The 112,773-nt window shown below is 72.3% G+C and carries 105 protein-coding genes (2 of these 105 only partly in view); 69 read left to right on the top strand and 36 right to left on the bottom strand.

The genetic code is table 11. The annotated features are described in order from the left end of the window. From ACPPVX_RS06160 to ACPPVX_RS06085, 16 genes are all read left to right on the top strand, one after another. Nucleotides 1-124 carry the final stretch of an FAD-dependent oxidoreductase gene (locus ACPPVX_RS06160; RefSeq protein ID WP_426574021.1) on the top strand. It extends 1,373 nt beyond the left edge of the window, so only the last 124 of its 1,497 coding nucleotides appear in the window; its start codon lies off the left edge, out of view; its stop codon occupies nucleotides 122-124. A gap of 141 nt (nucleotides 125-265) precedes the next feature. Continuing rightward, the gene (locus ACPPVX_RS06155; protein ID WP_426574020.1) at nucleotides 266-1,867 is read left to right on the top strand and encodes a gamma-glutamyltransferase family protein; all 1,602 of its coding nucleotides are present in this window, start codon (nucleotides 266-268) and stop codon (nucleotides 1,865-1,867) included. 111 nt (nucleotides 1,868-1,978) lie between these two features. Further along, a complete protein-coding gene (locus ACPPVX_RS06150; protein ID WP_426574019.1) occupies nucleotides 1,979-3,064 on the top strand; it encodes an ABC transporter permease in 1,086 nt (361 codons plus the stop codon). A gap of 15 nt (nucleotides 3,065-3,079) precedes the next feature. After that, nucleotides 3,080-3,766, top strand: a complete 687-nt coding sequence (locus ACPPVX_RS06145) for an ABC transporter ATP-binding protein (protein ID WP_426574018.1) — start codon at nucleotides 3,080-3,082, stop codon at nucleotides 3,764-3,766. Nucleotides 3,767-3,787: 21 nt separating this feature from the next. Further along, on the top strand, nucleotides 3,788-4,414 hold the full coding sequence (locus tag ACPPVX_RS06140) for a TetR/AcrR family transcriptional regulator (RefSeq protein WP_426574017.1): 627 nt from the start codon (nucleotides 3,788-3,790) through the stop codon (nucleotides 4,412-4,414). Between the two features lie 283 nt (nucleotides 4,415-4,697). Continuing rightward, nucleotides 4,698-5,417 (top strand): DUF2271 domain-containing protein, encoded by a 720-nt coding sequence (locus ACPPVX_RS06135; protein WP_426574016.1) that lies wholly within the window; start codon nucleotides 4,698-4,700, stop codon nucleotides 5,415-5,417. Nucleotides 5,418-5,421: 4 nt separating this feature from the next. Continuing rightward, on the top strand, nucleotides 5,422-6,153 hold the full coding sequence (locus ACPPVX_RS06130) for a PepSY-associated TM helix domain-containing protein (RefSeq protein WP_426574015.1): 732 nt from the start codon (nucleotides 5,422-5,424) through the stop codon (nucleotides 6,151-6,153). A gap of 32 nt (nucleotides 6,154-6,185) precedes the next feature. Next, nucleotides 6,186-7,103, top strand: a complete 918-nt coding sequence (locus tag ACPPVX_RS06125) for an FAD:protein FMN transferase (protein ID WP_426574014.1) — start codon at nucleotides 6,186-6,188, stop codon at nucleotides 7,101-7,103. Between the two features lie 47 nt (nucleotides 7,104-7,150). Beyond that, a complete protein-coding gene (locus ACPPVX_RS06120; protein WP_426574013.1) occupies nucleotides 7,151-7,594 on the top strand; it encodes a helix-turn-helix transcriptional regulator in 444 nt (147 codons plus the stop codon). A gap of 10 nt (nucleotides 7,595-7,604) precedes the next feature. Continuing rightward, complete coding sequence (locus ACPPVX_RS06115; protein WP_426574012.1) at nucleotides 7,605-8,015, top strand: VOC family protein; 411 nt, start codon at nucleotides 7,605-7,607, stop codon at nucleotides 8,013-8,015. 145 nt (nucleotides 8,016-8,160) lie between these two features. Next, complete coding sequence (locus ACPPVX_RS06110) at nucleotides 8,161-8,406, top strand: hypothetical protein (protein ID WP_426574011.1); 246 nt, start codon at nucleotides 8,161-8,163, stop codon at nucleotides 8,404-8,406. Between the two features lie 132 nt (nucleotides 8,407-8,538). After that, entirely contained in the window at nucleotides 8,539-10,920 is a 2,382-nt protein-coding gene (locus ACPPVX_RS06105) for an ATP-binding cassette domain-containing protein (protein ID WP_426574010.1), read from the top strand. A gap of 3 nt (nucleotides 10,921-10,923) precedes the next feature. Beyond that, a complete protein-coding gene (locus ACPPVX_RS06100; protein ID WP_426574009.1) occupies nucleotides 10,924-11,901 on the top strand; it encodes a DUF7064 domain-containing protein in 978 nt (325 codons plus the stop codon). A 213-nt stretch (nucleotides 11,902-12,114) separates the two neighbouring features. Beyond that, a complete protein-coding gene (locus ACPPVX_RS06095) occupies nucleotides 12,115-15,435 on the top strand; it encodes a carboxypeptidase regulatory-like domain-containing protein (protein WP_426574008.1) in 3,321 nt (1,106 codons plus the stop codon). 66 nt (nucleotides 15,436-15,501) lie between these two features. After that, on the top strand, nucleotides 15,502-16,098 hold the full coding sequence (locus tag ACPPVX_RS06090) for a protein-L-isoaspartate O-methyltransferase family protein (RefSeq protein ID WP_426574007.1): 597 nt from the start codon (nucleotides 15,502-15,504) through the stop codon (nucleotides 16,096-16,098). 125 nt (nucleotides 16,099-16,223) lie between these two features. Then, a complete protein-coding gene (locus ACPPVX_RS06085; RefSeq protein ID WP_426574006.1) occupies nucleotides 16,224-16,958 on the top strand; it encodes a hypothetical protein in 735 nt (244 codons plus the stop codon). Nucleotides 16,959-17,086: 128 nt separating this feature from the next. Here ACPPVX_RS06085 and ACPPVX_RS06080 read toward each other — a convergent pair whose 3' ends face one another. The 10 genes from ACPPVX_RS06080 to ACPPVX_RS06035 form a co-directional block, all read right to left on the bottom strand. After that, a complete protein-coding gene (locus ACPPVX_RS06080; protein WP_426574005.1) occupies nucleotides 17,087-17,590 on the bottom strand; it encodes a cupin domain-containing protein in 504 nt (167 codons plus the stop codon). 80 nt (nucleotides 17,591-17,670) lie between these two features. Then, entirely contained in the window at nucleotides 17,671-18,483 is an 813-nt protein-coding gene (locus tag ACPPVX_RS06075) for an SDR family NAD(P)-dependent oxidoreductase (RefSeq protein WP_426574004.1), read from the bottom strand. Then, nucleotides 18,473-19,402, bottom strand: a complete 930-nt coding sequence (locus tag ACPPVX_RS06070; protein WP_426574003.1) for an LLM class F420-dependent oxidoreductase — start codon at nucleotides 19,400-19,402, stop codon at nucleotides 18,473-18,475. The genes ACPPVX_RS06075 and ACPPVX_RS06070 overlap by 11 nt, the downstream gene beginning before the upstream one ends. Nucleotides 19,403-19,456: 54 nt before the next feature. Further along, nucleotides 19,457-20,422: an LLM class flavin-dependent oxidoreductase gene (locus ACPPVX_RS06065; protein WP_426574998.1), complete on the bottom strand. Its 966-nt coding sequence runs from the start codon at nucleotides 20,420-20,422 to the stop codon at nucleotides 19,457-19,459. 29 nt (nucleotides 20,423-20,451) lie between these two features. After that, nucleotides 20,452-21,483: a TIGR03857 family LLM class F420-dependent oxidoreductase gene (locus ACPPVX_RS06060; RefSeq protein ID WP_426574002.1), complete on the bottom strand. Its 1,032-nt coding sequence runs from the start codon at nucleotides 21,481-21,483 to the stop codon at nucleotides 20,452-20,454. 68 nt (nucleotides 21,484-21,551) lie between these two features. Then, nucleotides 21,552-22,346, bottom strand: a complete 795-nt coding sequence (locus ACPPVX_RS06055; protein WP_426574001.1) for a thioesterase family protein — start codon at nucleotides 22,344-22,346, stop codon at nucleotides 21,552-21,554. A gap of 179 nt (nucleotides 22,347-22,525) precedes the next feature. After that, a complete protein-coding gene (locus ACPPVX_RS06050) occupies nucleotides 22,526-23,569 on the bottom strand; it encodes a phosphotransferase family protein (RefSeq protein ID WP_426574000.1) in 1,044 nt (347 codons plus the stop codon). A gap of 110 nt (nucleotides 23,570-23,679) precedes the next feature. Further along, nucleotides 23,680-24,090 carry a nuclear transport factor 2 family protein gene (locus tag ACPPVX_RS06045; protein WP_426573999.1) on the bottom strand — a complete coding sequence of 137 codons (411 nt, stop codon included), beginning with the start codon at nucleotides 24,088-24,090 and terminating at the stop codon, nucleotides 23,680-23,682. Beyond that, a complete protein-coding gene (locus ACPPVX_RS06040) occupies nucleotides 24,087-25,253 on the bottom strand; it encodes an acyl-CoA dehydrogenase family protein (protein ID WP_426573998.1) in 1,167 nt (388 codons plus the stop codon). The genes ACPPVX_RS06045 and ACPPVX_RS06040 overlap by 4 nt, the downstream gene beginning before the upstream one ends. Further along, nucleotides 25,243-26,217, bottom strand: a complete 975-nt coding sequence (locus tag ACPPVX_RS06035) for an acyl-CoA dehydrogenase family protein (RefSeq protein ID WP_426573997.1) — start codon at nucleotides 26,215-26,217, stop codon at nucleotides 25,243-25,245. The genes ACPPVX_RS06040 and ACPPVX_RS06035 overlap by 11 nt, the downstream gene beginning before the upstream one ends. 138 nt (nucleotides 26,218-26,355) lie before the next feature. On the opposite strand from ACPPVX_RS06035, the gene ACPPVX_RS06030 reads away from it, so the two are divergent. From ACPPVX_RS06030 to ACPPVX_RS06015, 4 genes are read left to right on the top strand one after another with little or no spacing between them, the layout of a single operon-like run. Then, nucleotides 26,356-27,534 (top strand): amidohydrolase family protein, encoded by a 1,179-nt coding sequence (locus tag ACPPVX_RS06030; protein WP_426573996.1) that lies wholly within the window; start codon nucleotides 26,356-26,358, stop codon nucleotides 27,532-27,534. Nucleotides 27,535-27,555: 21 nt separating this feature from the next. Continuing rightward, entirely contained in the window at nucleotides 27,556-28,803 is a 1,248-nt protein-coding gene (locus ACPPVX_RS06025) for a cytochrome P450 (RefSeq protein ID WP_426573995.1), read from the top strand. An 8-nt stretch (nucleotides 28,804-28,811) separates the two neighbouring features. Continuing rightward, entirely contained in the window at nucleotides 28,812-29,714 is a 903-nt protein-coding gene (locus tag ACPPVX_RS06020; RefSeq protein ID WP_426574997.1) for an amidohydrolase family protein, read from the top strand. Beyond that, nucleotides 29,711-30,895, top strand: coding sequence for an acyl-CoA dehydrogenase family protein (locus ACPPVX_RS06015; protein WP_426573994.1), 1,185 nt, complete (start codon nucleotides 29,711-29,713; stop codon nucleotides 30,893-30,895). The genes ACPPVX_RS06020 and ACPPVX_RS06015 overlap by 4 nt, the downstream gene beginning before the upstream one ends. A gap of 7 nt (nucleotides 30,896-30,902) precedes the next feature. On the opposite strand, the gene ACPPVX_RS06010 is transcribed toward ACPPVX_RS06015, so the two are convergent. Beyond that, nucleotides 30,903-31,568, bottom strand: coding sequence for a TetR/AcrR family transcriptional regulator (locus ACPPVX_RS06010; protein WP_426573993.1), 666 nt, complete (start codon nucleotides 31,566-31,568; stop codon nucleotides 30,903-30,905). Nucleotides 31,569-31,605: 37 nt separating this feature from the next. Further along, nucleotides 31,606-33,267: an AMP-binding protein gene (locus tag ACPPVX_RS06005; RefSeq protein WP_426573992.1), complete on the bottom strand. Its 1,662-nt coding sequence runs from the start codon at nucleotides 33,265-33,267 to the stop codon at nucleotides 31,606-31,608. A 92-nt stretch (nucleotides 33,268-33,359) separates the two neighbouring features. On the opposite strand from ACPPVX_RS06005, the gene ACPPVX_RS06000 reads away from it, so the two are divergent. Then, nucleotides 33,360-34,256 (top strand): enoyl-CoA hydratase, encoded by an 897-nt coding sequence (locus tag ACPPVX_RS06000; RefSeq protein ID WP_426573991.1) that lies wholly within the window; start codon nucleotides 33,360-33,362, stop codon nucleotides 34,254-34,256. 78 nt (nucleotides 34,257-34,334) lie between these two features. On the opposite strand, the gene ACPPVX_RS05995 is transcribed toward ACPPVX_RS06000, so the two are convergent. Beyond that, entirely contained in the window at nucleotides 34,335-35,345 is a 1,011-nt protein-coding gene (locus ACPPVX_RS05995; RefSeq protein WP_426573990.1) for an LLM class F420-dependent oxidoreductase, read from the bottom strand. A 51-nt stretch (nucleotides 35,346-35,396) separates the two neighbouring features. On the opposite strand from ACPPVX_RS05995, the gene ACPPVX_RS05990 reads away from it, so the two are divergent. Next, nucleotides 35,397-35,798, top strand: a complete 402-nt coding sequence (locus tag ACPPVX_RS05990; protein WP_426573989.1) for a nuclear transport factor 2 family protein — start codon at nucleotides 35,397-35,399, stop codon at nucleotides 35,796-35,798. 307 nt (nucleotides 35,799-36,105) lie between these two features. Here the strand turns inward: ACPPVX_RS05990 and ACPPVX_RS05985 are convergent, their stop codons facing one another. The 3 genes from ACPPVX_RS05985 to ACPPVX_RS05975 all read right to left on the bottom strand — a co-directional run bounded on the left by ACPPVX_RS05985 (nucleotide 36,106) and on the right by ACPPVX_RS05975 (nucleotide 39,173). Then, nucleotides 36,106-37,083 (bottom strand): acyl-CoA dehydrogenase family protein, encoded by a 978-nt coding sequence (locus ACPPVX_RS05985; protein ID WP_426573988.1) that lies wholly within the window; start codon nucleotides 37,081-37,083, stop codon nucleotides 36,106-36,108. Continuing rightward, the gene (locus ACPPVX_RS05980) at nucleotides 37,080-38,237 is read right to left on the bottom strand and encodes an acyl-CoA dehydrogenase family protein (RefSeq protein WP_426573987.1); all 1,158 of its coding nucleotides are present in this window, start codon (nucleotides 38,235-38,237) and stop codon (nucleotides 37,080-37,082) included. Before ACPPVX_RS05980 ends, ACPPVX_RS05985 begins: the two co-directional genes overlap by 4 nt. Before the next feature lie 66 nt (nucleotides 38,238-38,303). Then, complete coding sequence (locus ACPPVX_RS05975) at nucleotides 38,304-39,173, bottom strand: SMP-30/gluconolactonase/LRE family protein (RefSeq protein WP_426573986.1); 870 nt, start codon at nucleotides 39,171-39,173, stop codon at nucleotides 38,304-38,306. 116 nt (nucleotides 39,174-39,289) lie between these two features. Here ACPPVX_RS05975 and ACPPVX_RS05970 point away from each other — a divergent pair, with 116 nt between their 5' ends. From ACPPVX_RS05970 to ACPPVX_RS05920, 11 genes are all read left to right on the top strand, one after another. Beyond that, entirely contained in the window at nucleotides 39,290-40,060 is a 771-nt protein-coding gene (locus tag ACPPVX_RS05970) for an SDR family NAD(P)-dependent oxidoreductase (protein ID WP_426573985.1), read from the top strand. 10 nt (nucleotides 40,061-40,070) lie between these two features. After that, nucleotides 40,071-40,901, top strand: coding sequence for a PaaI family thioesterase (locus ACPPVX_RS05965; protein WP_426573984.1), 831 nt, complete (start codon nucleotides 40,071-40,073; stop codon nucleotides 40,899-40,901). A gap of 33 nt (nucleotides 40,902-40,934) precedes the next feature. Next, on the top strand, nucleotides 40,935-41,741 hold the full coding sequence (locus ACPPVX_RS05960) for an SDR family oxidoreductase (RefSeq protein WP_426573983.1): 807 nt from the start codon (nucleotides 40,935-40,937) through the stop codon (nucleotides 41,739-41,741). A 47-nt stretch (nucleotides 41,742-41,788) separates the two neighbouring features. Further along, on the top strand, nucleotides 41,789-42,211 hold the full coding sequence (locus tag ACPPVX_RS05955) for a Zn-ribbon domain-containing OB-fold protein (protein ID WP_426573982.1): 423 nt from the start codon (nucleotides 41,789-41,791) through the stop codon (nucleotides 42,209-42,211). A gap of 10 nt (nucleotides 42,212-42,221) precedes the next feature. Beyond that, nucleotides 42,222-43,367 carry a thiolase family protein gene (locus ACPPVX_RS05950; protein ID WP_426573981.1) on the top strand — a complete coding sequence of 382 codons (1,146 nt, stop codon included), beginning with the start codon at nucleotides 42,222-42,224 and terminating at the stop codon, nucleotides 43,365-43,367. A 48-nt stretch (nucleotides 43,368-43,415) separates the two neighbouring features. Further along, complete coding sequence (locus ACPPVX_RS05945; RefSeq protein WP_426573980.1) at nucleotides 43,416-44,561, top strand: phosphotransferase; 1,146 nt, start codon at nucleotides 43,416-43,418, stop codon at nucleotides 44,559-44,561. A 204-nt stretch (nucleotides 44,562-44,765) separates the two neighbouring features. Further along, nucleotides 44,766-46,127 (top strand): ABC transporter substrate-binding protein, encoded by a 1,362-nt coding sequence (locus ACPPVX_RS05940; RefSeq protein WP_426573979.1) that lies wholly within the window; start codon nucleotides 44,766-44,768, stop codon nucleotides 46,125-46,127. 10 nt (nucleotides 46,128-46,137) lie between these two features. Beyond that, the gene (locus ACPPVX_RS05935) at nucleotides 46,138-48,372 is read left to right on the top strand and encodes an ABC transporter permease (RefSeq protein ID WP_426573978.1); all 2,235 of its coding nucleotides are present in this window, start codon (nucleotides 46,138-46,140) and stop codon (nucleotides 48,370-48,372) included. Beyond that, on the top strand, nucleotides 48,317-49,087 hold the full coding sequence (locus tag ACPPVX_RS05930; protein WP_426573977.1) for an ABC transporter ATP-binding protein: 771 nt from the start codon (nucleotides 48,317-48,319) through the stop codon (nucleotides 49,085-49,087). The genes ACPPVX_RS05935 and ACPPVX_RS05930 overlap by 56 nt, the downstream gene beginning before the upstream one ends. Next, on the top strand, nucleotides 49,084-49,785 hold the full coding sequence (locus ACPPVX_RS05925; protein ID WP_426573976.1) for an ABC transporter ATP-binding protein: 702 nt from the start codon (nucleotides 49,084-49,086) through the stop codon (nucleotides 49,783-49,785). Before ACPPVX_RS05930 ends, ACPPVX_RS05925 begins: the two co-directional genes overlap by 4 nt. A 29-nt stretch (nucleotides 49,786-49,814) precedes the next feature. Continuing rightward, entirely contained in the window at nucleotides 49,815-50,192 is a 378-nt protein-coding gene (locus ACPPVX_RS05920; protein ID WP_426573975.1) for a hypothetical protein, read from the top strand. Here ACPPVX_RS05920 and ACPPVX_RS05915 read toward each other — a convergent pair. Continuing rightward, nucleotides 50,165-51,805, bottom strand: coding sequence for an AMP-binding protein (locus ACPPVX_RS05915; RefSeq protein ID WP_426573974.1), 1,641 nt, complete (start codon nucleotides 51,803-51,805; stop codon nucleotides 50,165-50,167). The two genes, ACPPVX_RS05920 and ACPPVX_RS05915, sit on opposite strands and share 28 nt — an antisense overlap. Nucleotides 51,806-51,967: 162 nt before the next feature. Between ACPPVX_RS05915 and ACPPVX_RS05910 the strand changes: the two genes are divergently transcribed. Genes ACPPVX_RS05910 through ACPPVX_RS05900 form a run of 3 tightly spaced genes read left to right on the top strand, consistent with a single transcriptional unit; the run spans nucleotide 51,968 to nucleotide 54,358 of the window. Then, nucleotides 51,968-52,702, top strand: a complete 735-nt coding sequence (locus tag ACPPVX_RS05910; protein ID WP_426573973.1) for an SDR family NAD(P)-dependent oxidoreductase — start codon at nucleotides 51,968-51,970, stop codon at nucleotides 52,700-52,702. Nucleotides 52,703-52,744: 42 nt separating this feature from the next. Then, nucleotides 52,745-53,599: an acyl-CoA thioesterase domain-containing protein gene (locus ACPPVX_RS05905; protein ID WP_426573972.1), complete on the top strand. Its 855-nt coding sequence runs from the start codon at nucleotides 52,745-52,747 to the stop codon at nucleotides 53,597-53,599. Between the two features lie 42 nt (nucleotides 53,600-53,641). Continuing rightward, on the top strand, nucleotides 53,642-54,358 hold the full coding sequence (locus ACPPVX_RS05900; protein WP_426573971.1) for a DinB family protein: 717 nt from the start codon (nucleotides 53,642-53,644) through the stop codon (nucleotides 54,356-54,358). On the opposite strand, the gene ACPPVX_RS05895 is transcribed toward ACPPVX_RS05900, so the two are convergent. After that, a complete protein-coding gene (locus tag ACPPVX_RS05895) occupies nucleotides 54,355-55,137 on the bottom strand; it encodes an enoyl-CoA hydratase-related protein (RefSeq protein ID WP_426573970.1) in 783 nt (260 codons plus the stop codon). The two genes, ACPPVX_RS05900 and ACPPVX_RS05895, sit on opposite strands and share 4 nt — an antisense overlap. Nucleotides 55,138-55,260: 123 nt before the next feature. Between ACPPVX_RS05895 and ACPPVX_RS05890 the strand changes: the two genes are divergently transcribed. The 5 genes from ACPPVX_RS05890 to ACPPVX_RS05870 all read left to right on the top strand — a co-directional run bounded on the left by ACPPVX_RS05890 (nucleotide 55,261) and on the right by ACPPVX_RS05870 (nucleotide 61,406). Next, nucleotides 55,261-56,067: a polysaccharide deacetylase family protein gene (locus ACPPVX_RS05890; protein WP_426573969.1), complete on the top strand. Its 807-nt coding sequence runs from the start codon at nucleotides 55,261-55,263 to the stop codon at nucleotides 56,065-56,067. A gap of 185 nt (nucleotides 56,068-56,252) precedes the next feature. After that, nucleotides 56,253-58,862, top strand: a complete 2,610-nt coding sequence (gene rph / locus ACPPVX_RS05885; RefSeq protein ID WP_426573968.1) for a rifamycin-inactivating phosphotransferase — start codon at nucleotides 56,253-56,255, stop codon at nucleotides 58,860-58,862. 126 nt (nucleotides 58,863-58,988) lie between these two features. Beyond that, nucleotides 58,989-59,348, top strand: coding sequence for a YciI family protein (locus ACPPVX_RS05880; RefSeq protein ID WP_426573967.1), 360 nt, complete (start codon nucleotides 58,989-58,991; stop codon nucleotides 59,346-59,348). Nucleotides 59,349-59,358: 10 nt separating this feature from the next. Further along, the gene (locus tag ACPPVX_RS05875) at nucleotides 59,359-60,636 is read left to right on the top strand and encodes an RNA polymerase sigma factor (RefSeq protein WP_426573966.1); all 1,278 of its coding nucleotides are present in this window, start codon (nucleotides 59,359-59,361) and stop codon (nucleotides 60,634-60,636) included. 74 nt (nucleotides 60,637-60,710) lie between these two features. Then, nucleotides 60,711-61,406, top strand: a complete 696-nt coding sequence (locus ACPPVX_RS05870) for a hypothetical protein (RefSeq protein WP_426573965.1) — start codon at nucleotides 60,711-60,713, stop codon at nucleotides 61,404-61,406. A gap of 49 nt (nucleotides 61,407-61,455) precedes the next feature. Here the strand turns inward: ACPPVX_RS05870 and ACPPVX_RS05865 are convergent, their stop codons facing one another. The 3 genes from ACPPVX_RS05865 to ACPPVX_RS05855 form a co-directional block, all read right to left on the bottom strand. Next, complete coding sequence (locus ACPPVX_RS05865) at nucleotides 61,456-63,111, bottom strand: glycosyltransferase family 39 protein (protein WP_426573964.1); 1,656 nt, start codon at nucleotides 63,109-63,111, stop codon at nucleotides 61,456-61,458. A gap of 122 nt (nucleotides 63,112-63,233) precedes the next feature. Continuing rightward, nucleotides 63,234-63,785: a hypothetical protein gene (locus ACPPVX_RS05860; RefSeq protein WP_426573963.1), complete on the bottom strand. Its 552-nt coding sequence runs from the start codon at nucleotides 63,783-63,785 to the stop codon at nucleotides 63,234-63,236. Nucleotides 63,786-63,892: 107 nt separating this feature from the next. Beyond that, on the bottom strand, nucleotides 63,893-64,243 hold the full coding sequence (locus ACPPVX_RS05855; protein WP_426573962.1) for a hypothetical protein: 351 nt from the start codon (nucleotides 64,241-64,243) through the stop codon (nucleotides 63,893-63,895). Nucleotides 64,244-64,377: 134 nt separating this feature from the next. Between ACPPVX_RS05855 and ACPPVX_RS05850 the strand changes: the two genes are divergently transcribed. The 5 genes from ACPPVX_RS05850 (at nucleotide 64,378) to ACPPVX_RS05830 (ending at nucleotide 68,668) form a co-directional block, all read left to right on the top strand. Then, on the top strand, nucleotides 64,378-64,875 hold the full coding sequence (locus ACPPVX_RS05850) for a hypothetical protein (RefSeq protein WP_426573961.1): 498 nt from the start codon (nucleotides 64,378-64,380) through the stop codon (nucleotides 64,873-64,875). A 165-nt stretch (nucleotides 64,876-65,040) separates the two neighbouring features. Next, nucleotides 65,041-65,844, top strand: a complete 804-nt coding sequence (locus ACPPVX_RS05845; protein ID WP_426573960.1) for a hypothetical protein — start codon at nucleotides 65,041-65,043, stop codon at nucleotides 65,842-65,844. A 315-nt stretch (nucleotides 65,845-66,159) separates the two neighbouring features. Continuing rightward, nucleotides 66,160-66,567 (top strand): YciI family protein, encoded by a 408-nt coding sequence (locus ACPPVX_RS05840; RefSeq protein WP_426573959.1) that lies wholly within the window; start codon nucleotides 66,160-66,162, stop codon nucleotides 66,565-66,567. A 2-nt stretch (nucleotides 66,568-66,569) separates the two neighbouring features. After that, on the top strand, nucleotides 66,570-67,721 hold the full coding sequence (locus ACPPVX_RS05835; protein WP_426573958.1) for an RNA polymerase sigma factor: 1,152 nt from the start codon (nucleotides 66,570-66,572) through the stop codon (nucleotides 67,719-67,721). A 242-nt stretch (nucleotides 67,722-67,963) separates the two neighbouring features. After that, the gene (locus ACPPVX_RS05830) at nucleotides 67,964-68,668 is read left to right on the top strand and encodes a phosphatase PAP2 family protein (RefSeq protein ID WP_426573957.1); all 705 of its coding nucleotides are present in this window, start codon (nucleotides 67,964-67,966) and stop codon (nucleotides 68,666-68,668) included. A gap of 17 nt (nucleotides 68,669-68,685) precedes the next feature. Here ACPPVX_RS05830 and ACPPVX_RS05825 read toward each other — a convergent pair whose 3' ends face one another. The 3 genes from ACPPVX_RS05825 to ACPPVX_RS05815 form a co-directional block, all read right to left on the bottom strand. Continuing rightward, nucleotides 68,686-69,228 (bottom strand): glutathione peroxidase, encoded by a 543-nt coding sequence (locus ACPPVX_RS05825; protein WP_426573956.1) that lies wholly within the window; start codon nucleotides 69,226-69,228, stop codon nucleotides 68,686-68,688. An 88-nt stretch (nucleotides 69,229-69,316) separates the two neighbouring features. After that, on the bottom strand, nucleotides 69,317-70,108 hold the full coding sequence (locus ACPPVX_RS05820) for a hotdog domain-containing protein (protein ID WP_426573955.1): 792 nt from the start codon (nucleotides 70,106-70,108) through the stop codon (nucleotides 69,317-69,319). Further along, nucleotides 70,105-71,418: an acyl-CoA dehydrogenase family protein gene (locus ACPPVX_RS05815; RefSeq protein ID WP_426573954.1), complete on the bottom strand. Its 1,314-nt coding sequence runs from the start codon at nucleotides 71,416-71,418 to the stop codon at nucleotides 70,105-70,107. Before ACPPVX_RS05815 ends, ACPPVX_RS05820 begins: the two co-directional genes overlap by 4 nt. Nucleotides 71,419-71,464: 46 nt before the next feature. On the opposite strand from ACPPVX_RS05815, the gene ACPPVX_RS05810 reads away from it, so the two are divergent. The 5 genes from ACPPVX_RS05810 (at nucleotide 71,465) to ACPPVX_RS05790 (ending at nucleotide 78,152) form a co-directional block, all read left to right on the top strand. Then, the gene (locus tag ACPPVX_RS05810; protein ID WP_426573953.1) at nucleotides 71,465-73,102 is read left to right on the top strand and encodes a flavin-containing monooxygenase; all 1,638 of its coding nucleotides are present in this window, start codon (nucleotides 71,465-71,467) and stop codon (nucleotides 73,100-73,102) included. 80 nt (nucleotides 73,103-73,182) lie between these two features. Next, on the top strand, nucleotides 73,183-74,013 hold the full coding sequence (locus tag ACPPVX_RS05805) for an enoyl-CoA hydratase (RefSeq protein ID WP_426573952.1): 831 nt from the start codon (nucleotides 73,183-73,185) through the stop codon (nucleotides 74,011-74,013). A gap of 100 nt (nucleotides 74,014-74,113) precedes the next feature. Further along, nucleotides 74,114-75,796 carry an AMP-binding protein gene (locus ACPPVX_RS05800; protein ID WP_426574996.1) on the top strand — a complete coding sequence of 561 codons (1,683 nt, stop codon included), beginning with the start codon at nucleotides 74,114-74,116 and terminating at the stop codon, nucleotides 75,794-75,796. A gap of 9 nt (nucleotides 75,797-75,805) precedes the next feature. Beyond that, the gene (locus ACPPVX_RS05795; RefSeq protein ID WP_426573951.1) at nucleotides 75,806-76,636 is read left to right on the top strand and encodes an enoyl-CoA hydratase/isomerase family protein; all 831 of its coding nucleotides are present in this window, start codon (nucleotides 75,806-75,808) and stop codon (nucleotides 76,634-76,636) included. A 10-nt stretch (nucleotides 76,637-76,646) separates the two neighbouring features. Beyond that, a complete protein-coding gene (locus tag ACPPVX_RS05790; protein WP_426573950.1) occupies nucleotides 76,647-78,152 on the top strand; it encodes an acyl-CoA carboxylase subunit beta in 1,506 nt (501 codons plus the stop codon). A 30-nt stretch (nucleotides 78,153-78,182) separates the two neighbouring features. Here ACPPVX_RS05790 and ACPPVX_RS05785 read toward each other — a convergent pair whose 3' ends face one another. Together ACPPVX_RS05785 and ACPPVX_RS05780 are read right to left on the bottom strand one after the other, a co-directional pair. Continuing rightward, a complete protein-coding gene (locus tag ACPPVX_RS05785; RefSeq protein ID WP_426573949.1) occupies nucleotides 78,183-79,127 on the bottom strand; it encodes an alpha/beta hydrolase in 945 nt (314 codons plus the stop codon). Nucleotides 79,128-79,273: 146 nt separating this feature from the next. Further along, nucleotides 79,274-80,197, bottom strand: coding sequence for a ketopantoate reductase family protein (locus ACPPVX_RS05780; protein WP_426573948.1), 924 nt, complete (start codon nucleotides 80,195-80,197; stop codon nucleotides 79,274-79,276). Nucleotides 80,198-80,472: 275 nt separating this feature from the next. Here ACPPVX_RS05780 and ACPPVX_RS05775 point away from each other — a divergent pair, with 275 nt between their 5' ends. Together ACPPVX_RS05775 and ACPPVX_RS05770 are read left to right on the top strand one after the other, a co-directional pair. Then, complete coding sequence (locus tag ACPPVX_RS05775; RefSeq protein WP_426573947.1) at nucleotides 80,473-80,979, top strand: hypothetical protein; 507 nt, start codon at nucleotides 80,473-80,475, stop codon at nucleotides 80,977-80,979. A 129-nt stretch (nucleotides 80,980-81,108) separates the two neighbouring features. Then, nucleotides 81,109-81,690 (top strand): dihydrofolate reductase family protein, encoded by a 582-nt coding sequence (locus tag ACPPVX_RS05770; protein ID WP_426574995.1) that lies wholly within the window; start codon nucleotides 81,109-81,111, stop codon nucleotides 81,688-81,690. Nucleotides 81,691-81,734: 44 nt separating this feature from the next. Here ACPPVX_RS05770 and ACPPVX_RS05765 read toward each other — a convergent pair whose 3' ends face one another. Continuing rightward, the gene (locus ACPPVX_RS05765; RefSeq protein ID WP_426573946.1) at nucleotides 81,735-82,541 is read right to left on the bottom strand and encodes an MBL fold metallo-hydrolase; all 807 of its coding nucleotides are present in this window, start codon (nucleotides 82,539-82,541) and stop codon (nucleotides 81,735-81,737) included. Next, entirely contained in the window at nucleotides 82,534-85,143 is a 2,610-nt protein-coding gene (locus ACPPVX_RS05760; protein ID WP_426573945.1) for a DUF4062 domain-containing protein, read from the bottom strand. Before ACPPVX_RS05760 ends, ACPPVX_RS05765 begins: the two co-directional genes overlap by 8 nt. Nucleotides 85,144-85,363: 220 nt before the next feature. Between ACPPVX_RS05760 and ACPPVX_RS05755 the strand changes: the two genes are divergently transcribed. Then, nucleotides 85,364-86,479, top strand: a complete 1,116-nt coding sequence (locus tag ACPPVX_RS05755) for a phosphotransferase (protein ID WP_426573944.1) — start codon at nucleotides 85,364-85,366, stop codon at nucleotides 86,477-86,479. A gap of 112 nt (nucleotides 86,480-86,591) precedes the next feature. Here the strand turns inward: ACPPVX_RS05755 and ACPPVX_RS05750 are convergent, their stop codons facing one another. Further along, nucleotides 86,592-87,821, bottom strand: coding sequence for an acyl-CoA dehydrogenase family protein (locus ACPPVX_RS05750; RefSeq protein WP_426573943.1), 1,230 nt, complete (start codon nucleotides 87,819-87,821; stop codon nucleotides 86,592-86,594). A gap of 123 nt (nucleotides 87,822-87,944) precedes the next feature. On the opposite strand from ACPPVX_RS05750, the gene ACPPVX_RS05745 reads away from it, so the two are divergent. The 6 genes from ACPPVX_RS05745 (at nucleotide 87,945) to ACPPVX_RS05720 (ending at nucleotide 94,405) form a co-directional block, all read left to right on the top strand. Further along, complete coding sequence (locus ACPPVX_RS05745; RefSeq protein ID WP_426573942.1) at nucleotides 87,945-88,766, top strand: amidohydrolase family protein; 822 nt, start codon at nucleotides 87,945-87,947, stop codon at nucleotides 88,764-88,766. Nucleotides 88,767-89,031: 265 nt separating this feature from the next. After that, complete coding sequence (locus ACPPVX_RS05740; RefSeq protein WP_426573941.1) at nucleotides 89,032-89,865, top strand: SDR family NAD(P)-dependent oxidoreductase; 834 nt, start codon at nucleotides 89,032-89,034, stop codon at nucleotides 89,863-89,865. A gap of 90 nt (nucleotides 89,866-89,955) precedes the next feature. Next, nucleotides 89,956-91,245 (top strand): amidohydrolase family protein, encoded by a 1,290-nt coding sequence (locus tag ACPPVX_RS05735; protein WP_426573940.1) that lies wholly within the window; start codon nucleotides 89,956-89,958, stop codon nucleotides 91,243-91,245. A gap of 297 nt (nucleotides 91,246-91,542) precedes the next feature. Then, nucleotides 91,543-92,652: an NAD(P)-dependent alcohol dehydrogenase gene (locus ACPPVX_RS05730; RefSeq protein ID WP_426573939.1), complete on the top strand. Its 1,110-nt coding sequence runs from the start codon at nucleotides 91,543-91,545 to the stop codon at nucleotides 92,650-92,652. Between the two features lie 70 nt (nucleotides 92,653-92,722). Then, nucleotides 92,723-93,496: a FadR/GntR family transcriptional regulator gene (locus ACPPVX_RS05725; protein ID WP_426573938.1), complete on the top strand. Its 774-nt coding sequence runs from the start codon at nucleotides 92,723-92,725 to the stop codon at nucleotides 93,494-93,496. Between the two features lie 99 nt (nucleotides 93,497-93,595). Next, nucleotides 93,596-94,405: a TetR/AcrR family transcriptional regulator gene (locus tag ACPPVX_RS05720; RefSeq protein WP_426573937.1), complete on the top strand. Its 810-nt coding sequence runs from the start codon at nucleotides 93,596-93,598 to the stop codon at nucleotides 94,403-94,405. Nucleotides 94,406-94,430: 25 nt separating this feature from the next. On the opposite strand, the gene ACPPVX_RS05715 is transcribed toward ACPPVX_RS05720, so the two are convergent. Next, nucleotides 94,431-95,636, bottom strand: a complete 1,206-nt coding sequence (locus ACPPVX_RS05715) for a cytochrome P450 (protein WP_426573936.1) — start codon at nucleotides 95,634-95,636, stop codon at nucleotides 94,431-94,433. Between the two features lie 144 nt (nucleotides 95,637-95,780). On the opposite strand from ACPPVX_RS05715, the gene ACPPVX_RS05710 reads away from it, so the two are divergent. Next, nucleotides 95,781-97,313, top strand: a complete 1,533-nt coding sequence (locus tag ACPPVX_RS05710) for an acyl-CoA synthetase (protein WP_426573935.1) — start codon at nucleotides 95,781-95,783, stop codon at nucleotides 97,311-97,313. Nucleotides 97,314-97,325: 12 nt separating this feature from the next. Here ACPPVX_RS05710 and ACPPVX_RS05705 read toward each other — a convergent pair whose 3' ends face one another. The 6 genes from ACPPVX_RS05705 to ACPPVX_RS05680 form a co-directional block, all read right to left on the bottom strand. Continuing rightward, nucleotides 97,326-98,075, bottom strand: a complete 750-nt coding sequence (locus ACPPVX_RS05705; protein ID WP_426573934.1) for a TetR/AcrR family transcriptional regulator — start codon at nucleotides 98,073-98,075, stop codon at nucleotides 97,326-97,328. 6 nt (nucleotides 98,076-98,081) lie between these two features. Then, a complete protein-coding gene (locus ACPPVX_RS05700) occupies nucleotides 98,082-99,254 on the bottom strand; it encodes an amidohydrolase family protein (protein WP_426573933.1) in 1,173 nt (390 codons plus the stop codon). Nucleotides 99,255-99,451: 197 nt separating this feature from the next. Next, nucleotides 99,452-100,690, bottom strand: coding sequence for a cytochrome P450 (locus tag ACPPVX_RS05695; RefSeq protein WP_426573932.1), 1,239 nt, complete (start codon nucleotides 100,688-100,690; stop codon nucleotides 99,452-99,454). Between the two features lie 75 nt (nucleotides 100,691-100,765). Continuing rightward, nucleotides 100,766-101,626 carry an alpha/beta fold hydrolase gene (locus ACPPVX_RS05690; protein WP_426573931.1) on the bottom strand — a complete coding sequence of 287 codons (861 nt, stop codon included), beginning with the start codon at nucleotides 101,624-101,626 and terminating at the stop codon, nucleotides 100,766-100,768. 14 nt (nucleotides 101,627-101,640) lie between these two features. Continuing rightward, on the bottom strand, nucleotides 101,641-103,032 hold the full coding sequence (locus tag ACPPVX_RS05685; RefSeq protein WP_426573929.1) for an aldehyde dehydrogenase family protein: 1,392 nt from the start codon (nucleotides 103,030-103,032) through the stop codon (nucleotides 101,641-101,643). An 8-nt stretch (nucleotides 103,033-103,040) separates the two neighbouring features. Then, on the bottom strand, nucleotides 103,041-103,916 hold the full coding sequence (locus tag ACPPVX_RS05680; RefSeq protein WP_426574994.1) for an enoyl-CoA hydratase/isomerase family protein: 876 nt from the start codon (nucleotides 103,914-103,916) through the stop codon (nucleotides 103,041-103,043). Between the two features lie 153 nt (nucleotides 103,917-104,069). Here ACPPVX_RS05680 and ACPPVX_RS05675 point away from each other — a divergent pair, with 153 nt between their 5' ends. The 8 genes in view from ACPPVX_RS05675 to ACPPVX_RS05640 are tightly spaced (at most 43 nt apart) and all read left to right on the top strand, a layout consistent with a single transcriptional unit that may run on beyond the window. After that, nucleotides 104,070-105,053 carry an acyl-CoA dehydrogenase family protein gene (locus ACPPVX_RS05675; protein WP_426573928.1) on the top strand — a complete coding sequence of 328 codons (984 nt, stop codon included), beginning with the start codon at nucleotides 104,070-104,072 and terminating at the stop codon, nucleotides 105,051-105,053. Then, entirely contained in the window at nucleotides 105,050-105,853 is an 804-nt protein-coding gene (locus tag ACPPVX_RS05670) for an enoyl-CoA hydratase/isomerase family protein (RefSeq protein WP_426573927.1), read from the top strand. The genes ACPPVX_RS05675 and ACPPVX_RS05670 overlap by 4 nt, the downstream gene beginning before the upstream one ends. A gap of 8 nt (nucleotides 105,854-105,861) precedes the next feature. After that, on the top strand, nucleotides 105,862-106,665 hold the full coding sequence (locus ACPPVX_RS05665; protein ID WP_426573926.1) for an enoyl-CoA hydratase/isomerase family protein: 804 nt from the start codon (nucleotides 105,862-105,864) through the stop codon (nucleotides 106,663-106,665). Continuing rightward, a complete protein-coding gene (locus tag ACPPVX_RS05660) occupies nucleotides 106,662-107,450 on the top strand; it encodes an enoyl-CoA hydratase/isomerase family protein (RefSeq protein WP_426573925.1) in 789 nt (262 codons plus the stop codon). The genes ACPPVX_RS05665 and ACPPVX_RS05660 overlap by 4 nt, the downstream gene beginning before the upstream one ends. Next, entirely contained in the window at nucleotides 107,447-108,958 is a 1,512-nt protein-coding gene (locus ACPPVX_RS05655; RefSeq protein WP_426573924.1) for a class I adenylate-forming enzyme family protein, read from the top strand. The genes ACPPVX_RS05660 and ACPPVX_RS05655 overlap by 4 nt, the downstream gene beginning before the upstream one ends. 3 nt (nucleotides 108,959-108,961) lie before the next feature. Then, nucleotides 108,962-110,128, top strand: a complete 1,167-nt coding sequence (locus ACPPVX_RS05650) for an acyl-CoA dehydrogenase family protein (RefSeq protein WP_426573923.1) — start codon at nucleotides 108,962-108,964, stop codon at nucleotides 110,126-110,128. A 43-nt stretch (nucleotides 110,129-110,171) separates the two neighbouring features. Further along, nucleotides 110,172-111,356 (top strand): CaiB/BaiF CoA transferase family protein, encoded by a 1,185-nt coding sequence (locus ACPPVX_RS05645; RefSeq protein WP_426573922.1) that lies wholly within the window; start codon nucleotides 110,172-110,174, stop codon nucleotides 111,354-111,356. Between the two features lie 16 nt (nucleotides 111,357-111,372). Further along, nucleotides 111,373-112,773, top strand: the 5' portion of a protein-coding gene (locus ACPPVX_RS05640; protein WP_426573921.1) for a class I adenylate-forming enzyme family protein. The gene runs 204 nt beyond the window's last position; 1,401 of the gene's 1,605 nt are visible here — the first part of the coding sequence; its start codon is at nucleotides 111,373-111,375; its stop codon lies off the right edge, out of view.

Genomic DNA, 112,773 nt, shown 5'->3' with positions numbered 1-112,773 from the left:
CTTCGGCGCGACCGATGTGGCCCAGCGCGTCACCGAGTTCCTGGAGACCGAGCCCGATCTCGAACCTCACCCCGAGGGCCCCACCCGCGCGGCCTTCGAGGCCATCGCCACCGGAGCTGCCTGACACCTCGCCGTGGGCCGCCTCGACTCGGATGGCGACGCCGCCGTGGCTGCTCCCGAACGTGTTGCACCGAAGGTCCCCCTCGAGGCCGGCGGCAACGAGCTCGAGGGGGGCCGGCCCGCCGCCACCGGTAGCGTCACCGCGATGCGCTCCGTCCCGAGCACGCAACGCTCGCCCACCACCTGGTCCACGGGTGGTCTGGTGTGCTCCGTCGACCACCTCGCGTCGGCGGCCGGCGCCCAGCTCCTGGCCGCCGGCGGATCCGCCGTCGATGCCGCGGTGGGGGCCAACGCCGTGCTGGCGGTGACCACCCCGCACATGAACGGCCTCGGCGGCGACCTGTTCGCGCTGGTGCACCACGCCGACGGGTCGCCGCCCGACGTGGTCGATGCCGCCGGTCGGGCCGGGTCGGGCGCCGACGCGGCGCGGCTGCGCTCGGAGGGCCACCGGGCCATGCCCTTCACCGGTGATGTGCGGTCGGCCACGGTGCCGGGGTGCGTCGACGGGTGGCTCCTGCTGCACGAGCGCCACGGCCGCCTCCCGCTGGCCGACGTCTTGGCCCCGGCCCACCGGCTCGCCGCCGACGGGTTCCCGGTGTCGCCGATGCTGGCGTTCATGCTCCACACGCTCGACGGGCTCGAAGGGTGCGACGAGCTCGCCCTCCCTCGGCCCGACGTGGGCGAGCGGCTGGTCCGGCCGGGGGTCGCCCGCCAGCTGGAGGCCATCGTCGACGGCGGGCGAGAGGGGTTCTACGGCGGCGAGTTCGGGCGGGCGCTCGTCGAGGTCGGCCGCGGCGAGTTCACCGCCGACGACCTCGCGGCCCGGCAGGCGAGGTGGGTGGAGCCGCTCGGTGCGCGGGTGTGGGGGCACGACGTGTGGACGGTGCCGCCGCCCTCGCAGGGCTACCTCATCCCGGCCGCCGCCCTGATCGCAGAGCTGGTGGCGGGCGAGGACCTGCCCGACCCGGCCGACGGTGCGTGGGCCCACCTCCTGGTCGAGTCGGCGCGGCTGGCGGCGGCCGACCGGCTCGACGTCCTCCACGCCGGCGCCGACGGCAGCGCCCTGCTCGCCGAGGATCGGCTCCGGACCGCAGCAGCCCGCTTCGACCCGTCCCATCGGTCGGGGGCGGCGGCACCGGCACGCGGCGGCGGGACGATGCACCTGTGCGCCGCCGACCGCGACGGCACGGCCGTGAGCCTCATCCAGTCGAACGCCCACCAGTTCGGGTGCGGCGTCGCGGTGCCCGGCACCGGGGTGCTGCTGCACAACCGCGGCATCGGCTTCAGCCTCGAGCCGGGGCACCCTGCTGAGTACGCGCCGGGCCGTCAGCCGCCGCACACCCTCGCGCCGGCGCTGGTGACCCGGCCCGACGGCAGCCTGCGCGCCGTGCTGGGCACGATGGGCGGCGACTCGCAGCCGCAGGTGGTCCTCCAGATCCTCGCCCGGCTGCTCGTCGCGGGGGCGGCGCCGGGCGATGCCATCGAGGCGCCGCGGCTGGTGCTGCGGGGTCGCGAGGGGACCGGCTTCGACACCTGGCGCACGGCCGACCAGGTCGTGCGGATCGAGGAGCACGCCCCTCGGGCGTGGGTGGAGGGCCTGGCCGCGAGGGGCCACGAGGTGGAGGTCGTCCCGTTCGATCCGGGAGGCTTCGGCCACGCCCACGTCATCGAGCGGCATGCGGACGGCCGCTGGGCCGGGGCCGATGATCCCCGTGCGATGACCGGCGCCACCACCGCCTCGACCTGACGGGATCCGCGGGAGACGACTGCGCTCTGCACCTCGGGTTGCTGTTGGCGACGCCTTGTCGCTATGTTGGCGACGGTGCGTCGACAAGGTGTCGGCGATCGGAGGTCGACCGTGTTCCTGGCTGTTCGTGACCTGCGGGTCGGCCGGGCGCGCTTCGTGCTCGTCGGGGTGGTCATCGCCCTGGTGGGCCTGCTCACCACGCTGCTGTCGGGCCTGGCTGCCGGCCTGGTCGACGACGGCATCTCCGGTCTGCGCGGCCTCCCGCTGACGCACCTCGCGCTGCAGCCCGGCGCCGAATCGAGCTTCAGCCGGTCCACGCTGCGCGCCGACGCCCTCGGCCCGTGGAGGGACGTGAAGGGGGCGGAGGCGGCGCCGCTCGGGGTCTCGTTCTTCAACGCCAAGACCGCCGAGGGCGCCACACTGGACCTCGCCGTGTTCGGCACCCCGCCCGACAGCTTCCTCGCCCCGAGCGCCGAGGCCCGCGCCGCGCTCGCCGGCCGACCCGGGATCGTGCTCAGCCAGGAGCTGCGCAAGGAAGGGGTGCGGGTCGGCGACGTGCTCACGGTCGTGGGCCCCGACGTGGAGCTCCCCGTGCTCGGCTTCACCTACACCGGGTCGTACGGGCACGTCGACATCGCCTTCACCTCCCTCGAGGTGTGGCAGCACCTGGTGTACGGCGACAACGCCGATGGGCGGTTCTCGGCGGTGGCGGTCCGTGGCGGCAGCGCCTCCGCCCACGCCGCCGCGGACGCGGCGGCCGGCACCGTGACCGAGACCAAGGCGCACGCGTACGCGGGCTCGCCGGGCTACGCCGCGGAGACCGCGACGATGACGCTGATCCGGGTGTTCCTGCTCGCCATCTCGGCGTTGGTGGTCGGCGCCTTCTTCACGGTGTGGACCATCCAGCGGACCCGCCAGATCGGGCTGATGAAGGCCCTGGGCGCCTCGAACGCCTACGTGCTCCGCGACGCGCTCGGCCAGCTGGCGATCGTCCTCGTCCTCGCCACGTCGGTCGGCGCCGCGATCGCGATGGCCGTCGGCCGGCTCATCGGCGACGCCGTCCCGTTCAGCCTCCAGCTCGGCCCGGCCGTGGCGTCGTCGGTGACGCTGATCGTCCTCGGCCTCGCCGGCAGCCTCGTCGCCATCCGCCGGGTGACGAGCGTCGACCCCATCATCGCCCTCGGCGCCGAGCCCTAGGAACGGAACAGGCCCTTGACCCTGCAGCTCGATCACCTCACCGTCACCGTCGCCGACGGGCCGGACACGCTGACCATCCTCGATGGCCTCGACCTCACCGTCGAGGCGGGGACGGTCGTCGCCCTCACGGGTGCCTCCGGGTCGGGCAAGTCCACGCTGCTCGCCGTCGCCGGTCTCCTCCGGCAGCCGACCGCCGGGACCGTCACGATCGACGGCATCGACGCCACCGCCCTGAGCCGCACGCGGGCCACCCGCCTGCGCGGCGACCGCATCGGGTTCGTGTTCCAGGCGGCGAGCCTCTTCCCGTCGCTCACCGCGATCGAGCAGCTCGAGCTGGTGGCCCACCTGACCGGCCGGCTCGATGCCGATGCGCGACGGCGGGCTGCCGAGCTCCTGGTGGCCGTCGGCCTCGAGCACCGCCGCGACGCCCGGCCCGCGCAGCTGTCGGGCGGCGAGCGCCAGCGCGTCGGCATCGCCCGAGGGCTGATGAACGGTCCGTCGCTGCTGCTGGCCGACGAACCGACGGCGGCGCTCGATGACGAACGGGGCCGCGACATCATGGCGATGCTCGTGACCGAGGCGTCCCGGCGCGAGGTCGCCACCCTCATCGTGACCCACAACCCGGCGCAGCTGCCGCCCGGGACCCGGCACCTCGTGCTCTCCGGCGGCCGGGTCCGAGCGGTGGAGCCCGTCGCTCCCTGACGTGCGTGGCAGGCTGAGCGGATGCCCCGCATCTCCGCCGGCAGCGTCGCCGAGCACGTGGCCCGGCAGGAGCAGGCCGTCTTCGACGCCGCCATCCGGCTCTTCACCGAGCAGGGCTACCGCGCGGTGACGCTGGCCGACATCGCCGCCGAGGTCGGGCTCGCCCGCAACTCGCTCTACCGCTACTTCCCGACGAAGGCGTCGATCCTGCTCCAGTGGTTCCGCAACGAGATGCCGGAACTGGTCCAGACCTCGACCGAGCTGCTCGAGGGCGACGGTCCTCCGGCCCGGCGGATCGAGCGGTGGGCCGTCGCCCAGATCGACTACGCCCACCGGCCCGAGCACCAGCTCATCGCCGAGCTCGGTCAGGCAGCGGGCGACCTCGACGTCGATGCCCGGGCCGAGCTGGCGGCCGGTCACGAGCAGCTGATGGCGCCGTTCCGGGCGGCGCTGGCCGAGGCCGGCCTGGACGGAGCGGAGCTGACGGCCACCGCCGATCTCCTCTGGAACGCCGTGCTGGCCCAGACCCGTCGCGAGCTCGCGGCCGGCGACGACCCGTCGGGCCGGGCCGTGCTGGCCCGCTGCATCGATGCGCTCGTGGGACCCGCGCCGGACCCTCGCCGTCGTCGTGGGGCGCCGGGGGCGTGACCGTCCGACCGCTCGGGCCGTGGCGCCTGGAGCCTTCCGTCGTCGGCCCCAGGCACCAGGCCCGCACCGGACCCGCCGCCGGCGTTGCCTACTGTGAACGTCAGTAGGTAGTGAGGTTCTACCATCAGGAGAGGACGGTGCTCCACCGTTCCGCGCGAGGGGCCCCGCCAGGGGGTGGCGGCCACGACGGGGGCGAGGAGATCCGGCCGGTCAGGCCCACCTCGGAGCCGATTGTCCGGAGGTTCTCAGCAGACTCCCAGGAAGCATCCATAGATTCCGCCAGATGACACCCCCCGGTCTCCCCGAGTTCGAAGCGGCCCAACGCCGGCAGTTCCTCAAGCGAGCCGCCCAGCTCGGGGCCCTGGCCCTGGTGCCGGGCGCCCTCGCCGCCTGCTCCAGCAACGGCGACAAGGCCACCTTCGCGGGTGCGTCCACCACGGCGGCCTCCGGTTCCACCGCGAGCACCACCGCACCGAGCGCCGGGTCGGGTGGTACCTCCACCACCGGCTCAGCGACGAGCTCGGGCGACGCGCTGCCCGACGCCGCCAAGCTCGAGGTGGCGTTCACCTGGTCGACCGGCTCGGGCGGCTTCGGCCAGGACCACAACCCGTTCATCGCGGTGTGGATCGAGTCCGCGGCGGGGGACCTCATCGCCAACATCAGCCTCTGGTACAACCCGCCGAAGGGCGAGCGCTGGATCAACGAGCTGTCGACCTGGTTCGCCGCCGACTCCGCCTACTACCAGGCCCACGGCAGCGACGACCGAGCGCCGGTCACCGGCGCCACCCGGGCCGCCGGCTCGTACACGGTGGTGTGGGACGGGCTCGACGCCGCCGGCAAGCGGGCGGCACAGGGCGACTACGTCGTGTTCGTCGAAGCGAACCAGGAGCACGGCACCCACAGCCTGACCAGCGCCAAGCTCTCGCTCGCGACGTCGGCCACCGATGCACCGCTCGCCGACGACGGCAACCTCTCGGCGGCCACGGCCACCTACTCGGTGTGACGCCGTGACCCTCGAAGCGCACGGGACCGCGGTCGACCAGCAGCCCGACCCGCCGCCGCTGGTCGACGACGGCAGCGACGAGGCCGCCGAGGCCGCCGAGGCCGCGTCGGCGATCAGCGACGCCCCAGGGGGCAACGGACGGCGCCCGAGCCGGTCGCGGTCGGCCGGCTGGCAGAAGTGGTCGCGGCTGGTGCACAGCTACACGAGCATGATCGCCCTGCTCCTGGTCCTGTTCTTCGGGATCTCGGGCATCACCCTCAACCACCCCGACTGGACCTTCGGCGACGCGCCGACGTCCACCTCGAAGACCGGGACCATGACGTTCGCCGTCGCCCCCAAGGGTGCGGTCGACTACCTCGCCGTCTCCGAGTTCCTGCGCGACCAGTACGCCATCAACGCGCCGGTGAGCGACTACAGCACCACCGGCACCCAGGGCTCCATCTCCTACCGGTCCCCGGGCTACGCCGCCGACGCCACGTTCGACACCACGTCGGGCGCCTACCGCGTCACCATCGAGCAGCAGGGCTGGGTGGGGGTCATGAACGACCTCCACAAGGGCCGCGACGCCACCGACTCGTGGCACTGGACCATCGACCTCGCCGGTGGGTTCCTGGTGCTGATCGCGCTCTCGGGGCTGCTCCTCCAGCTGTTCCTCAGGCGTCGGCGGCGGAGCGCGCTGATCGTGGCGGGAGCCGGCGTGGTGATCGTGGTGGCTCTGATCGCCCTCACCCTGTGACGCCTCCGCCGGCGGGGGCGACGGTCACCTCGGTGCACCAGCCCGTGATGGGCACCGACCTCGAGCTCCAGATCACGGCGGCGTCGGTGGCGGCCGCTCGCGCTGCGGAAGCCGACCTCGTGACCGAGGCCAAGCGCCTCGAGGCCGTCTTCACGGTCTTCGACCCGGGAAGCGACCTGTGCGCCTGGCGGTCGGGCGCCGTCGCCGAGGCCGGTCCGGAGCTGGCCCGGCTGCTCGCGATCGCCGCGTTTTGGCAGGTCCGGTCCGGTGGGGCCTTCAACCCCCTCACCCGGGTGCTGACGGACTGCTGGCACCGAGCGGAGCGGGAACAGGTGCCGCCGAGCCGAGGGGAGCTGGCGGTGGTGGCCGGATCGATCGCCGCACCCGCCTTCGCCGTGACCGAGGGCGGTGGCATCGAGCGGCGGCGCGCCTGCGACCACCTCGACCTCAACGCGGTGGCCAAGGGCCACGTCGTCGACCTGCTCGCCACCCGGGCCCTCGCGCGCGACGGGGTGGAGCGGGTGGTGGTCAACGCCGGCGGGGACCTGCTCCACCGCGGGACCGGGACGCTGCGGGTCGGGGTCGAGGACCCGCACCACGCCTACGACAACGTGCCGCCGCTGCTGACCGTGCTGGTGGCGGACGGGGCCGTCGCCACCAGCGGGCGGGCCCGGCGCTGGTTCCAGGTCGACGGGCAGCGCCGCTCCCGCGTGCTCGACCCGCGGACCGGCTGGCCGGTGGAGCACGGCGCATCCGCCACGGTGATCGCGCCCGATGCCGCCACCGCCGACGTCGTCGCCACGGTCGCGTCGGTGCTCGTGCCGCCCGAGGCGGTGGCCTTCGTGGACGGGCTCGCCGGCGACGGCATCGACGCCGCCTGCCTGGTGATCGACGCCGGCGGCGGCCGGCACCGCAGTGCCCGGTGGCCAGCCGACGAGGCGCCGGCCTGAGCCCGGCGGGCGACAGCCGGGAGGCGCCGTGTGGCACCATCGATCGGGTGACCGGGAAGCCCGCCACCGCCCCGAACCTGCAGGACCTCGCCGTGCTGCGCCGGGTCCGTGACCGGATCGATCGCGACTACGCCGAGCCCCTCGACGTGGAGGCGCTGGCCCGCGGCGCCCACATGTCGGCGGGCCACCTCAGCCGCCGGTTCAAGGCGGCCTACGGCGAGTCGCCCTACAGCTACCTGATGACGCGGCGCATCGAGCGGGCGATGACGATGCTGCGCCGCGGCGACGTGAACGTCACCGACGTGTGCTTCGCCGTGGGGTTCTCGTCGCTCGGCACCTTCAGCACCCGGTTCGCCGAGCTGGTCGGGGTGCCACCCAGCACCTACCGGCGCGAGGCCGCCCGAGCCACCGAGGGCATCCCCGCCTGCGTCGCCAAGACGTTCACCAGACCGGTCAGGAATCGAGAAGCAGGGATGCCGGCGCGTCCGTAGCGTGATCGCCATGGACATCACCATCCACTCGACCTTCCTCCCGCACAACGATGCCGAGGCCGCGATCGCCTTCTACCGCGACGTCCTCGGGTTCGAGGTCCGCAACGACGTGGGCTACCAGGACATGCGGTGGATCACGGTCGGGCCGGTCGGCCAGCCCGAGACCAGCATCGTGCTCACCCCGCCCGCGGTCGATCCGGGCATCACCGACGACGAGCGCCGCACGGTCATCGAGATGATGGCGAAGGGCACCTACGGGATGCTCATGCTGGCCACCGAAGACCTCGACGGCGTGTTCGCCAAGATCGCCACCAGCGATGCCGAGATCGTCGAGGAGCCCACCGAGCAGCCCTACGGCGCCCGCGACTGCTCCCTGCGCGACCCCGCCGGGAACATGATCAAGATCCAGCAGATCCGCTGACCCGCAGACCCGGGCCACCCCGCTCGACCTTCGCATGCGCCAGGGCGCGGGTGCCCCGCATGCCGACGACGTTTCGTCACGACAGCCACCCAACCAGGACGCCGGTCGACCGATCGGTCTGGTTCCACACGAGGAGAACCCCACCATGAAGACCATGACCTGCCAGCAGCTCGGCGGCCCCTGCGACCTCGAGCACCACGGCGACACCGCCGACCAGGTGATCAAGGCCCAGGACCAGCACCTCAAGGAGGTCGTCGCCGCCGGCGACACCGCCCACCAGCAGGCGGCCAAGGAGATGAAGGGCCGCTGGCGCAACCCGATCAAGGGCATGGGCTGGTACAAGCAGGCGAAGAGGGACTTCGCCGCCCTGCCCGAAGACGCGGCCGTCTGACCCGCCTGCGGGCGGCGGCGCCATCAGGTAGACACGCCGTCCGGTCCCGAACGTCGTGCGGGTTCGGATCACGAGCGCCCCAGATCCCCACGAAGTCCGTCCCCTGACCCGCAACCGAGGAGCCCCCCGGACATGGCCACGAAGAAGAGCGCACCCGCCGCGCCCGCCGTCGCCGACCGCCACGACCGGATCCGGGTGGTGGGCGCCCGGGTCAACAACCTGAAGGACGTGAGCGTCGAGCTCCCGAAGCGGCGCCTCACGGTCTTCACCGGGGTGTCCGGGTCGGGCAAGAGCTCGCTGGTGTTCGGGACGGTGGCCGCCGAGTCGCAGCGGCTCATCAACGAGACCTACAGCGCGTTCGTCCAGGGCTTCATGCCCACGCTCGCCCGGCCCGACGTCGACGTGCTGGAGGGCCTGACCACGGCGATCATCGTCGACCAGGAGCGGATGGGGGCCAACCCCCGCTCGACGGTCGGCACCGCCACCGACGCCAACGCCATGCTGCGCATCGTGTTCAGCCGCCTGGGGCAGCCCTACATCGGCTCGCCCCAAGCGTTCTCGTTCAACACGGCCACCATCAGCGGCGCCGGGGCCGTCACCCTCGAGAAGGGGGGCCGGAAGGTCCGCGAGAAGCGCTCGTTCACCCGCACCGGCGGCATGTGCCCGACGTGCGAGGGCACGGGCAAGACCTCCGACTTCGACCTGGCCGCGCTGTACGACGACACCAAGTCCATCAACGACGGCGCGCTCACCGTGCCCGGCTACTCGATGGACGGCTGGTACGGCCGCATCTTCCGCGGCTGCGGCTTCTTCGACTGCGACAAGCCGATCGCCAAGTTCACCAAGAAGGAGCTCGACGCCCTGCTCTACAAGGAGCCGACCCGGATCAAGGTCGAGGGGATCAACGTCACGTTCGAGGGCCTGATCCCGAAGATCCAGAAGTCGATGCTGTCGAAGGACGTGGAGGCGATGCAGCCCCACATCCGGGCGTTCGTCGAACGGGTCATCACGTTCAGCGCCTGCGCCGACTGCGGCGGCACCCGGCTCAACGAGGCGGCCCGGTCGTCGAAGATCGACGGGCTCAGCATCGCCGACGCCTGTGCGATGGAGATCCGCGACCTGGCCGAGTGGGTGCGAGGCCTCGACGAGCCGTCGGTGGCCCCCCTGCTCGTGTCGCTGCGCGACACGCTCGACTCGTTCGTGGCGATCGGGCTGGGGTACCTGTCGCTCGAACGGCCCACCGGCACGCTGTCGGGCGGTGAGTCGCAGCGGACGAAGATGATCCGCCACCTCGGGTCCTCGCTCACCGATGTGACCTACGTGTTCGACGAGCCCACCATCGGGCTGCACCCCCACGACATCGACCGCATGAACGAGCTGCTGCGCCAGCTGTGCGACAAGGGCAACACGGTGCTGGTCGTCGAGCACAAGCCCGAGACCATCGCCATCGCCGACCACGCCGTCGACCTCGGTCCGGGCGCCGGGCGCGACGGCGGTCAGGTGGTGTTCGAGGGGACCGTCGACGAGCTGCGCGCCAGCGGGACGCTCACGGGCCGGCACCTCGACGATCGGGCGGCGCTCAAGGACGAGGTGCGCAGCTCCACCGAGGCGCTCGAGATCCGCGGCGCCGACACCAACAACCTGCGAGGCGTCGACGTCGACATCCCGCTCGGCGTGCTGGTCGTGGTGACCGGTGTGGCCGGCTCGGGCAAGAGCTCGCTGATCAACGGGTCCGTGGTCGGCCGCGACGGCGTGGTGCACGTCGACCAGACGGCGATCAAGGGATCGCGCCGCAGCAACCCGGCCACCTACACCGGGCTGCTCGACCCGATCCGCAAGGCCTTCGCCAAGGCCAACGGGGTGAAGCCCGCCCTGTTCAGCGCCAACTCCGAGGGGGCCTGCCCCAACTGCAACGGCGCCGGCGTGGTCTACACCGACCTGGGGATGATGGCGGGGGTGGCGGCGCCCTGCGAGGTGTGCGAGGGGAAGCGGTTCGACGCCGACGTCCTCGACTACCGGTTCGGAGGCAAGGACATCAGCGAGGTGCTCGAGCTGTCGGTGGCCGATGCCGAGGTGTTCTTCTCCGACGGCGACGCCGCCCTGCCCGCCGCCCACCGGATCCTCGCCCGCCTCGTCGACGTGGGCCTCGGCTACCTCACCATCGGCCAGCCGCTCCCGACGCTCTCCGGCGGCGAGCGCCAGCGCCTCAAGCTGGCCACGCACATGGGCGACAAGGGCGGCGTGTACGTCCTCGACGAGCCCACCACCGGCCTCCACCTCGCCGACGTGGAGCAGCTGCTCGGGCTCCTCGACCGGCTCGTCGACTCGGGCAAGTCGGTGATCGTGATCGAGCACCACCAGGCCGTCATGGCCCACGCCGACTGGATCATCGACCTCGGACCCGGGGCCGGCCACGACGGCGGCGAGATCGTGTTCGAGGGGACGCCCGCCCGGCTCGTCGCCGAGCAGGCCACCCTCACCGGCGAGCACCTCGCCGCCTACGTGGGCGCCTGACCCGTGGCGGAGCAACCCGAAGCGCACGAGCAACCCGCAGAGCCGGAGCGCCCGGTCGGCGCCGCCGACGACGAGTTCCACCCGCCCACCAGCGACGATCCCGCGTGGGCGGAGACGTGCTGGTTCACGTTCAGCGTCCCCGAGCGCCGGCTCTCCGGCCAGCTCTACCCGTTCTTCCAGCCCAACCTCGGCGTGATGGCGGCGGGGGTCTACGTCTGGGACGACCGCGGGAGCCAGGTCTGGACCTGCCGCTACGCCAAGAACTTCTGGCACCTCCCGATCCCCGACCAGCCCCTGACCGACATCGAGCTGCCGAACGGCATCCGGTACCGCACGATCGAGCCGCTCCAGCGCTACCAGGTCGCGTTCGACGATCCCGACGCCGACGACCTCCACCTCGATCTCACGTTCACGGCCACGGCCCGCCCCAACCTGCTGGCCGGCCAGCACCTCGACCAGCCCGGCCGGTACGAGGGGACGATCGTGCTCGACGGTGAGGAGATCGCGGTCGACGCCCACGGGTTCCGCGACCGGTCGTGGGGGCCGCGGTCGCAGTTCGGCGACGCCATGCACGGCGCCAGCAGCGGGGGCTACAGCTACGCCACCGCGTCGGAGCGCGAGGGCTTCCACGCCATCACCATGGACTTCGACGGCTCCTGCATCGGGATCCACGGCTACGTCCTGCGCGACGGCACCTGGTCGAAGCTGGCCTCGGCCGAGCGGAAGGTGGTCGAGCGCGATCCCGGCACCGGGTTCCCCCTCCGCGTGGTGCTGGACCTGGTCGACGAGGCGGGCCGCGCCCTGCACGCCGAGGGCGCGTGCCGGAACGCCCTGGTGCTCCCGCTGAACCCCAACCTCCTCACGATCAACTGCCTCACCGAGTGGACCTTCGACGGGATCACCGCGTTCGGCGAGGACCACGACAACTGGTCGGCGGCGTCGATGCGGCGGTTCCAGCGCCGCTACCGCGGGTGGTCCTGAACCCACCCGGTCGCGCGGCAGGCCCCCCACGGTGGCCACCCGTTCACCCCACGTGGGCACGCTCGCCGAACCCCTGTGCGGGTGACGCCGCCTGTCGGCCACGGGGGTGAACGGCGCACCCCCGAACGGCTGACCCGCCCATCGGGCCCTCCCCCAAAGGTGGACCCTTCGGAGCCGGTCGGGCGGCTCCCGGTCGCGGAAGGGGAGCGTGGGATGCGAGAGCGTCGTCAGGTGCCCAAGTGGTTGGTACGAGGGGTGTGCGTGGTCGTCCTGTTCGCCGCGGTGCTCACCGGTGCGGATGCCGTACCGTCGCAGGCGGTGGCCGCCGGCGACGGCGGCTGGGGGCCGGTCGTCGACTGGGGCCTCCAGGGCAAGCACATGGTGGCGCTGCCCTCCGGCAAGGTCCTGGTGTGGTCCAACGGGGCGAGCGCCCGCGTGTGGGACCCGGCGGCGGGCCCCAACGGCGGGTTCACCGCCAACACGCCGGCAGTGTTCGGCGACCTCCATTGCGCCGGCAACGCCGAGCTCGCCGACGGCCGCGTCGTCGTGTTCGGCGGCCAGAACGGCGCACCCCACATCGGCACCGCCGTCAACGCGCTGTTCGACTCGTCGACCGAGACCTGGGCGCAGGGGGCGTCGATGGCGTACCAGCGGTGGTACCCGAGCGTCACCACCCTGGCCGACGGCAAGGTGCTCGCCACCTCCGGCGACGATGCCAACGGCAAGCGCATCACGACGCCGGAGCTGTACAACCCCACCACCGACACGTGGGTGAAGCTCACCGGTGCGGTGCGCAACCAGGGCCTCTACCCGCACATGTACGTGCTCCCGAACGGCAAGGTCTACGAGGCGGCCCCCGGTGCGGCGACCGCCCTCCTCGATCCGTCGGGGACCGGATCCTGGACGCCCGGCCCCACCAACGCCTGGGGGACCAACGGCTACTCCGAGTCGTCCGTGATGTACGAGCCGGGCAAGATCCTGCGAGCCGGCGGCGGCGATCCCGCCATCGCCCGCACGGCGATCGTCGACATGAACCAGGCCAACCCGCAGTGGCAGGAGACCAGCCCGATGGCCTTCCCCCGCCGGCGCATGAACCTGGTGATCATGGCCGACGGCGAGCTGCTCGCTGTCGGCGGCACCGCCGAGTCCGACAACGAGGCCGCCGCCGCGCTGCCCGCCGAGATCTGGAACCCGGCGACGAAGACCTGGCGCACCGTGGCGGCGATGAGCGAGGCCCGCATGTACCACTCGTCCGCGGTGCTGCTCCCCGACGGCCGCATCCTGAGCGCCGGCGGTGAGGCGAGCGGTCGGCTCCACGCGCAGATCTACTCGCCGCCGTACCTCTCGGCCGGCCCGCGGCCCACGATCACCAGCTCGCCCGCCACCGCCGCGTTCGGGTCGTCGATCCAGGTCACGTCCCCGGACGCCGCCGACGTCACGTCGGTCGCGCTGATCCGCCTGAACGCGGCCACCCACGCCTGGGACCAGAACCAGCGCTACGAGACCCTCTCGTTCACGCGATCGGGGAGCACGCTCACGGCCGCCGCGCCCGGCAACGGCAACATCGCACCCCCCGGCGTCTACCAGCTCATCATCAAGAACACGGCGGGTGTCCCCTCGGTGGCGAAGATGATCAAGATCGACTCGGCCAGCGCCCTGGTGCCCGGCTCGGTCACAGGCGTGGTGACCGACCAGAACAGCAGCCCGATCAGCGGGGCGACGGTCGAGACCTCCGGCGCCTCCACCACCACCGACGCCACCGGCACCTACACGCTCGCCAACCTCAGCGGCGGCGAGCACGAGGTCGTCGCCTCGGCGCCGGGGAAGGCCCAGGTGAGCCACTCGGTGATCGTCACGCCCGGCGGGACCGTCACCCAGTCGTTCCAGCTCTCGCCCCCCGGCCAGGTGGCCGGCACGATCACCGAGTCGCCGAGCGGCACCCCGATCGCCGGGGCGAGCGTCACCTACACCGGCGGCGTGGCGACCACCGACGCCTCCGGCCACTACAGCATCCCTGACCTGCCCGTCGGCCCCTTGACCCTGAACGTGACGGCCCTCGGCCACACCGGCCAGGTGCGCGACGTCAACATCGCGTCGGGCACGTCGGCCACCGCCGACTTCGCCCTCGTCAAGGCCCCCACCTTCATCACCGGCGGGCTGTCGGACCGCGTGACCGGCGACCCGATCGTCGGGGCACCGGTCTCGGTCGATTCGGGGGAGAGCGCCGTGACCGACTCGATCGGCCGCTACCGGATCGACGTGGGCCCCGGCATGTACGACGTCACCGCCTCGGCTCCCGGGTACGTGACGGCCACCAGCCACGCCATCGTCAACGAGGGCGGCTACACGCTGCTCGACTTCCCGATGGAGCCCGTCGCGCCCCCCGCCACCGTGCTCAAGCACATCACCCTCGAGAACGCCAGCCTCACCGACCCCACCACCGGCGCCGACAAGGTGTCGGGCGCGTTCACCCGCGACACCACCGCGCCCCTGTCCGGGACGGCGTCCGCCCAGCTCGCCGCCGCCACGTCGGCGTACCTGGAGGAGACGGTGCCGGCCACCGACGACCTGTTCGTCACCGCGCTCATCCGTCCCGCAGCGGTGCCCACCGGCGACGCGCGGATCCTGATGCTCCAGAACAACGGCACCACGGTCGGCGCGCTGCAGCTGCGGGCGTCGGGCAAGCTCCGGCTCCGCCAGGGCTCCACCACCATCGGGCTCGAGTCGTCGGTCCTGACCCCCGGAACCACCTACCGGGTCGGCCTGCACCAGGTGCGGGGCACGAGCGGCAACGCGGTGCTCGAGGCGTACGTCGCCCCCGCCGGCCTGCCCCTCGGCTCGCCGTTCGCCCGGACGGCCACCGGCACGTGGACCGACGGCGCCACCCGCGTGCGCATCGGCGCCACCAGCGGCCCGGCGGTCAGCGCCAGCTTCGACGACATCTTCGTGGACTCGGGCGCGCCGGGCTCCGGGTCCGGCGGCACGACGACCACGACCACGTCGACGACCTCGATCCCCACCGGTTCGTCGACGACGTCCAGCACCACGACCTCGACGCCGACAGGGGGCATGACGATGACGTACGTGGCGACGGCGGACGCCCTCGTGAAGTCGACCAGCCCGACGAAGAACTACGGCACCATGGCGACGCTGCGGCTCCGGGCCGGGACGGCCTCGCAGCCCGACGAGTACCGGTCGCTGCTGCACTTCAACGTGACCGACACCATGGGCACGGTGAGCTCGGCGAAGCTGCGGCTGTTCGTGACCGACGCCAGCAAGGTCGGCGGTTCCGTGTCCGCCACCGCCGCCGGCTGGCTCGAGACCGGGGTCACCTACAACAACGCGCCCGGCACCCTCGGTCCCGTGCTGGCGACGCTCGGGACGGCGCCGGCGGGGTGGGTCGAGTACGACGTCACCGCCGCGGTCCAGGCGGGACGGTTCGACTTCCTCCTGACCACCACCTCATCCGACTCCCTGATCACGAGCAGCCGCGAGGGCACCCAGCCGCCGCAGCTGGTGATCAGCCACCCCTGATCCGGCCGGCAGGCGCCTGGCACTCCCCCCTGTCGGGGCGCCGCCGGCCGGGTCTACCGTCGAGCCATGCGCCGGTGGGCTGCGGCCTCGAACCCTGCCATCCGCGAGGCGTTCGCGGCCGTGGACCGGCGCGGGTTCCTCACCGAGCACCAGCAGCGGTTCGCCGACGATGACCGGCCGCTGCCGATCGGCCACGGCCAGACGAACTCGCAGCCCACCACCGTGGCCAACATGCTGGCCCTGCTCGACGTGCTCCCGGGGCAGCGGGTCCTCGACGTGGGGGCCGGTTCGGGGTGGACGACGGCCCTGCTCGGGCACCTCGTCGGGCCGGAGGGCCGGGTGATCGGCGTGGAGCTGGTGCCCGAGCTGGCGGTCTGGGGCGCGGCGAACGTGGGCCGCCACCCGGTGCCGTGGGCCACGGAGCAGGCGGCCGAGCGCGACGTCCTCGGGCGGCCCGCCGAGGGCCCCTACGACCGCATCCTGGTGTCGGCGGCCCCCGGCGGGGTGCCCGGGGAGCTGGTCGACCAGCTGGTGCTCGGGGGCCTGATGGTGATCCCCGTCCGGTCCCGCATGCTCACCGTGCGCCGCCAGGCCGAGGGTCCGCCTGAGATCCACGAGCACGGGAGCTACTCGTTCGTCCCGCTGCTGCGCCCGCACCACTGAGCGGGCGGCCTGGTCGCCCGGCTGCGAGCGACCTCCATGTCGTTCTCAAGGATCCTCCAGCCGCCCGGGCGCACGGTGTGGTGGTCGGGCCGCACCGGGCGGGCCGCGAACCACGGAGGACCACCATGACCAGCACCTTGTCGACCACCAGCGGCACCGTGTCCGACGCCGAGGGCACCGATCCCGAAGCGACCACCACGACCCCGCCCCCGCGGCAGGGCCGGCCCCGATGGCCGATCTTCGGCGTGGTCGGCGCCGTGGCGGGCTTCGCCGCGGTGGGCGTCTCGATGTCTCCGATGACCGAAGACGACGCCGCCAAGGGCGTCGGCATCGTGGACGACCTCCACCGCGGGGGCTACCACGCCGGCTTCCTGCTCGGCCTGGTCTCGGTCGCGTGCCTCCTCGTCGCCTCCTCCGGGTGGCGACGCTGGGCCGAGCGCACCGCCCCCGACGACCTGGCCGCCCGCACGGTGGGCCAGGGCTTGGCGGCGACCGCCACCGTCAACATCATCTTCTTCTGCCTCATGGGCTCGATGGCCGACTACCTCCCGGGCGGGGCCGACCACGGCTGGCTGTCCGACCAGGCGGTGTTCACCAACTTCACGCTGCTCGACTTCGGTGCCCTGCTCGGCTGGTGGGGTGCGGCCGTCTCGGCCGTCTGCGTGGCCGCCCTCGCCTTCGGTCGGCAGCGGGCCCTGCCCCGGTGGATGGGGATCGTGAGCGCCGTGCTCCTGCTGCCGGCCGCGGCGTTCGCCATCGCCACCGGCCTGCCGGGCTTCGTCGGCGTCGTCATGCCGGTCTGGCTGGTCGTCATCAGCCTGGGCATGGTCTTCAGCCGCACCGCGAACACCCAGCCCTGAGCGGTCCTGTGGGCCCCGCGAGCGCGGGGCCCACAGGCGCGCCCGATGCCCTCGACCGCACGCGGCGGGGCGACGGCACGCCGCGTGCGGTCGTGCACCCGCAGCGCTGAGCGGGCGGGTGGCGGGGATCAGGCGTCGGCGGCCTCGGCGAGCCACTGGTCGTGGTGCGCCATCGCCAGGTCGATGATCGGCTGCCACTTCTCGACCGTCTTGTCGAGGACCTTCATGTCGAAGCTGGTGGCGGAGCGGAACTCCAGCACCTGCACGCCGTCGGGGCCGGCCTGGTAGGCGTACGGGGCGCCGGCCGGCACGTAGAAGCCGTCGCCGGCCTCGATGGTGCGGTTGCCCATGATCGCCTGGCCCGACACGACGAAGTACAGGCAGTCGGCCGAATGGGTGTGGCGGGGGAGCCGGAACCCGGCCTTGAAGTGCGCGTGCACGAGGCTCAGCGCGTTCGGGCCCTCGCCCTTGAACAGCACCGTGACCTCGGACCCGTCGAGCAGCGGCATCAGGTCGAGGTTGGTGTACACCTCGGGCACCAGGTCGGGCGGGCTCATCATCCCGTCGTCGTCGAGCGAGGGCGCGTCCACGGCCTTGTAGAAGGTGATCCCCTTGGTGCTGGTGGTCGCCATCTGCTGTCCCCTTCGAAGTCGTCAGGTCGAATGTAGGTCGGGCCCGGGTGGGCTGCTGGTGGTCGAGGCGGCCGGCGCCGTCAGCGGGTGGGGCCGAGGACGTAGTCGCCGGTCTGCGGGTGCGGGTACCAGCCGCCGCCGGCGTTGGTCCCGCCGTCGACGTGGATGGTCTGGCCGGTCACGTAGCTCGACAGCCGCGAGGCCAGGAACACGGCCGCGCCGGCCATCTCGTCGACGTGGCCGACGCGCCCCATGGGGACCATGGCCCCGGCCCGGTCCTCGGCGCCCGAGCCTCCGGCCAGCAGGCGGATGCCCTCGGTCATGGTGATGTCGGGGGCGAGGGCGTTGACGCGGATCCGGTGCGGGGCGAGCTCGAGGGCCGCGGTCTGGGTGAGGTTGAGCACGCCGGCCTTGGCGGCCGAGTACGCCGCGTAGCCGGGAGCGGCCCGGACGCCCTCGATCGATGCGATGTTGATGATGCTGCCACCCGCACCGGCCGCGACCATCTCCCGGGCCACCCGCTGGGTGCACAGCAGCACCTGGGTGAGGTTGGCGCGGATGAGGGCCTCCCAGCCGTTGGGACTGGTGTCGAGCAGCGGCGACCGGAAGGCGCCGCCGGCGTTGTTGACCAGCACGGTGGGCGCGCCGAGGGCCTCGATGGTGGCGCTGAGCGCGGCGTCGACCGCGTCGGGATCGCGCACGTCGACCACGCACGCCAGCCCGCCGACCTCGTCTGCCGCGGCGCGGGCCGTGTCCTCGTCGCGCTCCCAGATGGCGACCTTCGCGCCGTACGCCGCGAAGCCCGCGGCGATCCCCCGACCGATGCCCGCGCCGCCGCCGGTCACGACCGCCGTCACCCCGTCGAGCGAGGTGGCGTCGCGGTCAAGGGCCATCGAAGTGCCCGATGATCTCGTCGCCGTAGCGCTGGACCGTCTCGACCGCGTGGGCGAGCCCGTCGCCGGGCAGGCCGGCCTGGATCCACGTGACGCCGATGCTCGCCAGGCGGTGCAGGCCGGCGAGGTGGGCGTCGACGTCGAACTCGTCGGTGCCCGGGTGGCCGCCGTCGTTGCAGCTGAACGCGATGTCGACCGAGGCCGGATCGCGCCCGGCGTCCTCGAGGCGGTGGTGGAGGTCGGCGATTGCGACCTCGAGATCGTCGGCGGTGCTGAGGACCCTGGTGCGAGCGGTCTGGGCCACCATCGGCGCGGCGGGGAACGGGCACCAGCCGTCGCCGTAGTCGGCGACGCGCTGGCGGGCCAGCCCGCTGTTGCCGCCGATCCAGATGGGGGGATGGGGATCGCTGAGGGGCCGCGGGTGGGCGGTGATCCCGCGTGCGTTGAAGTGCCGGCCCTCGAAGCTCACGTCGTCGGAGGTCCAGATCGCCTTCAGCACCTGCAGCGACTCGTCGAAGATCTCGTTGCGCTCGGCGTGGTCGACCCCGAGGGCGGCGAACTCGCCCTTGAGGTAGCCGGCCCCCACGGCCAGCGTGAACCGTCCACCGGAGAGCAGGTCGAGCGTGGCGCCGGCCTTGGCCACCACGAACGGGTTCCGGTACGGCAGCACGACGATGTTGGGGATGAGCCGGAGCGTGGTGGTGGTGGCCGCCGCGAACGCCATGGCCACGAACGGGTCGAGCGCATCGTGGCCACCGGCCTCGAGCCAGCGCTGGCTCGGGGCCGGGTGGTCGGTGAACCCGAACCCGGAGAACCCGGCGCGCTCGGCCTCGCCGGCCACGGTGGCGATCCCTGCGCCCGACACCAGGGTCGGGTCGTAGGGGTGGGTGATCATGGGGTGGGTGATGGCGAAGCGCATGGCCTTAGGCGGGGTCGGGGACAGGAGGATCGGACCGATCGGGCCCACAGCACATCACGAGGCGGCGGCTGCTGCTCGCCGGAGGTAGGTCCAGGCGACCTCGGGGTCGAGCCCGCCGCACAGCGGGTGGAGGTGGAGGATGCCGTGCTCGGCGACGATCTCGGCGGCACCGGCGGGGGTGACCACGCGGTGGGCACCGTTCGCCTCGCGCAGGCCGGCGACCGTGGTGGCCGACGACAGGCTCGCGGTCCCCTCGACGGTCCCGGCGGCCTCGTTCCACTCGTAGTAGCTGGTGGCATCGGTCAGCATCGAGGGCCCGACCGCATCCCAGCCGGCGTCGAGGTCGTCGTCGACGAACACGATCTGCGGCGCATCGGCGTTGGGCAGCATGCACATGGCCGGCTCGTGGCCGTGGTCGCGGGCGGCGGTCTCGTACGCCTCCTGGAGGCCGGGGCCGTCGGCCTGGGCGAAGAAGCTGATGCCGTTGCGGCCGGCGCGGCGGGCGGCGGCCTTGCTGCGGCCGCCCCACGCGAGCAACGGCATCGGGTTGGAGTACGGGGCCGGGGTGACGCGTGGCTGGACCGTGGCCCGGCCGGCGTCGCCGAGCACGTCGAGGAGGCGCTCGAGCTTCTGGTCGGCGACCGCACCGCGGGTGGCGTAGTCGACGCCGTGGAGCTCGTACTCGATCGGCCGGTAGCCGAGGCCGAGGACCGCCATGACCCGGCCCTCGCTGATGTGGTCGAGGGTGATCAGGTCCTCGGCGAGCCGCACCGGGTCGTAGAACGGCAGGATCGCCGCGGCCACCGAGATCGCCGTCGTCTTGGTGACCGCCGCCATCGCCGCCGCCATCGCGAGGGGGGAGGGCAGGTAGCCGTCGTCGGACGCGTGGTGCTCGGAGATGACGATCGCGGCGCAGCCGCCGGCCTCGTCGGCGAAGGCCGCCATGTCGATGGCCGCTCGGTGGATGGCGGCCCGCTCGGCCGGTGTGGCCCCGGGGGCCCGGAGGTCGAATCGCATCATGTACAAGGGGGTGCTCCTGTCCGCGCCGGTCAGCCGGCTGCGTACGCCTCGACGATGGGGGTGAGCTCGGCGGGGGTGGCGCCGTGCAGGATGACGCCGTCGGCGCCGAGCGCGAGCTGCCCGCGCACCGCCGCGGCGCACTGCTCGGGGCTGCCGCTGGCGGCCGGAGCCAGCCACTCGTCGGGGATCAGGGTGGCGATGTGCTCGAGCTGCTCGGTCGTGGCCACCTGGTCGATGGCGCCGGGGAAGGTGGCGATCAGCGGATCGGCCCGCCAGGCGGCCAGCACCGCCGGGTCCCAGCCGTTGGTCTCGACCATGAGGTCGCCGTAGCCCTGGAGGTAGCTGGAGAGGCGGCCGACCGTCTTCTTCAGCCGCAGCGGCTCGGGGAGGTGGTCGCCGATGGTGGCGAAGCACGACCACACCCGCACGGAGTCGGGATCGCGCCCGGCCTGCTCGGCGGCCTGCTTGACCGTGCGCACGCACCGCTCGAGGGTCTCGTCGGTGAAGAAGGTGTGGAGGATCACGTCGTCGAAGGCCCGGCCGCCGAGCGCCAGCGTGTTCTCGCCGAACGCGGTGATGGCCAGCGGGATGTCCTCGTCGAACGATTCGTCGAGCCGGAGCACGGGCCACGAGCCGGCCGGGCCGTCGTGCCCGAAGATCATCTCGCCCTTCCACAGGCGCCGCATCAGTCCGGCGAAGTCCTCCATCTGGGCGGTGGTGATCCGCGGGATGCCGTAGGCGTCCTGCATCATGGCGATGCCGCGCCCGAGGCCGAGCGTGTAGCGGCCCCCCGTGAGGAAGTGCATCGTGGTGGCGTGCGACGCGGTCACCAGCGGGTGGCGGGTGTTGTGGTTGGTGGCGGCGGTGATGATCCGGAGCTCGTTCGACACCGCGCCCACCGCGCCGCCCAGGGTGGCCGCCTCCTTGATGTTGTACCGCTCGGAGATGAACGTGGCCCCGAGGCCCAGCGCCTCGCCCTCGCGCACTTCGTCGATCAGGTCGCGGGGCGACTTCGGCGCCCCCGGCAGCACGTAGAAGCCGAGTTCGGGGTGGGCGGTCATGCGGGCTCCAGGGGGGGTGGATCGGGGGTCGGTGCCCGTGACGGGCGCGCCGGGCGGACGGTACGCGGTCAGGCGGATCGTCGCTCGACGACGAGCGACGACGCGCTGCGGCCGACGCGGCCGTCGGCATCGAACAGGTCGGCTGCGTTGAACCCGGCGCCGACGGGCTGGACCACGCCCTCGGAGCGGAGGCCGATCCAGTCGCCGACCGGCTCGCGCGAGAGGTGCAGCGTCAGCTCGGCGTTGCGGAACGACCACTCGCGGTAGGGCAGCTGGAAGTTGATGGCGGACTGGGCGTAGTCGGCTGCGACCGCGGCGGTCTCGATGCCGCTGATCTCGGTGCCGGCGACGACGGGCAGCGCGAGCCGGATCCAGCCGTGCGGGCGGGGATCGCCGTCGATCCGCGTCCAGGCGAGGTACACGCCCTGGCTGTCGTAGCTCGGCCAGCCGATCAGCTCCTCCGACGCCAGGTTGCGCGTCTCGAGGGCGGGGAGCTCGGCGGGATCGAACGGGCTGTCGTGGCGTCGGGCCTTGTCGGGCAGGTCGAGCTCGCCGCGGCGGACGACCACCGACGTGGCCGTGGCGACCGTGCGGCCCTCGTGCACCAGGGCGGCACGTTGGCGCTGCACCCGGGCCCCGCCGTCGAGGCTCGACAGCTCCAGCGTCAGCGGCGCATGGGGGACGGGCGCGAGGAACTCGACGGTCAGCCGCGCCAGCGTGTGCTCGGCCGGCGCCAGCTGCCCGGCGAAGAGCGCGGCCACCGGCGCCCCGTGGACGATCTCGCGGTCCCAGGCGCCGACCGCCGCCTCGGTGGGGGCGAACACCCCGGCCCCGCCGGGTTCGAACAGGGCAGCTCCGGCCATCGGGCGAGCCTAGCCCCAAAAACAGATTTCGACGTCAACGTCAACGTCAACGTCAACTCCCGCCCGCCCCCACCCACCCCCACGAACGTTCTGTGATCAGCCGGTGGTCTCCCCGGGCCGTCACAGAACGTTCGTGGGGAGGGGCGCGGGTGGGGGGCGGGGGCCGACGGTGGGTGGGGTCAGAGGAGGGCGATGGAGCCGAGGTCGCGGATGGCGGCGCAGGTGCGGCGGGCCATGGCGAGGAACATCTCGTCGGCCGCGGCGCTGCGGGCGGCGGGGGAGTAGATGGCGCCGACGGTGGTGATCAGGGGCCCGTGGAGCTGGCCGATTCGGTAGTCCTCGAAGCACCGGTCGGCCGAGTAGCCCTCGATGCCCCGAGCGACGAGGGCGTCGTGGTACGTGGCGACCAGGCGCACCTCGTCGGCGCGGCGGGCCTCGGTGGTGATGCTCGTGCCGAGGAAGTAGGCGACGTCGCGCAGGGGCGGCCCGACCGATAGGGTCTGCCAGTCGACGGCGACCACGTCGTCGGCGTCGGCGCCGAACATCAGGTTGTCGAGCCGGTAGTCGCCGTGGACGACGGAGAACGGCTCAGGCCGCGCCATGAGCCACGCGGGCACGGCGGCGGCGGCGTCGCGGAGGGTGGCGGCATCGGCGTCGGCCAGGTCGGCGGCGTAGCGCTCGATGAACTCCTCGGTGGCTCCCGTGGCCACCTCGCCCAGGAACGCGGCGGACTCCTCGTCAGTGGCGGTGGGGCCGCTCAGGAACTCGAGGTGGTGCAGCTCGGGATCGCACCAGCGGGGCGCGTGGAGGCCGGCCAGGTTGCGGACGGCGGCCTCGGCCCGGTCGGCGGGGCAGCCGTCGGCCTGGACGCCGGGCACGCGCGGGGTCAGGTCCTCGAGCAGCAGGGTGAACTGCAGGCCGTCGGCGCTGATGGCGGCGTGCGAGCAGCGGGGGGTCTGCACGTCGACGGTCTCGGCGACGTGGGCGTAGAACCCGACCTCGTTCTGGTACCCGAACGACACCCGCTCGCGGGCGGCGGCGTCGCCGGTCGCCACCTTGGCGATGAGCGCCGACGGCAGGTCAGGGGCGTCGAGGGCGAGCCGGTAGGTGGCCGCGGTCTGGCCGGTGCCGACCTGCTCGACGGCGACCGACCGCACCTCGGACCCGAGGGTCCCGGAGAGCCACACCGCGGTCAGGCCCTCGACATCGACGACGTCTTCCATCGCACTTCCCCTCGTGATCTGCCCCCGGCGGGCGACCCTAGCCAACCCCGACGTCGACGAAGGCCGGGCCCGCTCGGCCCCGGCACCGCTCGACGGGGGCGTCGCGGCGGTCAGCGGTCCGGACGGTCGGCCAGGCCGTCGGCGACGATGAAGCGGCACCGGCGGGAGGCGATCCGCCAGCCGTCCGGCGTGCGGACCAGCTCGTCGTCGTAGACCGCGCTGCGCATCGCGCCGGTGCCCCGCTCGACGAACAGCAGGTTCTGCTGGGTGATCGCTCGGTCGCCGTCGACCCGGACCACCACGGGCGGGCCGCCCAGGTGCAGGCCGCCCGGCGCGCCCGCCATCATCCGGCGCAGCCCGTCGTGGCCCTCGAAGGCCCGGCCGTACACGTGGTAGCTGGCGTCGGGCGTGAAGAGCGCCACCCACGCGTCGACGTCGTCGAGGTCGAGGGCGAGGCAGTACCGGGCCAGGAGGTTGCGGATCTCGGCGTCGTCGGCGGGGTCGATGGGCACGGCGCTCATGCTCGCGGGAGCCCGAGCAGCTGGCGACCCACGAGGCCGCGCATGATCTCCGACGCGCCGCCCGAGATGGTCAGCGCCCGGCCCCACAAGAAGTTGTGGTGCCACCTCGCCGCCAGCGCGGCCGCCTCGTCGTCGACCGAAGCCGCCGACGCCAGCAGCTCGAGCGCGGTCTCGGTGAGCGCCACGTTGAGCTCGGAGTAGGCGAGCTTGGCGACCGGCCCGTCGCTCGGGTGCTCGTCGTCGTCGAGGATCCGCTCGACGGTGTCGCGCACGATCAGCGTGACCTCCTCGACGCGCACGAGCGCGTCGGCCAGCGTGGCTTGGACGTCCTGGTGGGTGATGGCCGCGGTGCCGTCGGGCAGCCGCACCGCTCGCGCCAGGGCGACGAGGTCGGCGAACATGCGCTCGAGCTGTATGGCGTTGGCGCCCACGAACGCCCGCTCCGAGGCGAGGCCGGCGGTGACGACGCCCCAGCCGCCGTGCAGCTCGCCCAGCACGTGCTCGGGACCGACGCGGACCTCGTCGAGGAACACCTCGCAGAACTCCTCGTGCCCGGTGATCTCGCGCATCGGTCGGACCTCGATGCCGGGCAGGTCCATCGGGATGACGAAGGCGGTGATCCCCGCGTGGCGGTCGACCGTGCCGTCGGTCCGGGCGAGCAGCGTGCCCCTGTCGGCCCACTGGGCGTCGGTGCTCCAGATCTTCTGGCCGGTGACGCGCCACCCGTCGCCGTCGGGCTCGGCCCGCGTCCGCAGCGACGCGAGGTCGCTGCCGGCGTCGGGCTCGCTGAACAGCTGGCACCAGACGTGCTCCCCTGAGCGGATCTTCGGCAGGAGGTCGGCCTTCTGGGCCTCGGTGCCGTAGGTGAGGACGGCGTGGCTGGCGAGCATCACCTGGTCGAGGGGGCGGTAGGCGTCGCCGAGGATCAGCTCCTCCATCACCACCAGGTCGAGCAGGGGGTGGTGGTCGGGGCGGCCGCCCCACCTGGTGGGCCAGCCGCCGCCGAGGTACCCGGCGCCGTAGAGCGCAGCCAGCCACGCCCGGATGGCGCGCTCCTCGTCGGCGTCGCGAGGGACGCGCAGGCCCTCGCCGCGCATGGGGTGGCCGTGGGCGGCGATGAAGGCCCGGACCTCGTGGCGGAACTCGTCGACGTCAGCGGCCACCGGTCCACCCTTCGATCGAGGCGAGCTCGAACCGGGCCCGCCGCGGGTTGGCGGCGAGGCGGGCGTCCTGGTGGACCCGGCGCTGGAAGGCGTGGAGGCCGTACTCCCACGTGAAGCCGATGGCGCCGGTCAGCTGGAGCAGGTCGTGGAGGATGTGGCCGGCGCCACTGCTGGCGCCGGCCTCGGCGAGGGCCACCCGCCGGGGGATGTCGGGGGCTCCTCGCGCGATCGATCGGGCGGCCTCGCGCACGAGCAGCGAGATGCCGCGCGTGCGGACGGCGTGGTCGGCCAGGCGGTGCTGGACGGCCTGGAAGCCGCCGATGGGTCGGCCGAAGGCCTGGCGGTCGCCGGCGTAGGCGACGGTCCGGGCCAGCACCCGTTCGGTGCCGCCGAGCGCGTCGGCGGCGAGGAGCAGGTGGAACAGGTGCTCGGCCGTGGGGTCGGCGGCGAGCCGGTGGCCGCGCCCGGGCTCGATCGTCACGTCGGCGCTCGACCGGCTCAGGTCGAACGGGGCCAGATCCTCGCGCTCGGTCCACGCGCCGCGGTCGTCGATCAGGACCAGGTCGCCGGTGGCGGGGTCGTGGAGCACCAGGAGGTCGGCCGCGGGTGCCCCGTCGACGTTGCGCGCGGTGGAGGAGGACGCATCGAGGCGGCCGTAGGCGCCGATGCGGTCGCCGGCCACGATGGCCGCGAGGGCATCGGCGGCTCGAGCGTCGGCGGGGGCCGCCGCGGCCAGTGCGCTGGCGCAGGCGAGCAGCCCGGCGAAGGGGGAGCCGTGGAGCGCGGCGCCGAGCTCGGCTGCGGTGGCGGCCGCCACCTCGGGCTGCACGCCGCTGCCGCCGAGCGCCTCCGGGACGCTCAGCGCGGTGGCGCCGAGCGCGGCCAGCGCCGGCCAGCCGGACCGCCACCCGGGGTCGGGAGCGGGCAGCGCTTCGTGGCTCCCGCTCTGGAGCACGCCGGCCACCGCGGCACGGAACTGTCGGATGTCATCGGGGGTGGCGGTGCTGCTCAGGGGGGCTCCAGGGCCATATTTGATTTCGAAGTCAATTTCGATAGTGTGCTCGGCACTGGAAGGGAACGTCAACCCGCAGAGACCGGAGCCATGGCCGCGACCTCGACGATCTTCGACTTCGACAACCACTACTACGAGGCCGAGGACGCCTTCACCCGCTACGGCGATCGGTCCCTCCGCAGCCGCGGCGTGCGCTGGACGGAGCTCGACGGGAGGCGGCGGCTGCTGATCGGCGGGAAGCTCAACTCCTACGTCGCCAACCCCACCTTCGACCCGGTCGCCAAGCCCGGATCGCTGTACGACTGGTACCGCGGCAACCCCGCCCAGCAGACCATCGTCGAGGCGTTCGGCGAGCTCGAGCCCATCCGGCCCGAGTACCGCGACCGCGACGTCCGGCTCGAGGTGATGGACGACCAGGGCGTGTCGCGCTCGCTGCTGTTCCCCACGCTGGGCGTCGGCGTCGAGGATGCCCTGCGCGACGATCCCGAGGCCGCGGCCCTGGTGTTCACCGCCTTCAACCGCTGGCTCCAGGACGACTGGGGCTACGCCTACCAGGACCGCATCTTCGCGGTCCCGTACATCCAGCTGCTCGACCCGCAGGCCGCCGCCGCCGAGCTCCGCCGGGTGCTCGACGAGGGCGCCGTGGCCGTCAACGTCCGCAACGCGCCCGTGCCGATCCAAGGCGGGTACCGGTCGCCGTTCGACCCGGTGTACGACGCCTTCTGGGGGCTGGCCGCCGAGGCCGACGTCGTGGTGGCCACCCACGCAGGCAACGACGGCTACGACGCGCTCATCCAGATGTGGGAGCCGAGCGCGGCCGAGAGCTCGCTGTTCCGCTCGCCGCTGCGGGGCGTCGTCACCAAGAACCGGGCCGTCTCCGACTTCTACGCCGCCGCCGTGTGCCACCGGGTCTTCGACCGCTTCCCCGGCCTGCGCGTCGCCTCGGTCGAGAACGGCGCCTCGTGGATCCCCGACCTGCTCCACCGCCTCGACGACGCCGCCAACCGCAACCCCGGCTACTTCTCGCAGCACCCCACGGAGACGTTCGGGGAGCACGTGTGGGTCACGCCCTTCTGGGAGGACGACGTCATCGGCCTCCTCGACATCGTGCGGTCCGACCGCCTGCTGCTGGGGTCCGACTGGCCCCATGCCGAGGGCACCCGCGAGCCGATGGAGTTCGTCACCGGCACGCTCGCCGGCGTGGCCGACGACATCGTGCAGCAGATCGCCCGCGACAACGCCGTGGCCCTGCTCGGCCTCACCGCGTGACCCACCCCGGACGACGGTGACATGGCGATCCCGCTGGCCCCGGCCGACGTCCCCGACATCTCCCGCCAGGCCTTCTGGTCGCTCCCGCCGAGCGAGCGGGCGCCGGTGTTCGCCGACCTGCGCCGGTCGCACCCGGTCAGCCTGCAGCCGGCGCCGCAGTCGACGCTGATCCCGGCCCGCCCGTTCTGGGCCGTCACCACCCACGCCGACGTCCAGCACGTCAGCCGCCACGCCGACGTGTTCTGCTCGGGGGAGGGCGTCGGCATGGCCGACATCCCGGTGGAGTTCCTCGAGCTCAACTCCTCGTTCCTCGTGATGGACGCCCCCCGCCACACCCAGCTCCGGCGCATCGTCAGCGGTGCCTTCACGCCGCGCCGCGTCGCCCAGCTCGACGAGGCCATCTCCGCCGAGGGCGTCCGCTTCGTCGACGAGTTCGTCGAGGCCGGCGGCGGCGACGTGGTCGACGGCCTGTCGAAGCGCCTCCCGCTGTGGACGATCTCCTCGATGATGGGCGTCCCCGAGGAGATGCGGCCCGACCTGTACCGGGCGGCCGAGGGGATGATCACCATCCAGGACCCGGAGTTCCTCGCCAGCGGCCAGGACCCCCTCACCTTGGCGATGGAGTGCGCCGGCGAGCTGCACCGCATCGCCGGCGAGCTGGTGGCCGCCCGCCGCCGGCACCCGGCCGACGACATCCTGTCGGCCCTGGCCGATGCCCAGATCGACGGCGAGCTGATCGACGCCCAGGAGCTCGGCAGCATCTTCGTGCTGTTCGCGGTGGCGGGCAACGACACCACCCGCAACTCCACCAGCCACGGCATCAAGCTGTTCGCCGACCACCCCGACCAGTGGGAGCGCCTCCGAGCCGACCCGGCGCTGATGGCCCCGGCCATCGAGGAGATCGTCCGCTGCGCGTCGCCGGTGATCCACTTCCGGCGCACGGCCACCACCGACACCGAGCTCGGCGGGGCGCAGATCGCCGCCGGCGACCCGGTGGTGATGTTCTACGAGTCGGCCAACCGCGACGAGGGCGTGTTCGCCGATCCGGACCGGTTCGACATCGGGCGCGATCCCAACCCGCACGTCGGCTTCGGAGGCGGCGGCCCGCACTTCTGCCTCGGTGCCAACCTGGCCCGGGCCGAGCTGCGCGCCACCTTCTCGCGTCTCGTCGAGCGGGTGGCCTCGTTCGACGCGGGCCCGCCCGATCACCTCACGAGCTCGTTCATCAACGGGATCAAGCGGATGCCGGTGGAGGTCGCTCCCGCATGAGCGAACCCATGAGCGGATCATCGACACCGGTGGCGTACGGCGGGTTCGACGGCGGGTTCATCGACACGCTGATCGGCCTGCCCACCGACCACCGGCAGCTCTACGAGACGATGCGCCGCCAGATGCTCCGCGACGCCGGCTCGCAAGAGATGACGATGCCCGCCGAGTACATGTTCCACGACGTGCCGCTCCGCGACGGCGACCCCGACGCCGACCCGGTCGCCGTCACCCTGGCCGAGATGGACCGCTTCGGCGTGGAGGTGGGCCTCATCGGCCTCGGTGCTGCGCCCGAAGCAGCCGCCCGAGCCCTCACCGACCATCCCGATCGCTTCGTCGGCTGCCTCACGCTCGACCCCAACCGGGGCATGGAGGGGATCCGCGAGCTGGTGGCGGCCCACGAGCGCTGGGGCCTGCGAGCGGTGGCGGTCTTCCCCCACGGCGTCTCGCCGCAGGTGCCGCTCGACGCGCCGCTGATGTACCCGATCTACGCGAAGTGCGTGGAGCTCGGGCTGCCCATCTTCTTGACCGTCGGCATCGCCGGGCCGCGGGTGCCGTCGACGAAGGTCCAGAAGGTCGAGCTGCTCGACCAGGTCATGTACGACTTCCCCGAGCTGGTGGTGGTCATGCGCCACGGGGCCGAGCCCTGGGTCGAGATGGCCGTGAAGCTGATGATCAAGTGGCCCAACCTCCACTACTCCACCTCGGCGTTCGCTCCCCGGTACTACCCGCAGGAGATCGTCGACTACGCCAACAGCCGCGGCGCCGACCGCATCCTCTACGCCGGCTACTTCCCGATGGGCCTCACGCTCGAGCGCATCTTCACCGAGATGCCCGACGTGGGCTTCACGGACGACGTGTGGCCGAACTTCCTCCGCGGGAACGCCGCCCGGATCCTCGGGCTCGACGGGTGACGGACGACCGGGACGAGCGCGAGGCGTTCCGCGCCGAGGTGCGGTCGTGGCTCGACGAGCACGCGCCGGCCAAGGGCAGCCCCGAGGACTTCTCCGCTGCCCACCTGGTCTCGGCGATGACCCGGGAGGCGTTCGAGGCCGCCGAGCGGTCGGCGCTCGAGGTCACCCAGCGCTGGCAGCGGACGCTGCACGAGGCCGGGTACGCGGGCCGGTCGTGGCCCGAGGAGTACGGCGGCCAGGGCGCGCCCGAGTGGCAGTCCGCCGTCCTCGCCGAGGAGCAGGTCCGCTACGGCGTGTCCACCAAGATGCTGGCCATCGCCCTGGAGATGGCGCCGCCGGTGCTGCTGCGGCACGGCACCCACGAGCAGCGCCGGGCCCACCTGCCGAGTATCGTGCGGGGCGACGAGGCGTGGTGCCAGCTGCTCTCGGAGCCCGATGCCGGGTCCGACCTCACCAACGTGCAGACGCTGGCGACGGCGGTCGACGGCGGGTGGTCGGTCACCGGCCAGAAGGTGTGGACCTCGGGCGCCGGCGCCGCCGACTTCGCGCTGCTGCTGGCGCGCACCGACCGGTCGAAGCCGGGTCGCGAAGGGGTCAGCTGCTTCGCCATGCCGATGCGCCAGGACGGCGTGACCGTGCGCCCCTTGCGCCAGATGTCGGGCGGCTACCACTTCAACGAGGTGTTCCTCGACGGGACGCTCGTCGACGAGGGCGGGCTCATCGGCGACCTGGGCGAGGGGTTCGCCGTGCTCCGGACGATGCTCGCCAGCGAGCGGGCGGCCATCGGCGGCGGGACCAGCGCCCGGTCCGCCACCCAGCTCCGGGCACTGGCCATCGAGCTCGGTCGATCGAGCGAACCGCTGGTCCGCCAGGCGCTGGCCCGGGCCCACACCCGCGAGCGCCTGCTCGACCTCGTGGGCGCTCGGGCCGCATCGGTGCCGACCGGAGGCTCCATCGTGAAGCTCCTCTACTCGGAGCACGCCCGGCTGTCGGGCGACGCCGCGCTGGCGATCCTGGGCCCGGCCGCGATGGTGGTCGACCACCCGGTCGCGGCGCCGTGGCTCGACCGGTTCCTGTTCGCTCCCGGCCTCCGCCTCGGTGGCGGGACCGACGAGATCCAGCGCAACACCATCGCCGAGCGCGGGCTGGGCCTGCCGCGCGAGCCGCGGCCGGCGGGCTGACCCGGCGCTAGCGGGGCCGGCTCTTGGCGGCCGCCTCGACATCGAGCTGGATGGCGTTGGCCCACAGCAGGGTGACCTGCTCGGCCACGTTGTCGAGCTCGTAGTCGCCCCAGTGCTGGACGAGCCAGAGCTCGGCCACGCGGGCCACCATGGAGCCGAGGGCGAGGGCCGCGATGTCGGGCTGGATGCGGGTGTCGGCGGCGCCGTCGTCCTGCAGCCGGCGGATGGCCCGCTCGGCGCGGTCGGCGAAGCTCTTCTGGCGGTTCATCCGGGCGTCGTTGACCTGCTGGTCGTAGCGCGACACCTCCTCGATGACCCCCATGATCTTGCCGTTCTCGCGGTAGCGCTGGAGGTAGATGCGGTTGGCGTGGAGGATGCGGTCCCACTCGTTGAGCTGGGCGAGATCGGCGCCGTCGGCTTCGTCGGGCGCGGCCGTGAGCAGGGCTTCTTGTTCCTCGGCGACCTCTCGGAAGATCTGCTCCTTCGAATCGAAGTAGTGGTAGAAGGACCCGTGCGAGAGGCCGGCCTCCTCGGCGATGTCGGTGATGCGAGCCTCGAGGAACCCGTTCTCCTCGAACACCGTCTTGGCGGCCTGGAGCAGGCGGGCGCGGGTCTGGGCGCCCTTTCGCGACCGGGGCGTCGACGCCGGTTCCGGAACCTCGGTCTTGGGCATCGCCACTCGCTCTCTGGTCGGCCTGCGGGGGCTCACTCTACGGGGCCTCGGGGGTGGGGACGGCCGCTGCGACCGGCGCCATGTCGGCCTCGAGGTGGGCGAGCGCCTGGCGATCGGTGGCGGTGAGCGGGCGCAGCGCCTGGTCTCGCGCCGGCCGCCAGACCACCCCGTCGGCCCGCCACGCGTCGCGCCGCAGCGCCTTCTTGTCGATCTTGAGGCTCGACAGCTTGGGCAGCTCGGCATCGACGCGGACGAACGCCGGCACCCACTTGGGGCCGAGGTCGGGCTGGGCGCGGAGGTACTCGTCGAACGCCGCCGGGTCGAACGCGGCGCCGCCGTGGAGCTCCAACGCCACCATCACCCGGTCACCCACCGGGTCGTCGGGCACGGCGTAGACGGCGATCGACCGGACATCGGGGTGGCGGGCGATGATGGCCTCGACGGGCCCGGCCGCGAAGTTCTCCCCGTCGACGCGGAGCCACTCGTTGGACCGGCCGGCGAAGAAGAGCCAGCCGTCGGCGTCGCGGTACGCGAGGTCGCCGGACCAGTAGGCGCCGTCGCGGAACCGCTCCTGGGTGGCGGCCTCGTTGCGGTAGTAGCCCTCGAACCCGGAGGTGGGCTGGGTCTCGACGATCTCGCCCACGGCGTGTTCGAGGTTCACCACCCGGCCGACCTCGTCGAAGACGGCGCGGGGGCACTCGGCGCCGCTCTCGGGGTCGAGCACCTTCACGGAGTCGTCGGCGGTCCCCAGCGACCCTCTCGGCATGGAGGCGTCGCGGCGGATGATGATCACGCCCTCGGTGGAGCCGTAGCTGTCGCGGACCTGGCAGTCGAAGCGGCGGGCGAACTCGCGGATGTCGTGCTCGGAGGCCTCGTTGCCGATGGCGAGCCGGAGCGGCACGGTGGCGTCGTCGTCCGCCTCGGGCACGCTGAGCATGTAGTTCAGGACCTTGCCCGTGTACGTGAGGAAGGTGGCGCCGAACGCCCGGATGTCGGGGACGGTGCCCGAGGCCGAGAACCGCTTGCGGGTGGCGATGGGGATGCCGGCGTTCACCGCCGACGCCCAGCCGGTGAACAGCGAGGCGGCGTGGAAGAAGGGGAGCGGCGCGTAGACGACGTCGTCGGGGGTGAGCGCGGCGATGCCGGCGACGTGCGCCCCGGTCCGGCCGATGCGCCCCTGGGTGCACCGGACGGCCTTGGGCAGCCCCGTGGATCCGGACGTGAAGATCAGGAGGTAGAGGTCGTCGTCGGCGGGCACCGGCGTGGTGGCACGGATGGGCGGAGCGGCGTCGAGGCGGGCGGCGTGATCGGGGTCGTCGACGAGGAGGACCAGATCGCTCGGGATCTCGTTGGGGACGCCCTCGAGCAGCCCGACGAGGTCGGTCGAGGAGACCAGGGCCTGGCAGTCGGTGTGGTCGATCAGCTGGGCGAGCTGCGCGCCGCGGTACGTGGAGTTGATGCCGACGACGACCGTGCCCGATACCGCGCCGGCGACGAGCCAGAACAGGTAGTCCGGCACGTTGTCGAGGAGCACGCCGATGTGCGGGGGACGGTCCTGGTCGCGGAGCTGGGCGAACAGGGCGGCGCGCTTCCACCCCTCGTCGACGAGCGCCCGGTACGACCAGGTGCGATCCTCGTAGCGGAACGCCGGCCGATCGTCGGCGGCCCGGTCGAGCAGCAGCCGGCCCAGGGCCGTCATGGCAGGTCTACGCGTGACATTGACGTCAATGTAGAAAACTGACACCCTCAACGCAAGCGAACCCGCTACGAAGTCCGGCCGAGGAGCCCAGCATGACCGACCGCAAGTACGTCACCTACGAGACGCTCGACGAGGGCACCATCGCCCGGATCATGCTGAACCGGCCCGAGGCCCGCAACGCCCAGAACCGCGGGATGCTCGTCGAGCTCCACGAGGCGTTCCTCGAGGCCGAGGCCGACGACACCGTGCGCGTCGTCATCTTCGGCGGCATGGGCCCCATGTTCACCTCGGGCCACGACATGGGCTCCAAGGTGTCGCTCGAGGAGTTCCAGACCCACCCGTCGGTCAAGGTCAACGGCGGCACCCGCCAGGGCGCCGAGCGGCTGATGCTCCAGGAGTGGCACCACTACTTCGAGAACACGCGCCGCTGGCGCAACCTGCGCAAGATCACGATCGCCCAGGTCCACGGGCCCGTCTTCGCGGCCGGGCTCATGCTCATGTGGGCCTGCGACCTGATCGTCGCCGCGGAGGACACGGTGTTCGCCGACGTGGTGGGCACCCGCCTCGGGATGTGCGGCGTGGAGTACTTCGCCCACCCGTGGGAGTTCGGCCCCCGCAAGGCCAAGGAGCTGCTGCTCACCGGCGACTCGCTCAGCGTCGACGAGGCCCACCAGCTCGGCATGGTGTCGAAGGTCTTCCCCGCCGACGAGCTGGCCGACAAGACCGTCGAGCTCGCCCGCCGCATCGCCCAGATGCCCACCATGGCGGCGCTGCTCATCAAGGAGTCGGTCAACCAGACCCAGGACAACATGGGCTTCTACAACTCGCTGAACGCCTGCTTCACCCTCCACGAGCTGAACCACAGCCACTGGGCCCAGCTGCACGACAACGGCTACCCCGTGGCGCTCGAAGAGGACGGCATCCCCAACTGGAAGACCGCCCCGCCGATCGTCCCCGCCCTCAAGGACCAGGTCCGGGCCGAGGGCTGACCCCTCCTAGGCGTCCTGGCGCAGATCGGGGTCGCTCCGCGACGGAGGTCTGCGCCAGGACCGATCGGGTCGGACGGGTCAGAGCGTCGACCAGATCTCGGCGATCTGCTCGATGGCGCCACCGGTGGTGGGCTCGACGATCAGGGTGGCGAGGGGCCCCTCCCGCCAGGCGGCGAGCTGGTCGGCCACGTGGGCGGCCGGGCCCACCAGGGCCAGCTCGTCGACCAGCTGGTCCGAGACCGCGGCGACGGCGCCGCCGCGGTCGCCGGAGAGGAACAGGTCCTGGATGATGGCGGCCTCCTCCTCGTACCCGTACCGCTCGACCAGCGCCTTGTAGAAGTTCTGGTCGCGGGACCCCATGCCCCCGACGTGCATGGCGATGCGGGGGCGGACCTGGTTGCGGCAGGCGGCGAGGTCGTCGCCCAGGGCGGCCACCACCGTGGGGGAGACCTGGAACCCGTCGGGCGCCTGGGCGAGGGTGTCGCCCCACGCCTCGCGCCAGTGCACCGGGCTCCACAGGTAGGGCAGCATCCCGTCGGCGATCTCCACCGCGAGCGCCGTGTTCCTGGGGCCCATGGCGGCCACGAGGATGGGCGTGTCGGGCGCACCGGGCTGGGTGGACCGCAGCGGGCGGCCGAGGCCCGAGGCGCCCGGTCCGGCGTAGGGCACGGAGTACACCTCGCCCTCGTGGATCACCTTGGCGTCGGCCGCCAGGGCGCTGCGCAGGATGGCGATGTAGTCGCGGGTGGCGGCGAGCGGGCGCTGGAACGCCACGCCGTGCCAGCCCTCCACCACCTGCGGGCCCGACACGCCGAGGCCGAGCTGGAGCCGGCCGCCGGAGAGCTGCTGCAGGGTGAGGGCGGTCATCGCCGTCGCCCCCGGGGTGCGGGCCCAGATCTGGGCGATCGCCGTGCCCAGCTTGATCGTGGACGTGGTGGCAGCCAGGAACGCCAGCGGCGTGAAGGCGTCGGCGCCCCACGCCTCGGCGGTCCACAGCGAGCTGTAGCCGGCGGCCTCGGCGCGGGTGCCGAGCTGCCTGAGGTCGTCGGGGCCGAGGCCCCGCCCGATCATGCTGAGTCCGAGCTCCATGGGCTTCTCCGGTCGGTTGCGTGGGGGGCAGGTCGATCTACAGTCGCCCGGGTGGACGTGGCCGAGGTGATCGATGAGCTGGCGATCCGGCGGTTGCTCGCCGAGTACTGCCACCTGACCGACGACGGCCGCTTCGAGGCTCTGGTCGAGCTGTTCACCGAGGACGGGGCGTTCTGGTTCGGCGACCTGGGCGGCGTCGGCCGCGACACGGTCCGGGCCTGGTTCGAGGAGAACCAGCCGGCGCGGCTGCGGGGCAAGCACCTCATGACCAACAGCGTCATCGACATCGCCGGCGGCCGGGCCACCGTCACCTCCGACTTCTTGTTCGTGGCGTTCGAGGACGGCCGCCTCGCGCCGGCCATGGCCGGCCGGTACCTCGACGAGCTGGTCCGGATCGACGGCCGCTGGCTCATCGCCCGGCGAGAGGCCGTGCAGCTGCGCCGCCCCCGGTAGCGCCCCCTCCCCCCGAACTTGTTGCGGTGGGTGTCGAGGAGAGCACTGGGTGCAACAGGTTCCGGGAGGGGCGGCCCCACCCGTGCGAACTTGTTGCGGTGGGTGTCGAGGAGAGCACTGGGTGCAACAAGTTCCGGGTGGGGTGGCCCCACCCGTGCGAACTTGTTGCGGTGGGTGTCGAGGAGAGCACTGGGTGCAACAAGTTCCGGGAGGGGTGGCCCCACCCGTGCGAACTTGTTGCCGCTGGGAACGCATGGAGCACTGGGTGCAACAAGTTCCGGCTGGTGGGGGCGGGTGGGCGGGGTGGTCATCGGGGCGGGGCGGCCAGGACGGCCGCGGCGAAGCCGGGGTCGGGCTGCTGGGTGCGCAGCCACGCGCCGAGGTCGTGGGTCAGCTCGGCCGACGAGCCCAGCAGGGCGTCGAGCAGCAGCACGCGGCTGTGGTGGTGGTGGTGCGGGTGCTCGGCGGTGAAGCCGATCCCGCCGAGGGCCTGCAGCGACCGCTCGCACGCCCGCCGTCCGTTGCGGCCGGCGAGCGCCTTGACCACCTCGCCGTAGCGGGCGGGCGGATCGTCGAGGAGGAGCAGGGCGGTGCGGACGGTGCTGTCGATCGCGGTGCAGTCGGTCTTGGCCCACGAGAGGATGTGCCGCAGGGCCTGGAACGTGCCGATGGGCCGACCGAACTGCTCGCGGTCGGTGGCGTGGGCGATGGCGGTGTCGAGGGCGCGCTCGGCGGCGCCCAGGATCTCGGCGGCGGCGGCGACCCGGCCGAGGTACTGGCTCTGCACCCGCGCCGGCTCGGCCTGGGCCTCGGGGAGCGAAGGTGCGCTCGAGGTGAGGTCGACCACGACCTCGTGGACGGTCGCCCGGCCGCTGATCGCCACCGGCTCCAGCACCAGGTCGGCGGCCGCGACGACGTGGGCGCCGACCCCGGGCTGATCGAAGACGAGCGACCGGCTGTCGACGTCGCCGATCACGGTCCACACCTCGCCTCGGCGGAGGGAGGCGCGCCGCATGGGGGCGAGCGCCGCGCCCGGTGCCAGCCCGAGCGGTTCGACGTAGGGCTGGGCGAGGATGCCGCCGAGCGCGGCCGAGTCGGCCAGCTCGCGGCCTTGGGCGCGGAACGTCGCGAACACCGCGGTGCGGGCGTCGTCGTCGGCCAGGTGGGGGAGGAGGTCCCACCACCCGAGGGCGTCGAGGGCGGCCGCGCCCGACGGGCCCGCCATGGCCTGGCACGAGGCGATCAGGAACTCGTCGTCGCGGTCGTCGCGGCGGTCGGGGGTCACGGGAGCCCGAGCATCTGCTTGGCGATGGTGTCGAGCTGCATCTGCTGCGAGCCGCCGTAGACGGTGACGATGCGGGAGAACAGGTACTCCTGGCGCAGCAGCGCCACCTCGTCGTCCTGCCGGCCGGCGGCCAGGTCCGTGTCGCCGGCGAGCACGCAGTCCTGCACCGCCTGCTCGCTCGCGCACAGCAGGAGCTTGGTGTAGGCCGCCTTGGGTCCGAGCGGGCTGCCCGCGGCGTGGGCCATGACGCCGGCGTGGCCCGTGGCCGTCACGGCCGCCAGGTCGAGCAGGGCGTTGCCGAGCGCGGTGTCGTTGCGGCCGGGTGCGTCGGCGGCGCACGCGGTGAGCTGCTGGTACAAGAAGCAGTGGCGGAACCACGCGAACGTGCCGCGCTCGTGGCTGAGGATGTGCATGGCCACCGCCCAGCCGCCTCCGACCTCGCCGACGATGCGGTCGCCGCTGACGTGCACGCCGTCGAACGCCACCTCGGCCAGCTCGTCGGTGCCGTTGGCCTGCTCGATGGCCGCCACGTCCACCCCGGGATCGCGCAGGTCGACGATGAACGCGGTGAGGCCGCGGTGGCGGGAGTCGGCGGTGCCGGTGCGGGCGAGGAGCAGGCACCACGTGGCGTACTTGGCCCAGCTGGTCCAGATCTTGCGCCCGTTGATCACGTAGCCGTCGCCGTCGGGCACCGCGGTGGTGCGGAGGCTGGCCAGGTCGGACCCGGCATCGGGCTCGGAGAACCCCTGGGCCCACAGCTCCCGGCCCGCCAGGAGGAGGGGCAGCTTCTCGGCCACGAAGGCGGTGGGGCCGTGGGCGGCGAGCGTGGGGGCGAGGATCTCGAGGTGCTCGAACAGGGCCATCCCGGGCACGCCGTGACGGGCGATCGCCTCCCACATGGCGGCGCGGTGGGCGATGGTGCCGCCGTTGCCGCCCAGGTCGACGGGCCAGCCGTAGCGGGCCCAGCCCGCGTCGTGGAGCGAGGCCAGCAGGGCCCGCATGGTCTCGACCCGCTCGGCGTACACCGGGTGCGCGACCTGGGCGGCCTGCAGGGCCGGCGGCGACGTGTCGAGCCACGTCTCGAGCGCGCCACGGAAGGCGTGCACGTCGAGGAGCGGGTCGGCCGAGGGGACCGCCGGAGCCGTGGATAACATTGACGTCAATATAGAAACTTGCCTCCACCGGCGCAATGGCCACGGGTGAAGGCCCGCGCGCTGCCCTCAGCGCGGGTCGGGGCCTCGGCGTGGTGCGGCGGCTCCGGGCACGTCGACGCGGATGGTCTCGACGCGGCCGAGCCCCGTGCCGGTGCAGGCGTCCTCGCCGTACCGCGGCGCCGTGATCAGGTGCAGGGTGCGTCCCTCGGGGCCGCCCAGCGCGCAGGCGAAGACCGTCTGGCTCGCCTCGATCCGGTGGGTGATCGTCCCGCCGCGGTGGACGCGCAGGCACCCCGATCCGAGGGCGTCGGCCATCCAGATGGCGCCGTCCGCGTCGAGCGCACACCCGTCTGGGGCCGAGCCGGGCACCTCCGCCCACACCCGCCGGTCGGTGAGCGTGGCGTCGTCGAGGATCGTGAACGCGCAGTAGCGGCGGCCCTTCGACTCACCGACGATCAGGGTCCGCCCGTCGGGCGTGATCACGGAACCGTTGGGGAACTCCAGGTCGCGGGCGGCCACCTCGACCGTGCCGTCGGGGCGGACGAGCGCGAGGGCGGCGGGCCGCACCGTCTCGCCGGCCTCGGCGTCGTACCCGAAGTTGCCCACGTACGCGTTGCCGGCGGCGTCGACGACCATGTCGTTGGCCTGGCCGGCGGCCACGTGCGAGAGGTCGGCGTGCACCGAGACGGTGCCGTCGGGGGCAATCCGCCGCACCTGGCGCGAGCGCATGGCCACCACCAGCAGGTCACCCGAGGGCAGCCATCCGAGGCCGCTGGGCTGGTCGTCGAGCTCGGCCTCGACGCGCGGCAGGCCGTCCGCCGAGAGCGACAGCACGCGGTGGGCGAAGAAGTCCGACACCCAGAGGCGGTCGTCGTGCCAGCGCGGGCCCTCGCCGAAGTCGAGCCCCTCGTAGAGCACCTCGACCTGATCGTCCACCGGGCTCCTCGAAGATCTTTGACCTTGACGTCGATATTAGAGCAGCAGCTAGGGTCCTGCCGTCGCTGCCCGCGACGCCCGCTGCGCCACCGGCGCTCACCTGAGGAGACCACGGCATGGAGCTCGAAGGTCGTTCGGCCATCGTTACCGGAGGGGCAGGAGGGCTCGGCAGCGCCACCGTCCGCCACCTCGTGAGCCTGGGGCTCGGGGTGGTCGTCTTCGACTGGGCCGCCGACCGGGCCGAGGCGCTCGCCAAGGAGCTCGGCCCCAAGGCCATCGGCGTCGGCGGCGACGCCAACGACGACGACGTCGTGGCGGCCGCCATCGCCGCGGCCGAAGAGCTGGGCTCGCTGTCGATCGTGGTCAACGTGGCCGGCGGCGGCACCGGCGCCTGGCGCACGGTCGGTCGCGGCGGCGTGCCGCACGACAAGCAGGGCTTCCTCGACACCATGGCGATGAACGCGTTCGGCACGTTCAACGTGACCCGGCTCGCGGCTTCGGCCATGTCCACCCACGAGCCCGACGACGGCGGCCAGCGCGGCGTGATCGTCAACACCGCGTCGATCGCCGGCCTCGAGGGCCAGACCGGCCAGCTCGCCTACGCCGCCGCCAAGGCGGCCATCTTGGGCATGACCCTGCCGATGGCTCGCGACATGGCGCCCATCGGCGTGCGGGTCTGCGCCATCGCTCCCGGCACCATGGGCACCCCGATGATGGAGGGGGCGCCCGAGGAGATGAAGGCCGAGCTGACCAAGAACATCATCTTCCCCAAGCGCATGGGCAAGCCGTCGGAGTTCGCCTACCTGGTCGAGTCGATCGTCCGGAACGACTACCTCAACGGTGAGAACATCCGGCTCGACGGCGCCCTGCGCTTCCCCCCGAAGTAGCGGAGCGGGCATGGACCGCGACCCGGCGGCGCACGTGCTCAGCGAGCTCGGCTTCGCCGTGAGCCGACGCGGCGACGAGCTGCACGGGTCGGCGCGCATCCGGCCCGAGATGCTGGTGCCCGGCACCTCGGTGCTGCGGATGTCGATCCTGGCCACGTGGGTCGACATGCTCGCCGGGCTGCTCGCGGTCGGGGTGATCCAGCCGCGGGTGCCGGTCACCCTCCACCTCGACGTCGACCTCCACGAGCCCCCGGCGAACCTGGCCGAGGTCCACGCCGTCGCCCGCCTCGTGAAGGCCGGAGCCGGCTCGGTGGTGTCCACCGTCGATCTGCGCGACGAGACCGGCCGCAGCTTCGGGAGCGGCACGGGGCTGTTCGTCGTGGCGCGCGACCCGGCGCTCGTGATCCCTGGCGACCTCGACGACCTGGTGGCCGTGATGGCCGAGCCGCGCGGTCCGCTCACCGTGCCGTTCGCCGAGCGGACCGGGTGCGAGCAGGTCTCGCCCGGCACGTTCGCCATCGACTTCTCGCCCGAGCGCAGCAACGCCTCGGGCACGCTCAACGGAGGCCTCCTCGCCCTGCTGGCCGAGGAGGCCTCGCTGGCCGACCGGCCGGGGGCCACGCTGGCCTCTATGACCCTCCGCTACCTCCGGTCGGTCCGGGTCGGGCCGGCCATCGCCACCGCCCAGGTGGTGGGGGATCTGGCCGAGGTGGAGATCACCGACGGCGGGCGCGACGAGGTCCTGGCCGTCTTGGCCACCACCCGCTGCTTCCGCGGCGGCGCCGCGCTCGCAGCACCGGCTGCCGCGGCCGTGGGCGATGCTGGCGCGATCGGGTGCTGAGGCTTCCGCACGACGAACGAAGGACGTGACGACATGACCGTGACCGATGTGGTGATCGGGGCCGCCTCGGGGATGGGTGAGGCGCTGGCGCGCCGCATCGCCACCCCGGACCGCCGCCTCCTGCTGGTCGACCGGGACCTCGAGGGTGCCCAGCGCCTGGCGGCCGAGCTCGGTGCCCAGGCCATGGGCGGTGACATCACGGACGGCGCCGACCTCGCGGCGGTCGCATCGGCGGCGGGGGAGCTCGGCGCGCTCGTGCTCACCGCGGGCCTGTCGCCGACGATGGCGCCCGGGCGCAAGATCTTCGAGGTCGACATCATCGCCCCCGCCCGCCTGCTGGCCGTCTTCGAGCCCGTCGCCGGCCCGGGCACGGTGGGCCTGCTGTTCGCCTCGATGGCCGGGCACTTCTTCCCCGACGACCCAGCGGTCGACGCCATCCTCGATCGGCCGCTGGCCGGTTCGTTCTTCGACGACCTCGTCGCCGCGGGTGTCGACGTCGATGAGCCGGGGCTGGCGTACGGGTACAGCAAGCGGGGCCTGCTGCGCCTCGTCCGCCGCGAGGCGGGAGCCTGGGGTGCTCGCGGCGCCCGGTTGCTGTCGCTCTCGCCGGGGATCATCGACACCCCGATGGGGCGCGCCGAGGACGCCGCCCAGCCGGCGATGGCCCAGATGGTCGAAGGCAGCGCCCTGGCGCGGGTGATCGCCGCCGACGAGGTGGCCGCGGTCGCCCAGTTCCTGGTGTCGCCGGCCGCCAGCGCCCTCACGGGCACCGACGTGCTGGTCGACGGAGGCGCCGTCGCCGCGATCACGGCCCCTCGGCTCCCCCCGGCCGAGGGCTGACTCTCAATCTCGACGTCGATGTCAATTGGTGGTGTACCCTCCGTCAGATGAGCCAGATCGCGTTCGCGGAAGACGTCTTCACGTGGCCGGCCGACGAGCCCCAGCTGATCGGCAGCCGGTGCGAGCAGTGCGCCGCCCACACGTTCCCCTCGCAGGGGTCGTGCCCCCGTTGCGGTTCGCTCGAGATGGCCCGCCACCTCCTGCCGCGCCAGGGCACCCTGTGGACCTTCACCACCCAGGGCTTCCTCCCCAAGGAGCCCTACCTCGGGGGCGAGACGAACGAGACCTTCCAGCCCTTCGGCGTGGGGCTGGTCCAGCTCGGTGACGAGATCCGGGTCGAGGCCCGCCTGACCGAGGCCGATCCCGAGCAGCTCCGGATCGGCATGGAGGTCCGGTTGGTGATCGTGCCCTTCCGGTCCGATCCCGACGGCACCGAGATCATGACGTTCGCCTTCGAGCCGGTGGGTTGAGGAGATGACGATGGACGATGTGGCGATCATCGGGGTCGGCCTCCACCCCTTCGGCCGGTTCGGACCCAAGTCGGCGATCGACATGGGGGCCGACGCCATCCGCGCCGCCCTCGTCGATGCGGGCGTGGAGTGGAAGGACGTGCAGTTCGCGTTCGGCGGCAGCTTCGAGGTGGACAACCCCGATGCCGTGACCGGTCGTCTCGGGCTCACCGGCATCCCGTTCATGGACGTGTACAACGGCTGCGCCACCGCGGCCACCGCCCTCCAGCTGACCGCCGACGGCATCCGCTCGGGGCAGTACGACATCGGCGTGGCGGTCGGGATGGACAAGCACGCCACCGGCGCGTTCACGTCCGACCCCGTCGACTACGGCGCCCCCACCTGGTACGGCGAGGTGGGCCACTTCCTCACCACCAAGTTCTTCGCCATGAAGATCAACCGCTACATGCACGACCACGGGATCAGCCACGAGACCCTGGCCAAGGTGGCGGCCAAGAACTACCGCAACGGCGTGCTGAACCCCAACGCCTTCCGCCGCAAGCCGATCTCCGAGGAGGAGATCCTGGCATCGCGGATGCTCAACTACCCGCTCACCCACTACATGTTCTGCTCGCCCGACGAAGGTGCCGCCGCGGTCGTGCTGTGCCGGGCCGACCTGGCGAAGAAGTACACGTCGACGCCGATCTACCTCAAGGCCACCACGCTGCGGACCCGCCGCTACGGCGCCTTCGAGGTCCACGCATCGTGGGCCGCGGTCGAGCAGGACGCGGCCCCCACCGCGTACGCGTCGAAGGCCGCCTACGAGATGGCCGGGATCGGCCCCGAAGACGTCGACGTGATCCAGCTGCAGGACACCGATGCCGGCGCCGAGGTCATCCACATGGCCGAGAACGGGTTCTGCGCCGACGGCGACCAGGAGAAGCTGGTCGCCGAGGGCGCGACGGAGATCGGCGGTCCGCTCCCGGTCAACACCGATGGCGGGCTCATCGCCAACGGCGAGCCCATCGGGGCGAGCGGCCTCCGCCAGATCCACGAGCTGGTGCACCAGCTGCGCGGCACCGCCGGCGACCGGCAGGTGCCGGGCTCGCCGAAGGTCGGGTACGCCCAGCTGTACGGCGCCCCTGGCACCGCCGGCGTCTCCATCGTCACGAAGTAGCCCACCCGCACCGGGCCCGCCCGTCCACCCAGCCCAAGGGGTCACCGCATGCTCTCGTCGCTCGCCCTGGTCGGCAAGGAGCTCGGCCGGGTCGGGCTCGACCGCGTGCTGCCCGACAGGAGCACGCTGCCCGACCGCGGGAGCGATGTCACCACCGCGGTGCTCGAGCGGATCACGGGGCGACCCGCCGGGTCGATCCGGTCGGTGCGCGTGCTCGATGAGCACCACGGCACCGCCGGCCGCGTCCGCATCGCGATCGACGCCGCCCCCGAGGCCGACCTGCCCGAGACGCTGTTCCTGAAGCTCACGCCCAAGAGCCCGACGCAGCGGGTGATGATGAGCGTCTTCGCGCTGGGCACCCGCGAGCTGCTCTTCTACTCGGCGATCGCCGACGACGTCCCGCTCCGCGTGCCGCGGTGCTTCGGGGCCGAGCTCGACGCCCGCCGCGGGCGCAACCTCATGGTCCTCGAGGACCTGTCGTCCACCGCGGTGTTCCGCGACATCCGCGAACCGGCCAGCGCCGAGGAGGCCGCCTCGGTGGTCGACGCCCTCGCCGACCTGCATGCCGCCTTCTGGCGCTCGGACCGCATCGACGGCGACCTGGCGCCCCTGCGCTCGCGCGGCGCGGCCGCGGAGAAGCTCGGCAACGTCTTCGTCGGGAAGGTGCTCGGGAAGCTGAAGGGCCGCAACGCCGAGGTCATCCCGGCCGAGATGCAGCGCGCCAGCCGGATCGTGTTCGAGCAGAAGGAGGCGATCGACGCGTTCTGGGCCGGGGAGCCGCAGACGCTCTGCCACGGCGACACGCACTTCGGCAACCTCTTCTTCGAGGGCACCACCCCGGGCTTCCTCGACTGGCAGGCCACCATGACGTGGCCCGGGATCCGCGATGTGAGCTACTTCGCGATCTCGTCGGTCGACCCTGCGGTCCTGGAACCGATCGAGCGCGGCCTCGTCGACCGGTACGCGGCACGGCTGGCGGGCCACGGGATCGACCTCGACGGCGACCAGACGTGGGACCGCTACCGGGCGTCGGCATCGGACATGTACGTCTCCGCCGTCGTCACCGCGGGCACATCTGATCGGATGCAGCCGGCGGAGATCTCGCAGGTCGGCGTCGATCGCGTGGTGGCCGCCATGGCGCGGCTCGCCACGTTCGACCTGCTGGCGCAGATCGGGCGCGACGGCCGCATCTGACCGGTGTCGAGATCGGGATCGCTGCTCCTGCCAGGCATCCGTCCCTCGCCAAACCTCTAGATAAAACATTGACGTCGATGTTGAAAAACGATAGGTTGGCGCGTGCCTGAGACGGAGGTCACAGGCGTAGGGGCAAGGGGAACAGAACGTATGGACGGTCATCCCGGACGATCCGTGGCGTCTCGCCACCTCCGCTCGAGGCTCGTGGCGCTCGGCATCGCCCTCGCCCTGGTGGCGGCCGGGTGCGGGGGTCACAGCGCCAGCGAGGACGAGGGCGCGTCCGCGACGACCACGACGGCACCGTCGAGCTCCGACGGCACCGGCACGAAGGCCGGCCAGTTCGGCACCATGGACGAGGCCGTGTGCGGTCCCGGCGATGCCAAGGGCTCGGGCGATCAGGGCGTGTCCGACGACAGCATCAAGATCGGCACCATGACCGATGCCGGCAACACGATCATCCCCGGCCTGCTCGGCGAGCTGGTCGACTCGTCCCAGGCGTTCGTGAAGTGGTGCAACGCCGCCGGCGGCATCAACGGCCGCAAGATCGAGCTCACCGTGCACGACACCAAGCTCGTCGAGGGCCAGCAGCGCATCACCGAGGCCTGCGGCACCGACTTCATGCTCGTCGGCGGCGCGTCCGGCCTCGACGGTCCGCTCGCCGCGCCCCGCGTCGCCTGCGGGCTCCCGCAGATCCCGGCGTTCACCGGTGATCCGGCGGCGCAGGAGGCCAAGCTCCAGGTGATGCCGATCTTCGGCGACTACGCCGGCTACCTGCCCTACGGCCGGGTCTACAACATGGCCAAGGAGCAGCTCCCCGAGGGCATCAAGAAGTTCGCCTTCCTGGTGGGCACCGAGGGCACCGACACCAAGCCCAACTCGGTCAAGTACCCCGAGGCCCTGAAGGCGGCCCTGGGCTACCACACGGTCTCGACGGGAGCCACCCCGCCCCCGCCCGGCACCGTCGACAACTGGCGGCCCTACATCGAGCCGATGAAGTCGGGCGGCGCCCAGGTGCTCGAGTTCCAGCACATCGCCGACTACCTGGTGCCGTTCATGAACTCGTTCGCCGACACCGGGTTCAAGCCGAAGATGATGATCAACGGTCCCGGCGCCTACTCGAGCACGCTCATCAAGGGCAACGATGCGCTCGCCGACGTGCCCACGTACGTGGAGAGCTACATCTACCCGTTCGAGGGAGCGGCCGACAATCCCCCCACGCAGCAGTTCCTCGACGCCATGGACGCCTCCAAGCCGGGGTGGAGCAAGGACCCGAAGGCGCTCTCCGCCCAGTCGTGGTCGGCGTGGCTCCTGTTCGCCCAGTCGGCGAAGGCCTGCGGTTCCGACCTCACCCGCAACTGCGTCATGGACAAGGCTGCCAACGCCGGGAAGTGGGATGCGGGCGGCCTGATCGCCCCTGGGACCATCAGCGTGGGCAAGCCCGAGGGCCCGCTCTGCACGGTGATCCTCGATGCCACCCCCGATGGGTTCAAGATCGACGAGAAGCTGACGAAGCCGACCGACGGCATCTTCAACTGCGACGCTGCCAACCGGATCCCGACCTCGTAGGGAGGGTCTCGTGCACCAGTTCCTCAGCCTGACCGTCGGCGGGCTCGCCACCGCGGCGATCTATGCGGTGGCTGCCAGCGGCCTGGTGCTGACGTACACGACGACGGGGACGTTCAACTTCGCCCACGGGGCGATCGGGATGGTGGCGGCGTTCCTGTACTGGCAGCTCCACTACGACTGGGGCTGGTCGACGCCGGTCGCGCTCGTCGTGGTGCTGCTGGTGGCGGGGCCGCTGGCGGGGGCGGCGTGGGAGCGGGCGATCATGCGCCGGCTGGAGGGGACGTCGGAGACGACCCGGCTGGTGGTGACGATCGCGCTGCTCCTCGGGCTGCTCGGTGCGGCGGTGTACGTGTGGAGCCCGAGCGTGGGGCGGCCGATGCGCCAGTTCTTCCAGGGCCACGTGCTCGACATCGGTGGGGTCCTGATCCCGTGGTACCAGCTGGTGTCGCTGGCCACCGCGGCGCTGGTGGCGGTCGGTCTGCGGCTGCTGCTGTACCGGGCCCGCGCCGGCGTGGCCATGCGGGCCGCGGTCGACAACCGGCCGCTCGCCGCGCTGAACGGGGCCCGCCCGGAGCGCAGCGCCATGCTCGCCTGGGCGCTGGGCTTCTCGCTGGCCGCGCTGTCGGGGATCTTGATCGCGCCGACGCTCACGCTCTCCGCGGTGCCGTTGACGCTGCTGATCATCAACGCGTACGGGGCCGCGGTGTTCGGCCGGTTGCGGAGCCTGCCGCTGACGTTCCTGGGTGCGATCATCTTGGGTCTGGTCCACGACTACGCGGTGGGCTACCTGCCCGACCTGTCCGCCACCGCCCAGCCCTATGTGCGGGGCCTGGTCGATGCCATCCCGGCGATCCTGCTGTTCATCGTGCTGCTGGTCCTGCCGGCGGGCCGGTTGAAGTCGGTGGTGCGGACCCGTGAGATCGCGGTGAAGCCGAGCTGGGGCGGGTCGCTCGGGCTGGCCGCGGCGGTGATCGCGGTGACGGCGATGGTGGCGCCGCTGCTGTCGGACAGCGGTCTGGTCTCGGCCGGGAAGGTGTGGGGGCTCGCTCTGGTGGGCCTGTCGATGGTGCCGCTGATCGGCCTGTGCGGGCAGCTGTCGCTGTCGCAGCTCACGTTCGCGGGGATGGGGGCGCTCGCGTACACCCACCTGGGTTGGCACAACCCGCTCGGTCTGGTGTGGGCGGCGTTGATCGCCGGGCTGGTCGGCGTGCTGGTGGCCCTGCCGGCGATCCGGCTCGAGGGGATCTACATCGCCCTGACCACCGCCGCGTTCACGGTGATCTGCGACCGGTGGCTGTTCTCGCTGCCGGAGTTCTCGGTGGGGCACCACTCGGTGTTCCTGTTCCCGAACGGCACGCTGCCGGTGGTGCGACCGCACTTCTTGGGCATCGACCTGACGGGCCCCACCGCGTACTTCGTGTACTCGTCGGTCGTGTTCGCCGTGCTGCTCGTGGTGGTGGTGGCGGTCCGGCGCAGCACGTTCGGCGATCGGCTGATCGCGGTGAAGGAAGGCCCCGCCGCGGTGGCCTCGTGCGGCATCAACGTGAAGGCCACCAAGATCGCCGTGTTCGCGTTCTCGGGCGCGATCGCCGGGGTGGGCGGGGCGATCATCGCCGGGTCGGAGCCGGCCAGCAGCACCACCTTCGGCCTCGTCGCCGGGCTGTCGATCCTCATGACCATGGTGATCGGCGGGATCAGCTCGGTCGGCGCCCCGATCTTCGTCGGCGTCTTCCTCGGCTCGTCGGTGATGGCATCGATCTTCCCGCAGTTCGCCCGCTGGCAGTACATGCTCCTGGGCTTCGCCGGCGTGGGCCTGGGCAAGAACCCCAACGGGCTCTCCGCCGACCTGCGCCCCGCCAGCGCCCGGGTGAAGCGCGACGTGCCGGTCCTGGTCGGGCTGCTGGTCGTGCTCGTCGCCATCTGGGGGCTGCGGATCGCCGACACCTACAGCAACGGCCCCTACCTGGCGCTCACGCTCGTGGCGCTGATCGCCGCACCGGTCATCGCCGCCCGCCGCGCCGGCGCCTCCGTGTCGCTCGCCGATGACGAGGCCGGGGCGGGCACGGTCCACTCGCTCGTCGTCGAGGCCGAGGGCCACCACGACGCCCGCGAGGACGGCCTCCACGCCCCGCCCGAGCTGCTGGGCCTGACCGAGCCGTTCCGTCCCACCGACGTCGCCGCCCTCGACGATGCCCTCGACCTCGTCGCCGCGAACCGCCGGATCCAGGCCGGTGCCCGTGCTTGAGGTCGACGGCGTCACCGTCCGCTTCGGCGGCCAGCTCGCGCTCAGCAACGTCTCCCTCACCGCCGCGTCCGGGGAGATCACCGGGCTGATCGGCCCCAACGGTGCCGGCAAGACCACCCTGTTCAACACGATCACCGGCCTCGGCGCCCCCAACGCGAGGGGCCGCGTCCGCCTCGACGGCACCGACATCACCGGCCTTCCGCCCCACCGCCGCGGCCGCCTGGGCCTGGCCCGCACCTTCCAGCAGCTCCAGCTCTTCAGCACCCTCACGGTCACCGAGAACATCGCGCTCGCCGCCAAGCGCAAGGGCACCGACGAACGGCCCACCGAGTGCGCCGCCCGCATCCTCGACCTGCTCGGCATCACCCACCTCGCCGACGTCCGCGCCCAGAACGTGCCCACCGGCCAGGCCCGCCTCGTCGAGCTCGGCCGGGCGCTGGCCACCCAGCCCAAGCTCGTGCTGCTCGACGAGCCCGCCTCCGGCCAGGACCAGCAGGAGACCGAGCACTTCAAGGACCTCCTCCAGCAGATCGCCGCTGACGGCACGGGCATCCTGCTCGTCGAGCACGACGTGCAGCTCGTGATGGCGGTCTGCTCCACGATCAACGTGCTCGACTTCGGGCAGCTCATCGCGTCGGGCACACCCGCTGAGGTCCGCAACGACCCAGCGGTCATCGCCGCCTACCTCGGCACCGAGGAGATCGACGTCGCATGACCCCGCTCCTCCAGCTCCGCGACATCCACGCCGCCTACGACGAGATCGAGGTGCTCCACGGCATCGACCTCACCATCGCCCCCGGCGAGGTGGTCGCCGCGCTCGGACCCAACGGCGCCGGCAAGACCACCCTCATGCGCGTCATCTCCGGCGAGCTCGAGCCCACCCGCGGCGACCTCCTCGTCGGCGGGCGGCGCATGAACGGCGCCGCCGCCAGCGACCTCGCCCGCGCCGGGCTCTGCACCATCCCCGAAGGCCGCGGCGTGTTCCCCAACCTCACCGTGCGCGAGAACCTCTGGATGATGACCCACCGCGGGATGAGCCGATCCGCCATCGAGGAAGCCGCCTACTCCTACTTCCCCCGGCTCGAGGACCGCCGCACCCAGACCGCCGGGACCATGTCAGGCGGCGAGCAGCAGATGCTGGCCGTCGCCCGTGCGGTCAGCACCCGCCCATCGCTGCTCCTGCTCGACGAGCTGTCGATGGGCCTGGCCCCCCTCGTCGTCAACGAGCTGCTCACCGCCGTCGGCAAGCTCGCCGACACCGGCGTCGCCATCTTGATCGTCGAGCAGTTCGCCGAGGCCGTCCTCAAGTTCGCCGACCACGCCGTCATCATCAGCCACGGCCGGGTCACCGCCTCAGGCACGTCAGCCCTCATCCGCGAAGAACTGCGAAACGCGTACCTCGGCACGGCCTGACCGTCCGAACCATCCCGGAGGAAGCACCCATGGCAACCAGCCCGACCGATACCGACCAGTTCCTGGCCGACATCGCCGCCATCCGCGTCAAAGCCGCGGGCCGCGACTCGTTCCTGCTGCGGCTCGGTGCGTTCCTCATGCCCGCCGGGATCGTGCTCGGCATCGTCGGATACGCCCTCTCGCACAACACCGACAACCCCCTCGACCAGCGCGACGCGATGATCATCGCCCTCATCGGGATCTCCGTGACGCTGACCGGCGTGGCCCTGTTCGTGCGCTACTCCCTCGCCGAGTTCCTCCGGTTCTGGATGGCCCGCCTCATCCACCAGCAGGAGCAGCTCGTCCGCGGCGCGGCGCCGGGCGCACCAGCGGCGGGCGGTCAGGACTCGGGCGAGCCCGCGGTGTAGAGCCGGCGTGCGGTGGGGTAGTCCGCCTTGCCGACCTGGGTGCGGGGCACCGCCCCCACGATCACCAGCTCACGGGGGACCTTGAACGACGCCAGCTGCTCGTGGGCGGCCGCCAGGATGGCGTCGACGCCGTCGGTGGAGCCGTTCGCCCGGGAGACGACGGCGGCCACCCGCTGGCCGAAGCGCTCGTCGTCGATGCCGAAGACCAGCGCGTCCTCGACGCCGGGATGGGTCTTGAGGACCTCCTCCACCTCCTCGGGGTACACCTTCTCCCCGGCGGTGTTGATGCACGACGAGCCCCGGCCCAGCAGGGTGATCAGCCCGTCGGCGTCGACGGTGGCGCAGTCGCCGGGGATGGCGTAGCGCTGCCCGTCGATCGTGCGGAAGGTGGCGGCCGTCTTGGCGTCGTCCTTGTAGTAGCCGTCGGCTCCGCCCGGCACGGCCACCAGGCCGATCTCGCCGGAGCCGGCCTCGATGACCCGGTCGTCGTCGGCGAGCACGAGGACGCCGGGCGCCGGGTGGAACCGGCCGGTGCCGACGGGGGAGGTGGCGCTGGTGAACGACGTGCCCATCGAGCCCTCGGTGGCGGCGATGATGTCCATGACCAGGGCGTTCGGCAGGTGCTCGAGGATCCCGGCCTTCACCTCGGCGGAGAACATGGCCCCGGCCGACGAGATGATGCGCACGCTGCTCAGGTCTCGGCCCGGGTGGGCCCGCAGCTCGGCCAGGAGCGGCCGGGCGAACGGATCGCCCACGATGGTGATGGCGTTGACCCGCTCGCGCACCACCGTGTCCCACAGCTCGGCGGCGTCGAAGTGCCGGTCGGTCAGCAGCACGATGGTCCCGCCGGTGGCCAGGGCGGGCAGCACGCCGATGCCCAGCCCGGTGCCGTGCATGAGCGGCGACGCCGGGATCGACACCACCCACTCCTCGACGCCCGCCACCGCGGCGGGGACCTCGTCGATCGGGACCGGTGCCATGCGGATCAGCGGGGGCACGGTCTGGAGCAGCCCGGCGAGCGGCGGGCCCACCGCGGCCACCACGCCCTTGGGCATGCCCGTGGTGCCCCCGGTGTAGGTCATGGCCACGTCGTCGGGGCTGCGCTCGATCCGGGCCGCCGGCTCCGCCGCGGCGATGGCCGCCTCGTACCCCCTCGTCCCGGCGTGGATCCCCGTCGCCGGGCGGCGACGATCTACGCCAGGACCGGGTGGGTGCGGGTCGTCGACCTCGAGGAGGAGCCCGGGGCGCCCGGCGGCGGCGACCGCCTCGGCGGCCACGTCGCCGAGCGAGGCGTGGAGCACCAGGGCGTCGGCGTCGGCGTTCTCGAGCAGGTAGGCGATCTCGTGGGCGGTGTAGCGCCAGTTGATGTTGAACGGCACCGCCCGGATCTTGAGCGCTGCGAAGTAGGCCTCGATGTACTCGGGGCTGTTGTGGAGCAGCAGGCCCACCTTGGCGCCCGGGGTGACGCCGCCGTCGAGCAGGACGGTGGCCAGGCGGGCGGCGCGGTCCTCGAGCTCGCGCCAGGTCGTCCGGCGAGGGCCCTGGACGATGGCGGCGCGATCGCCGTGGGCATCGCTCAGCGCTTCCCACAGCGTCGCCGGGTGCAGCTCCATGAGGTGACGTTCTAGCCACCGCCGGCGGTCGGTGCTGGTGGAAGCCTGCGGCCCCGACCGGCCACCGGATCGATGGCGGCCACGAGGCCTGGCGAGAGGCGGTACGGTGCCGCTAACAAAGTGATCGCTCACTTGGGTGGGCGCGGATGCAGGAGGCGCAGGATGGGGTTGCTCGACGGCAAGGTGGCGGTGATCACGGGCGCGGGCTCGGGGATGGGCAAGGCGTCGGTCGACGTGTTCGTCCGCGAGGGCGCCACCGTCGTGGCGGTCGACATCACGGGCCGCCAGGACGACACCGCGGCCGAGGTCGGCGCCGGCGTGCGCCCGGTCCAGTGCGACGTGAGCAAGGAGGCTGAGGTGGAGGCGATGATCGCCACCGCCGTCGACGAGTTCGGCCGGCTCGACATCTTGATGAACGTGGCCGGCATCGCCGACGCCCTGCTCATGAGCGAGATGACCATGGAGCACTACGACCGCATCCTCGACGTCGACCTGCGGGGCGTGGTGCTCGGCATGAAGTACGGCATCCAGGCCATGCAGAAGACCGGCGGGGGGTCGATCATCAACTTCTCGTCGGTGGGCGGCATGAACGGCGCCGGCTGGACGGGCGCCTACACGATGGCCAAGCACGCGGTCATCGGCGCCACCAAGGTGGCGGCCATCGAGAACGGCGAGCACGGCATCCGCATCAACGCCATCTGCCCGGGCTTCATCGTCACCGGCATGTCGGCCGGCGCCGAGGACCTCCCCGGCATCCCCGAGAAGTCGGTCTTCAACCGGGTGGGCCAGGCCCACGAGGTGGCCGAGGTGGCCGCCTTCGTGGCCTCGGACCGGGCGTCGTTCATGACCGGGGCGATCATCCCGGTCGACGGCGGCTGGACCGCCAAGCTGGCTTAGCGGGGGAAGAGGCTGACGATGGGGGTGTGGTAGATCGGAGCGGTGCCCGATGCTCCCGCCCCGCCGCCCGTGGCCTTCTTCGCTGCCGATGGCGACGGCTTCACCCCGCAGCCCGCGTCGCGCAGCCGGTGGTCCGACGACATGGTCACCGGCCCCGCGGTGTGCGGCATCATCGCCCGAGGGCTCGACCGCCAGCACCACGCCGAGGGGTTCGTCCCCAGCCGCCTGACCGTCGACCTCTTCCGGCCGGTCCGGTCGCGGCACCTGACGATCTCCACCCGGCTCGTCCGCGAGGGCCGGCGCATCCGGGTGGCCGACGCCGAGCTCGTGCAGGACGGCGAGACGGTGGCCCGGGCCTCGCTCGTGCTCCTGCGCTCGTCGGTCGCGCCTCCCGGCGAGGTGTGGACCAGCCCGCACCGCCTCACCGGTCCGAGCGCCGAGGCCCGCGCGGCCGCCGGGCAGCTCGTCGCCCCCTGGTTCGGCAGCGGCGACGACGGTCCGGGCTGGACGCCGTCGATCGCCGATCACCAGGGCGCCGCCCGCAAGCGGATGTGGACCCGCATGCCGCAGCTCGTGCTGGGCGAGGAGCCGTCACCGTTCACCCGGGCGGCGATGAGCGGCGAGATCACCAGCATGATGACCAACTGGGGCACGCACGGCGTGGGGTACATCAACGCCGACCTCACGCTCGCGCTCACCCGGCTGCCGGTCGGGCTCGAGATCGGCGTCGAGGCCGCCGACCACATCAGCGCGGACGGCATCGCCGTCGGCTCGGCCACCCTGTACGACGAGCTCGGCCCGATCGGCTCCACCATCGTGATCGCCCTGGCCAACGCCCAGCGCCAGGTCGACATCTCCGAGACCCCGGCGCTCGGGCGCGTCGTCGCCGACGAGTAGATCGGGTTGCCGGTCCCCGGGTCGGGGAGTAGCACAGGCGGCATGGAGGACCACCGGGGCGAGCGCTTCACCGAGGCCGACTTCACCGGCGCCCGGTTCCACGGCGTCGACCTCTCGAACGTCACGATCAGCGATGCCTGGCTGGTCGACGTCGACATCTCCGGCGCGCTCCACGGCCTCACCGTGAACGGCATCGACGTGACCGGCTACGTGGAGGACGAGCTCGATCGCCGCCATCCGGAACGGTTGCTGCTGCGACCCGAGCACGTGGCGGGGATGCACGTGGCGTGGGCGAAGGTCGAGGACATCGCGGCCGCGACCGCCGAGCGGGCGCGCTCGCTCCCGCCCGAGCTGCTCGACGTGTCGGTGGGCGGGGAGTGGTCGTACCTCGACACGCTGCGCCACCTCCTGTACGCCACCGACCGCTGGATCACCGGCCCGGTGCAGGGGGAGCCGGACGCGTTCCACCGCCTCGGTCGACCCAACGAGGAGCTCGACGAGGTGGTGCCGGGGCGGTTCGACGTCGATGCGCAGCCGACGCTCGACGAGGTCCTCGCGGCCCGCCGGGATCGCATGGACCGGGTGGCGGCCGTGATCGGCGGGCTCGACGAGGCGGCGCTCGGCCGCGAGGTGGCCTCACCGAACGGCGGCACCACCACCCTCCGCTACTGCCTGCAGGTCATCTTCCGGGAGGAGTGGTGGCACGACCAGTACGCCAACCGCGACCTCTCGATCCTCGCCGAGGACGAGACCGCCTAGCGGCCCTTCCAGACCGGCTCGCGCTTCTCGACGAACGCGGTGGCCCCTTCCTTGGCATCGTCGCTGGCCCAGATCCGCGGCTGCCACTCGCCCTGCTTCGCCAGCGCGGCCGCGGCGTCGGTGACCGCCAGGCGGACCAGCTCCTTGGTGGCCTGGAGGGCGAGGGGGCCGTTGCGGGCGATGCGCTCGGCCAGCGCGATGGCCGCGTCCAGCACGTCGGCCGGAGCCACGACCTGGTTGACCAGGCCCAGGGCCTGGGCGCGCTCGGCGTCGATGTAGTCGCCGGTCAGGGCCAGCTCCAGCGCGGTGGCCTGGGGGATGCGGGTGGCGAGCATGATCCCTCCGCCGGCGGCGAACAGCCCCCGCTTCACCTCGGGCAGGCCGAACCTGGCCTCCGACGAGGCGACCACCACATCGCAGCCCATCATCAGCTCGAACCCGCCGGCCACCGCGGTGGCGTTGATGGCGGCGACGATCGGTACCGACACGTCGCCCTGGGTGAACCGCCCGAACACCCGGAGGCCGGCCTTCTGGGCCTCGGTCGGCTTGTCGCCGGAGGCGAACGCGGCCAGGTCCATGCCCGCGCAGAACGCCCGATCGCCGGTCCCGGTGAGCACGACGGCGCGGATGCCCGGGTCGTCCTCGGCCTCGACGATCGCGTCGCCGAACTGCGACAGGAGCGCCATGTCGAAGGCGTTGCGCGCCTCGGGGCGGTTCAGGCGCAGGACGAGGACAGCACCTCGCTGCTCGCGTACGAGGGTGGGCTCGGTGTCGGGCATCTACTGGTCCTTCGGTCGGTGAGGGCATCCAGTATACCTATAGATGTATCTCGTCGATCTCGGTGGGGCGCGCGCCGGACGGCGCGACGATCGGATCGGAGCGCGCGCCGGTACGTTGAGGGCATGGATCGACGGGCGTTCCTCCGACGCGGTGGGGTCGGGGCCGCGGTCGCCGCGGTCGGGCTGGCATCGTTCGAAGCGACGAGGTTGGTGGATCACGTCGAGGAGGACCACCGGCGGGAGCGTGCGGAGCTGGGTCAGGAGTTCCACGGGATCGCCAAGGTGGTGTGGTCCGTGTCGACCGAGCACCGCGCGGTGGCGCTCACGTTCGACGACGGCCCTCATCCTCGGCTCACGCCGCGGGTCCTCGAGGTCCTGGCCGCGCACGACGCCCGAGCCACCTTCTTCGTCGTGGGCAAGGCGGCTCGACGTCATCCCGACCTCCTGCGGCGAACGAGCGAGGCGGGCCACGAGATCGGCAACCACACCTGGTCGCACCAGAGGGAGGCGGACGTGAGCGAGGACGACGTCGCCCGCGACATCGTCCGCGGCGCGAACACGATCGAGGCGATGACCGGCGCACCGCCGCAGTGGTTCCGGTCACCTCGCGGCGTCCTCACCGGTGGCATCCTCCGCACCGCCACCTCGCTGGGCGAGACGGTCGCGATGTGGTCTGAAGCGGCCCACGACCTGCACGACCACGAACCCGGACCCATCGCTCGCGACCTGGGGCGGTCGTTGGCGCCCGGTCGGATCTTCCTGCTCCACGACGGCACCGACGGCCGAGAGGATCTCGCCGGCCTCGAGCGCCGGCGCGAACGATCGGTCGCCGCCCTCGACCCGTTCCTGACGGCATGCCGAGAGGGCGGGTACCGCTTCGCCACCCTCACCGAGCTGATGGCCCTGGCCACCTCGAGCGACCGGCGCTGAGGGCCGCGCTCAGGCCGATCCGCGGGCCCGTCCGCCTCGCTCATCCTCCGCCAGGACCCACCGTACCCGGGGGTGGGGGGCTTGCCGCAAGCGACCGACCTGTGCTGACACTGAACGCCGTCGACCGCCCCGATGGGGTCGACGGCATCGACAGAGGGCCCTGGGGTCGGAAGGTGGACATGGGGATGAGCAGCTGCGTACGGACCTTCGGGGAGATCGATCGCGGGCAGGTCGCGGCGGTCGGCGGCAAGGGGGCGAACCTCGGCGAGCTCGGCCGCATCGAGGGCATCCACGTGCCCGCCGGCTTCTGCGTGACCACCGAGGCGTTCGACCAGGTCGTGACCAGGGACCGCCGGATCGCCGACCGGATCGATCGCCTGTCGGGCCTGCAGCCCGGCGACCCGCAGGGGACCGCCGCCGCCGCCGAGGTCCGGGCCGCCATCGACGCGGTCGCCATCCCCGACGACCTCGCCGCCGCGATCGCCGGCGCCGTCGCCGCGCTCGGCCAGGGAAGCGCCGTCGCCGTGCGATCGAGCGCGACCGCCGAGGACCTGCCGACCGCGTCGTTCGCCGGCCAGCACGACACGTACCTGAACCTCACCGGCTCGGACGCGGTGATCGGGCACGTCCGCCGCTGCTGGGCCTCGCTCTACACCGATCGAGCGGTGACCTACCGCGTGCGCAACGGGATCGACCACCAGCAGGTCCGCATGGCGGTGGTCGTGCAGCAGCTGGTGGCCCCGCAGGCATCGGGGATCCTGTTCACCGCCGACCCCGTGTCGGGCAACCGGCGGGTCGCCACGGTGGAAGCCGGCTTCGGCCTGGGCGAGGCCCTGGTGTCGGGTCTGGTGGAGCCCGACACGTACACGGTGCGAGACGGCGAGGTCATCGCCGAGGCGATCGGCGCCAAGCAGCTCGCCACGCGGGCCGTGGCATCGGGAGGCACCGAGGAGCAGTCCACCGACACCGCCCAGCAGGACCAGGCGGCGCTGACCCGCGCCCAGGTCCTCGAGCTGGTGGCCCTGGGTCGCCGGATCGAGGCGCACTTCGGTCACCCCCAGGACATCGAGTGGTGCCTGGTCGACGGCGGCTTCCAGGTGGTCCAGAGCCGGCCGATCACCACGCTGTTCCCCATCCCCCCGTCCGACGACGGCGAGAACCACGTCTACGTGTCCGTGGGCCACCAGCAGATGATGACCGACCCCATGAAGCCCCTGGGGCTGTCGGTGTGGCAGCTGACGGCACCCCGGCCGATGCACATCGCGGGCGGGCGGCTCTTCGTCGACGTCACCGGCCTGCTGGCCTCGCCGGCGACGCGCCCCGGCACCGTGCACGGCCTCGGCACCTCCGACCCGTTGATCGGCGACGCCCTGCAGACCATCGTCGACCGGGACGGCTTCCTCCCGGCCCCCGTGGACGACCCGGCTGCCCCTCCGGTCGGCCCACCGCTCGGCGGCCCGTCGGAGCCCATCGCCACCGACCCGGCGATCGTCGCCGACCTGATCGCCCTCACCCAGGCGTCCATCGCCGCGGTGGCCCGCGAGATCCGGACGAAGCAGGGCCCCGAGCTGATCGACTTCATCGAGGCCGACCTCGTCTCGCGCCGAGCCGAGATGTTCGCTTCGCAGAACATGGCGGCGATCATGGCCGGCATGGAGGCCACCTGGTGGCTGAACGACCACCTGGGGGAGTGGTTGGGCGAGAGGAGCGCGACCGACACGCTCACCCAGTCGGTGCCCCACAACATCACGTCCCAGATGGGCCTCGACCTGCTCGACGTGGCCGACGCGGTCCGCCCCCACCCCGACGTGGTCGCCGTCCTCGAGCGGGCCGAGCGGACCGACGACGACACCTTCCTCGACGAGCTGCCCGGCCTCCCCGGTGGGACCGGTGCCCGCGACGCGATCGTGGCGTTCCTCTCCCGTTACGGCATGCGGTGCGTCGGCGAGATCGACATCAGCCGCCCGCGGTGGAGCGAGCGCCCGACCCTGCTGGTGCCCGTGATCCTGGTGAACGTGCGCACCTTCGAGGCCGGCGAAGGCGGCCGGCGCTTCGAGCGCGGGCTCGAGGAGGCGCGGGCGAAGGAGCTCGACGTCCTGGCCCGCCTCCGCGCCCAGCCCGACGGCGAGCGGAAGGCCGAGGAGACCAAGGCGATGATCGACCGGGTGCGGACGTTCGCCGGGTACCGCGAGTACCCGAAGTACGGCCTGGTGAGCCGGTACGCCGTCTACCGGAAGGCCCTGCTGGAGGAGGCCGGTCGCCTCGTCGACGCCGGCCTCGTCCCGGCAGCCGAGGACATCTCCTACCTGTCGATCCCGGAGCTGCGCACGGTGGCGGCGGGCACCCCGGTGGACGATGGGCTCCTCGCCGATCGCAAGGAGGCGTTCGCGTCCTACGCCCGGCTCAGCGCTCCTCGGGTCCTCACCTCCGACGGTGAGGCCGTGCCGGGCCGGTACCGACGTGACGACGTGCCCGAGGGGGCCCTGGTGGGCCTGGCGGTGTCGGCCGGGACGATCGAGGGCCGCGCCCGCGTGGTCCACGACATCGGCGACGCCGACCTCGATCCCGGCGACATCCTCGTCACGCCCTACACCGATCCCAGCTGGTCGGCGCTGTTCGTGGCCGTCGCCGGCCTGGTCACCGAGGTCGGCGGGCTCATGACCCACGGCGCGGTCATCGCCCGCGAGTACGGCCTGCCCGCCGTGGTGGGCGTGGAGCGGGCGACCGAGCGCATCCGCGACGGCCAGCGCATCCGCGTCCACGGCTCCGACGGCTTCGTCGAGCTCCTGCCCTGACCCCCGTTCGACAAGGTGGTGGAGGGGGTGTCGATTCCGGGGGTCTCGTTCGTGGACAGGGCAGAGGGATCGCACCCGGTGGTCCCCACACGAGCCCAGCCCGTCCCGAGAAAGCAGAATCCCACCATGGCCCACTTCCTGATGACCGTCTGGTTCGACGAGGACTACGGCGACCTCGACACCGAGAGCGCCGACGAGCAGCGCAAGGCCGCCCAGGTCTCTGCGCTCAACGAGGAGATGATCGAGGCCGGCGTCTGGGTGTTCGCCGGCGGGCTCCAGCCGACCACCTCGGCCACCGTGCTCCGGTCGGCCGCCACCGGCGTGTCCATGACCGATGGCCCCTACGCCGAGACCAAGGAGCAGATGGCCGGCTTCTGGGTGATCGATGCACCCGACTTCGACGCCGCGCTCGACTGGGCCGGACGGGCGACGGCTGCGTGCGAGCAGCCCATCGAGGTTCGCCCCTTCCACGACGCCCCGGCGTGACCGGGCGCGGATGACCGACGACCTCACCGACGTGTTCCGGCGGGAGGCCGGACCGGTGACCGCCACCTTGGTCCGCGTCCTCGGCGACATCGACCTCGCCGAGGACGCGGTGGCCGAGGCCCTGGCGATCGCCGCGGCGCGCTGGCCGGTCGACGGCACCCCGCCCAACCCAGGCGGATGGATCACCGTCACCGCCCGCAACCGGGCGATCGACCGGATCCGCCGCGAGGCCGGTCGCGATCAGCGCCACCGCGATGCCCACCACCTCCAGGCCGCCAGCGGGACCGACCCGAACCCCGAGCTCGACGAGCTCGACGCGCTCGTCGACATCGTCGCCGACGACCAGCTCCGCCTCCTCTTCCTCTGCTGCCACCCCGCCTTGAGCGCCGATGCCCAGGTGGCGCTCACCCTGCGGCTCCTCGGCGGCCTCGACACCGTCGAGATCGCCCATGCGTTCGTCGTCCCCGAGGCGACGATCGCCCAGCGGATCGTGCGAGCGAAGCGCAAGCTCCGCGACAACCACGCGTCGTACCGCATCCCCGGCCCTGCCGAGCTCCCGGACCGGCTCGGTGCCGTGCTCGCCGCGATCTACCTGGTCTTCACCGAAGGCCACACCGCCACCTCGGGCCCCGACCTGACGAGGACGGATCTCGGGGCCGAGGCCATCCGGCTCGGCCGGGTCCTCGTCGACCTGATGCCCGATGAGCCCGAGGCGGCGGGCCTGCTCGCCCTCATGCTGCTCACCGAGGCCCGCCGCCCCGCCCGCACCGACGCCGACGGCACCCTGGTCCGCCTGGTCGACCAGGACCGCAGCCGGTGGGACCGCGCCCTGATCGGCGAGGGCCACGGCCTCGTGCGTGCCTGCCTGCGCCGCAACCAGCCCGGCCCCCTCCAGATCCAGGCCGCCATCGCCGCCGTGCACGCCGATGCCCCCACCGCCGCCGCCACCGACTGGGGTCAGATCGTCGCCCTGTACGACCAGCTCGCCGAGCGGCGCCCCGATCCGATCGTGCAGCTGAACCGAGCCGTCGCGATCGGCGAGCACCAGGGCCCCGCCGCCGGCCTGGCCGCCCTCGACGGCATCGACCGCCCCCGTCTCGAGGGCTACCAGCCGTACCACGCGGCCCGGGCCGACCTGCTCGCCCGCAGCGGGCAGCCGACCCAGGCCGTCGCCGCCTACGACACCGCGATCGGCCTGACGGCGAACCCCGTCGAAGCCGGCTTCCTCACCGGCCAGCGCAACCGCGCCGCCCGCTCCGCTCCGCCCCGCTCCGCCCCGCCCTCCTGACCCCCGACCCTCCTGACCCCGGTCGGTGTGGGGATCCGGCGCGGGCGGGGCGTCGGCGGGCCATCATCTGGCGGATGGCTCGCATCCTCGTCCTCGCCCCCATGCCGAGCGAGCTCGCTCCCGTCGTGAAGCGCCTCCGGCTCCAGCGGGGTCCCGACCGGGTGACCAGGGGGACCGTGGGCGCGCACGACGTGGTCGCCCTGCTGGGCGGGATCGGCACGGCGAAGGCAGCCGAGGTGGCCCGGCTCGCCATCGCGGACCACTCGCCCGACCGCGTGGTGGTGTGCGGCATCGCCGGAGGGCTCGGCCCCGACGTGCACATCGGTGACCTCCTGGTCCCGGCCGAGGTCACCGACCTCGACACCGGCCGGACCTCGAGCCCCACGCCCTTCGGTGGCGCCGCTCCCGTGGGCCGCCTCGTGACCTCGGGCGAGCTCATCACCGACCGGACGGTCCTCGTGGGCCACGCCGAGGACGGGGTGGCGGCGATCGACATGGAGACCGCCGCGATCGCGGCCGTCTGCGACGACGCGGGGCTGCCCTGGCTCGCCTTCCGAGGCATCAGCGACCACCTCCGCGACGACCTCATCGATGCCTCGACCATGACCCTCATGGATGCCGACGGCCGCCCGAACCTGCGAGCCGTCGCCACCTACGTGGTGCGGCGCCCCGCCAACGTCGGCAAGCTCGTGAAGCTGGGGAAGGGCGCCGGCGCGGCGACGACGGCGGCGTCGACCGGTCTGCGCGACGTGCTGCTCGCCGAGGGCTGAGCGGCCGCCGCGAGCGCGCGAGGGACCAGCCGATCGACGTCGACGGCGGTCACGGAGCGCGCCCCACCTCGATCGGTCGGCTCCAGCCGCCGTCGCACGGGGCAGGGGGCACGTCGGGAACCTGGGCCGAGCTGAGGCCCCGGTCCGGTGGCGAGCGGAACCGGTAGACGAGGATCGTCCGGTCGAGCACCCCGACCGGGCAGTAGCCCCGCAGCCATGCGAGCCGGTCGTGCGAGTAGACGGTCACCAGCGATGCCGAGGCGGCGACCCAGCCGGTGAGGTCGTCGGGGGCGTGGCGGAGGCTCGTGGCGTTCGGGACCCCGGCGACCGTCGACCCGGCGGGCCCGAAGTAGTCGACGTAGGCCGGGTGGGTCCGGCCCCAGCGGACGAGTGCCGGGTAGCTCTGGCCCCAATCGAGGCCGGAGTCGCCGATGAGGCGGTACCCGTCGCCGAGGCCCGGTGGCGTCCAGGCGATCGAGGGGCCGGCCGCGGCGAGGAGCCCGGCGAGCGCCACGGTCGCGAGGGCGGCGACCCGGACCCGGGTCCCGAAGGCGACGGCCACGGCACCAGCGCCGACCATGGCGATCGCAAGGGGGGCCGCGAGGTAGCGGACGCCGATCGGCCGCTCCTGCTGGACCACGAACAGGCTGATGAGCAGGACCGGGAGCCCGAGCACCGCGACGACCGTGCGCCGATCCACCGATCGCAGCCGGGCGATCGCCACGGGGGCGAGGAGGAGGCACACGAGGACGGGAAGGGTGAGCTTCAGGAGCATCGCCTGCGGCCAGAACCACCCCCAGCGACCCACGTGGTAGTGCCCGAACGCCATCGCCGGGCCAGGGATCAGCCCGGCGTGGCGTTCCATGGCGAGGCCCGTGCGGAACGCCGGCGGTGCCACGAAGCGGAGCGCCGTCGTCCCGATCGCAGAGACGGATGTCGGCAGCGGCCCGGGCTCGATGGTGAAGTAGCCGAGGGAGAGGGTGGCCCAGGCGACCGCGAGCACGATCGCCGGACGCTTGATCCGGTCCATCGTCCGCTCGGCCGGGGCGGCGGCCACGGCGATCATCGCGGCGGCGACCACGAGCAGCCCGGTGACCCGGGTCAGCACGGCGACGCCTCCGGCCACGCCCACGAGCGCGAGCACGAGCGCGCTCGGCTTCGTGAAGTACCGGTGCACCGCGAGCGCCGCGATCAGCGCGGTGAGGGCCGCAGGGACGTCCATGGCATCGAGGTGCCCCATGCCGAGCACGAGCGGGCTCGCCAGCCAGAGCAGCCCCGCGAGCTCGCCGGCGCCCGCCCCGAAGAGGGCATCGGCGAGCACCGCGGCGCACCAGGCCACCGCGATCGTCTCGAGGATCGGTGCGATCCGGGCCGCGAACACGAGCCGCCGCACCTCGGCGGGCCCGCCCTGCGCCCGCAGCAGGTCGGCGACGATCGGGCGGCGATCGCCCTGGGCCCACGACCGGCCGTGCGGCACCGTCGGATGCAGGACGAGGGTCGGGAGCGCGGCGACGACATGGGCGAGCGGCGGCGCCTCCGGGACGACGCGGAGGTCGTGGTCATGGACGGCGTGGAGGCCATCGGCCAGGTAGAACGCCTCGTCGTAGGTCAGCCCGTCGGTCCACGCCTGGCGCAGCGCGACCAGCGCGAACAGCAAGGAGGCGACGAGCAGCACCGGGTGCCGTCGCAGGAACGACCGGGGCACAGCCCCACGTCTACACCCGCAGGTCCGTCCCGGCTCCTCCGCCTGGGCATCTTCGTCGATGCGCCGTTGCGGTCGCCCGTGGGCCGCTGGGGCCACCGGCCGCGCTCGCTCGAGCGCGCCCCCTACGCCACCGGTGCCGGCGCGTCGAACAGCGCGAGCGCCGCCGCGGTGATGCGGCCCACCTCGTCGGGGGTGGCGGGCCGGGCCCGACCGGAGACCCACGGGGTGCCGGGGCGCCGGCACGAGGTGAACTCGGGCAGGGCGTCGAGCACCTCGTCGAAGTGCAGCACGGTGGTGGTGCCGGGCACCTGGCGGCTGTCGTGGAGCTCCGGGGCGAGCTGGCGGTAGCGGTCGCCGGCGCGCAGGATCTCCGAGGTGCCGACCAGCCGGACGGTGTCGGCTCGCCGGTCGTCCTCGTCGTCGGGGGAGTAGCGCTCGCGAAGCAGCTCGGTGCCGCCCGGGTCCTCGACGTAGCGGGTGTTGACCAGCTCGCCGACGATGACCGTCGACGTGAAGTCAAACGGGTGGTCGTGGATGGGCGGGTCGCCGATCGCACCCTCGGGGTCCCACACGTGGAGGCGGTAGCGGCGCTGCTCGTCGAGCCACAGGCCGAGGACGCCGGTGTCCTGCACGCGCCACGGGAGGCCGGCTGCGTGCTCCAGGATGTTCCGCACCAGCACCTGCTCGAGTGTCTGACCCAACGCCCTTGCCCTCTGCCTCGTCCTCGGAGGGGAGTCTCGCGTGGTCAGGTCGGCCCGGCGTGGAGGTGGCCGCGGGCGCGCTAGGCGCTGACGTCGTCGAGGTGCTGGAGCAGGTCGTGGGCCGCCAGCTCGACCGCCTTGTGCCGCCACTCCGATGCCCGGTACACGCAGGCGATCAGACCCGATCGGTGCACCCGCCGGAGATCGCCGAAGACGAACGCGAACCGGGCCTTGGTCTCGTCGTTCGCGCCCTCGGTGAGGCCGAGGTGCCAGGCCCCGTACTCCTCCCACGAGTGGCGCTCGAGGTACGAGTTCTCGTCGTCCGGACCGGGCTGGACGTCGCCCCAGTCGCTGTCGAGCACGTACTGCCGTCCATCGATCAGCTCGCGCGCGTGGCGCACCGCGGCCTCGTTCACCTCGTACACAGCCATGCTCCACGGTGCCCGGCGGGCGGGCCGCTCAGACGTCACCACGATGTCGTCGACGGCCCGCCGGCTCGGGCGGGCGGCCGGCTGCCAGCCCGACCCCTAGGCTCGGCGGCGTGCGGCGGCAGGGGAACGAAGCGATGGCAGGACCGCGGCCTCCGGGCGGGATGGCCCGCTGGGCGCTGGTCGGCGTGCTGGCGGTGCTGGCCGTCGGCCTGGTGGCCATGTCCGTGCGAGCCAACGCCGATCCGGTCCCGGCCACGTTCGCCGAGCGGCTGCAGGCTCCGCCACAGGTCCTGCCGGCCGACCGGGTGCCCCAGCTCATCGATCTGTGGAGCGAGTCGTTCACCGGTCCCCAGCTCGAGGGCGTGACCTACTACAGCACCAACCGTCCGCTTGTCACCGTGTGCCTGGGCGACGAGGCCACCTGCCGCTACACGATGGGCATGGCGGCCGTCCTGCGCACCGAGCAGGTGGGCCCGCACCGGGTCACCATCGGGGTCGTCCGGCCCGGCCGGGTCGAAGGCCTGGGCCCCGAGCTCCTCCACTACTGGAAGACCGTGCCGCTGGTCCGGGTGCCGGTGGACGGGTCAGCCGCCCCGGCCTGGATGGCCGAGGACTCGACCTACACCCGCTGAGCGGCATCGATCGGCCCTCGATCCGGTCGGCTCCTGACCCGGCGCCCGAGCAGCCGGCGAAGTGGGTTCTTCGGTGCCGCGGTGGACCGCGTACCTTCACCCCAGCGCCGGTGCGCCACCTCGACGGTGGATCGGTCATCACCGAACCGGCGGACGAGGGCCTCGATGACGATCTGCGAACGCGGGGCCGACCGAGCGCGGCGGTCGCAGCGAGCCGTCCGGCTCGGTGGCGTGGCCGCCGCCCTGGTGCTGCTCCTCGTCGCCGTCGGGTGCGAGCCGGCCGCGCCGCAGCCGGTCCCCGTGGCGCCGTCGGCTCCGCAGACCACGGCGCCGCGCCCCACGCTGGAGAAGGACTCCCCGCGGATGGAGCGGCTGCCACCGGCCGAGGCGATCCAGGCGTACCAGGGTGCGGGGGCCCGGGTCGTCGTCTTCGGCGACTCGCTGGCCTACGGCACGACCGAGGCCAGCATCGCCGAGCTCAGCGCGTTCTCGCTGTCGTGGAACACCTGGGGATCGACCACCTGGGACGACTACGCCGGCGCCGCCCGCTCCGTGGTGGCGAGCGACGCGGCCGTCGCCGTCGTGGCCCTCGGGACGAACGACCTGTGGGACGGCTGGTCGCTCACCGACCAGATCGAGCTCGACCGGTTCCTGAAGGCGCTCGGGTCGCCGCCGTGCACCGTGCTGGTGGGCTACGCCTCGGGCGGACCGGTCCTCGACATCTTCCACGAGCCGAACCTGAAGTACCCGGCCGCCGAGCAGGCGGGCAACGAGGCGCTCGCCGCCGCGGCCGCGCAGCGCACGGCGGCCGGCGCGCCGACGGTGGTGGGCGACTGGGGGGCGGCCGCGGCCGCGGTGCCAGGGACGTACGCCTGGGACAACGTCCACCACACCGACCTCGGCGACCAGACCTGGGCGGTCTGGATGAGGACCGAGCTCGAGCGCGTCACCACCGGCCCCTGCGCGTAGATCCTCGACCACCCGAGCGATCTCCGTACCGGCCGGGCGAGCTGATGCCAGGTACTGCACGGATCTCCTGGATTCCTCCGGGCGGGATGTCGAGAACGGCGTGGCGGGTCCGTCCCAGGGGTGAACGCGGCCGATGGGGCCGCCGCCACCAGAGGAGGCAGGACGAGGCGACCGCAGCGGTCGCAGAGGAGCGGAGGGCCGAGAGATCCTCGGCCAGCCGAGGGACGAGCTCAGGGCCAAGATGGCCCGGGGCCCGGTCCGTCTCTTCACCCCGTACCTGTCGCTCTCGCCACCACACCACCAGAGGAGAACACCATGGCCAAGTACCTGTTGCTCAAGCACTACCGAGGCGCACCCGCCGCCGTCAACGATGTCCCGATGGACCAGTGGACGCCCGAGGAGGTCGACGCGCACTGCCAGTACATGAACGACTTCGCCGCCCGCCTGGAGCAGAGCGGGGAGTTCGTCGACAGCCAGGCGCTGGCGCCCACCGGTGCCTGGGTCCGCTCCGACGGCGACGGGCGCCCGGCTGTCACCGACGGCCCGTTCGCGGAGACCAAGGACCTGATCGCCGGCTGGATGGTCATCGACGTCGACAGCCAGGAGCGGGCCTACGAGCTCGCCGGTGAGCTGTCGGGGGCGCCGGGCGCCGGCGGCGAGCCGATCCACGAGTGGCTGGAGGTCCGGCCGTTCCTCGGAGCACATCTCAACGTCACCGAGTGATCGTGGACGACGTCGAGCTGCGCCGGCTCGTCCCGAGGGTGCTGGCGGTCCTCGTCCGTCGCGGAGCAGACTTCGCGACGGCCGAGGACGCGGTGCAGGAGGCGCTGATCCGGGCCCTCTCCGCCTGGGAGGACGATCCGCCGTCAGACCCGGAGGGCTGGCTGATCACCGTCGCCTGGCGGGCGTTCCTCGACATGACGAGGTCGAACACCGCCCGCCGCGATCGAGAGGCCCGGTTCGACCGGGACCCGCCCCCCGGCGTCGGGCCGAGCGCGGATGACACCCTGCACCTCTACTTCCTCTGCGCGCAGCCCGACCTGACGCCGTCGTCGGCGGTGGCCCTGACGCTGCGGGCGGTCGGCGGGCTCACCACCCGCCAGATCGCCCAGGCGTACCTCGTGCCCGAGGCCACCATGGCGCAGCGGATCAGCCGGGCCAAGCGCACGGTCGCCACCGCCGGGCTCGACCGTCCCGGCGACCCGCGGACGGTGATGCGGGTCCTCTACCTGGTGTTCAACGAGGGCTACTCGGGCGATGTCGACCTCGCCGCCGAGGCCATCCGCCTGACCCGCCAGCTCGCCGCCCTGGTCGAGGAGCCCGAGGTCGACGGCCTCCTCGCCCTGATGCTGCTGCACCACGCCCGCCGCCCCAGCCGCACCCGGCCCGATGGCGCGATCGTGCCGCTCGCCGACCAGGACCGGGCCCAGTGGGACACCCGGCTCATCGCCGAGGGCGTCGCCACCTTGCAGGCCGCCATCGCCGAGGACCGGCTCGGCGAGTACCAGGCCCAAGCGGCGATCGCCGCCCTCCACGCCGATGCCCTGCGGTTCGAGGACACCGACTGGGTCCAGATCGTGGAGTGGTACGACGAGCTGCTGCGGTTCGCCGACACGCCGATCACCCGGCTCAACCGGGCCGTCGCGGTGGGTGAGGCCGATGGCGCCCCCGCCGGGCTCGCGGCGCTGGCAACCGTCGACGAGGACGTCCCGCGGCGCGAAGCCGTCGCCGCCCACCTGCACGAGCGCAACGGCGACCTCGAGACGGCGGCCCGGCTCTACGCCGCCGCCGCCCGCAACGCGCCGAGCGTCCCCGAGCGCGACCACCAGACCCGCCAGGCGGCGCGGCTCAACCACCTCCTGCACGGCCCGGGCTGAAGCGCAGTCGGCCTGGATCTCGGTGTCCACCCTGGTCCGCGGAGGCATCTGCGCCCGTTTGGGTCGCGGATGCTGGGGGTAGGGAGCATCTATTGGCTTTACCGACCGTTCACCTGAGGTGCATCGTGGACGTTGTGAGATCGAGCGGCCGGCAGGATCAGGAGGGTCGGGCCGCGCCCGCCCCCGAGATCCGGCCCGGCGGCGGTCTCCGGAGCTGGTGGCACGGGCGCTACGGGTACGCGATGGCGTTCGAGATCGTGCTGGTCCTCGTCCTGCTCAGCTTCTACCGCTACACCCGGTACCTCGCCCGGGAGCACACCGGTGCCGCGTTCGCCAACGCCCACCACGTGCTCGGCTTCGAGCACCAGCTCGGCATCGACAGCGAGCAGAACCTGCAGCAGGCGGCGCTCCACCACCTCTGGCTCGTCAAGGCCCTCAACCGGTACTACGTCAGCGTCCACTTCCCGGCCACGATCGGGTTCCTCGTCTACCTCTACGTCCGCGCTCCCGACGCCTACCGGTTCGTCCGCCGGCTCTTCGTGGCCGTCACGGGCGTGGCGCTCGCGATCCACGTGCTGTACCCGCTGGCGCCGCCCCGGATGATGCCGGGCTACGTCGACACCGTCTCGCTGTACGGGCCCTCGATCTACCAGCGCTCCGACGTCTCCTCCACCGCCAACCAGTTCGCGGCCATGCCGTCGCTGCACTTCGGATGGGCGGTGCTGGTGGCCTACGGCATCGTGCGCTTCGGCCACGGCAGGTGGCGAAGCGCCATCGTCGCCCACCCCGTGGTGATCCTGCTGGCGATCGTCATCACCGCCAACCACTACTGGCTCGACGCCATCGTCGCCGGCCTGATCGTCGCGGCCGCCACGGCCGTGGCCCACACGCGCGAGGAGCCCGCCCTGCGACCGGCGTCGCACAGCGACCCCATGGCGGTCACGTAGCCGGGCGCTCCCTCGGGTTACTTGGCCAGTTCGGCGTCGATCGCGGCGACCAGGTCGGGGGCGCCGGGTGCGGTGTCGGGGGCGAAGCGGGCGACGACGCTGCCGTCGCGGCCGATCAGGAACTTCTCGAAGTTCCACAGGACATCGGGATCGTCTGACGGCGACAGGCCATGGCCTCGAAGGCTCTCCCGGAAGGCGTCCTTGCCGTCGGCCGTGGGCACGGCCTGGGTGAGGGCCTCGTAGAGCGGGTGCTGGTCGTCGCCGACGACGCTGATCTTCGACATCACGGGGAACGTGACGGCGTAGCTGGTGGAGCAGAACTCGGCGATCTCCTCGTCGGTGCCCGGCTCCTGGCCGGCGAAGTCGTTGGCCGGGAAGCCGACGATGGTGAAGCCCTGCTCCTGCTTGTCGGCGTAGAGCTGCTGGAGCCCCTCGTACTGCGGGGTGAGGCCGCACTTGGAGGCGACGTTGACGACGAGGAGCACCTCGCCGGCGTGGTCGCCCAGCGTGGCGGCGGTGCCGTCCATCTGGTCGAACGGGATGGTGCCGAGATCGGTCATTGCCTGGTCCTTGGGGTGGTGGTGGGTGCGGGCCGGTGGGGATCGTACGGGGGGCGGGGGCCGTTCCCGACCCGCCGCGGGCTCCGGCTCAGGTCGGCAGGGGGCGGCTGCGGACGGTGGCCACCAGCCCGAGCTTGCCCGCCCCGGCGTCGGAGACCTCCACGACGCTGAGGCCGGGCGCCTCGCCCCTGGCCACGGCCCGGGCGGGGCCCACCACGAAGGGGCGCAGGTACCGGGCGGTGATGGACTCGGCGACGACCGGCCCGTCGGCCAGCGAGGCGGCGGCCTCCTCGGCGCCGAAGACCAGCAGGCCGCCCTGGATGGCGCCGACGGCGTTGAGACCGTCGGGCCGGTGGGGGACCTCGGCGGTGCCGCGCTCGACGACGCGCGAGCCGACTCGATCGATCAGCGGCTCGGTGAGCCGGCCGTCGAGCGCGTTGCGGGGGAAGCCGTCGGGGAACACGGCGGCGGGGTCGGCCGAGGGCACGAACGAGGCGTACGAGAAGGCGAGCAGCTCCCCCGACGCCTGGTCGCGGAACTCGGCCTGGGCCACCACGATGGTGCGGCCCGCCTTCACCGTGGCGGCCTCGACGGCCACGACGGTGCCGACGCGGATGGGCGTCACCAGCTGGATCTCGAGGTCGAGGGTCAGGGGGATCCGCGGGGCGATGGTGTCACCGGCGGCGTGGCCGGTGACCACGTCGGACCAGGTGGCGAGCACCGAGGTCCGCAGGACGTCGGTGCCGGGGATGCACGCCTCGGGCAGCACCAGCCCGCGCCCGCCGACGCCGTGGTCGGTGTGGTCGACGCGCAGCCCGAGCTGGGCGACGATGTGGCCGTCGGTGCCGAGGGCCCCGGCGGGGGGCGGGACCGATGTCACCGGTCGCCTCGCTGCTGGATCGACCGGAGCACGTCGCCGTAGGGCTCGCCCTTGCCGGGCAGGTCCTGGCGGGGCAGCCCGAGGCCGCGCTCGGCGACGATGTTGCGCTGGATCTCGTCGGTGCCGCCGTAGATCGACGAGGCCGCCGAGAACACCATGGCGGTGCTGAAGCGGCCGCCCTCGGCCCCGTCGGGCTCGGCGAGCATGCCGTCGGGCCCGAGGATGTCCATGCAGAGGGAGGCGGACGACTTGGTGATCTTGGTCTGGATCAGCTTCCCGAGGTTGGCGGCGGACGACTCCTTGCCGGCAGCCGCGTCGGCCTTCGCCCGGTCGGCGTTCCACTGGGCGATCTTGCCCCACATGTAGAGCTGGGTGAGGCCCTGGCGCAGGTGCGGATCGCTCGCCCGGCCCCGCTGCTGGGCCAGCGCCACCAGGTCGGGGTAGCTGACGATCAGGTTGGCCGACGGCATCGGCTCCCGGGCGGCCTCGCCGGCGATCCGGCCGAGGAACCCGCCCTTGGGCCCCGGCACGGGCCAAGCGGCGTGGCCGCCGGTCGCCAGGCCCGATCGCTCGAAGAAGAGCGTGGTCTGGGTGACGCTCCAGCCGTTGCCCTGGCCCCCGATCAGGTCGGCGTCGGCGCACACCGCATCGTCGAAGAAGACCTCGTTGAAGACCGACTCGCCGGTCATCTCCCGCAGCGGGCGGATGGTCACGCCCGGCTGATCGATCTCGAACGCGAACCACGAGATCCCGGCGTGCTTGGCGACGCCGAAGTCGGTGCGGGCGAGGAGCATGCCGTGGGTGGAGCTCATCGCCATGCTGCTCCAGACCTTCTGCCCGTTGATCACCCACTGGTCGCCGTCGCGCTCGGCGCGGGTGGTGAGCCCGGCCAGGTCGGAGCCGGCGCCGGGCTCGCTGAACAGCTGGCACCAGTTCACGGTGCCGGCCAGGATCGGCGGGACGAAGCGGGCGATCTGGTCGGGTGTGCCGTGGGCGAGGATCGTGGGCGCCGCCATGAGCAGGCCGAGCCCGCCCGGCGGGCGCAGCGCACCGGCGGCGCCGAACTCCTGGCGGGCCAGCCCGTTGGCCGAGCGGTGGAGGCCGCGGCCGCCCTGCTCGACGGGGAGGTGCGGCATCGTCCATCCCGCCTTGGCGACGACCCGCCACCAGTCCTCGACCGACAGGTCGGGGTCCCAGTTCTCGGCGAGCCAGGCGCGCACCTCGTCGCGCTGCTGGCCGTCGGTCCGGTCGTCGCCTGCCACGTCGTTCCCCTTGCGCTCGCCGTACGGCCGGTAGCCCTGAAGTGTCACTTTCCGATCGTGTACATTAGCGCTTTCCACGGAGCAGGGAGCACCGATGCCAGCAGCGACCGGGTCGAGCGGGACGGCCGAGCACGACGTGATCGTCGTCGGCGCCGGCTTCTCCGGCCTCTACGCCCTCCACAAGGTGCGGGAGCTCGGCCTGCGGGCGTGCATCCTCGAGCGCGCCGACGCCGTCGGCGGCACCTGGCTCTACAACCGCTACCCGGGTGCCCGCTGCGACATCGAGAGCGTCGAGTACAGCTACAGCTTCTCCGACGAGATCCAGCAGGAGTGGACCTGGACCGAGGTGCTCCCGGGTCAGGCCGAGATCGAGGCGTACCTCAACTTCGTCACCGACCGGCTGGACCTCCGCCGTGACATCCACTTCCACACCGACGTCGCCGCCATGACGTTCGACGAGCCCACCAGCACGTGGCAGCTCGACACCGCAGCCGGCGAGTCGTTCACGGCGCGGTTCGTGATCGCCGCCACCGGCATCCTCTCGACCCCGCTGGTCCCCGACATCGCCGGCATGGGCTCCTTCGCGGGCGACGCGCTGTTCAGCAGCCGCTACCCGCGCGAGGGCTACGACTTCACGGGCAAGCGGGTGGCCGTCATCGGCACGGGATCGACCGGCGTCCAGGCCACGCCGGTCGTGGCGGAGCAGGCCGAGCACCTCTACCTGTTCCAGCGCTCGGCGGCGTACACCATGCCGGCGAGCCCGAGGGCCTACGAGCCCGGCGAGTTCGAGGGGCTACAGGCCCGCTACCCGGAGATCCGTGCGGCCCAGCACAGCTCGTTCATCGGGGCCGCCCGGCTCAACGCCTTCTCGGCGCTCCTGCAGGCGATGGAGCGGCCGCCGATCAAGACGGCGACCAGGGAGGAGCAGCTGGCGGCGATCGAGGAGCGAGGCGTGAACGGCGCGCTCCTGTGGGGCGACGTGCTGTTCGACATGGAGGCCAACCGGATGGCGACCGTGCTCTACGGCGAGGCCATCGCTCGCATCGTCGAGGATCCCGTCACCGCGGCCTCCCTCGTGCCCGACCACCCCTTCGCCTGCAAGCGGCCGATCATCGACGATGGCTACTACGAGACCTTCAACCGCCCGAACGTCACGCTGGTCGACCTCCGCAAGGGAGCGATCCGCTCGGTGACGCCGACCGGGATCGACACCGAGCAGGGCGCCTACGAGGTCGACACCATCCTCTACGCGACCGGCTTCGACGCCATCACGGGCGCGCTCAGCCGGCTGCGGGTGATCGGACGCGACGGCATCGACCTGCACGAGACGTGGACCGCCGGCGGACCGGCGTCGTACCTCGGCATCCAGGTGGCCGGCTTCCCGAACCTTTTCACCATCCAGGGGCCCGGAAGCCCGTCGGCGTCGTCCAACTTCGTCGCCGCGCTCGAGCAGCACGTCGAGTGGATCGGCGACTGCCTGGCGCACCTGCGCGCCCAGGGGTACCGGTCGATCGAGGCCACGGAGTCGGCGCAGATGGAGTGGGCGGACCACGCCGCGTCCCTGGTCCAGGGCAGCATCCTCCTCGAGCCCTCCTGCAACTCCTGGTACAACGGCGCCAACGTGCCGGGCAAGAAGCGGGTCTACCTGGGCTACACGGGCGGCATCCCCGAGTACCGCCGTCGCTGCACGGAGATCGCGGCCGACGGGTACGCCGGCTTCAAGGTCTGCTGACCCTCCCTCGGCTGGTTGCGGGGAAAGCGCCACATGCATAGGGTGAAAGTCAGATTCTCCACGAGGCTTCAGGGGGCCCGGTGCAAACGAAGTTCATCGACTACGAGGTCGACGGCGCGATCGCCACGATCACGCTCAACCGGCCCGAGGCGGCCAACGCGCAGACGCTCGAGCTGCTCGACGACCTCGACGAGGCCTGGCGCGCGGCCGCCGACGACGAGTCCGTGCGGGTGATCATCCTCCAGGCCAACGGCAAGCACTTCTCCGCCGGCCACGACATCCGGGCCGTCGGCGACAGCGACCAGCCGCCGAGCTGGACCCTCGCCGGCATCTACGAGACCGAGGCGCGACGGTTCCTCGAGTACTCGCTGCGCTGGCGCAACGTGCCCAAGCCGTCGATCGCCGCCGTGCAGGGCGTGTGCATCGCCGGCGGCCTGCTGCTCGCCTGGCCGTGCGACCTGATCATCGCCGCCGACAACGCGAAGTTCTCCGACCCGGTGGTGGCGATGGGCATCGGCGGCGTCGAGTACCACGGGCACACGTGGGAGTGGGGTCCCCGCAAGGCCAAGGAGATGCTCTTCACGGGGCGGGCCATGACCGCGCAGGAGGCCGAGCAGCTCGGCATGGTGACCCGCGTCGTGCCGCTCGACGACCTCCGCACGGAGACCCGGGCGCTGGCCACCGAGATCGCCAAGAAGCACCCCTTCGCGCTGCGCCAGGCGAAGCGGGCCGTGAACCAGACGCTCGACGTGCAGGGCTTCTACGCCGCCATCCAGTCGGTCTTCGACGTCCACCAGACCGGTCACGGCCACGCGCTGAGCGAGTCGGGCCTCCCGATCTTGATGCTGCTCGACGGCATGAAGGAGGAGATCGCCAAGCCGGCGCCGGCGTCCCCGGGCGGCGCCACGTGATGGGGGCGGCGGACCGGGGCCTCGGCGCGTCGCCCCTCCGCCCGATGGCTCCGATGGGGCCGACGGGTCCGATCGCCTTCCTCGCCAAGGACCGGCGCAGCTGAGCGCGGACCCCGCACCCCGTGGCTGGTCGCTCGCGGCGGTGCACGACGTCGTGGCCGCCACCGTGCCCGACCGGGTGATGGTCGTGTGCGGCGATCAGCGCCGCACCTACGCCGAGGCCGCGGATCGCAGCCGGTCGCTCGCCGCCTTCTTGTTGGCTCGCGGCGTCGGGCTCCACACCGAGCGCTCGGAGCTGGAGCGCTGGGAGAGCGGGCAGGACGCCGTGGCGCTCGTGCTCCACAACGGGGCGGAGTACCTCGAGGCCATGCTCGGTGCGTACCGGGCCCGCGCCGTGCCGTTCAACGTCAACCAGCACTACCGGGCGGCCGAGGTGGCCGCCCTGTTCGACGATCTGAGCGTGCGGGCGGTCGTGCACCACCGGGCGTACGGCCCGCTGGTGGAAGCGGCGTGCGACCTCGACGCCGTCGTGCTCATCGACGTCGACGACGGCTCGGGGGTGCCGCCGCTCCCGGGCAGCACGCCCTTCGAGGACGCCGTGCGGACCGAGGTGACCGAGCCGCTGCCCACCACCTCGCCCGACGACCTCTACGTGATCTGCACGGGCGGCACGACCGGTCGGCCCAAGGCGGTGCTGTGGCGCCAGGCCGACCAGTACCTCGCCGGGATGGCAGGCACCCCGGACGACACCGCGGCGTCGATCGCGGCCCGGGCGGCCCCGGGCATGGGCTCCTGGTACGCGGTGCCGCCGCTCATGCACGCCGCCGCGCAGATGACCGCGTTCTGCGGCCTGCACTGCGGCTCGACGGTCGTGCTCCACGACGACTCGCAGCCGTTCGACCCCAGAATCATCCTCGAGACCGTCGAGCGCGAGCAGGTGTTCTTGATGTCGATCGTGGGCGATGCCTACGCCGGTCCGTTGGTGGAGGAGATCCGCCGCCGGCCCTACGACCTGTCCTCGCTCGTCGTGCTGGGGACCGGCGGGGCGGCGACGGGCGAGCAGCACCAGGTCGCCCTGCTGGAGCTGGTGCCCCACCTGGTCATCCGCGACGGGTACGGCGCATCCGAGACCGGGGGCATGGCCTTCGGCTCGCGGACCAAGGACGGTGGGACCGAGGGGTTCACCCCGAGCACCGGAGCGACGGTCATCTCGGCAGACCTCACCCACCTCCTCGAGCCCGGCAGCGAGGAGATCGGCTGGACCGCCCGAGAGGGGACGGTGCCGCTCGGCTACCTGGGCGACCGTGAGCAGACCGAGGCCACGTTCCCCGTCATCGACGGCGTCCGCCTCGCCATCCCCGGTGATCGGGCCCAGCGGCTGGCCGACGGGAGCATCCGCATGCTCGGCCGCGACTCCATGGTGGTGAACACCGGAGGCGAGAAGGTGTTCGTCGAAGAGGTCGAGGACGTCCTGCGCCGCCACCCCGAGGTGGCCGACGCGCTGGTGGTGGGCCGCCCGTCCGAGCGCTTCGGGCAGGAGGTCGTGGCCGTCGTGGCGCCGAAGCCAGGGGCGACCCTCGATCCCCAGGCGCTGCGGGCGTTCGTGGCCGCCGACATCGCCCGGTTCAAGGCGCCGCGCGCGGTCGCGGTGTGCGACGAGGTGCAGCGCCACGCCAACGGCAAGGCCGACTACCGGTGGGCCAAGGAGATGGCCCTCGCCGCCGTCGACGCCACCGGCCCCGTGACCGAGCCCCCACCCGACCAGACCCTGATCGCCACGTAGGACCACACGTTGACCAGACCGCTGCCCACCCACCACCCGAAGATCCGCGTCGAGGTCGATGGCCACGTCGTCACGGTCACCTTGGACAACGAAGCCGCCAAGAACGCGTGCGACGGCGACATGTGGGTCGCCATCGGCGCCACGTTCCGCGACATCGCCTTCTCCGGTGCCCGGGCCGTGGTGCTCACCGGCGCGAACGGCGCGTTCTGCGCCGGCGCCGACCTGAGCGGGCTGGCCGGCGGCGGTGGCGGAGGGGGAGGGACCACCGACGACGGTGCCCCACCCGAGACGATGGTCGCGGCGATGCGCGTCCTCGCCGGCTCGGTGCTGGCGATCCACGAGTGCCCGGTGCCGGTGATCGCCAAGGTCGACGGGCTGTGCGTCGGGGCCGGCCTGGGCCTCGCCCTGGCGGCCGACCTGCTGTGGTGCTCGGACCGGGCCCGCTTCTCGGCCATCTTCGCCAAGCGGGGCCTGAGCCTCGACTTCGGCTCGTCGTGGCTGCTGCGCCAGCGCCTCCCGGTCCACGTGGCCAAGGAGCTGTGCTTCACCGGCCGGATGGTGCCCGCCGACGAGGCGCTGTCGATCGGCCTGGTCAACGCCGTGGTCCCCGCCGACGGGCTCGACGCCGCCGTCGCCGAGCTGGTGGCCACCGTCGCCGGCGGTCCGCCGGTCGCCCTGTCGATGACGAAGCGCCAGCTCGACGGGGCCCCCTCCAGCTCGTTGGCCCAGGCGCTGGAGGTCGAGGCGCTGGCCCAGAGCGTGAACGTGCGGACCGAGGACCTGCGCGAAGCGCTGATCGCCTACGTGGAGCGCCGGCCGCCGACGTTCCACGGTCGCTGAGGGGGAACCGATGGCAGCAGACGGACAGGTCGGAGACTGGGGCGACGCCCTGGCCGAGCTCGAGCGGCGGCGGGCCGCGTCACGGGCGATGGGAGGCGAAGAGCGCCTGGCGAAGCACCGCGGGGCCGGCAAGCTCGACGTGCGCGCCCGCATCGACCACCTGCTCGATCCCGGGTCGTTCGTGGAGATCGGCACCCTGGTGGGCGGCAGCGATGCCCCCGCCGACGCCATCGTGATGGGGTCGGGCCTCATCGACGGCCGGCCCGTCGTCTTGGCGGCCGAGGACTTCACCGTGAAGGCGGGGACCATCAGCGGCTCCTCGAACGCCAAGCGCTTCCGCGCCGCCGAGCTGGCGGTCCTCGACCGCGTGCCGCTGATCATGCTGCTCGAGGGCGCCGGCTTCCGGGCCGACGGCAAGCCCCACGCCCGCACCCCCACCGACCTTCTCGCCCAGGCGCAGTGCTCGGGCCGCGTGCCGTTGGTGACCGCGGTGCTGGGCGCCTCGGCCGGTCACGGTGCGCTGGTGGCGCCCATGTCGGACTTCTCGGTGATGAGCCGGGGCGCCTCGATCTTCACGGCCGGGCCGCCGGTGGTGGCCGAGTCGCTGGGGGAGACGGTGACCAAGGACGAGCTGGGCGGCCCCGGCGTGGCCCTGGCCAGCGGGCTCATCCACAACGTCGGCGACGACGACGCGGCCGCGCTCGACCTGGTCCGCACCTACCTGCGCTACCTGCCGTCGTCGGCGTGGTCGTACCCGCCATCGGTCGACGGCGACGACACCGGGCCGCGCTCCCTGCCCGAGCTGCTGGAGCTGGTGCCCCGCAGCGGCCGCAAGGCGTACGACATGCACCACGTCCTCGACCTCGTCTTCGACGAGGGCTCGTGCTTCGAGGTCCAGCCCGCGTACGGCCGTTCGGTCATCTGCTCGCTGGCCCGCCTCGGCGGCCACCCGATCGCCGTCGTCGCCAACCAGCCGCTCGTGCTGGCCGGGTCGATCGACGCGGACGGAGCCGAGAAGGCGGCCCGGTTCATCCAGGTGGCCGACTCGTTCCACCTGCCGCTCGTCTTCCTCGCCGACAACCCCGGCGTGCTGCCCGGCAGCGCGTCGGAGAAGGCGGGCATCCTCCGCAAGGGGGCCCGCATGTACTGGGCCCAGACCCTGGCCTCCGTGCCGAAGTTCGAGGTCACCATGCGCAAGGCCTACGGCTTCGGCTCGATGGTCATGGGCATGATCCCGTTCGACGGGCAGTCGGGCGTGTTCGCCTACCCGGGCGCCACCATGGGCGCCATGGGCTCGGCCGCGATGAGCCGCTCCCGGGGCGACGATGCCGAGGTGGCGGCCGAGCTGCGCCAGCGCGAGGTGCAGGCCTCGTTCGGGTCGGCCAAGAGCTTCGGCTTCGACGAGCTGATCGATCCGCGCGAGACCCGCGACGTGCTCCTCGCGTCGCTGGAGCGGGCGCTGCACCGGCGTCAGGTCGCCCCGGAGCCGGTCACCCGCATCGGCATCGCGCCCTGAGACCGGCTGCGCCGCGGCGCGCCGTGCGGGTCAGGGGCTGCTGGTGAGGTGGTGCGCCGCGAACTCGATGTGGGCGGGGGCCATGCGGCGCCAGTAGCCCAGGGAGTGGGCGCCCCGCTGGAAGCCGCCGGCGGGCTCGGTGGCCAGGCCGTCGCGGAACTCGCGGTTGGCCCCCGCGAAGGGATCATCGGTCCCGCAGTCCATCCGCATCGGGATCGAGCCGAGCGATCGCCGCTGCTCGAACACATCGTCGGCGGCGAAGTCGGCCTCGTCATCGAAGGCCCCGCGGGCCGTGTCGTGGTCGTCGGTCCAGAGCGCGGCGCTCATCGTCGAGACCGAGCGGACGGCTGGGACCATCGACCGGGTGGCCAGGTGGAGGGCGCCGTACCCGCCCATCGACCAGCCGAACAGCCCGAGCCGCCGGGTGTCGAGGCCGCGGTCGGCGAGGATCGGCAGCAGCTCGTCGAGGACCATCGCGCCGCTGTCGGTGCCGTCGTCGCGGTGGTGCCAGTACGTGTTGCCGCCGTCGACGGCCGCGATGGCGAACGGGGCGGTCCCGGTGGCGATCGCGGCGGCCAGGAAGCGGTCGAGGCCGAGCGACTGGAACGAGGTGCCGGCCGTGCCGCCCTTGCCGTGGAGGGAGACGAGGACCGGGAGCCGGGCGCCCACCTTCGAGCCCGGAGGATAGGAGACGGCCCAGCGCGTGAGCTGCTTGCGGTGCTCCGACTGGAACGAGCCGAGGGCCGCCGGTCCCGGCGGCACGTCGGGGATCGTCCCGTCCTCGCCGTCGAGGCCCAGGGCGCGGCGCAACCGCGTCCCTCCCGGCAGGAGGCCGGCGGAGGCCAGCGCGCCGCCGCCGACCACCACGCCCACCGTGCACGCGCCGCCGATCAGCAGGCGGCGGCGGCTCAGCTGCCGCTCCCGCTCCCGCCTCGCTCGGATCTTGCTGTCATCCACCTCGAACACCGCCGACATCTCGCCACCGTATCGAGGGCGCGCGCCGGCTCAGGGGTCGCGCCCGGCCTGGTCAGCGGCGACTTCGGGGTTCGAGGGCGGACGTTGCTCGGGAGGCCCGGGCGGCGGGCCCGGGCGGGCCCAGGATCACGGCGCGACGAGGTCCGTCAGGTGAAGGCGGCTTCGCGCCGGCGCAGGATCGCGCAGAGCGTCTCGTTGTACGGCGCCGTGAGGCCGAAGCGCCGGCTGAGGTCGACCACCTGCCCGTTGATGACGTCGACCTCCGACCGGCGACCGGCGAGGTGGTCGAGCCGCATCGAGGGGCTCGCCTCCGGGATGGTCGCCGAGAACTCGGTGACGTAGGCGACCGGATCGTCGAAGCCGAACGTCACGCCCATCGGTTCGGCGAGGCGGTACGCCTCCAGCATGCAGCCGAGCGCGACCGCCCAGGCCGCCTCGTCCGCCATCAGCTCGCCCACGGTCACGTCGAACGCGGCGCACGGTGCGCTCAGCGTGACGTTGCACAGGAACTTCTCCCAGACCATCCGGTCGATGTCCTCGAAGGCCCGGACGTTGAACCCGGCGTCGTTCCACGCGCCGGCCAACCGCTCGAGGCGCTCCGACGGTCCGCCGTGCAGCTCGCCGAGGCGCACGAGCCGCATGCCCGTGTGGTGGACGCTTCCCGGGGTGGGGATCGACGAGCCGAACCCTTCGGCGATCCCGACGAGCACCTGGCCCTCGGGCACGTGGCGGGCGACGCGCGCGCCGGCGCCGAGCCCGTTCTGGAACGCGACGACCAGATCGTCGGGCCGCAGCAACGGGGCGATCGCCGCCGCGACCTGCTCGACATCGTCCGCCTTCGTGGCCACGATCCAGACATCGCAGGGCCCGGCCTCGGCGGGCGTGGCGGCCACGCGGAGCGCGTCGACCACGTACACCCCGCTGGCCCCCGAGACGGCCAGGCCGTTGTGCTCGATCGCCCGGAGGTGCTCCTCCCAGATGTCGATGGCCCAGACCTCGTGCCCGGCCTTGCCGAGCAGCGCGGCGTACACGGACCCCATCGCGCCCGTGCCGACGATCCCGATCTTCATGGTTGCCCTCCGTAGCAGTTCGGCCCCACAGCGTAGCGAGAGGGGGTGTCCGCCTGGAAGGTGGCGACGGTCCCGAACCGCGGGCTTCTTGACCTGCGAGACGGGCAGGCCGGCCGGCCGCGCGACCTCGGTGCGAACGACCCCGTCGGGGTCGCCGGCAACGATCGAGACGCGTTCCATCGGGACGACCGTGTTGCCGCGTCCTCGGGCGGCGGCAGCGGTACCCTGCGCGGGACCCGGTCGGATCGGCACCCCGGGGAAGGGAGCCAGGACCGATGAGCGACACCGCGGACGGGTTGCCGTCGAACGCACCGGGAGCCGCCGCCACCGACCCGGTCCCCGCGCCGGACTACGCCCCCGGCAGCTCCGGGAACCACGCCTGGTGGGTGATCGTCGCCGCCGTGCTGCTCGGCATCGCGACGCTCGTCGTGGTCCTCCACGGCACCGTGCGCCACTGGTTCGCACGGCACACCGGCCTGCTCGACGCGGGGCCGGACGTCTACTACAACTTCTGGTCCGGCTTCGGCTCCGACCTCGGCGAGGTCACCCTCATCACCGCGGTGGGCATCGGCGTCTACACCGGCGTCCGCAAGGTGAACTGCCACACCAAGGGGTGCTGGCGCATCGGCCACCACGCCCTCGATGGGACGCCGTACATCCTGTGCCGGCACCACCACCCCCACGTCCCCAACGAGGGGGCCACGCACGATCACATCTTGATGCAGCACCACCGGTACAAGCTCGACGAGGACGCAGGACGGGCGGCCCGCTCGCGCTCCTGAACGAGCCGATCGGCGGGGGGCGGCGGTCGCACCCGGAGCCGCGAACCCGCATCACCGGCCCGGTGCGGCGATGAGATTCCGGGCTCGCGGGCGTCAGCACGGTGATCGTCGACGCAAACGGAGATGCAGGTGCGGAAGCTCAAGGTCATCAACCACATGTCGCTGGACGGCGTGATCCAGAACTCGCCCGAGGACGGGTTCCCGCACCCGGACTGGGGCGGCCCGTACCGCAGCGCCGAGGGGCGGGACCTCATGCTCGAGGCGTACGGAGAGCGCTACGACACCCTGCTCGGGCGCCGCACCTACGACATGTGGTCCGGCTTCTGGCCGGGTGTGCCCGCCGGCGACCCGTTCGGCGACCGGCTCCGCACCGCGACGAAGTACGTCGTCACCCACCGGCCCGAGAGCCTGGAGTGGGGTCCGTTCGAGGCCGTCGGGCCGGACCTCGTCGACGGCGTCCGCGGCATCAAGGAGTCCGAGGGGGCAGACCTCGTGTGCTGCGGCAGCTCCACGCTGACGTCGGTGCTGATCCAGCACGGGCTCGTCGACGAGCTCGTCCTGCCCATCAACCCCGTCCTCGTGGGGACGGGCAAGCGCCTGTTCGCCGAGGGGACCCCGGGCCGGGCGTTCGAGCTCACCGGCACGACCGCGCTCCCGTCGGGCATCGTCGTGTGCGCCTACGCGCTCGGCGAGCCCTTGCCGCTCACGTAGTGCCGGGTGAGCTCTGGCGAGACGTCGATGGCGGCGACGTCGGTTCAGTCGGAGCTGGTGCCGGCTGGGGCCATGCCTGCGACGATCGCGTCGAAGGTCGCCGCATCCGGGGCCACGAAGGGGGCGGCGTCGGGGACGCCGGCGACCACGTCGAGCAGGGCATCCACGCGGCCGACCGCCGGTGGCAGGTGCGATGACAGCACCTGCTCGGCGCCAAGGGCGCGGACGCCTTCGAGCACGGCCGCCGTCCGTTCCCGACCGACGAGCTGGAGCCAGGGCGAGTCGAACGTCGCCCAGGCGACCATCCCTCCCAGCAGCTCCTCCTCCGGCACGTCGGCGACGTCTCGGTAGGACTCCTGGAGGATCGCGCCGAACGAATCGACGGAGAAGAACGTCTTGGACCGCTCGTCGAAGATGCCCGTCGACATCGGGTTGTCGTAGGTGGGTGGGCGGAGGGCCCGGAGCACCCGGTCGCCGACGTCGAGCCGATCGCCCTCGGCCAGGGCGTGGACCCGGTCGAGCGGGACCGACCAGGAGGTGTTCAGCCGCAGCGCCCCCAAGCCGTGGGTGGCCAGCCGGGCGGTCGGCGCCAGGCGCAGGACCGTCTCGAGGCTGCCCGTGTGATCGCCGTCGTCGTGCGTCAACCAGATCCACGCCAGATCGGCGGGGTCGATCACGCTGCCGAGCGCCTCGATGAACTCGGGCTCGTCGTTCCCGAGGCCGCAGTCGACCAGCACCGGGTGCTCGGACAGGATCACGAACGCGTTGATCGGGATCGAGCCGACCCCCGGCACGATCATCTGCGAGGGCAGCACGTGCACGTCGCCCGCTACGCGATACGGCTCATCCATGGTTCGCCTCGTTCCGGCCGTCCTCCGGGTCCGGTGATCCTACGTCCATCGCCACGTCCAGCGCCTCGGTGTACGACAGGCCCGCGCCCGCGTCGAACGCGGCGGCGAACCCGTCGTCGCCGAGCGTCGAGCCCGTGGTCGACACGAACCGCTCGAGGCGCTCCAGCTGGGACCCCCACACCGACACGCCGGCCGATCCTCGGAGCTGCGATGAGGCGCCGAGGAGCTGGGCCGCACGGGTCGGGTCGCCGTCGTGGGCGGCCAGCCGCGCGAAGGACTCGAGCAGGTAGGGCACCGAGTAGAGGAGCCGGTGGAGCCGGTGGCGGTCGGCGCACGCCGCCAGCAGCGCCCGGGCGGCGTCGGCGTCGCCCTCGTGGAGCCGGCACTCGGCGAGGTTCACCTCGGCCATGGCGCTGAACTGCTCGTCGCCGGCGGCCAACGATGCCTCGAGCGTCCGCTCGACCACGTGGTCGGCCCCGTCGAACCGCTCCTGGGAGACCATGAGCCAACCCAGCACGTTGAGCGCCGCCGCCACGCCCCACGCGTCGCCGAGCCGCTCGAAGCGGTCGAGCGCCTCGTTCGCCAGCTCCTCCGAGCGCGCTTCGCCCTCGATCGGACCGGCGATCATGCTCTGGGCGAGCGTGGCGGTGGCGACCGCGTGGTCATCGCCGAGCGCGACCGCGATGTCCCTCCCGCGTCGCAGCGACTCGGAGGCGGCCGCGTGGTCGCCGCTCCACATCTCGAACGTGCCGAGGACGACGAGGAGGCGCGAGCGCGAGCGCTCCGACAGGTCGCCACCGGGGCTGAGCGCGGCGCCGGCGATCCGGAGGCCCTCGTCGATGCGCCCGTTGATCCACGCCGGGACCCACAGGGCCCAGGCCATGTCGGCGAGCTCATCGAGGTGACGGTGGCCGAGGAACCAGGCGAGCGCGGCCCGGATGTTCCCCGCCTCACCGTCGTCGTCGCCGCCGAGCACGGCCAGCCACCGCCCTTGGTCGCCACCGGTGACGCCGGTTCCGATCGCGACGCTGAGGTCGCGGAAGAACCGGGCGTGGCGGTCGGCCACGGCGTCGGCCTCGTCGCACCCCGCCAACCGGTCCCGGGCGAACTCGGCGACCATCTCGAGCATCCGGAACCGGGGCTCTCCGGCGGAGGCCTCCACCCGGAGGAGGCTCTTGTCGACGAGCGATGCGAGCAGGTCCAGCATGTCGCCGTCGGCCGGAGCGGCATCCTCCGCGACGGCCTCCACCGCCGACAGCGAGAAGCTCCCGACGAACACACCGAGGTCTCGGAACAGGTGGCGCTCGGCGTCGTCGAGCAGGTCGTGGCTCCACTCGATCGTGCTGCGCAGGGCCTGCTGGCGCTCCGGGAGGTCGCGGGCGCCGCCGACGAGGAAGTCGAGCCGGTGATCGAGCCGTTCGAGGAGCGCCGCGGGGGCCAGCAGCTTGGATCGGGCCGCCGCCAGCTCGATCGCCAGCGGCACGCCCTCGAGCCGCTGGCAGACGCGGCCGATCACCTCGCGGTTGGAGTCGTCGATCCGGAAGTCGGGACGGACGGCCGTCGCCCGCTCCACGAACAGCCGGACGCTGTCGTCGAGGGGGAGCGAGGACACGGGGACCTCCCGCTCCGACCGGAGGTGGAGGGCCTCTCGGCTGGTGGCGAGGATCCGGAGCCCGGGCGCCGCGCTCAGCAGCTCCGCCACGATGCCGGCGGCGCTCAGCACCTGCTCGAAGTTGTCGACGACGAGCAGCAGGGACCGGGGCGCGAGGTCGTCCTTCAGGGTGTCGACCGACGCGCCGCTGCCGCCCCGGACGCCGATGGCCGCGGCGATCGCGTTCACCACCGCCGCGTCGTCGTGAGCCGACGCGAGCGAGACGAACGCCGCGCCCTCCCCGAACGACGACGCCGCGCGAGCGGCGGCCCGGACCGCCAGGCGGGTCTTGCCGATCCCGCCGGGGCCGGTGAGCGTGACCAGGTGGACGTCGTCACGGGTGAGCAGACCGGCGAGCAGGTCGAGCTCGTCGCCACGCCCGATGAACGCGGTCACGTCGGCCGGCAGCGCCGAGTGCTGGTGGTGGCCGGCCGGCCCGCCCGGCACGACGAGGAACGCCTCGCTGAGGAGCAACGAGAGGTCGTTGACCACCAGCGACTCCAGCTCGTCGGCGTCGGCGAAGGCCTTGTACGCCACGTCGTCATCGGCGCGGATGCGGTCGAGGAGCTCGTCGAGGCGGGTCTCGCGCCCGGGCGCCGGGCGCTTCACGTACATGAGCTTCGGCTTCGCTCCCGCCAGCAGGTACTCGTCCTCGAGGCCGGACACGTGCATCGTCGGGGCGATCCACCCGTAGCGCTCCCAGTAGATGCCGACGAACACGTGGCTCTGCTCGAGGTACGACCGGTAGAGGCTCCGGGGCGGGTGGGCGCGAGCCCCCAGCTCGAACAGGATCGGAGAGAGGTGCATCTGCTCGACGGCCTCGCGCACCGCGACGCGCTCGGTCGCCAGCTCCTCCATCGTCGAGGACACGAACACCCGCACCCGCTGATCGGGGGTGAGGATGACGCCGGCGTCGTCGTCGATCGCTTCCGTGTCGTCGCGGCCCGTCATGGTCGTCACAGTGTTGCCGTCCCCGGCGCCCCGTGCTCGCCGCATGGCCCTCGAGACGTCGTCGATACCTCTAGATGTATAGACGCTGAATTTGCTACCATGGCGGTCGAGGGACCTGGTGTTCGAGGCCTCGGACCGATCCGTCGACCAGCGCTCGGGACACCCGCTCCGGACCTCGGCGCTTCGAGGTGCGGAGCACGACGAAGGGGACGCGATCAGCATGGACGTCGACGAGACCAGCGGCACGCCAGCGGGGGAGGTCCGAGCCGACCCGAAGGACATCGACGGGCCGTGGCTCACCGATGCCCTCGAGGCTGCGGGGGTGGCTCGCGGCGCCCAGGTGCTCGAGGTGGTCTCCGGCGGATCGATCGGGACCGGACAGGCGGCGAGCAGTGCGCGCCTGCACCTGACCTGGAGCGATCCCGAGGGCCGGCCGGCCACCCTGGTCGGGAAGTTCCCCTCCGGGGACGAGATGGCCCGGGGCAGCCTGCGGGCGTCCGGTGGCTATCACAAGGAATGGGTCTTCTACGACCAGCTCGCGGCCACCGTCGGGGTCCAGGTCCCCACCTGCCACGTGGCCCGGATCGTGCCGGAGACGCAGGACTTCGTGCTGCTCATGGAGGACCTCGCGGGTGCCCGCGCCGGCGACCAGATCAAGGGCCTCACGGCCGATGAGGTGGCCCTGGCCGTCGGGCAGGCGGTCGAGCTGCACGCGCCGCACACCGGCAACGGCTCGCTCGTGGCCACGCTGGCCGCTGGTGAGCCCACGACGATGGCCGAGGCCGGCGAGTTCGCGCGGGCGATCTACGAGGTGGCGATGGTCGGCTTCCTCGACCGGAACGGAGGCCGGCTCACCGACGACGTCGTCGACCTGGTCCAGCGGCTCGCTCCCACCGTGGCCCGCTGGTTCGCGGGGACGGACAGCCCCTCGACGCTCATCCACATGGACTACCGCGCCGACAACTTCCTGTTCGGGTCCACCCCGAACGACCCGGAGATCACCATCGTCGACTTCCAGACGCTCGCCTACGGGAACGGCGCCATCGACCTGGCGTACGCGATCGGCGGCAGCTTCCCCGACCCCGCCGATCGGACCGCGGTCGAGCGCGACCTCGTGGACGAGTACCGCTCGCGGATGGCGGCGGCGGGTGTCGACCTCTCCGCCGATGTGCTCTGGCACGACTACCGGTTCGGCACCGTGTGGAGCGTGCTCATGGCGGTCATGGCCTCGATGGGTGCCGAGCGCTCCGACCGGGGCGACGACATGTTCGTCGCCATGGCCGAGCGCTGCGGGCGCCAGGCCATCGACCTGGACGCGCTGGCGCTTTTGGAGTGATCGTCCCCGATGCCCCGGCTCGTCGGTGGGTCATCCTCGGCGCGGTCTCGCTCCTCCCCGCGGAACCGGGGCCGGTACGACCGTCTCGTCCTGAGCCGGCGGTCGAGCCGGGTCAGTCGCGCGGCCGGATGGCGCGCAGGACCTCGCCGTAGGGCAGGCCCTTGCCCGGAAGGTCCTCGCGGGGCAGGCCGAGGGCCCGCTCGGCCACGATGTTGCGCTGGATCTCGTCGGTGCCGCCGTAGATCGAGGAGGCGGCCGAGAACACCATCGACGTGCTGAACCGGCCACCGGCGTGGCCGTCGGGGGCGGCCAGCATGCCGTCGGCGCCCAGGATGCCGGTGGCGATCTCGGCGCCTCGCTTGGTGATGATGGTCTGCAGGAGCTTGCCCACGTTGGCCACCGCCGGGCTCCCGCCCGCCGCGGCCTCGGCCTTGGCCCGATCGCCGTTCCACTTCCCGAGCTTCACGTAGGTGTGGAGGCGGGCCAGCTCCTGGCGGACGTGGGGATCGTGGTTGCGGCCGCGCTCCTTGGCCAGCCCCACCACCTCGTCGTAGCGGGCGATGACGTCGCTCGACGGGACCGGGTCCTGGGCGGCGTCGCCGGCCCGGCGGCCGAGGAAGCCGCCCTTGGGCCCCGGCGTGGGCCAGTTGGAGTGGGCTCCGCTGCTCAGCCCCGATCGCTCGAAGAACAGGGTGGTCTGGGTGACCGTCCACCCGTTGCCCGCGCCGCCGATGAGGTCGGCCGCATCGCACACCGCGTCGTCGAAGAAGACCTCGTTGAAGACCGACTCACCGGTCATCTCGCGCAGCGGGCGGATGGTGACGCCGGGCTGGTCGAGCGCGAACGCGAACCAGGAGATGCCGGCGTGCTTGGGCACGCCGAAGTCGGTGCGCGCCAGCAGCATCCCGTAGTCGGCCTGCATGGCCATGCTGCTCCACACCTTCTGGCCGTTGATGATCCAGCGGTCGCCGTCGAGCTCGGCCCGGGTGGTGAGGCCGGCCAGGTCGGAGCCGGCGCCCGGCTCGCTGAACAGCTGGCACCAGTTGGCGGTGCCGGCGACGATCGGCCCCACGTGGCGGGAGATCTGGTCGGGCGTGCCGTGGGTGAGGATCGTGGGGGCGGCCATGAGCAGGCCCAGGCCGCCGGGCGGCCGCAGGGCGCCGGCCTTGGAGAACTCGGCGCGCACCGTGTTGAGCGATGCCCGGTGGAGGCCGCGCCCGCCCTGGTCGGCGGTGAAGTGGGGTGCGGTCCACCCGGCCTTGGCCACCAGCTGCCACCAGTCCTCGACCGAGCACTCGGGGTCCCAGTGCTCCTCGAGCCAGGCCGCCACCTCGGCTCGCATCTCCTCACGTGCTGATCCCGGCCTCGGTGCCACGCTGTCGCTCCTCGCATTGCCGTGCGCTCTCCGAAATGACGCTTTCCAATCGTGTACATTACGACTTTCCAGCGAGCAGGGGAGAACTGGATGCCTCGTTCCATCGACTGCCTGGTCAACGTCGACTTCGCCGACCGGCCGCAGCCCGAGTTCATGACCCGGGTGAAGGAGGACTACTTCAAGGGCGACGACTCGTTCCTCTCCAGCCCCGAGCTCGACCAGCTCATCGAGGGCATGGATGCCCACGGCGTCGAGAAGGCGATCCTGATGACGCGGGTGACCGACGTCGACGGGCGTTCCCTGCGCTTCGTCGAGGCCCGCCCCGACCGCTTCGCCCTCGGGGTCGGCGGGTTCAACCTGCTGCGTCCGATGAAGGCGCTCCGCCAGCTGCAGGCGTTCACCGACCAGCACCCGGTGGCGTACGCATCGGTGGGCCCGAGCTTCTGGGGCGACGGGATGTACCCGCCCACCGACGCCGTCTACTACCCGCTGTACGCCAAGTGCTGCGAGCTCGACCTCCCGCTGTGCATGAACACCGGCATCCCCGGCCCGCCCCTGCCGGCCGACCCGCAGCACCCGCTCCACCTCGATCGGGTCTGCTACCGGTTCCCGGAGCTGCGGCTCTCGATGATCCACGGCGCCGACCCGTGGTGGGACGTGGCCATCCGGCTGATGCTCAAGTACGAGAACCTCCGGCTGATGACCTCGGCCTGGGCCCCGAAGTACCTGCCGGAGGAACTGCTCCACTTCATGCGCACCCGGGGCAAGGACCGCGTCATGTTCGCCACCGACTACCCGGTGCTCTCCTTCGAGCGGTGCCTGGCCGAGGCCGCCGCGCTCGATCTGCCCGACGAGGTGCGTGAGGCCTGGCTCTACGGCAACGCCAACGCGTTCTTCTTCGGCGGGAGCTGAGCCGGGTCCTGCTCCTCGCGGAGTGGCCCTGAACCCGGTGGGGTCGTGGTCCCCGTCGACGACCGGCTCGAGGACGCCCATCCCGGTGCGGCCGCCCGTGCGGGCATCGACCACGGTCTGGATGTGGCCTCGGGTGAGGTCGGCCGGATCGACCCGGCGTGCACCAGGTCCTCGCATACCTATAGAGGTTTCCTGCCCTAGGGTGGCCGGCGACGGCTGGGTCGCCCGGCGGTCGACCCCACGCACCGATCCCCTGGAGACCGCCATGAGCACCCCGTCAGCACCCGCTGGATCCGTCACGCCAGGCCGGTTCGGCGGCAAGGTGGCCATCATCACGGGCGGCGCGGCGGGCATCGGCCTCGCCTCGGCGCGGCGGATCGTGGCCGAGGGCGGCCGGGTCGTCATCGGCGACGTCGACGGCGCCGCCCTCGAGGTGGCCGCGACGGAGCTCGGCGCGGCGGCGGCCGTGCGGCGGTGCGACGTCACGGTCGAGGACGACGTGGAAGGGCTGGCCGAAGCGGCGATCGAGGAGTTCGGACGGCTCGACGTAGCGGTGGCCAACGCGGGCATCGGGTCGGCGGCGGCGATCACCGAGACCGACCTCGCCCAGTGGAACCAGGTCCTCCAGGTCAACCTCACCGGGACGTTCCTGACCATCAAGCACGCGGGCCGCCGGATGGGCTCGGGCGGCTCGATCGTGGCGACGGCCAGCCTCAACGCGGTCCAGCCCGGCACCGGCGTCGCGGCGTACTGCGCGGCCAAGGCCGGCGTGGCCATGCTCATCCAGGTGGCAGCCATGGAGCTCGGCTCGGCGGGCATCCGCGTCAACGCCGTGGCGCCCGGCCTGATCCGCACCGCGCTCACCGAGGGCATGTTCTCGATGCCGGCGGTCGTCGCCGACTTCGAGGAGAACGCGCCGCTCGGCCGCTACGCGGCACCCGAGGAGGTCGCGGCCTTCATCACGTTCCTGGCCTCCGACGACGCCAGCTACGTCTCGGGGTCGCTGCACCTCGTCGACGGCGGCGCCCACACCAAGCGGTACCCGGACGTGCTCACCCACGTCAACGACTTCCTGGCCGAGCTGTCCGGGCCCGAGTAGGCCGACCGCGCTTGCTCGGAAAGTCGTACACGCATATTCTGAAAGTGAGACTTTCCACGCCGAGCAACCGCAGCTGAGAAGGAGCGCGACGTGAACATCGAAGACATGGTCCTCGTGAGCGTGGACGACCACGTGGTCGAGCCGCCGCACCTGTTCGAAGGGCGCCTGCCCGCCAAGTACGCCGACCTGGCCCCTCAGTTCGTCACCCGCGCTGACGGCAGCAACGCCTGGGTGTACGAGGGGCAGGAGGTCAGCAACGTCGCGCTCAACGCCGTCGCGGGTCGGCCCAAGGACGAGTACGGCATCGAGCCCACCTCGTTCGCCGAGCTCCGCGCCGGCACCTACGACATCGACGAGCGGGTCAAGGACATGGATGCCAACGGCGTCCTGGGATCGCTCTGCTTCCCCTCGTTCCCGCAGTTCTGCGGTCAGCTCTTCGCCCGGACCGAGGACAAGGACGTCGCCCTCGCGATGGTCCAGGCGTACAACGACTGGCACATCGACGAGTGGTGCGGCACCCATCCGGGCCGGTTCATCCCCTGCCCGCTCCCGGCCATCTGGGACCCCGAGGTGCTGGCGGCCGAGGTCCGGCGCACGGCCGCCAAGGGCGCTCGCGCCGTCACCTTCTCGGAGAACCCCTCCAAGCTCGGCTGGCCCAGCCTCCACTCGGACCACTGGGACCCGTTCTGGAAGGCCTGTTCGGAGGAGGGAGTGGTGGTGTGCATGCACATCGGCTCGTCGAGCCAGCTCGTCGTCACGGCACCCGACGCCCCGATCGACTGCCTGATCACGCTGTCGCCGATCAACATCGTCCAGGCGGCCACCGACCTCACGTGGTCGCCGGTGCTCCGCAAGTTCCCCGACCTGAAGGTCGCCCTCTCCGAAGGCGGCATCGGCTGGATCCCGTACTTCCTCGAGCGGGTCGACTACCAGTACCGCCAGCACCACATCTGGACCGGGCAGGACTTCGGCGACCGGATGCCGAGCGAGGTGTTCTCCGAGCAGATCCTCACCTGCTTCATCGACGACCGGTTCGGCGTGCACAGCCGCGAGTACCTCAACATGGACAACGTGATGTGGGAGTGCGACTACCCGCACTCCGACTCGACGTGGCCGTTCTCGCCCGAGCAGGTCGGCGAGCACTTCGTCGGCGTCAGCGACCACGACATCGACCGCATCACCCACCTCAACGCCATGAACCACTTCGGGTTCGATCCGTTCACGCTGCTCGGCGGGCGCGAGCGCGGCACCGTCGGTTCCCTCCGCGCCTCTGCGGCGGGCCACGACGTGTCGATCAAGTCGACCAAGGCCAAGGTCGGCGGCGGGGCGCCGGTGCGAGCCAGCGAGCTCGGCCAGGCGCTCGCCGCTCCCCAGCGCTGACCGGAACCCCCCCCCCATCCGGCAGCGCTCGAGGCGCTGACCCGGCCGGCGCCAGCTGATCGAGGTCAGCGCTTCGGCGCGACCAGGCGGCCGGCTCTGCCGCTGTCGTGCGCTTCGGCAGGTGCACCACGGGATCGAATCATGTAGATGGATCGCTACGTGCCGGGGGTGTCGTCCGAGGCGCGCGGATGCGCCCCGGCTACGCTGAAGCCTCTACAGGAATTGCAGGCTGGTGGCGCCGGCCAGGACCGGGTCCCGGCGCCATCGACGCCCGCCTCGACAGACAGGATCGATCAGGTGGAGATAACCGCAGCCGTCCTCCGGGCGACCGATGGGTCCTACGAGCTGGAGCAGGTGCAGCTCGCCGACCCGGGCCCCCACGAGGTGCTCGTCCGCGTGGTCAGCGCCGGGATGTGCCACACGGACGTCGTCCCCCGATCCCTCGAGCTCGTCCTCCCGATCATCACCGGCCACGAGGGTGCCGGCATCGTGGAGTCCGTCGGGTCGGCGGTCAACGGCGTGGAGGTGGGCGACCACGTCGTGCTGTCGTTCGACTCCTGCGGCACCTGCGCCTCGTGCTCCCGGGGGGTCCCGGCGTACTGCGAGACCTTCATCACGCGGAACCTCACCGGTCGCGACGTCGACTGGGGGACCACGGTCGCCGACGGCGACGGGGCCGAGGTCTCGGCCCGCTGGTTCGGGCAGTCGTCGTTCGCCACCCACTGCATCGCCACGGCGCGCAACGTCGTGGTGGTCGATCGGGACGCACCGCTGGAGCTCCTCGGCCCGCTCGGCTGCGGCATCCTCACCGGCGCCGGGTCGGTGCTGGTCGCGCTCGACGTGCAGGCCGGGCGCAGCATCGTCATCTTCGGTGCGGGGGCGGTCGGCCTGGCCGCGGTGATGGCCGCCACGATCGCGGGCGCCACCACGATCATCGCGGTCGATCTCCACGAGCACCGCCTCGAGCTCGCCCGGGAGCTGGGCGCCACCCACGCGCTCGACGGCTCGTCGGAGGGCCTCCTCGAGGAGATCGCCGCCATCACCGCCGGAGGCGCCGACTACTCGTTCGACACCACGGGGAACACCACGGTGATGGCGAACGCCATCGGTGCGATCCGCCTCGGCGGCCACTGCGGCTTCGTCGGCATCCAGACCGAACCGCTGACGCTCGACCCGCTGGCGCTGATCGGCAAGAACGTCTCGGGGATCCTGGAGGGCGGCGCCGATCCCCAGGTCCTGGTCCCGCGCCTCATCGAGCTGTGGCGCGAGGGGCGCTTCCCGTTCGACCGGCTCATCGAGACCTTCCCGCTCTCGGCGATCAACGACGCGGAGGCCGCATCCCTCGCCGGGAAGGTGGTGAAGCCGGTCCTCCTGCCCGCCCCCGTGGTCGCCGAGGCGCCGGCGTGATCACCCCTCGGCGCGCTCGGGCCGCTCGGGTACCCGTGCCCGCTCCGCTCCCGACCAGAATGGTGGCCCCATGGCTGCAGATCCCTCCTCCGGACCCGAAGCGGTGACCAAGCGGCGCGAGAAGCCCCAGCAGATCGCCGACGAGCTCCGGCACCTCATCGTCACCGGGGAGCTCGACGAGGGCGACCCCCTCGGCAACGAGCCCGACCTCATCGAGCGCTTCGGCGTGTCGCGCCCGTCCATGCGGGAGGCGCTGCGCATCCTCGAGACCGAGGGCCTGATCTCGGTGCGGCGCGGCGTGCTCGGCGGCGTGTTCGTCCATCGGCCCGACCGCCGCCAGACCGCGCGCACCGTCGCCCTCGTGCTCCAGGCCCGCAACGTGTCGCTCGCCGACGTGTTCGAGGCGCGGACCATCATCGAGCCGGCGGCCGTCCGCCTGATCGCGTCGTCCCGGGGCCGCAAGGCCTCGGCGCGCCATCTGCGGGAGCTGATCACCGAGGAGGAGCGGGCGGTCGACGACCCCGACGCCTTCGGGGTGGCCAACGAGCGCTTCCACGACGAGCTCGTGGCGCGGGCCGGCAACCAGACGTTGAGCATCGTCTACGAGATGCTCAACGAGGTGGTCACCCGAGCGGTCACCAACGTCAGCCGCTCCGACGAGGGAGGCACCTCCATCGCCACCCGCCGCCGGGGCGTCCGCTCCCAGGTGCGGCTCGCCGACCTGATCGAAGCCGGCGACAGCGAGGCCGCCGAGGAGCACTGGCACACCCACATGACGGTCGTCGGCAAGGTGCTCCTGGGGCAGAAGGCCCAGACGGTCGTCGACCTCATGGACCACCTCTGACCGGCTCCTGACGCTCCGCTCCGACGGGTGCTGGAGCGCCGGAGCGGCGGAGGGATGCGGGTAGGGTTCGGACCGAGCCCGACCGGAGGAACCGCACGGATGACCGACGCATCGGTGGACGAAGCAACGACCGAGCCCGATGCCGACTGGCAGCGCCGGGTGGTCGGCCGGTCCCTGCGCAGCGCCGCCGAACGCTCCGTCGACCGGGGCTTCAGCCTGATCGCAGCAGCGGCCACGGTGCTCGAGCGCTCCAACGGTGAGGACATCACCGTCCAGGAGGTCGCCGACGAGGCCGGGCAGTCGCTGCGGACGCTCTACCAGTACTTCGCCAGCAAGGACGACCTGCTCCTGGCCGTGTTCGAAGAGGCCATGCGCACCTACGCACGGCTGATCCGTCGAGCCACCGAGGAGCTCACCGAGCCGCTCGACCTGCTGGCGGGGACCATGCTCGCCGCCGTCCGCATGCCCGACTTCAGCGACTCCGGCATCGAGCGGGGCCTGGCCCGGCTCCGGCTCAAGCTCGCCGAGGCCGAGCCCGACCGAGTCGGCCAGGCGCAGGCCAGCGTGGCCACGCTGATCCGCGGGGCGGTCGCCTCCGCCTCGGCGGCGAAGGTCATCTCCATGGTCGACAGCGAGTCGGCCACCTTCGTGCTGATGTCGCTCAACGGGGCGTACATCACCGCCGAGGCCATGGGCAACGACGCCGGCGTGCGCCGTCCCGACCCGATCGCCTTGACGGTGTTCTGCCTCCGGGGCCTGGGTGCCGATGTCGACGAGGCCTGGGTCTCGTCGATCGACCGCCGCTTGAAGTTCTCCCGGCGGCCGGCGCCGGGCACGAAGGCCAAGTCCGCCCGTCCGGCCGGGCGCACCAAGGCCACCACCGCCGGAACGGCCAAGAAGCAGGCCTGACCCGCGCTCGGTGGCGCCGGCCCCGTCAGCGGACCGGCGTCACCGGGACGCTCGAGTAGCCGGCGACGTTCGACATGCTCACCCGGCGCAGGCCGGACCGGTCGACCTCGAGGCGCGTCCACCGCTTGGTGATCTCCTCGATGGCGATGCGGCTCTCCATGCGGGCGAGCGCGGCGCCGAGGCAGCTGTGCACCCCGTGGCCGAAGCCGATGGCGACGGCCTGCTGGCGGTCGATGTCGAACTCGTCGGGGCGATCGAAGGTGCGGGCGTCGCGCGTGGCGGCTCCGGTGAGGAGCAGCACGGGGAACCCGGCGGGGATGGTGCCGCCCTCGTAGGTGCGCTCCTCCACGGAGAAGCGCCCCTGGTACTGCGAGGGCGGGTGGATGCGGAGGATCTCCTCCACGGCGGCGGGGATGCGCTCCGGGTCGGCGACGACCTTCTTCCACTGGTCGGGGTGCTGGTCGAAGAGCACGACGGCGTTGGCCACGAGCTTGGTCACGGTCTCGGCACCGGCGCCGCCGAGGAGGGCGGCGAAGCCGGCGATCTCGCCGTTGGTCAGCTGCGTCTGCTCGCCGTCGCCGCGGTCGATGGTGACCTCGGTGAGGCGGGTCAGCATGTCGTCGTCGGGGTGCTCGCGCTTCGCCTTCGCGAGGTCCTGGAAGTACACGACGAGCGAGAGCATGGCGTTCTGGCCCTCGGCGGTCATCTCCATCTCGCCGGGCTCGCGGTGGAGGCTCAGGTCGAGCCAGTGGCGGATCTGCTGGCGCTCGCCCTCGGGCACGCCGAGCATCCGCGAGATGATCTCCACCGGGAAGAGGGCCGCGAACTCGGCGACGGCGTCGAAGGGCCGGTCGGCGAGCGGGTCGAGCAGGTCCACGATGACCCCTCGGATCATCGGCTCGAACGCGGCCATCGCTCGCGGGGTGAACACGCGGCTGACGAGGGCGCGGAACCGGTCGTGCTCGGGCGGGTCCATCATGATGATCATCCCGAGCATCTTCACCAGGTCCGGGTCGAGGCTGAGGGTGGAGAGGTCGACGCCGTGGGCGCTCGAGAGCCCCTTCCAGTCGCGGTGGGCGGCCACGAGGTCGTCGAAGCGCGACAGCGCGTAGAAGCCGTAGCGCTCGCTGAAGTACACGGGCGCTTCCTCGCGCAGGCGGCGGTAGGTCTCGGTGGGATCGTCGAAGTACTCACTCGAGAAGGGATCGAACTCGACTGCGGTCTCCGGCACCGGGGCCTCCGTGGAAAGTCATACATGCACATAACGAAAGCATCGCTTTCCCTGGGAGAGTAACCTTGATCCGAGCCACTCGCACGACCCAAGGGGACAGGGAAGCGGGAGCACGCCCGGGCCCGCGCCTCGAAAGGACCATCCATGAGCGACCCGATCGAGCACCCGAGCTGGTTCGCCGCCACGGCCCCAGACCGCCCGGCCACGATCATCGGCACCGACGGCCCGGTGCAGACGTACGGCGAGCTGGAGGACCGCTCGTGCCGGGTCGGGAACCTCCTGCGCTCCAAGGGGATCGAGCGAGGGGGCCACGTGGCGGTCCTCGTCGAGAACCGGCTGGAGTTCTTCGAGGTGTGCTGGGGGGCGATGCGCACGGGCATGTACGTGACGCCGATCAACTGGCACCTCGGCGCGGAGGAGGCGGCCTACATCATCGAGGACTGCGGTGCGGACGTGCTGTTCGCCTCGGCCACCGTGCCCGATGTGATGGCCAAGCTCGCCGGCCTGGGCGACAGCGAGGGGCGCTACGCGATCGGGGGTGCCATCGACGGGTTCGACGACTACGAGGAGGCGCTCGCCTCCCAGCCCACGAGCCGCCCCACCGATGAGTGCGAGGGCAACTGGATGTTCTACTCATCGGGCACCACGGGCCGGCCCAAGGGCATCCGGCCCCCTTCGGTGGGAGGGCCGCTCGGCGGGTCCGCCGGGTTCAGCATGCTCGTGAAGTTCCTCTACGGCGGGGGCGAGGACACGGTGTACCTGAGCCCGGCGCCGCTCTACCACGCGGCCCCTTCGGGGTGGACCACGACGATGCACCGCCTCGGTGGGACGGCCGTGGTCCTGGAGCGGTTCGATCCGCTCGAGGTCCTCGCCGCGATCGAGCGCCACCGGGTGACCCACGCCCAGTTCGTCCCGACGCACCTCATCCGCCTGCTGAAGCTGCCGGCCGAGGACCGGGCCCGCTTCGACCTGTCGAGCCTCGAGGTGGTGGTGCACGCCGCCGCGCCCTGCCCGCCCGATGTGAAGCGGGCGGCGATGGAGTGGCTCGGCCCTGTCCTCTACGAGTACTACTCCGGCAGCGAGGGCGTCGGCTTCTGCGCCATCGGGCCCGAGGAGTGGCTCGAGCACCCCGGGTCGGTCGGTCGCTCCCTGATGGGGCCGGTGCACATCACCGGTCCCGACGGGCTGGAGCTGCCCGCGGGGGAGGAGGGCCAGGTCTGGTTCGAGCCGCCCGCCCGCTTCGAGTACCACGGCGACCCGGTCAAGACCGCGGAGGCGTTCAACGAGCAGGGGTGGGGGACCCTCGGCGACATCGGCAAGGTCGACGACGACGGCTACCTCTACCTCACCGACCGCGTGTCCAACATGATCATCTCGGGGGGCGTGAACGTGTACCCGCGTGAGGCCGAGGACGTGCTGATCGGGCACCCGGCGGTGGCCGACGTGGTCATCATCGGCATCCCGCACCCCGATCTGGGCGAGACCCCGCGTGCGGTGGTGGAGCTGGCGCCCGGGTCCACGGCCAGCGACGAGCTCGGTGCCCAGCTGATCGCCCACTGCCGAGACGGCCTCGCCTCGTTCAAGTGCCCGACCTCGGTGGTCTTCCTCGACGAGCTGCCCCGCCTCCCCACCGGCAAGCTGGCGAAGCGGCTGCTGCCCGAGTCGGTTCGGGCCTGAGCAGGCTGGTCCTCAGGCGGTGGCCGCCCGCTTCCGGCGTCGGGGCGCGGCCGGGAGCCGCAACCGACCACCGACCGACGCGTACCAGTCCGTGGTCATGTCCGCCCCCAAGCCCCGCAGGCAGAACCCCACCACCTGGGCGGGCGCACTCGGCGCGACGCCCACGTCGTTGCCCAGGGTGCTCGTGTTGGTGGAGGCGGAGCTCAGCGTCAGCAGGACGTAGGCGGCGGCCTCGACGTCGGGCGTCTCGATCGCCTCGGCGGCGTCGGCGGCGGTGACGAGCTCCAGCAGCAGCGAGGCGATCGGTGCCCGGGCCCGGCCGACGAGGTCGGGGTCGACCTGCGCCAACCGCAGGCGGAGCCGGGCCAGTCCGCCGCTGGCGTCGGTCGGCGTGAGCGCGGGCAGCCGGGCCATGGCGATCAAAGCGCCCGCCAACCGCTCCATCGGATCGTCCAGGCCTGCGATCGAGGTGCGGACCACCCGGGCGTAGGTGATCATCACCTCCTCGAACACCGCGAGGAGCAGGTCGTCCTTGCTCTCGAAGTACTGGTAGAGGGTCCGCAGCGACTGCCCGGCCTCGTCGGCCACGTCCTGCACCGTGAACGTGTCGGCCCCGGACCGCTCGACGAGCACCGTGGCCGCTCGGATCAGGGCGGCGGCGCGGTCGATCGATCGGGCCCTCGCGGCGCGCAGCGACCGGCCGACGACGCGCCGCTCCCAGTCGGCGGCGGGATCTTCAGGAGCGGGGCCGGGGGCCGGCATGGCAGCTCAGGCCGCGAGGAGCGAGCGGAGGTTGGCCGACATCATGCGCTCCACGTCGTCGGGAGGGAGGTGGCTCACCTCTTCGCTCCAGGCGACCGGGTCGTCGAGGCCCTCGGGGTGCGGGTAGTCGGAGCCGAAGCAGACCCGCTCGGCGCCCACGATGTCGATCAGCGAGGTGACCGAGTCCTCCCAGAACGGGTTGACCCAGACGTTGCGGTGGAAGACCTCGCGAGGGTGCTCGGCGAACTCCTGGGGCATCTTCTTGTAGGCGTACTCGAGGTTGCGCACGAGGTGGCCCACCCAGCTGCCGCCGTTCTCGACGCTGAGCAGCTTCACGCCGGGGAAGCGGGTGAGCATCCCGTGGCACACGGCGGAGGCGAGGGCGTCCTGGATGGCCCGGCCGTCGTCGGCCACGGCGGCGAAGGTCTGGGGGCGGAAGGCGACGTACTCGCCGCCCGTGCCCTCCCACGTGTTGAGGTACGTCTGGTAGCCGCTGTCCGAGGCGTGGAGCGCCACGAGCAGGCCGGCTTCTTGGATGCGCGCCCAGAACGGGTCGAACTCGGGGAGGAACGGCGACCGGGTGCCGCGCAGGCCGCTGACGGGGGCGGGGCGGAGCAGCACGGCCCTGGCGCCGCGGTCGATCACCCGCTCGAGCTCGGCGATGCCCGCGTCGAGGACGCACGGGTTGACGACCGGGGTGGCGAAGATGCGGCCCTCGTAGTCGTAGCGCCAGTCGTCGTAGAGCCACTCGTTGAAGGCGCGGATGGCGACCTGGGTGAGGTCGGGGTCGTCGATCAGGCGCTCCTCGATCAGGCTCGCCAGCGTGGGGAACATGAGGCTGGCGTGGATGCCCTGCTCGTCGAGCAGCTCGAGGCGGGGCTCGGGGAGGCGGAACGCCGGGATGGCGCGCATCGGGTCGCCGGTGAGCTCGCGCAGCGTCTTGCCCTCCGCGTTCTCGCCGGCGTAGAAGGCCTTGTGGGCGCCGGGCCGTGCCACCACCTCGAACGTGGGGTTGGGGATGAACTCGGTGAGCCGGTCGCGGACCACCAGCTTCTTGCGGCCCTTGATCTCGACGAACCGGAAGAGGTCGGCGTGGGCGGCGGGGAGGTGGCGCGTCAGCGCGTCCTCGGCCTCGTACAGGTGGTTGTCCGCGTCCCACACGGGGAAGTCGAGCTGCATCGGGCCCTCCAGGGTCGTGCACGGTGGTGTTCGAGGAGGATAGTCCCACTGTACGAAATACGATAGTGACGCTACGAGCACGCCCTCCGCTTCTCCCTCGGCACCACGATCTACGCCGGCACCAGCGAGGTGCCGCGCATCACCGCCCAGCAGCGCTGCGGCTCCCCGAGCCTGACGTCGTGGTCGCCGCGCTCGGATCAGCGCAGCTGGTAGCTGACCGGGATGCTCTTGGGCCCTTGGACGAAGTTGGCCCGGACCCAGCTGGGCTCACCGGCCAGCTCGATGTGGTCGAGGCGGCCGAGCAGCTCCTTGAACAGGGCCCGGACCTCCATCCGGGCCAGGTGCGCACCGAGGCAGAAGTGGCGGCCGAACCCGAAGGCGAGGTGGTTCGAGGCGTTCTCGCGGGTCACGTCGAGCGCCATCGGGTCGGTGAAGACCTCGTCGTCGCGGTTGGCCGAGGCGAACGACAGGTACAGCAGGTCTCCGGGCTGGAACGTGTGGTCGCGCAGGGTGAACTCCTCCTGGCAGTTCCGGGCGAAGTGCTTCACCGGCGACACGAACCGGATGAACTCGTCGGCGGCGTTGTCGATGAGCTCGGGCCGGGCCTGCAGCAGGGCGAGCTGATCGGGCTGCTCGAGGAGGGCGAGCATGCCGCCCGCGATGGCGTTGGACGTGGTGTCGTGGCCGGCCGTGGCGATGATCACGTAGTGGCCCATCATCTCCAGGTCCGACAGCAGGGCGCCGTCGACCTCGGCGTTGGCGATGACCGAGGCCAGGTCGCCGGTGGGCGAGGCTCGCCGGTCGTTCGCAAGCGCGGTGAAGTACGTGACGAAGTCGAGGATCACGCTGAGCGCCTCCTCGTCCTCGGCGATCCGGGCGATCTCGGGGTCCTCGGCGCCGAACAGCTCCTGGGTCAGCTTCAGCATCCGCTCGTGGTCGTCCTCCGGGAGCCCGAGGATCGAGAGGATGATCTGGAGCGGGAAGTGCAGGGCGACGTCGGAGACGAAGTCGCAGCGCCCACCCATCGCCGCCATCTGATCGACCGACCGCTCGGCCAACAGGTCGATGCGGTCCTGGAGCGCCTTCAGGTTCCCCGGCTTGAACCAGTCGTTGACGATGTTGCGGTGGGCCTTGTGCTCGATGCCGTCCATCTGGATCAGCGTCTTCACCGGCACGTTGGCCGCGTCCTCGAGGTTGGCCGAGGGGGTGAGGACCGGGAGGGGGGCGTTGGTGAAGATGTCGGGGTTGCGCTCGATGGCCATCACATCGGCGTGCTTGGTGATGGCCCAGAACTCCGGGTACCCGTCGAGGGTGACCCGCAGGATCGGCGACTCGTCGCGGATCCGCTTGGCGGTGGCGTGCCAGCGCTCAGGATCGGCGTACGCGGCGGGGTCGGCGAAGATCTCGCCCAGGTTCTCGGTCGACGTGGCGGTCATGGCGCCATCATGCCAGAGTGGTCTCGAAACCTCTACATGGTTCACCGGGCATCGGCGGATCCAGGACAGGTGCGGTCACGTCTCCGCTGTCGAGGCGATGTGCCCCAGCAGGAAGCCCGAGAGCGCAGCCGGCTCGGCCTCCGGGATCCAGTGCGAGGTGCCATCGAGCACCTCGAACCGGTAGGGCCCTTCGACGTAGCGGGCGGTCCGCTCGGCGGCGAGGCGCCCGACGGCGACGTCGTCCGTGGACCACACGTACAGCGTCGGCATCGTGATGGGGCCGAGGCCGGAGGCGTCGAAGGGGTCGGCGCCGCGGTACCAGTTGAGCGCACCGGACAGGGCCTCGGTCGACGCGAAGTGCGTTGCGTAGTGGGCGGCGCTGGCGGCGTCGAGCCCGCTGCCTTCGAGCAGGAGCTGGAAGCCGGCGCCGCCCTCGCCGAGGAACATGTCCTCGGCGCCGGGCTGGCGGAAGAGGTCCATGTAGCTGGACATGACGGCCTGATCCTGGCCATCGGGCCCAGGGCCCGCCTGCTTGGCGTCGGCGAACGCGCTCGGGTGCGGGGTCGAGACGACGGCGAGCGAGCGCACCCGGTGCTGGTGGCGACCGGCCGTCTGCCAGGCCAGCGCGCCGCCCCAGTCGTGCCCGACCAGGTGGAAGGCGTCCCACCCGAGCTCGTCGGCCATGGCGATCACGTCGCCGACCAGGAGCTCGATCGAGAAGTCGGACGCCTCGGTCGGACGGGCGCGAGGCGAGTAGCCGCGCAGGTCGGGAGCGACGGAGCGGAGGCCTGCCGCGGTCAGCTGTGGCTGCACGAACCGCCAGCTGTGCGACGTCTCCGGAAACCCGTGCAGGAGGAGGACCGGTGCGCCGTCGTCGGGGCCGTCGGCCACGGCATCGAAGGTGAGGGCGCCGTGGCTGAGCTCGAGGTGTTCCATGGGGCCAGCCTGCCTCACCGGGTGAGGAGCTTGACCTTGAGCTTGGTGTAGGGCGGGTAGATCAGCGAGAGGTCGGGGCGGAAGGGCCGGATGTAGACCGGCTTGAGGTTGGACAGCGCGTCGAACCCGGCCTGCCCGTGGTACCGCCCGTGGCCGGCGTCGCCGACACCGCCGAAGGGGAGCTCGGGCGGGCCGATGTGGAACATGACGTGGTTCACGCACACGCCGCCCGACGACGTGCGGGCGGCGACGTCCTCGGCCACGTGGGCCTCGTTGGAGAACACGTAGAGCGCCAGGGGCTTGGGGCGCCGGTTGATGAAGGCGACGGCCTCATCGACGTCGTCGACCGCGAGGATCGGCAGGACGGGCCCGAAGATCTCCTCCTGCATCAGCGCGCTGCCGGGGTCGGGATCGACGATGACCGTGGGCGCCAGCTTCCGGGTCACCGGGTTCACCGCGCCGCCGCAGGCGACGGTGCCGCCGTGGTCGGCGAGCAGCTTGGTGATCCGCTCGGCGTGCCGCTCGTTGACGATCTTGGCCAGGTCGTCCGACGTCGAAGGGTCGGGGCCGTAGAACTGCTCGATGGCCGCCACGATGCCGGCGACCAGGGCGTCCTTGTGCCGTCGGTCCACCAGGACGTAGTCGGGGGCGATGCAGGTCTGGCCGGCGTTGAGGCTCTTGCCCCAGGCCAGCCGCTTGGCGGTGATGTCGAGGTTGACGTCGGACGCGACGATCACCGGGGACTTGCCGCCCAGCTCGAGCACCGTCGGCGTCAGGTGCTTGGCCGCCGCCTGGGCGACGACGCGACCGACCGAGGTCGACCCCGTGAAGAAGATGTGGTCGAAGCGCTGGTCGAGCAGGGCGGTGGAGACCTCGGGGCCGCCTTCGACGACGGCGACGGCCTCCGGGTCGAGGTGCTCGCGCAGCAGGCGGGCGAGGATCCCGGAGGTCTCGGGGACGAGCTCCGAGGGCTTCACGACCGCCGTGTTGCCGGCGGCGAGCGCAGCGGCCAGCGGTCCCAGCGTGAGCTGCACGGGGTAGTTCCAGGGGGCGATGATCAGCGCCACGCCGAGGGGCTCGGGCAGGATGTGCCCCTTGCCGGGCCGGTCCTGCATGCGCATCTTGGCCTTGCGGGGCCGCATCCAGGCCGCCAGGTGCTTGCGGATGTGCTTGATGTCGGTGGCGGTGGTCCCGATGTCCGTGAAGTGGGCCTCGGGGGCCGGCTTGCCCATGTCGCGGCCCAGCGCAGCCACCAGCTCGGCGGCCCCTACGTCGAGGACCGTCAGCAGTCCGTCGAGCTGCCGGCGCCGCCACTCGATCGGCCGGGTGCGGCCGTCGTCGAACGCGCGCCGCGCGGTGGCGACGGTGTCGGGGATCGTCGCCAGGTCGGTGTCGGCGTGGGCCATCGGGGCTCCTATTCGGGTTCGGGCACGTCGAAGTGCGCGTCGCGCATCGCGAACGCCTCCCGCGTGCTGTGCTGCGCTCTCGCCTTCACGAAGTTGAACTCGCCGGGCTCGAACTGCAGGTTGGTCCCGTAGGCGTGGAACAGGTAGCTGAGCACCTCCTCGCCCTGGTAGCTCTGGAGCTGCTCCACCAGGCGGAACGCCTCCTTCGCCATCACGATGCCGTCGGCCGGCATGCGCGAGGCCTTCTCGGCCCACCACGTGGCCCGGGCCTCGACGGACTCGGGCGCCACCACCTCGGTGAAGACCCCGAGGTGGGCGAGCTCCTCGGCGCGGAGCGTGTCGCCGGTCAGGAGCAGGCGGCGGGCGAGGACGGGCCCTAGCCGGTGGAAGAACATGTGCAGCGACCCGAGCGCCGGTCCGAGGAACCGGGTGGCGGGCATCCCGATCTGGGCGTCGGACGCCACGACGGCGATGTCGGCCATGAGCGCGATCTCGAAGCCGCCACCGAGGGCGTAGCCGCTGACCTCGGCGACGGTGACCTTCGGGTAGCCCATGAACGAGTGGTAGAAGTCGAACGTCTGGCGGTCGACCAGGAGGCGGCGCCGCTGGCTCGGGCGCCGATCGTTCGATTCCGGCTTCGAGCCGGTCTCGGGTGCATCCGGCTTCGGTCCGTCGCCGTACCAGGCGTAGGCGTTGTTCATGTCGGCGCCGGTGCTGAAGATCCCCTCGGCACCGCGCAGGAGGACCACCTTGGTGTCGTCGTCGTAGGCGAGCTCATCGAGGTACGCACCGAGCTGCCGTCGCATCGGCGGGTCGTACGCGTTCTTCCGCGACGGGTTGTCGATGGTGATCCGAGCGATGCCCGTGGTCTCATCGCGCTCCATGTGGACCTGGCCGTCGCTCACCGAACTTCGCCTCCTTGGGGGGCCGTCTTGGCGTGATCGCTCCGGTCACCGTACGCTTAACCTCTAGAGGTTTACAATTCTCTTCGTCGGAAATCCAGGGGATCCATCCGACGAAGCGACCGGAGGCACGCCATGGAGTTCCGCTTGGACGAGGGCCAGATCGAGCTGCAGCAGACGGTGGCGCGCTTCTGCACCGATCGGTTCCCGTTCGACCGCATCGCTGGTCGAGAAGGCGCGGCGGTCGACCGCTCGGCGTGGACCGAGCTGGCCGGCCTGGGCGTGCTCGGGCTGCTCCTCCCCGAGGCGTCCGGAGGCGTGGGCCTCGGGGTGATCGAAGCCGCCATCGTGTTCGAGCAGCTCGGCAGCCACCTGGTGCCCGGGCCGGTGCTGTGGTCGCTCCTGGCCGCACCCCTGGTGCCCGGCGCCGCCACCGGCGAGGTGCTGGTCGGTGGCGTGGAGGCGAGCGCGGTCGTCGACGGCACCGTCGTGGTGGCCCACGCCCGCGACATCGATGTGCTGCTCGTCGTGGGCGACGACGGCGTGACGGCGCACCGCACCGCGGACCTGCCCGACCCCACGCCGTACGAGCCCCTCGACCCGCTGACCAGCGTGGGTCGCTTCACCGGCCTCGGCTCGGGCGAACCGATCGGTGCCGGGGGCGCAGCCGCCCATCTCCGCCCGCTCGGCACGGTGCTCACCGCCGCCCTGCTCGCCGGGGTCAGCTCCCGAGCGCTCGACGTCGCCCGGGAGTACGCCCTCGAGCGCGAGCAGTTCGGTGCGGCCATCGGGTCGTTCCAGGCGATCAAGCACCTGCTCGCCGACATGTACGTCCGCACCGTGTCCGCCCAGAGCGTCACCTACGCGGCCGCCGCTGTGCTCGACGAGCCCGGTGACGACGACGTCCGCCGAGCGGTGGCCCGCGCCAAGGTGCTCGCATCCGATGCCGCGATCGCGAACTCCAGCGCCGCCATCCAGGTGCTCGGCGGCATGGGCTTCACGTGGGACATGCTGCCGAACCACCTGCTCAAGCGGGCCTGGCTCCTGGAGCACGACTTCGGCACCACCGAGGCGCACGAGCTGCACCTCGGATCGACCCTCGAGGGAGCACGCTCATGACCGACGGATCCAACGGGGGCGTGGTGGTCGAGGCCGCCGAGGGCGTCCTTCGGCTCACGATCGATCGGCCCGACCGCAAGGGCTCGCTCGGGCTCGAAGGCCAGCGCCAGATGATCGAGGCCCTCGAGGCCGCCTCCACCGACGACGCGCTGCGCGTGGTCCTGATCAGCAGCGGCGACGACTTCTGCGCCGGCTCGGACTGGGTGGCCGCCAACCAGGAGGGGGCGCCCAAGCCGCGGCCCGGGAGCCTGCAGCGCCGCACCGTCGTGCAGGCGCACCGCCTGATCGAGCTCCTGCAGGAGATCCAGCTGCCGGTGGTGGCCGCCGTGCGCGGCTGGGCCGCCGGGCTCGGGTGCCAGATCGCCCTGGCCTCCGACTTCGCCATCGCCACCGACGACGCCCAGTTCTGGCTGCCGTTCGTGAAGCGGGGGTTCTCCCCCGACAGCGGCGCCACCTGGCTCCTTCCCCGCCTGGTGGGTGTGGCACGGGCCAAGGAGCTGCTGCTCCTCGGTCGCCCGGTCACCGGACGCGATGCGGCCGACTGGGGCATGATCCACCGATCGGTCCCGGACGACGCGTTCGACGAAGCGGTCGCCGCCCTGGTCGGCGAGCTGCACGACAGCGCCACGGTGGCCCTCGGCCTGACGAAGCGTCTCCTCCACGGCGCGCTCGACGGCGGGATGGCCGAAGCTATGGAGGCCGAGTCGATGGCGCTGGAGCTGTCGTCGCGCACCGCCGACTTCCGCGAGGGCCTGGTGGCCTTCAAGGAGCGGCGCGACCCCCGGTTCGACGGAAGGTAGAGGAGATCATGGAGTTCGAGACGATCCGGTACGAGGTCGATGACCGCGTGGCCACCATCACGTTGAACCGCCCGGACCGGCTCAACGCGGTCAGCCCGGAGATGGCGAGGGAGCTGCGGGTCGCCTACGCGGCGGCCGAGGCCGATGAGGCCGTCTGGACGCTGCTCGTCACCGCCACCGGTCGGGCGTTCTGCACCGGTGCCGATGTCGGTGAGATCCCCACCGACGGTCGGGTGATCTACGACGAGCCGTACCTGTCGACCTACCCGCAGTGGGAGGCGCCCCAGGAGGGGACGCCGCCGTTCCGCACCATGACCAAGCCGACGATCGTCGCCGTCAACGGTCTGTGCTGCGGGGCCGGGCTCGACTGGGTGACCACCGGTGACATCGCCATCGCGTCGGACCGGGCCGAGTTCTTCGATCCCCACGTCAGCATCGGTCTGGTGTCGGGCCGCGAGATGGTCCGCCTCGCTCGGGTGCTGCCCACCGGCATCGCCATGCGCATCGCGCTCACCGGTCGCCACGAGCGCATGAGCGCCCAGCGGGCGTACGACCTCGGGATGATCTCCGAGGTGGTGGAGCACGACCGCCTGCCCGAGCGGGCGCGGGAGATCGCCGACCTCGTCAACCGCAACGCCCCGCTGGCCGTGCGGGGGACCCGCCTGGCCATCCGCAAGGGCCTCGACCTGCCGCTCAACGAGGCGGAGATCATGGCCGAGGCCTTCCGGGAACGGGTGGTGCGGACCGACGATGCGAAGGAAGGGCCGGCCGCCTTCATGGAGAAGCGGACGCCGAAGTGGACGGGCCGATGAGCGAGCACCCCGCGTTCGCCACGATCCTCTACGAGACGTCGCCCGACCGCGTCGCCACCATCACGCTGAACCGGCCCGAGGTGCTCAACTCCTTCGACCGCCAGATGTGCGAAGAGGTGCGCACGGCCTGGAAGCTGGTCAAGGACGACCCCGAGGTCCACGCCGTCGTGCTCCGCGCCGCCGGCGACCGGGCGTTCTGCGCCGGCCTCGACACCAAGAAGCCGTACGGGCAGCCCGACGACATCTGGAACCACGAAGACCCCGGCGAGCTGCTCAGCCCCAAGTGGCAGCAGGTCTGGAAGCCGGTCGTGTGCGCGGTGCAGGGGATCTGCACGGCCGGCGCCCTCTACTTCGTGAACGAGTCCGACATCGTCATCTGCGCGCCCGAGGCCACCTTCTTCGACTCGCACGTCACGTTCGGCATGGTCTCGGCCCTCGAGCCCGTCGGCCTCATGCGCAAGGTCGGCCTGGCCCACACGTTGCGCATGGCGCTCTCTGGGAACGACGAGCGCGTGTCGGCCGAGACGGCCCTCCAGATCGGGCTGGTCACCGAGGTCGTCGAGCGCGAGGCGCTGTGGGACCGGGCCCACGAGATCGCCGCGGGCATCGCCGCCAAGCCGTCGGCCGCGACCCAGGGCACGGTCCGCGCCATCTGGGAGTCGCTCGACCGGCCGTACCGCGCCGCCATGGAGCAGGGCCTGCTCTACACCCGGGTCGGGAACCCCATCGGCATGGCGGAGGTGGCGGAGCGGCCGCTGCCGCGCACCACCCCGAGGATCCGATGACGGCACCCACCACCGGGGGCCTGGCCGATCGCATCGCGGAGGTGCTGGCCATCGATCCCGCCGCCGACGCCATCGAGTTCGAGGGCGGGTGGCGCACCTGGGGTCAGCTCGCGGGCACGGCGGCGCAGGTGGCCCGGCTGGTGCCGCGCCCGGGCACCGAGGTGGGCGTCGTGCTGCGCAACCGCCCGGGATCGATCGGCATCATCCTCGGCGTCCTCCAGGCCGGCGGCTGCGTCGTCGCCATCAACCCTGGCCGAGGCGTCGACCGCACCCGAGACGACGTCGCCGCGCTCGACCTTCCCCTGATCGCCGGCCAACCCGACGACCTGGCCGCGCTGGTGCCGGCCGGAGCCCGGACCACCACCGTGGCGGTGGCCGACCTCGGCCAGCCGGTCGCGGTGGCACCCGGATCCGGCACCGCTGCCGACGCCGGGGCCGACGCCGAGGCCGGACGACCGGGCATCGCCGTCCGGATGCTGACGAGCGGCACCACCGGGCCGCCGAAGCGCATCGACCTCGGGTACGAGACGTTCGAGCAGGTCCTGGTGGGGGCCAAGCACTACGAGTCGAAGGGCGCCACCACCGAGCGCCGGCTCCGCCGGGGCGTGGCCGTGGTCAACTCCCCGCTGACCCACCTCGGCGGGCTGTTCCGGGTGCTGCTCTGCGTGACCGACGGCCGGCCGATGGCGCTGCTCGAGCGGTTCACCGTCGACGGCTGGGTCGAGCTGGTCCGGCGCCACCGCCCGGCCACCGCCACGCTCGTCCCCGCGGCGCTCCGCATGGTGCTGGAGGCCGACCTCGACCCCGACGACCTCAGCAGCATCCGTTCGGTCATCTGCGGCACGGCCCCGCTCGACCCCGACGATGCCGACGCGTTCCTCCGCCGGTTCGGTGCCCCCGTCCTCATCTCGTACGCGGCGACCGAGTTCGGCGGCCCCGTCGCCGGCTGGAACGTCAAGGACCACCAGGCGTTCTGGGCGACCAAGCGCGGCAGCGTCGGCCGGGCGCACCCGGGGTGCGAGCTGCAGATCGTCGACCCGGACACCGGGGCCGTGCTCGCCACCGACCTCGAGGGTGTGCTCGAGGTCAAGGCCCCGCAGATCGCCGACCAGGGCTGGGTGCGCACCACCGACCTGGCCCGCATCGACGCCGACGGGTTCCTCTGGATCCTGGGCCGGGCCGACCACGCCATCATCCGCGGTGGCTTCAAGATCCTGCCCGACGACATCCGCCTCGCCCTCGAGCGGCACCCCGCGGTGCGAGGCGCCGCGATCATCGCCCGCGCCGACCCCCGGCTCGGGGCCGTCCCGGTCGCGGTGGTGGAGCTCCGGGCCGGTGTCGACCCGGTCTCGCCCGAGGACCTCACGGCGTCCATCTCGACCGATCTGGCCCGCTACGAGCTGCCGGCCGAGATCCACCTCGTCGACGAACTGCCCCGCACCGACGCCGGCAAGGTGGACGTCGGCGCGGTCACCGCTCGATTCGGCGAGCCCGTACGAGAAGGCTGAACGATGGACCTCCGCTACTCCGACGCCGACGAGGCCTTCCGCAAGCAGGTGCGCGCCTTCCTCGACGACGCCATCGCGTCGTACGGGCCGCCGCCCCCTCCCGGGGACTGGGACGTCCGGCGCGCCTACGACACCGGGTGGCAGCGCCTCCTCCACGATGGCGGGTACGCCGGCCTGAACTGGCCGGTGGAGTACGGCGGCCGCGGCCTGCCGGCCTCGCAGCAGCTGGTGTACCTCGAGGAGTACGCCGCCTCCGGTGCGCCCTACGTGGGCATCAACTTCGTCGGCTCGGCGCACGCCGGGCCGACCCTCATCGCCGAGGGGACCGAGGAGCAGCGGACCTTCCACCTGCCCAGGATCCTCAAGGGCGAGACCGTGTGGTGCCAGGGCTTCTCCGAGCCGTCGGCGGGCTCCGACCTGGCCTCGCTGCGCACGCGAGCGGTGCGGGACGGCGATCACTACGTGGTCAGCGGCCAGAAGATCTGGAGCACCCGGGCCCACGTGGCCGACTACTGCGAGCTCCTCGTCCGCACCGACCCCGATGCCCCCAAGCACAAGGGCATCACCTGGCTGATCATGGACATGCGCTCGCCGGGGCTCGAGGTGCGACCGATGCGGACCATCGACGGCGAGAGCCACTTCTGCGAGATGTTCCTCGACGAGGTGCGGATCCCGGTCGCCAACCGCGTCGGCGAGGAGAACGACGGCTGGCGGGTCACCAACGTGACCCTGCGCTTCGAGCGCGGCACCGCGTTCGCCCAGCACATCATCACCCTGCGGTCGCAGCTCCGCCGCCTGGTCGTGCTGGCCCAGCAGCAGGGGGAGTGGGACGACGCCGGGCTCCGGCGCCACGTCGGCCGGCTCGATGCCCGCATCGACGGGCTCTGGCGGGTCACCCAGCGCTGCGTCACCGAGGCCGAGGCCACCGGCCTCCCGTCGCCGCTCGGCTCCGCCGTCAAGCTCGGTTACAGCGAGCTCGGCCAGGAGATCGCCGAGCTCGGCATGCGGCTCCTCGGCCGCCGGTCGATCGGTGCCCCGGGGCCGGAGACCGAGGAGGCGCGGATCGTGCACGACTACCTCTGGGCCTTCCAGAACACCATCGCGGCGGGCACGTCCCAGATCCAGCGCAACCTGATCGCCGAGCGCATCCTCGGGATGCCCAAGCGGTGAGGTGCCCGTGCTCGACCCGCGAACCCAAGGAATAGGAGCCGACGTGGATCAGGTGCTGGCCGGCGTACGGGTGCTCGACTACGGACGGTTCATCGCCGCGCCCTGGTGCAGTGCCATCCTCGCCGACATGGGCGCGGAGGTCATCCGCGTGGAGAAGCGCGCGGGCGGCGAGGACCGTTGGGTCCAGGCGGTCACCGATGGGGGAGAGGGCGGCACGTTCCTCCAGTGCAATCGCAACAAGCGCTCGCTCACCCTCGACTCCACCACGCCCGAGGGCGCCGAGATCACCCGCGAGCTGGTGGCCCACACCGACATCGTGATCGCCAACATGCCCGACCGGGCCATGCGGGCCAGCGGCCTCGACTACGAGACCCTTCGCGCCATCAAGCCCGACATCATCCTCGCCAGCGCCACGGCGTACGGCGAAGGCGGGCCCAACAGCGACCTCATCGGGTTCGACGGCACCGGCCAGGTGCTGTCCGGGGCCGTCTACCGCCAGGGCCTGCCCGACCTGCCCATCCGCACGGTGGTTCCCTACGCCGACTTCGGCACGGCCATGACGATGGCGGTCGGCGTGATGATGGCGATGTACCACCGCCAGGCCACCGGCCAGGGCCAGCACGTCGAGGCGGCGCTCCTGCCGACGTGCCTCATGATGTCCAACGCCATGCTCATCGAGCGCGACCTGCTCCAGGTCGACAAGCCGCGCATGGGGAACCGTGGTGCCTCGGTGGCGCCGTGCGACCTGTACCGCGTCGACGACGGGTGGGTGCTCCTCCAGATCGCCGGCCAGCCCATGTTCGAGCGCTGGTGCCGCCTGGTCGACCGCCTCGACCTGTTCGACGACCCCCGCTTCGCCGACGACGACCTGCGCTGGGAGCACGGCGACCTGCTCAACGACCTCACCCAGGCGTGGTGCGACGGCAAGACCAAGGCCGAGGTGATGGCCCTGCTGGTGGCGGCCAAGCTCCCGGCCGCGCCGCTCGCCTCCCCCCAGGACGTGCTCGACGATCCGCACGTCGAGGCCATGGGCTACCTCCAGCGGGTGCCGTTCCCGGGCGCGTCCCGCGACGTCCCGATCATCGAGACCCCGTTCCGCATGTCGGCCACCCCGGGGACCATCCGCCGCCGGGCTCCGCTCCTCGGCGAGCACACCGACGAGGTGCTCGCCGAGATCGGCTACGCACCCGACCAGATCGCGGGCCTCCGGGCCCGGCAGATCGTCTGAGCCAGGACGAGCAGCCATGGAGCGATCGACCGACACCGTGCCCACCGACACCGTGCCCACCCTGACCGTGCCCGCCCTCCTGGCCGAGCGCGCCGCCGAGCGGGGTGATCACCCGCTGCTGATCTGCGACGACGACGTGCTCACCTACGCCGAGGCCGACGCCCGGTCGGCCGCGCTGGCCAAGGGCCTCCTGGCGGCCGGCGCCGGCAAGGGCACGCACGTCGGTCTCCTGCACCCGAACGGTTCGGCCGTCGTGGTGGCCTGGCTGGCCGCCGCCCGGATCGGCGCCGTGACCGTGCCGCTGAGCACGTTCTCGACCGCGGGCGAGCTGCGGACGCTGCTGCGCAACGCCGACATCGAGCTGCTGCTCGCCGCCTCCTCGTACCGGGGCCGCGATTACGTCGAGGCCCTCCGCGAGGTGGTGCCCGGGTTCGATCCGATGGCCGCGCCGCCGATCCTCGCCCCGGAGGTGCCGGCGCTCCGCCACGTCGTGTTCGACGGGGCGGCGCTCGTCGATTCCGGCGCGTCGATCGACGACGAGGTCCTGGCCGCGGCGGAAGCGGCGGTGAGGCCGTCGGACCGGATGGTCATCGTCCACACCTCCGGATCCACCAGTGCGCCCAAGGGCGTCATCCACCAGCACGGACCGCTGATCCGGCACCTGGAGCACCTCAACGAGCTGCGACGGTACGGGCCCGACGAGGTGCTCTTCTCCAACTCGCCCTTCTTCTGGATCGGCGGGTTCGCCTACTCGCTCCTCGGCACGCTCCTCGCCGGGGCCACGCTGGTCTGCTCGAACGCCACGGACGTGCCGGCCACGCTCGACCTGCTGGAGCGCACCCGGCCCACGATGGTCAACGGCTTCGCTGCTGCCGTCGCCCACCTCGCCAAGGACCCGTCGTTCCCCGAGCGCGACCTCACCTCGATCCGCCGGGGCAACCTCTGGCCGATCATGCCGGCGTCGATCCGGCCCGCCGATCCCGAGCTGCGCCACAACATGCTCGGCATGACCGAGGCGGGAAGCGTGTGCCTCGCCAGCGACGACGAAGGTGATCAGCCGGAGCACCGGCGCGGGTCGTTCGGCCGCCCGGTGCCAGGCCTCGAGGCGAAGGTCGTCGACCCCGAGACCGGTGACGTGCGAGGCGTGGACGAGGTCGGCGAGCTGTGGCTCCGAGGGCCCTCGCTCATGGAGGGGTACTACGGGCGCGAGCGGCACGAGACCTTCACGGTGGATGGCTGGTACCGCACCGGCGACCTGTTCCGCGTCGATGCCGAGGGGTTCCACTACTTCATCGGGCGCGGCGGCGACATGATCAAGACGGCCGGCGCCAACGTCGCCCCACGGGAGGTCGAGGCCGCCATCGCCGACGCCACGGGCCTGGTCGCCCACGTGATCGGCATCGACGACCCCGCCCGA

This window comes from Aquihabitans sp. McL0605 (assembly GCF_049993875.1).
Taxonomy (GTDB): domain Bacteria; phylum Actinomycetota; class Acidimicrobiia; order Acidimicrobiales; family Iamiaceae; genus Aquihabitans.
Note: the sequence above shows the minus strand (reverse complement) of the source record. Positions and strands in the feature narration are given on the sequence as shown.

Excerpts from the sequence above, each read along its gene's own strand:
- ACPPVX_RS06155 (WP_426574020.1), top strand. The coding sequence starts at position 266 with ATGCGCTCCGTCCCGAGCACGCAACGCTCGCCCACCACCTGGTCCACG.
- ACPPVX_RS06140 (WP_426574017.1), top strand. The coding sequence starts at position 3,788 with ATGCCCCGCATCTCCGCCGGCAGCGTCGCCGAGCACGTGGCCCGGCAG.
- ACPPVX_RS06135 (WP_426574016.1), top strand. The coding sequence starts at position 4,698 with ATGACACCCCCCGGTCTCCCCGAGTTCGAAGCGGCCCAACGCCGGCAG.
- ACPPVX_RS06115 (WP_426574012.1), top strand. The coding sequence starts at position 7,605 with ATGGACATCACCATCCACTCGACCTTCCTCCCGCACAACGATGCCGAG.
- ACPPVX_RS06110 (WP_426574011.1), top strand. The coding sequence starts at position 8,161 with ATGAAGACCATGACCTGCCAGCAGCTCGGCGGCCCCTGCGACCTCGAG.
- ACPPVX_RS06105 (WP_426574010.1), top strand. The coding sequence starts at position 8,539 with ATGGCCACGAAGAAGAGCGCACCCGCCGCGCCCGCCGTCGCCGACCGC.
- ACPPVX_RS06095 (WP_426574008.1), top strand. The coding sequence starts at position 12,115 with ATGCGAGAGCGTCGTCAGGTGCCCAAGTGGTTGGTACGAGGGGTGTGC.
- ACPPVX_RS06090 (WP_426574007.1), top strand. The coding sequence starts at position 15,502 with ATGCGCCGGTGGGCTGCGGCCTCGAACCCTGCCATCCGCGAGGCGTTC.
- ACPPVX_RS06085 (WP_426574006.1), top strand. The coding sequence starts at position 16,224 with ATGACCAGCACCTTGTCGACCACCAGCGGCACCGTGTCCGACGCCGAG.
- ACPPVX_RS06080 (WP_426574005.1), bottom strand. The coding sequence starts at position 17,590 with ATGGCGACCACCAGCACCAAGGGGATCACCTTCTACAAGGCCGTGGAC.
- ACPPVX_RS06075 (WP_426574004.1), bottom strand. The coding sequence starts at position 18,483 with ATGGCCCTTGACCGCGACGCCACCTCGCTCGACGGGGTGACGGCGGTC.
- ACPPVX_RS06070 (WP_426574003.1), bottom strand. The coding sequence starts at position 19,402 with ATGCGCTTCGCCATCACCCACCCCATGATCACCCACCCCTACGACCCG.
- ACPPVX_RS06065 (WP_426574998.1), bottom strand. The coding sequence starts at position 20,422 with ATGATGCGATTCGACCTCCGGGCCCCCGGGGCCACACCGGCCGAGCGG.
- ACPPVX_RS06060 (WP_426574002.1), bottom strand. The coding sequence starts at position 21,483 with ATGACCGCCCACCCCGAACTCGGCTTCTACGTGCTGCCGGGGGCGCCG.
- ACPPVX_RS06055 (WP_426574001.1), bottom strand. The coding sequence starts at position 22,346 with ATGGCCGGAGCTGCCCTGTTCGAACCCGGCGGGGCCGGGGTGTTCGCC.
- ACPPVX_RS06050 (WP_426574000.1), bottom strand. The coding sequence starts at position 23,569 with ATGGAAGACGTCGTCGATGTCGAGGGCCTGACCGCGGTGTGGCTCTCC.
- ACPPVX_RS06045 (WP_426573999.1), bottom strand. The coding sequence starts at position 24,090 with ATGAGCGCCGTGCCCATCGACCCCGCCGACGACGCCGAGATCCGCAAC.
- ACPPVX_RS06030 (WP_426573996.1), top strand. The coding sequence starts at position 26,356 with ATGGCCGCGACCTCGACGATCTTCGACTTCGACAACCACTACTACGAG.
- ACPPVX_RS06025 (WP_426573995.1), top strand. The coding sequence starts at position 27,556 with ATGGCGATCCCGCTGGCCCCGGCCGACGTCCCCGACATCTCCCGCCAG.
- ACPPVX_RS06020 (WP_426574997.1), top strand. The coding sequence starts at position 28,812 with ATGAGCGGATCATCGACACCGGTGGCGTACGGCGGGTTCGACGGCGGG.
- ACPPVX_RS06010 (WP_426573993.1), bottom strand. The coding sequence starts at position 31,568 with ATGCCCAAGACCGAGGTTCCGGAACCGGCGTCGACGCCCCGGTCGCGA.
- ACPPVX_RS06005 (WP_426573992.1), bottom strand. The coding sequence starts at position 33,267 with ATGACGGCCCTGGGCCGGCTGCTGCTCGACCGGGCCGCCGACGATCGG.
- ACPPVX_RS06000 (WP_426573991.1), top strand. The coding sequence starts at position 33,360 with ATGACCGACCGCAAGTACGTCACCTACGAGACGCTCGACGAGGGCACC.
- ACPPVX_RS05995 (WP_426573990.1), bottom strand. The coding sequence starts at position 35,345 with ATGGAGCTCGGACTCAGCATGATCGGGCGGGGCCTCGGCCCCGACGAC.
- ACPPVX_RS05980 (WP_426573987.1), bottom strand. The coding sequence starts at position 38,237 with ATGTTATCCACGGCTCCGGCGGTCCCCTCGGCCGACCCGCTCCTCGAC.
- ACPPVX_RS05970 (WP_426573985.1), top strand. The coding sequence starts at position 39,290 with ATGGAGCTCGAAGGTCGTTCGGCCATCGTTACCGGAGGGGCAGGAGGG.
- ACPPVX_RS05965 (WP_426573984.1), top strand. The coding sequence starts at position 40,071 with ATGGACCGCGACCCGGCGGCGCACGTGCTCAGCGAGCTCGGCTTCGCC.
- ACPPVX_RS05960 (WP_426573983.1), top strand. The coding sequence starts at position 40,935 with ATGACCGTGACCGATGTGGTGATCGGGGCCGCCTCGGGGATGGGTGAG.
- ACPPVX_RS05955 (WP_426573982.1), top strand. The coding sequence starts at position 41,789 with ATGAGCCAGATCGCGTTCGCGGAAGACGTCTTCACGTGGCCGGCCGAC.
- ACPPVX_RS05950 (WP_426573981.1), top strand. The coding sequence starts at position 42,222 with ATGGACGATGTGGCGATCATCGGGGTCGGCCTCCACCCCTTCGGCCGG.
- ACPPVX_RS05945 (WP_426573980.1), top strand. The coding sequence starts at position 43,416 with ATGCTCTCGTCGCTCGCCCTGGTCGGCAAGGAGCTCGGCCGGGTCGGG.
- ACPPVX_RS05930 (WP_426573977.1), top strand. The coding sequence starts at position 48,317 with ATGCCCTCGACCTCGTCGCCGCGAACCGCCGGATCCAGGCCGGTGCCC.
- ACPPVX_RS05925 (WP_426573976.1), top strand. The coding sequence starts at position 49,084 with ATGACCCCGCTCCTCCAGCTCCGCGACATCCACGCCGCCTACGACGAG.
- ACPPVX_RS05920 (WP_426573975.1), top strand. The coding sequence starts at position 49,815 with ATGGCAACCAGCCCGACCGATACCGACCAGTTCCTGGCCGACATCGCC.
- ACPPVX_RS05915 (WP_426573974.1), bottom strand. The coding sequence starts at position 51,805 with ATGGAGCTGCACCCGGCGACGCTGTGGGAAGCGCTGAGCGATGCCCAC.
- ACPPVX_RS05910 (WP_426573973.1), top strand. The coding sequence starts at position 51,968 with ATGGGGTTGCTCGACGGCAAGGTGGCGGTGATCACGGGCGCGGGCTCG.
- ACPPVX_RS05900 (WP_426573971.1), top strand. The coding sequence starts at position 53,642 with ATGGAGGACCACCGGGGCGAGCGCTTCACCGAGGCCGACTTCACCGGC.
- ACPPVX_RS05895 (WP_426573970.1), bottom strand. The coding sequence starts at position 55,137 with ATGCCCGACACCGAGCCCACCCTCGTACGCGAGCAGCGAGGTGCTGTC.
- ACPPVX_RS05890 (WP_426573969.1), top strand. The coding sequence starts at position 55,261 with ATGGATCGACGGGCGTTCCTCCGACGCGGTGGGGTCGGGGCCGCGGTC.
- rph (WP_426573968.1), top strand. The coding sequence starts at position 56,253 with ATGAGCAGCTGCGTACGGACCTTCGGGGAGATCGATCGCGGGCAGGTC.
- ACPPVX_RS05880 (WP_426573967.1), top strand. The coding sequence starts at position 58,989 with ATGGCCCACTTCCTGATGACCGTCTGGTTCGACGAGGACTACGGCGAC.
- ACPPVX_RS05875 (WP_426573966.1), top strand. The coding sequence starts at position 59,359 with ATGACCGACGACCTCACCGACGTGTTCCGGCGGGAGGCCGGACCGGTG.
- ACPPVX_RS05870 (WP_426573965.1), top strand. The coding sequence starts at position 60,711 with ATGGCTCGCATCCTCGTCCTCGCCCCCATGCCGAGCGAGCTCGCTCCC.
- ACPPVX_RS05855 (WP_426573962.1), bottom strand. The coding sequence starts at position 64,243 with ATGGCTGTGTACGAGGTGAACGAGGCCGCGGTGCGCCACGCGCGCGAG.
- ACPPVX_RS05850 (WP_426573961.1), top strand. The coding sequence starts at position 64,378 with ATGGCAGGACCGCGGCCTCCGGGCGGGATGGCCCGCTGGGCGCTGGTC.
- ACPPVX_RS05845 (WP_426573960.1), top strand. The coding sequence starts at position 65,041 with ATGACGATCTGCGAACGCGGGGCCGACCGAGCGCGGCGGTCGCAGCGA.
- ACPPVX_RS05840 (WP_426573959.1), top strand. The coding sequence starts at position 66,160 with ATGGCCAAGTACCTGTTGCTCAAGCACTACCGAGGCGCACCCGCCGCC.
- ACPPVX_RS05830 (WP_426573957.1), top strand. The coding sequence starts at position 67,964 with ATGGCGTTCGAGATCGTGCTGGTCCTCGTCCTGCTCAGCTTCTACCGC.
- ACPPVX_RS05825 (WP_426573956.1), bottom strand. The coding sequence starts at position 69,228 with ATGACCGATCTCGGCACCATCCCGTTCGACCAGATGGACGGCACCGCC.
- ACPPVX_RS05810 (WP_426573953.1), top strand. The coding sequence starts at position 71,465 with ATGCCAGCAGCGACCGGGTCGAGCGGGACGGCCGAGCACGACGTGATC.
- ACPPVX_RS05790 (WP_426573950.1), top strand. The coding sequence starts at position 76,647 with ATGGCAGCAGACGGACAGGTCGGAGACTGGGGCGACGCCCTGGCCGAG.
- ACPPVX_RS05785 (WP_426573949.1), bottom strand. The coding sequence starts at position 79,127 with ATGTCGGCGGTGTTCGAGGTGGATGACAGCAAGATCCGAGCGAGGCGG.
- ACPPVX_RS05780 (WP_426573948.1), bottom strand. The coding sequence starts at position 80,197 with ATGAAGATCGGGATCGTCGGCACGGGCGCGATGGGGTCCGTGTACGCC.
- ACPPVX_RS05775 (WP_426573947.1), top strand. The coding sequence starts at position 80,473 with ATGAGCGACACCGCGGACGGGTTGCCGTCGAACGCACCGGGAGCCGCC.
- ACPPVX_RS05765 (WP_426573946.1), bottom strand. The coding sequence starts at position 82,541 with ATGGATGAGCCGTATCGCGTAGCGGGCGACGTGCACGTGCTGCCCTCG.
- ACPPVX_RS05760 (WP_426573945.1), bottom strand. The coding sequence starts at position 85,143 with ATGACGGGCCGCGACGACACGGAAGCGATCGACGACGACGCCGGCGTC.
- ACPPVX_RS05755 (WP_426573944.1), top strand. The coding sequence starts at position 85,364 with ATGGACGTCGACGAGACCAGCGGCACGCCAGCGGGGGAGGTCCGAGCC.
- ACPPVX_RS05750 (WP_426573943.1), bottom strand. The coding sequence starts at position 87,821 with ATGCGAGCCGAGGTGGCGGCCTGGCTCGAGGAGCACTGGGACCCCGAG.
- ACPPVX_RS05745 (WP_426573942.1), top strand. The coding sequence starts at position 87,945 with ATGCCTCGTTCCATCGACTGCCTGGTCAACGTCGACTTCGCCGACCGG.
- ACPPVX_RS05740 (WP_426573941.1), top strand. The coding sequence starts at position 89,032 with ATGAGCACCCCGTCAGCACCCGCTGGATCCGTCACGCCAGGCCGGTTC.
- ACPPVX_RS05725 (WP_426573938.1), top strand. The coding sequence starts at position 92,723 with ATGGCTGCAGATCCCTCCTCCGGACCCGAAGCGGTGACCAAGCGGCGC.
- ACPPVX_RS05720 (WP_426573937.1), top strand. The coding sequence starts at position 93,596 with ATGACCGACGCATCGGTGGACGAAGCAACGACCGAGCCCGATGCCGAC.
- ACPPVX_RS05710 (WP_426573935.1), top strand. The coding sequence starts at position 95,781 with ATGAGCGACCCGATCGAGCACCCGAGCTGGTTCGCCGCCACGGCCCCA.
- ACPPVX_RS05705 (WP_426573934.1), bottom strand. The coding sequence starts at position 98,075 with ATGCCGGCCCCCGGCCCCGCTCCTGAAGATCCCGCCGCCGACTGGGAG.
- ACPPVX_RS05700 (WP_426573933.1), bottom strand. The coding sequence starts at position 99,254 with ATGCAGCTCGACTTCCCCGTGTGGGACGCGGACAACCACCTGTACGAG.
- ACPPVX_RS05695 (WP_426573932.1), bottom strand. The coding sequence starts at position 100,690 with ATGACCGCCACGTCGACCGAGAACCTGGGCGAGATCTTCGCCGACCCC.
- ACPPVX_RS05690 (WP_426573931.1), bottom strand. The coding sequence starts at position 101,626 with ATGGAACACCTCGAGCTCAGCCACGGCGCCCTCACCTTCGATGCCGTG.
- ACPPVX_RS05685 (WP_426573929.1), bottom strand. The coding sequence starts at position 103,032 with ATGGCCCACGCCGACACCGACCTGGCGACGATCCCCGACACCGTCGCC.
- ACPPVX_RS05680 (WP_426574994.1), bottom strand. The coding sequence starts at position 103,916 with ATGGAGCGCGATGAGACCACGGGCATCGCTCGGATCACCATCGACAAC.
- ACPPVX_RS05675 (WP_426573928.1), top strand. The coding sequence starts at position 104,070 with ATGGAGTTCCGCTTGGACGAGGGCCAGATCGAGCTGCAGCAGACGGTG.
- ACPPVX_RS05670 (WP_426573927.1), top strand. The coding sequence starts at position 105,050 with ATGACCGACGGATCCAACGGGGGCGTGGTGGTCGAGGCCGCCGAGGGC.
- ACPPVX_RS05665 (WP_426573926.1), top strand. The coding sequence starts at position 105,862 with ATGGAGTTCGAGACGATCCGGTACGAGGTCGATGACCGCGTGGCCACC.
- ACPPVX_RS05660 (WP_426573925.1), top strand. The coding sequence starts at position 106,662 with ATGAGCGAGCACCCCGCGTTCGCCACGATCCTCTACGAGACGTCGCCC.
- ACPPVX_RS05655 (WP_426573924.1), top strand. The coding sequence starts at position 107,447 with ATGACGGCACCCACCACCGGGGGCCTGGCCGATCGCATCGCGGAGGTG.
- ACPPVX_RS05650 (WP_426573923.1), top strand. The coding sequence starts at position 108,962 with ATGGACCTCCGCTACTCCGACGCCGACGAGGCCTTCCGCAAGCAGGTG.